89 protein-coding genes and 1 pseudogene (1 of these 90 running past the window's edge) are annotated in these 115,343 nt (G+C 65.8%); 44 read left to right on the top strand and 46 right to left on the bottom strand.

Annotated elements, in window-relative coordinates; translation table 11 throughout:
* The 3 genes from OXR00_RS06300 to OXR00_RS06290 all read right to left on the bottom strand — a co-directional run.
* Nucleotides 1–1,424: the 5' portion of a Tat pathway signal sequence domain protein gene (locus OXR00_RS06300; protein WP_267387262.1), read on the bottom strand. 1,267 nt of this gene lie to the left of the window's left edge; only the first 1,424 of its 2,691 coding nucleotides appear in the window; it begins with the start codon at nt 1,422–1,424; its stop codon lies off the left edge, out of view.
* A 43-nt stretch (nt 1,425–1,467) separates the two neighbouring features.
* On the bottom strand, nt 1,468–2,742 hold the full coding sequence (locus tag OXR00_RS06295; protein WP_267387261.1) for a GDSL-type esterase/lipase family protein: 1,275 nt from the start codon (nt 2,740–2,742) through the stop codon (nt 1,468–1,470).
* Between the two features lie 269 nt (nt 2,743–3,011).
* Nucleotides 3,012–3,617 carry a murein L,D-transpeptidase catalytic domain family protein gene (locus OXR00_RS06290; RefSeq protein ID WP_267387260.1) on the bottom strand — a complete coding sequence of 202 codons (606 nt, stop codon included), beginning with the start codon at nt 3,615–3,617 and terminating at the stop codon, nt 3,012–3,014.
* A gap of 293 nt (nt 3,618–3,910) precedes the next feature.
* Here OXR00_RS06290 and OXR00_RS06285 point away from each other — a divergent pair, with 293 nt between their 5' ends.
* A complete protein-coding gene (locus tag OXR00_RS06285) occupies nt 3,911–4,525 on the top strand; it encodes a L,D-transpeptidase family protein (protein ID WP_267387258.1) in 615 nt (204 codons plus the stop codon).
* An 87-nt stretch (nt 4,526–4,612) separates the two neighbouring features.
* Here OXR00_RS06285 and OXR00_RS06280 read toward each other — a convergent pair whose 3' ends face one another.
* Nucleotides 4,613–5,674, bottom strand: coding sequence for a DUF72 domain-containing protein (locus OXR00_RS06280; RefSeq protein ID WP_267387257.1), 1,062 nt, complete (start codon nt 5,672–5,674; stop codon nt 4,613–4,615).
* Nucleotides 5,674–6,564: an exonuclease domain-containing protein gene (locus tag OXR00_RS06275; RefSeq protein ID WP_267387256.1), complete on the bottom strand. Its 891-nt coding sequence runs from the start codon at nt 6,562–6,564 to the stop codon at nt 5,674–5,676. The genes OXR00_RS06280 and OXR00_RS06275 overlap by 1 nt, the downstream gene beginning before the upstream one ends.
* Nucleotides 6,565–6,838: 274 nt before the next feature.
* Between OXR00_RS06275 and OXR00_RS06270 the strand changes: the two genes are divergently transcribed.
* The 3 genes from OXR00_RS06270 to OXR00_RS06260 all read left to right on the top strand — a co-directional run bounded on the left by OXR00_RS06270 (nt 6,839) and on the right by OXR00_RS06260 (nt 9,313).
* Complete coding sequence (locus OXR00_RS06270) at nt 6,839–8,572, top strand: PAS domain-containing protein (RefSeq protein ID WP_267387255.1); 1,734 nt, start codon at nt 6,839–6,841, stop codon at nt 8,570–8,572.
* Between the two features lie 5 nt (nt 8,573–8,577).
* Nucleotides 8,578–8,706 carry a hypothetical protein gene (locus OXR00_RS06265; RefSeq protein WP_267387254.1) on the top strand — a complete coding sequence of 43 codons (129 nt, stop codon included), beginning with the start codon at nt 8,578–8,580 and terminating at the stop codon, nt 8,704–8,706.
* Between the two features lie 61 nt (nt 8,707–8,767).
* Complete coding sequence (locus tag OXR00_RS06260) at nt 8,768–9,313, top strand: DUF2076 domain-containing protein (protein WP_267387253.1); 546 nt, start codon at nt 8,768–8,770, stop codon at nt 9,311–9,313.
* Nucleotides 9,314–9,325: 12 nt separating this feature from the next.
* On the opposite strand, the gene OXR00_RS06255 is transcribed toward OXR00_RS06260, so the two are convergent.
* The 4 genes from OXR00_RS06255 to OXR00_RS06240 all read right to left on the bottom strand — a co-directional run bounded on the left by OXR00_RS06255 (nt 9,326) and on the right by OXR00_RS06240 (nt 14,016).
* On the bottom strand, nt 9,326–11,566 hold the full coding sequence (locus tag OXR00_RS06255) for a TonB-dependent receptor (protein WP_267387252.1): 2,241 nt from the start codon (nt 11,564–11,566) through the stop codon (nt 9,326–9,328).
* A gap of 82 nt (nt 11,567–11,648) precedes the next feature.
* Nucleotides 11,649–12,548 (bottom strand): FecR domain-containing protein, encoded by a 900-nt coding sequence (locus tag OXR00_RS06250; RefSeq protein ID WP_267387251.1) that lies wholly within the window; start codon nt 12,546–12,548, stop codon nt 11,649–11,651.
* Nucleotides 12,541–13,047, bottom strand: coding sequence for a sigma-70 family RNA polymerase sigma factor (locus OXR00_RS06245; protein WP_267387897.1), 507 nt, complete (start codon nt 13,045–13,047; stop codon nt 12,541–12,543). Before OXR00_RS06245 ends, OXR00_RS06250 begins: the two co-directional genes overlap by 8 nt.
* Nucleotides 13,048–13,155: 108 nt before the next feature.
* On the bottom strand, nt 13,156–14,016 hold the full coding sequence (locus OXR00_RS06240) for a glycosyltransferase family A protein (RefSeq protein ID WP_267387250.1): 861 nt from the start codon (nt 14,014–14,016) through the stop codon (nt 13,156–13,158).
* A 185-nt stretch (nt 14,017–14,201) separates the two neighbouring features.
* On the opposite strand from OXR00_RS06240, the gene OXR00_RS06235 reads away from it, so the two are divergent.
* Together OXR00_RS06235 and OXR00_RS06230 are read left to right on the top strand one after the other, a co-directional pair.
* The gene (locus OXR00_RS06235; protein WP_267387249.1) at nt 14,202–15,158 is read left to right on the top strand and encodes a heavy metal-binding domain-containing protein; all 957 of its coding nucleotides are present in this window, start codon (nt 14,202–14,204) and stop codon (nt 15,156–15,158) included.
* Nucleotides 15,158–15,976: a heavy metal-binding domain-containing protein gene (locus OXR00_RS06230; RefSeq protein WP_267387248.1), complete on the top strand. Its 819-nt coding sequence runs from the start codon at nt 15,158–15,160 to the stop codon at nt 15,974–15,976. Before OXR00_RS06235 ends, OXR00_RS06230 begins: the two co-directional genes overlap by 1 nt.
* Here the strand turns inward: OXR00_RS06230 and OXR00_RS06225 are convergent.
* From OXR00_RS06225 to OXR00_RS06195, 7 genes are all read right to left on the bottom strand, one after another.
* The gene (locus OXR00_RS06225; protein WP_267387247.1) at nt 15,973–16,671 is read right to left on the bottom strand and encodes a hypothetical protein; all 699 of its coding nucleotides are present in this window, start codon (nt 16,669–16,671) and stop codon (nt 15,973–15,975) included. The two genes, OXR00_RS06230 and OXR00_RS06225, sit on opposite strands and share 4 nt — an antisense overlap.
* A gap of 56 nt (nt 16,672–16,727) precedes the next feature.
* A complete protein-coding gene (gene treF, locus OXR00_RS06220; RefSeq protein WP_267387246.1) occupies nt 16,728–18,329 on the bottom strand; it encodes an alpha,alpha-trehalase TreF in 1,602 nt (533 codons plus the stop codon).
* A gap of 61 nt (nt 18,330–18,390) precedes the next feature.
* Nucleotides 18,391–20,820 (bottom strand): TonB-dependent receptor, encoded by a 2,430-nt coding sequence (locus tag OXR00_RS06215; RefSeq protein ID WP_267387245.1) that lies wholly within the window; start codon nt 20,818–20,820, stop codon nt 18,391–18,393.
* A 153-nt stretch (nt 20,821–20,973) separates the two neighbouring features.
* The gene (locus OXR00_RS06210; RefSeq protein WP_267387244.1) at nt 20,974–23,631 is read right to left on the bottom strand and encodes a TonB-dependent receptor; all 2,658 of its coding nucleotides are present in this window, start codon (nt 23,629–23,631) and stop codon (nt 20,974–20,976) included.
* 73 nt (nt 23,632–23,704) lie between these two features.
* Nucleotides 23,705–24,760, bottom strand: a complete 1,056-nt coding sequence (locus OXR00_RS06205) for a FecR domain-containing protein (RefSeq protein WP_267387242.1) — start codon at nt 24,758–24,760, stop codon at nt 23,705–23,707.
* Nucleotides 24,657–25,199, bottom strand: coding sequence for a sigma-70 family RNA polymerase sigma factor (locus tag OXR00_RS06200; protein ID WP_267387241.1), 543 nt, complete (start codon nt 25,197–25,199; stop codon nt 24,657–24,659). The genes OXR00_RS06205 and OXR00_RS06200 overlap by 104 nt, the downstream gene beginning before the upstream one ends.
* A gap of 85 nt (nt 25,200–25,284) precedes the next feature.
* Entirely contained in the window at nt 25,285–26,139 is an 855-nt protein-coding gene (locus OXR00_RS06195) for a D-alanyl-D-alanine carboxypeptidase family protein (RefSeq protein ID WP_267387240.1), read from the bottom strand.
* A 238-nt stretch (nt 26,140–26,377) separates the two neighbouring features.
* Between OXR00_RS06195 and OXR00_RS06190 the strand changes: the two genes are divergently transcribed.
* From OXR00_RS06190 to OXR00_RS06170, 5 genes are all read left to right on the top strand, one after another.
* On the top strand, nt 26,378–26,524 hold the full coding sequence (locus tag OXR00_RS06190; RefSeq protein ID WP_242151496.1) for a hypothetical protein: 147 nt from the start codon (nt 26,378–26,380) through the stop codon (nt 26,522–26,524).
* Nucleotides 26,525–26,633: 109 nt separating this feature from the next.
* Complete coding sequence (locus tag OXR00_RS06185; protein WP_267387239.1) at nt 26,634–27,488, top strand: oxidoreductase; 855 nt, start codon at nt 26,634–26,636, stop codon at nt 27,486–27,488.
* A gap of 189 nt (nt 27,489–27,677) precedes the next feature.
* The gene (locus OXR00_RS06180; RefSeq protein ID WP_267387238.1) at nt 27,678–30,164 is read left to right on the top strand and encodes a glycoside hydrolase family 9 protein; all 2,487 of its coding nucleotides are present in this window, start codon (nt 27,678–27,680) and stop codon (nt 30,162–30,164) included.
* Nucleotides 30,165–30,201: 37 nt separating this feature from the next.
* On the top strand, nt 30,202–32,634 hold the full coding sequence (locus OXR00_RS06175; RefSeq protein ID WP_267387237.1) for a glycoside hydrolase family 95 protein: 2,433 nt from the start codon (nt 30,202–30,204) through the stop codon (nt 32,632–32,634).
* Between the two features lie 78 nt (nt 32,635–32,712).
* Entirely contained in the window at nt 32,713–34,611 is a 1,899-nt protein-coding gene (locus tag OXR00_RS06170) for an NPCBM/NEW2 domain-containing protein (protein WP_267387236.1), read from the top strand.
* Between the two features lie 10 nt (nt 34,612–34,621).
* Here OXR00_RS06170 and OXR00_RS06165 read toward each other — a convergent pair whose 3' ends face one another.
* From OXR00_RS06165 to OXR00_RS06130, 8 genes are all read right to left on the bottom strand, one after another.
* The gene (locus OXR00_RS06165; RefSeq protein WP_267387234.1) at nt 34,622–36,718 is read right to left on the bottom strand and encodes a glycosyltransferase family 41 protein; all 2,097 of its coding nucleotides are present in this window, start codon (nt 36,716–36,718) and stop codon (nt 34,622–34,624) included.
* Nucleotides 36,715–38,736: a glycoside hydrolase 43 family protein gene (locus tag OXR00_RS06160; RefSeq protein WP_267387233.1), complete on the bottom strand. Its 2,022-nt coding sequence runs from the start codon at nt 38,734–38,736 to the stop codon at nt 36,715–36,717. Before OXR00_RS06160 ends, OXR00_RS06165 begins: the two co-directional genes overlap by 4 nt.
* 9 nt (nt 38,737–38,745) lie before the next feature.
* Nucleotides 38,746–39,822, bottom strand: a complete 1,077-nt coding sequence (locus OXR00_RS06155) for an alpha/beta hydrolase-fold protein (protein ID WP_267387232.1) — start codon at nt 39,820–39,822, stop codon at nt 38,746–38,748.
* A gap of 44 nt (nt 39,823–39,866) precedes the next feature.
* Complete coding sequence (locus tag OXR00_RS06150) at nt 39,867–41,315, bottom strand: family 43 glycosylhydrolase (RefSeq protein ID WP_267387231.1); 1,449 nt, start codon at nt 41,313–41,315, stop codon at nt 39,867–39,869.
* A 44-nt stretch (nt 41,316–41,359) separates the two neighbouring features.
* Complete coding sequence (locus OXR00_RS06145; RefSeq protein ID WP_267387230.1) at nt 41,360–42,070, bottom strand: acetylxylan esterase; 711 nt, start codon at nt 42,068–42,070, stop codon at nt 41,360–41,362.
* Between the two features lie 25 nt (nt 42,071–42,095).
* Nucleotides 42,096–43,025, bottom strand: coding sequence for an alpha/beta hydrolase (locus tag OXR00_RS06140; protein WP_267387229.1), 930 nt, complete (start codon nt 43,023–43,025; stop codon nt 42,096–42,098).
* A gap of 37 nt (nt 43,026–43,062) precedes the next feature.
* Nucleotides 43,063–44,718, bottom strand: a complete 1,656-nt coding sequence (locus tag OXR00_RS06135) for a carboxylesterase family protein (RefSeq protein WP_267387228.1) — start codon at nt 44,716–44,718, stop codon at nt 43,063–43,065.
* 360 nt (nt 44,719–45,078) lie between these two features.
* On the bottom strand, nt 45,079–47,181 hold the full coding sequence (locus tag OXR00_RS06130; RefSeq protein WP_267387227.1) for a right-handed parallel beta-helix repeat-containing protein: 2,103 nt from the start codon (nt 47,179–47,181) through the stop codon (nt 45,079–45,081).
* 258 nt (nt 47,182–47,439) lie between these two features.
* On the opposite strand from OXR00_RS06130, the gene OXR00_RS06125 reads away from it, so the two are divergent.
* Both OXR00_RS06125 and OXR00_RS06120 read left to right on the top strand, forming a co-directional pair.
* Nucleotides 47,440–49,152, top strand: a complete 1,713-nt coding sequence (locus OXR00_RS06125) for a CocE/NonD family hydrolase (RefSeq protein WP_267387895.1) — start codon at nt 47,440–47,442, stop codon at nt 49,150–49,152.
* Nucleotides 49,149–51,875 (top strand): TonB-dependent receptor, encoded by a 2,727-nt coding sequence (locus OXR00_RS06120; protein ID WP_267387226.1) that lies wholly within the window; start codon nt 49,149–49,151, stop codon nt 51,873–51,875. Before OXR00_RS06125 ends, OXR00_RS06120 begins: the two co-directional genes overlap by 4 nt.
* Before the next feature lie 65 nt (nt 51,876–51,940).
* On the opposite strand, the gene OXR00_RS06115 is transcribed toward OXR00_RS06120, so the two are convergent.
* Nucleotides 51,941–52,417 (bottom strand): MarR family winged helix-turn-helix transcriptional regulator, encoded by a 477-nt coding sequence (locus OXR00_RS06115; protein WP_267387225.1) that lies wholly within the window; start codon nt 52,415–52,417, stop codon nt 51,941–51,943.
* Between the two features lie 98 nt (nt 52,418–52,515).
* Here OXR00_RS06115 and OXR00_RS06110 point away from each other — a divergent pair, with 98 nt between their 5' ends.
* From OXR00_RS06110 to OXR00_RS06075, 8 genes are read left to right on the top strand one after another with little or no spacing between them, the layout of a single operon-like run.
* Nucleotides 52,516–53,043, top strand: coding sequence for a TRAP transporter small permease (locus OXR00_RS06110; protein ID WP_267387224.1), 528 nt, complete (start codon nt 52,516–52,518; stop codon nt 53,041–53,043).
* A complete protein-coding gene (locus OXR00_RS06105) occupies nt 53,040–54,347 on the top strand; it encodes a TRAP transporter large permease (protein WP_267387223.1) in 1,308 nt (435 codons plus the stop codon). The genes OXR00_RS06110 and OXR00_RS06105 overlap by 4 nt, the downstream gene beginning before the upstream one ends.
* Nucleotides 54,344–55,414 carry a TRAP transporter substrate-binding protein DctP gene (gene dctP, locus OXR00_RS06100; protein ID WP_267387222.1) on the top strand — a complete coding sequence of 357 codons (1,071 nt, stop codon included), beginning with the start codon at nt 54,344–54,346 and terminating at the stop codon, nt 55,412–55,414. The genes OXR00_RS06105 and dctP overlap by 4 nt, the downstream gene beginning before the upstream one ends.
* Nucleotides 55,411–56,652 carry a CaiB/BaiF CoA-transferase family protein gene (locus tag OXR00_RS06095; RefSeq protein WP_267387221.1) on the top strand — a complete coding sequence of 414 codons (1,242 nt, stop codon included), beginning with the start codon at nt 55,411–55,413 and terminating at the stop codon, nt 56,650–56,652. Before dctP ends, OXR00_RS06095 begins: the two co-directional genes overlap by 4 nt.
* On the top strand, nt 56,652–59,033 hold the full coding sequence (locus OXR00_RS06090) for a 2-hydroxyacyl-CoA dehydratase family protein (protein ID WP_267387220.1): 2,382 nt from the start codon (nt 56,652–56,654) through the stop codon (nt 59,031–59,033). The genes OXR00_RS06095 and OXR00_RS06090 overlap by 1 nt, the downstream gene beginning before the upstream one ends.
* A complete protein-coding gene (locus tag OXR00_RS06085) occupies nt 59,030–60,226 on the top strand; it encodes a CaiB/BaiF CoA-transferase family protein (protein ID WP_267387219.1) in 1,197 nt (398 codons plus the stop codon). Before OXR00_RS06090 ends, OXR00_RS06085 begins: the two co-directional genes overlap by 4 nt.
* Complete coding sequence (locus OXR00_RS06080) at nt 60,223–61,404, top strand: CoA transferase (protein WP_267387218.1); 1,182 nt, start codon at nt 60,223–60,225, stop codon at nt 61,402–61,404. Before OXR00_RS06085 ends, OXR00_RS06080 begins: the two co-directional genes overlap by 4 nt.
* Nucleotides 61,401–62,504, top strand: a complete 1,104-nt coding sequence (locus OXR00_RS06075) for a CapA family protein (protein ID WP_267387217.1) — start codon at nt 61,401–61,403, stop codon at nt 62,502–62,504. The genes OXR00_RS06080 and OXR00_RS06075 overlap by 4 nt, the downstream gene beginning before the upstream one ends.
* Before the next feature lie 18 nt (nt 62,505–62,522).
* Here the strand turns inward: OXR00_RS06075 and OXR00_RS06070 are convergent, their stop codons facing one another.
* On the bottom strand, nt 62,523–63,476 hold the full coding sequence (locus tag OXR00_RS06070) for a hypothetical protein (protein ID WP_267387216.1): 954 nt from the start codon (nt 63,474–63,476) through the stop codon (nt 62,523–62,525).
* A gap of 98 nt (nt 63,477–63,574) precedes the next feature.
* Here OXR00_RS06070 and OXR00_RS06065 point away from each other — a divergent pair, with 98 nt between their 5' ends.
* A complete protein-coding gene (locus tag OXR00_RS06065) occupies nt 63,575–64,030 on the top strand; it encodes a MarR family transcriptional regulator (protein ID WP_267387215.1) in 456 nt (151 codons plus the stop codon).
* A 9-nt stretch (nt 64,031–64,039) separates the two neighbouring features.
* Here the strand turns inward: OXR00_RS06065 and OXR00_RS06060 are convergent, their stop codons facing one another.
* Complete coding sequence (locus OXR00_RS06060; protein WP_267387214.1) at nt 64,040–64,936, bottom strand: alpha/beta hydrolase; 897 nt, start codon at nt 64,934–64,936, stop codon at nt 64,040–64,042.
* Nucleotides 64,937–65,113: 177 nt separating this feature from the next.
* On the opposite strand from OXR00_RS06060, the gene OXR00_RS06055 reads away from it, so the two are divergent.
* On the top strand, nt 65,114–66,601 hold the full coding sequence (locus tag OXR00_RS06055; protein ID WP_267387213.1) for a glycosyl hydrolase family 8: 1,488 nt from the start codon (nt 65,114–65,116) through the stop codon (nt 66,599–66,601).
* A gap of 130 nt (nt 66,602–66,731) precedes the next feature.
* On the top strand, nt 66,732–67,976 hold the full coding sequence (locus OXR00_RS06050) for a DUF2254 domain-containing protein (protein ID WP_267387212.1): 1,245 nt from the start codon (nt 66,732–66,734) through the stop codon (nt 67,974–67,976).
* 7 nt (nt 67,977–67,983) lie between these two features.
* On the opposite strand, the gene OXR00_RS06045 is transcribed toward OXR00_RS06050, so the two are convergent.
* From OXR00_RS06045 to OXR00_RS06025, 5 genes are read right to left on the bottom strand one after another with little or no spacing between them, the layout of a single operon-like run.
* Nucleotides 67,984–69,915, bottom strand: coding sequence for a sialate O-acetylesterase (locus OXR00_RS06045; protein ID WP_267387211.1), 1,932 nt, complete (start codon nt 69,913–69,915; stop codon nt 67,984–67,986).
* Nucleotides 69,916–69,925: 10 nt separating this feature from the next.
* Complete coding sequence (locus OXR00_RS06040) at nt 69,926–72,610, bottom strand: glycoside hydrolase family 3 C-terminal domain-containing protein (protein ID WP_267387210.1); 2,685 nt, start codon at nt 72,608–72,610, stop codon at nt 69,926–69,928.
* A gap of 29 nt (nt 72,611–72,639) precedes the next feature.
* On the bottom strand, nt 72,640–74,181 hold the full coding sequence (locus OXR00_RS06035) for a tryptophan halogenase family protein (protein ID WP_267387209.1): 1,542 nt from the start codon (nt 74,179–74,181) through the stop codon (nt 72,640–72,642).
* 59 nt (nt 74,182–74,240) lie between these two features.
* Nucleotides 74,241–77,249, bottom strand: coding sequence for a TonB-dependent receptor (locus tag OXR00_RS06030; protein ID WP_242151389.1), 3,009 nt, complete (start codon nt 77,247–77,249; stop codon nt 74,241–74,243).
* Between the two features lie 38 nt (nt 77,250–77,287).
* Entirely contained in the window at nt 77,288–77,413 is a 126-nt protein-coding gene (locus OXR00_RS06025; RefSeq protein ID WP_267387208.1) for a hypothetical protein, read from the bottom strand.
* Nucleotides 77,414–77,535: 122 nt separating this feature from the next.
* Between OXR00_RS06025 and OXR00_RS06020 the strand changes: the two genes are divergently transcribed.
* The 4 genes from OXR00_RS06020 (at nt 77,536) to OXR00_RS06005 (ending at nt 81,289) form a co-directional block, all read left to right on the top strand.
* Nucleotides 77,536–78,222 carry a SapC family protein gene (locus tag OXR00_RS06020; protein WP_267387207.1) on the top strand — a complete coding sequence of 229 codons (687 nt, stop codon included), beginning with the start codon at nt 77,536–77,538 and terminating at the stop codon, nt 78,220–78,222.
* The gene (locus OXR00_RS06015; RefSeq protein ID WP_267387893.1) at nt 78,222–79,202 is read left to right on the top strand and encodes a cupin-like domain-containing protein; all 981 of its coding nucleotides are present in this window, start codon (nt 78,222–78,224) and stop codon (nt 79,200–79,202) included. The genes OXR00_RS06020 and OXR00_RS06015 overlap by 1 nt, the downstream gene beginning before the upstream one ends.
* 162 nt (nt 79,203–79,364) lie before the next feature.
* The gene (locus OXR00_RS06010) at nt 79,365–80,273 is read left to right on the top strand and encodes an alpha-L-glutamate ligase (protein ID WP_267387206.1); all 909 of its coding nucleotides are present in this window, start codon (nt 79,365–79,367) and stop codon (nt 80,271–80,273) included.
* Nucleotides 80,273–81,289, top strand: coding sequence for an LLM class flavin-dependent oxidoreductase (locus tag OXR00_RS06005; protein WP_267387205.1), 1,017 nt, complete (start codon nt 80,273–80,275; stop codon nt 81,287–81,289). Before OXR00_RS06010 ends, OXR00_RS06005 begins: the two co-directional genes overlap by 1 nt.
* A gap of 138 nt (nt 81,290–81,427) precedes the next feature.
* Here the strand turns inward: OXR00_RS06005 and OXR00_RS06000 are convergent, their stop codons facing one another.
* Both OXR00_RS06000 and OXR00_RS05995 read right to left on the bottom strand, forming a co-directional pair.
* Nucleotides 81,428–83,080, bottom strand: coding sequence for a beta-xylosidase (locus tag OXR00_RS06000; protein ID WP_267387204.1), 1,653 nt, complete (start codon nt 83,078–83,080; stop codon nt 81,428–81,430).
* Between the two features lie 147 nt (nt 83,081–83,227).
* Nucleotides 83,228–84,754 carry a carboxylesterase family protein gene (locus OXR00_RS05995; RefSeq protein WP_267387203.1) on the bottom strand — a complete coding sequence of 509 codons (1,527 nt, stop codon included), beginning with the start codon at nt 84,752–84,754 and terminating at the stop codon, nt 83,228–83,230.
* 425 nt (nt 84,755–85,179) lie between these two features.
* Here OXR00_RS05995 and OXR00_RS05990 point away from each other — a divergent pair, with 425 nt between their 5' ends.
* Complete coding sequence (locus tag OXR00_RS05990; protein ID WP_267387202.1) at nt 85,180–86,346, top strand: glycosyltransferase; 1,167 nt, start codon at nt 85,180–85,182, stop codon at nt 86,344–86,346.
* Here OXR00_RS05990 and OXR00_RS05985 read toward each other — a convergent pair.
* The 5 genes from OXR00_RS05985 to OXR00_RS05965 all read right to left on the bottom strand — a co-directional run bounded on the left by OXR00_RS05985 (nt 86,318) and on the right by OXR00_RS05965 (nt 92,704).
* Complete coding sequence (locus OXR00_RS05985; RefSeq protein ID WP_267387201.1) at nt 86,318–87,058, bottom strand: fatty acid desaturase; 741 nt, start codon at nt 87,056–87,058, stop codon at nt 86,318–86,320. The two genes, OXR00_RS05990 and OXR00_RS05985, sit on opposite strands and share 29 nt — an antisense overlap.
* Nucleotides 87,055–87,522, bottom strand: a complete 468-nt coding sequence (locus OXR00_RS05980; RefSeq protein ID WP_267387200.1) for a sterol desaturase family protein — start codon at nt 87,520–87,522, stop codon at nt 87,055–87,057. Before OXR00_RS05980 ends, OXR00_RS05985 begins: the two co-directional genes overlap by 4 nt.
* Nucleotides 87,509–88,507 carry a phosphatase PAP2 family protein gene (locus OXR00_RS05975; protein WP_267387199.1) on the bottom strand — a complete coding sequence of 333 codons (999 nt, stop codon included), beginning with the start codon at nt 88,505–88,507 and terminating at the stop codon, nt 87,509–87,511. Before OXR00_RS05975 ends, OXR00_RS05980 begins: the two co-directional genes overlap by 14 nt.
* An 84-nt stretch (nt 88,508–88,591) precedes the next feature.
* Nucleotides 88,592–90,061: an aminotransferase class V-fold PLP-dependent enzyme gene (locus OXR00_RS05970; RefSeq protein ID WP_267387197.1), complete on the bottom strand. Its 1,470-nt coding sequence runs from the start codon at nt 90,059–90,061 to the stop codon at nt 88,592–88,594.
* 249 nt (nt 90,062–90,310) lie between these two features.
* Entirely contained in the window at nt 90,311–92,704 is a 2,394-nt protein-coding gene (locus OXR00_RS05965) for an EAL domain-containing protein (protein WP_267387196.1), read from the bottom strand.
* Nucleotides 92,705–92,985: 281 nt separating this feature from the next.
* Here OXR00_RS05965 and OXR00_RS05960 point away from each other — a divergent pair, with 281 nt between their 5' ends.
* The gene (locus OXR00_RS05960; RefSeq protein WP_267387195.1) at nt 92,986–95,148 is read left to right on the top strand and encodes a histidine kinase dimerization/phosphoacceptor domain -containing protein; all 2,163 of its coding nucleotides are present in this window, start codon (nt 92,986–92,988) and stop codon (nt 95,146–95,148) included.
* 193 nt (nt 95,149–95,341) lie between these two features.
* On the opposite strand, the gene OXR00_RS05955 is transcribed toward OXR00_RS05960, so the two are convergent.
* Together OXR00_RS05955 and OXR00_RS05950 are read right to left on the bottom strand one after the other, a co-directional pair.
* Nucleotides 95,342–96,640, bottom strand: coding sequence for an aminotransferase class V-fold PLP-dependent enzyme (locus tag OXR00_RS05955; RefSeq protein ID WP_267387194.1), 1,299 nt, complete (start codon nt 96,638–96,640; stop codon nt 95,342–95,344).
* A 14-nt stretch (nt 96,641–96,654) separates the two neighbouring features.
* Entirely contained in the window at nt 96,655–99,054 is a 2,400-nt protein-coding gene (locus OXR00_RS05950; protein ID WP_267387193.1) for a TonB-dependent receptor, read from the bottom strand.
* Between the two features lie 294 nt (nt 99,055–99,348).
* Here OXR00_RS05950 and OXR00_RS05945 point away from each other — a divergent pair, with 294 nt between their 5' ends.
* The 5 genes from OXR00_RS05945 (at nt 99,349) to OXR00_RS05925 (ending at nt 103,753) form a co-directional block, all read left to right on the top strand.
* Nucleotides 99,349–99,498: a hypothetical protein gene (locus OXR00_RS05945; protein WP_267387191.1), complete on the top strand. Its 150-nt coding sequence runs from the start codon at nt 99,349–99,351 to the stop codon at nt 99,496–99,498.
* Nucleotides 99,499–99,635: 137 nt separating this feature from the next.
* Entirely contained in the window at nt 99,636–100,928 is a 1,293-nt protein-coding gene (locus OXR00_RS05940) for an MFS transporter (protein WP_267387189.1), read from the top strand.
* Nucleotides 100,925–102,046, top strand: a complete 1,122-nt coding sequence (locus OXR00_RS05935; protein WP_267387187.1) for a metallophosphoesterase — start codon at nt 100,925–100,927, stop codon at nt 102,044–102,046. The genes OXR00_RS05940 and OXR00_RS05935 overlap by 4 nt, the downstream gene beginning before the upstream one ends.
* Nucleotides 102,043–103,293: an arsenic transporter gene (locus tag OXR00_RS05930; RefSeq protein WP_267387185.1), complete on the top strand. Its 1,251-nt coding sequence runs from the start codon at nt 102,043–102,045 to the stop codon at nt 103,291–103,293. Before OXR00_RS05935 ends, OXR00_RS05930 begins: the two co-directional genes overlap by 4 nt.
* 13 nt (nt 103,294–103,306) lie before the next feature.
* Nucleotides 103,307–103,753, top strand: a complete 447-nt coding sequence (locus tag OXR00_RS05925) for a DMT family transporter (protein ID WP_242151329.1) — start codon at nt 103,307–103,309, stop codon at nt 103,751–103,753.
* 290 nt (nt 103,754–104,043) lie between these two features.
* Here the strand turns inward: OXR00_RS05925 and OXR00_RS05920 are convergent, their stop codons facing one another.
* Together OXR00_RS05920 and OXR00_RS05915 are read right to left on the bottom strand one after the other, a co-directional pair.
* A complete protein-coding gene (locus OXR00_RS05920; protein ID WP_267387181.1) occupies nt 104,044–104,250 on the bottom strand; it encodes a hypothetical protein in 207 nt (68 codons plus the stop codon).
* Nucleotides 104,229–104,630 carry a hypothetical protein gene (locus OXR00_RS05915; RefSeq protein WP_267387179.1) on the bottom strand — a complete coding sequence of 134 codons (402 nt, stop codon included), beginning with the start codon at nt 104,628–104,630 and terminating at the stop codon, nt 104,229–104,231. The genes OXR00_RS05920 and OXR00_RS05915 overlap by 22 nt, the downstream gene beginning before the upstream one ends.
* A 307-nt stretch (nt 104,631–104,937) precedes the next feature.
* Here OXR00_RS05915 and OXR00_RS05910 point away from each other — a divergent pair, with 307 nt between their 5' ends.
* Both OXR00_RS05910 and dld read left to right on the top strand, forming a co-directional pair.
* Complete coding sequence (locus tag OXR00_RS05910; protein ID WP_267387177.1) at nt 104,938–105,324, top strand: DUF5605 domain-containing protein; 387 nt, start codon at nt 104,938–104,940, stop codon at nt 105,322–105,324.
* The gene (dld, locus tag OXR00_RS05905) at nt 105,321–107,000 is read left to right on the top strand and encodes a D-lactate dehydrogenase (protein WP_267387175.1); all 1,680 of its coding nucleotides are present in this window, start codon (nt 105,321–105,323) and stop codon (nt 106,998–107,000) included. The genes OXR00_RS05910 and dld overlap by 4 nt, the downstream gene beginning before the upstream one ends.
* A 305-nt stretch (nt 107,001–107,305) precedes the next feature.
* Here the strand turns inward: dld and OXR00_RS05900 are convergent, their stop codons facing one another.
* The gene (locus OXR00_RS05900) at nt 107,306–107,497 is read right to left on the bottom strand and encodes a hypothetical protein (RefSeq protein WP_267387173.1); all 192 of its coding nucleotides are present in this window, start codon (nt 107,495–107,497) and stop codon (nt 107,306–107,308) included.
* A 78-nt stretch (nt 107,498–107,575) separates the two neighbouring features.
* Here OXR00_RS05900 and OXR00_RS19645 point away from each other — a divergent pair, with 78 nt between their 5' ends.
* Nucleotides 107,576–107,983: a response regulator gene (locus tag OXR00_RS19645; protein WP_346731984.1), complete on the top strand. Its 408-nt coding sequence runs from the start codon at nt 107,576–107,578 to the stop codon at nt 107,981–107,983.
* 16 nt (nt 107,984–107,999) lie between these two features.
* Nucleotides 108,000–108,257, top strand: coding sequence for a hypothetical protein (locus tag OXR00_RS05890; RefSeq protein WP_267387171.1), 258 nt, complete (start codon nt 108,000–108,002; stop codon nt 108,255–108,257).
* Nucleotides 108,258–108,403: 146 nt separating this feature from the next.
* Here the strand turns inward: OXR00_RS05890 and OXR00_RS05885 are convergent, their stop codons facing one another.
* A complete protein-coding gene (locus OXR00_RS05885) occupies nt 108,404–108,856 on the bottom strand; it encodes a DDE-type integrase/transposase/recombinase (RefSeq protein ID WP_267387169.1) in 453 nt (150 codons plus the stop codon).
* Here OXR00_RS05885 and OXR00_RS05880 point away from each other — a divergent pair.
* From OXR00_RS05880 to OXR00_RS05865, 4 genes are read left to right on the top strand one after another with little or no spacing between them, the layout of a single operon-like run.
* Nucleotides 108,839–109,195, top strand: a complete 357-nt coding sequence (locus tag OXR00_RS05880) for a hypothetical protein (RefSeq protein ID WP_267387168.1) — start codon at nt 108,839–108,841, stop codon at nt 109,193–109,195. The genes OXR00_RS05885 and OXR00_RS05880 overlap by 18 nt on opposite strands.
* The gene (locus tag OXR00_RS05875; RefSeq protein WP_267387167.1) at nt 109,195–111,237 is read left to right on the top strand and encodes a vWA domain-containing protein; all 2,043 of its coding nucleotides are present in this window, start codon (nt 109,195–109,197) and stop codon (nt 111,235–111,237) included. The genes OXR00_RS05880 and OXR00_RS05875 overlap by 1 nt, the downstream gene beginning before the upstream one ends.
* Nucleotides 111,238–111,245: 8 nt before the next feature.
* Entirely contained in the window at nt 111,246–111,830 is a 585-nt protein-coding gene (locus tag OXR00_RS05870) for a TadE/TadG family type IV pilus assembly protein (protein ID WP_267387166.1), read from the top strand.
* On the top strand, nt 111,827–112,477 hold the full coding sequence (locus OXR00_RS05865) for a TadE/TadG family type IV pilus assembly protein (RefSeq protein ID WP_267387165.1): 651 nt from the start codon (nt 111,827–111,829) through the stop codon (nt 112,475–112,477). Before OXR00_RS05870 ends, OXR00_RS05865 begins: the two co-directional genes overlap by 4 nt.
* Nucleotides 112,478–112,495: 18 nt before the next feature.
* On the opposite strand, the pseudogene OXR00_RS05860 reads toward OXR00_RS05865, so the two are convergent.
* Nucleotides 112,496–113,206 (bottom strand): annotated as a pseudogene (locus tag OXR00_RS05860) (IS5 family transposase); the annotation flags it as partial.
* Between the two features lie 655 nt (nt 113,207–113,861).
* On the opposite strand from OXR00_RS05860, the gene OXR00_RS05855 reads away from it, so the two are divergent.
* On the top strand, nt 113,862–114,302 hold the full coding sequence (locus OXR00_RS05855) for a recombinase family protein (RefSeq protein ID WP_276592954.1): 441 nt from the start codon (nt 113,862–113,864) through the stop codon (nt 114,300–114,302).
* Nucleotides 114,303–115,343: the final 1,041 nt, after the last annotated feature.

Here is a 115,343-nt window from a genome sequence, read left to right as displayed (position 1 = left end):
GCGTCGATCGTATCGGGCGCGGGCGTGTCGGCGCACGCCCACAGCATCAGTTCGGAGGTGTTGGCGCATCCGTAGGCGTCGGCGTGACCCTCCTCATAGTCTTCGTAGGTGACTGTAAGGCCGTGGCCCTTGGTGTCGTAGTGGCGCAGGTCCATTGCCACCGCATCGGGCGACCAAAGCCAAGCGGTGAGGGTGCCCGCGTCACCGGCGGCGCCAAGGATCTCGAATGCGGCGGGATATTTCTGCCAGAAGTCGCGCTGACCGATCGCGAGCCCGCCCGACACGTCGCCGAGAAAGGCGACACCGCCCGCACGCTGCCCGCCGGTCACCTGCAACCACGCGCTCGCGGCGTTGGTGCGCTTGTGTATGTCCCAGCCATCGGCACTGAGCTGGCTGAGCTTGAAGTCTTCCCATACCGCCGTGCTGGCGAGATTGGCGCGCTCCTTCTCGGTGAATTGGGCGAGCGCGGGGAGCCGCTGCCCAAGCAACTGCGCGCGTTCCCCGGCGGCGGCGTCCTTCATCGCGGATGGGCGATAGCCGGGGATCATCACTACCGGCTCGGCGAAGACATGATCCCCGTCGGTCGCGAAGCGGACGTGGCGGTTGTGCGTCTCGTCGCGGAACGGCACCGCGAAACGCACGCCGATGCCCTTGATGAAATCCGTTTTCTGGTCGCCGTCGAATACGAACGAATGCACCATCCGCGCAGAGCCCAGTCCGGCGGTGAAGTACAGCCGCACCGAGAAGGGCAGCCATGAACGACCGCCGGCGCCGCTATGCGTACCCTCGATATGCACCACGGAGCGCACCGGCCCGGCCTGCTCGACGGTGACGCGCGTGATGCGGCTGACGAATCGTTCCTCGCGCACCACGCCCTCCGCCGGCTCGCGTGAACGATCCTCGCGCAGCACAACCAGCCGCCCGTCCCGGGCGACTTCGCGGCCATCGACGATGAGCGAGCGCACCAGCGTGTCGCCTGTCCGATCGATCGTCGCGGTCAGCGCGCCGGTGCGGATAATCACGGTTTGTGCGTTCTGCTCGACCACAAGCGGTGTGGCCGGGTGTGGGCCGCTTTGGTGGCCGATGCCGACGGTCAGGTCGCCGATGTCGCTGGTGGCGGCGACGGCGAGTCCGGTCCACTTCACCGATCCGTCCGGCCAATAGGCCATCGGCCAAGTTTGCGCCGGGATCGCCGCCTCGCCATTCCGGACGATGACCCTGTCGGACCGCCGCACGGTGCCGCGTGGCCACGGCACCCCCCACGCGGTTCCGGTCGGCAGTGGTGGTGTCCCGGCCAGCCAGGTCAGCCGGGCCGAGGGCGCCGCTGCCCGCGCAGCCCTCGCGAGATGCGGGGCAAGCACAAGTCCCACCCCCGCAAGCGCGCTATGTTCGAGCAGGCGGCGGCGGGTCGGACGATATTCCACGGCGTGTTCCTTATCTTGTGTCGTCTGGCATGTTGCGCGCAGTTCAGAGCGGACCTTTGTGGGCATCGTCGCCGAGCGGGCGCATGATCAGCCTGTTCGGGCTGGGCGGTACGTGGAAGTCGGCCAAGGCATCAGGATGAGCGGGATCGAAGCTGCGGAACGCGGGCTTCACCGCAGCGGACACCGGCAATCCGGCACCGGCGAGATCGCTTGCGACGATCCGGGCAAGTTCCCATGCGCCGAACGGGCTGTGGTGGGTGGTGTCGGCGTTCGAGCCATCGGCATCGTGCTTGAACAGCGCGAGGGAGGGTTGTTCGCCGAACGCCTCGTACAGCGTCTTCGACTGCGCGTTGAGATCGATCAGCCGCGCGCCGCTGATCCGCGCCGCTTCTCGCGCCATCTCGGGATAGTCCTCCAGCGTGTTGACGACATGGCCCGCCACGAAACTGTGGCGGTTCATCGGCGTGACGATAACCGCGCGCGCGCCCCTGGCCTGCACCGCGCGCGCCCACGCCACGAGCCCGTCGCGATATTTCAACGCAGCTTGCGGGTCCTTGGCCTTGTCCTTCATGTCGTTATGGCCGAACTGCACGACGAACAGGTCACCCGGCCGGATTTCGCCAAGGATCTTCGCGAAGCGGCCGCGATCGTTCGAAGCGGCGACGGACTCGCCGGACTCGCCGTGATTGGCCACCACGGCCTCCGGCCCGATCATCGCGGTCAGCATCTGGCCCCAACTCGCATAGGGTTCGCCGGACTGGTCGCAGACCGTAGAGTCGCCGAGCAGATAGATGACCGGTACCGACACCGGCGTGATCGTGATGTCCCGGACGGCAGGATCGCGACCGTTGAATTCCAGCGTCAGCCGGCGGTCCCACGCCACCGCTTCCGCCGTCGTTTCGCGCGGCGCCTTGAGCTGCACGCTGCCGCCGCCAACGATCTCCGGCGTGCGTACGTTGACGAGGAAGTCGACGGTCCGACGACCTTCGGCAGGGACGCCGACATCGAGCAGCATCAGCCGACGCAGTTCCGCCTTTACAGTGGTGTCGCTCGCCAATGAACCCCCAAGCGTGACTGCAACGCGGTAGGTGCCGGGCGCCTCTTCGATCGACACGAAGAATGGCCGCGCACCTTGTACGTCGCCTTTTTCGATGCGCGGCATCTCGCCGGCAAAGCTGAACCTGACAGAATCGCTGCCACGCGCCGGGTGCGCGGGGACGGTGTGAGCAGGGTCACCAAATACGATCCGCTGCGCTCGCGCGTTAGCAGGTGTCGGCGACACCGTTGCGATTGCCACTGCCCATAGCAGGTGTCTCATGGATCCTCGCCGATCATATTTTCATATGATGATCCACGGTCCCATCAAATGCAATGGCTACCAGCGTGGACGTGCGGGATCAGCGCTTTCGCAGCGAGCAATTGATCTGAGGATGTAGTGGGCAGCGCCGAGCTACTGCAGCTACGCCTGATCAGGTCGTCAGGCAGGGCGCCGCTCGGGCGCACCGAAACTAGGTACTATGAGCCCGCCGATAGTCGTCGCAGGCAACGGCCGGTCGAACGTCCATGCGACGTGCGACCGGCGGGCAGTCAGATCTTGGCGGAGTAGAGCATCCGGCCCGGTCCAAGCCGTGCGAACACCTGATCGAGGTCGCGCTGGCCGACCGCGAAGCAGCCCTGGCTGCGGCCCAGTTGGCCGTGCTTCGTCAGCATGTCGGGGTTGGAATACCATGCCGAATGGATGACGATGGCACGGGCCAGCGCCATGTTGTTGGTGGGATCAAGCCCCATCAGCCGCTGCGACTTGCCATGTTTGCCGACGTAATAATCTGCGGTCATGAACGTACCTTCACTCGACGCATTCGAGCCGTCCGCGTTGGAGAAGTGCTGCAGGAACCCGGTGTGCGCCGGATCGGAGCCGCTGCCATGTGCAACCAGCACGCTGTTGGTCGCGCCGCTCGCGAGATCGACCAGATAGAAACGCTGCCGGGAAGACGGTGCCGCAAAATCTGCGATCGCGATGCGATCCTTGAATGCGATCTGATTGCCATGACGATGCAGTGCCGCCATCGCCTGACGGAACAGTTCGGGACGGACCACGCGCGTCGATGTCGTCGGCGACATAGCGACCGCGAACGCTTTGGAGGTGGTGGCGGGAAGCGCTGCAACCCCGGCAGCTACGAGCGAAGTTTTCAACAAAGCACGCCGGGAAGGCGTGACGTCCGGAAATTCATGCACTGGCGGAACCACTCCGTAACAAGGAATATCGGCCGTATACCAGACATTTGGTTGACGTTGACTTACGAAAGCGCGTTTGTTCCCGCTCTACCGATCACCTCACCCCGACCAATGCACAATCGGACGCGATACAACGTCATAAGTTAAGATGCTGAAAATCTGGCACGAACTCGGCGGGTCGTGCGTTGTGTCTCACAGGATGACGAACCGAGCGATTCTGTCCGTTGTGTGTAAGATGATGAGGTATGTCGATGCGAAACCTTCGTCAACAGGCGCTGATCTGCGCCGCGATGTTTGGCTTTGCGGCGTGTGTCGCGCCGCCGGCGTTTGCCAAGGGCGCGATCGCCGAGGACGCGGTGGAGTCGCTGACGCCTGGGCACTTTGTGTGGGACGATGCAGCCGCCCCGGCGGGTCGGATTTCCGTCGTGGTAAGCATCGCGTCACAACGCGCGCTCGTCTATCGTGATGGTCAGTTGATCGGCGCCACGGCGGTGTCCACCGGCGCACCGGGTCACGATACCCCGACCGGGGAGTTCACGATCCTGCAAAAGCAGGTGATGCATAAATCCAACCTCTATAACGATGCGCCGATGCCATTCATGCAGCGGCTGACGTGGGACGGCATCGCCATTCATGCCGGTCGCAATCCGGGCTATCCGGCGTCGCACGGTTGCGTGCGTGTGCCGACGGCGTTCGCCAAGAAGCTGTTCGGCATGACCCGGCTCGGCGCGAAGGTGACCGTAACCGACGCGCCGATCGATATGCCGGAAGCTGGTGTGCCGCTTCCCGATCCGACGCTGACGCCCGACGCGCCCGTCACGCCAGACGCTTCGTTCAGCACGTCACCGGTCCTCGCCGCTCGGTAAATTTATTCCGCAATAGTAGCTGGTTGGCTGGCCGCAGTCTTGCACGCGGCGATCCGCGACCGCTTGGTCGCCACGCAGTTGCGCCGACTAGGCAGCGTCAGGTGATGTCAGCGCCAGCAGGTCCAACGCGTCACGGGTCGCCGCGCCCGATGCGGTGTTGTCGAAAATGCACCACGAGGGCGCCGCTCCGTCGTCCTCATCGGCAAGGGTTTTCGCCAGCTCGCCAAGCCGATCGGCTTCATAGGACGAGTAATATACGCGCGGCGTGCCATGCAGCCGACGATAGCGCAGCCCCGGCCAGCCGCCCGGTCGTTCGCCGCCGGGGGCGAGCACCGGGTCTGTCGCCACGCGGGCGACGCGGTGTTCTACAAGCAGTGCGTCCGCATCCGCCGCGAACCAAGTAGCGTGTCGCGGTTCGCACGCAAAGCCGACGATATCGCCGAGGCGCTGCCGAGCCGCCGCGAAGAAGGTCGACGCGACGATGGGATCGAACGCGAGGCTCGGCGGGAGTTGCAGCAGCACGACGGCGAGTTTGTCACCCAATCCGCCTGCCTGTTCGGCAAACGCATCGACCGGTTCGATGCAGTCGACCAGCTTGCGGGTGTGCGACATCTCCTTGGGCAGCTTGACCGAGAAGCGGAACTCGGGCGGAACACTTGCCGCCCAGCGCGCATAGGTCGCGCGGCGGTGCGGGCGATGGAAGGATGAGTTGATCTCCGCCACCGGCAGCACGGCGGCGTAGCGTTCGAGGTGCGAGGCTCCTGCGGGGAAAACGTCTGCCGCCGCCTTGGGGATCGACCAGCCGGCAGTGCCGATCCGGCAGCGTGTCTCGGCCGCCGCCAGGGCGTCGTACCAAACCGCATAGGACGTGTTTTTGACCATATGACGATTGAGATCAGGCGCGCCATCGTGCCACCACGGCGCACCCCGCTCCCCGAGCGCGACCTTGGCAGCGTCGACCGCGGCGTGGGCGGTCTGTTCTGCGGCGGCGTCGCCACGGCGTTTGGCTAGGCCGACCGCGCGGCGCGCGTCCATCAGCGTGGCGACCAACTGCGCGTGGCGTTCGGGCGTGAAGTTCGGATTGGCCGCGCGCCACAGCCGCCCGCGCACGACGATGTACCGGCGGTCCGGCGTCAGTGGCGACGACATCAGCCGACGGGGGCGACGAGGCGGGCGTCTATTTCCGCTTCGGTGAGGATGGTGATCGACGCGCCGTCGCGGCGGAGTTCCTCGGCGCGGCGGTAGGCGGGGGCGAACTGTGGGTAGCGGCCGAACGGCTGATCGTGGCTGACGACGAGCATTGTGGTGGTGCGCCCCACCGACGAGACCACGCGGCCGCCGGCACTGGCAAGCCGCAACGCGAGCGGTCCGTCGCGGTGCGCGCCAAACACGAAGATGCGCTCGCCCTTCAACGGGCCGTCGCTGGCCGGTTTGGGTGCGCTGCCGCCACGCCGCAGCGGCGGGGTGAGCCAGCCGGCGAGATCGATGCCGGTGTGATCGATCGCGCGGACCACCACCATGCCAGCGGCGCGTGCATCGCTCAGCGCATCATGATGCTTGTGCCGGATACCAAGAAACTTGCTGAGCACGTTGAGCCGGTGGCTGGACAGTTCCGGCCATGCTCGCTGCGCGACGCGAACGCTGTCGAGCCATGTCGTCGCGATCGCGGTTCGGTCGTGCACACGGCACGCGGCGGCGAGCGCACCCTTGTCGAATGCCGAGTGCGCGACGGTGATTCTGCCCGACAGATGCGCGTCGACTGCCGGGTGGACGTGTGCAAAGGTCGGCTTGCCGGCGACATGATCGTTGCTGATGCCATGGATGCGCATGTTGAACGGTGAGAAATCATCGCATGGATCAACCAGCGTTTCGTAGGCGAACGCCTCCACGCCGTTCCGAAAGCCGACAATGCCGATCTGGCAGATGCTGCTGACGTTGGAACAGGCGGTCTCTACGTCGATTACGACGAAATCGGGGGCGGTGCCATCGTCACGGTGCGTGCCGACCGGCGGCGCGGTCGTGGAGAACGTCGTCAGCATGAGCGATAGATATCATGCTCGCCGACCTTCGTCGAACCGGTCGCGCAGCCGATGCGGCTGAAGATCGTGCTTCTGTCGGGCGTGGGCGCGCCCATGCTCCCGGCATGGGCGGCGGAACTGGTCGAACCGCACCGCCTGTGGCAGGAGCGGCGACCGTCCTCAAACGGTGTACTCGCCACGCCGGGTAAGCTACCGCCGTTCCGGGGCAGGCATGGCAACCGTTGCGGCAATCGCGTGTTGAACGCGGAGGGTGAATGTTAGGAGCGAACCGAGGGTGAAGCGGCAGGACGAGGAGGACGTCGAAGTCGGACAGGGCGGACAAAGCTCGGGCATCTCCGCCGATGGTCGCGCCGAAACGCCGGGGCACGAGCCGCTCGGCAAGGTCGGCAGGCGGCACTGGCGCGATAGCACGATCACCAATCCCGGTCTGGAGGATCGCGGCAACGTGTACTTCGCCGCGATCGAGATGACGCGCATGCCGATGATCCTGACCGACCCCAATCAGGACGACAACCCGATCGTCTTCGGCAACAAGGCGTTCCTCGATCTTACCGGTTATGAGGAGAGCGAGATCCTCGGCCGCAACTGCCGCTTCCTGCAAGGCGCGCAGACCGATCGCGAGCAGGTCGCGGATCTTCGCGAGGCAGTTCATGAACGCGAGTCGATCGCGCTCGAGATCCTCAACTACAAGCGTGACGGTACGCCGTTCTGGAACGCGGTGTTCATCGGGCCGGTTTACGACACGAGCGGCAAGCTCGTTTATTTTTTCGCAAGCCAGCTCGACGTGACGCGGCGCCGCGAGAGCGAACAGGCCTCGCAACAGGCGCAGAAGATGGAGGCGATCGGGCAGCTGACCGCCGGCCTCGCCCATGATTTCAACAATCTCCTGCAGGTCGTTACCGGCAACCTCGAACTGCTGGCGTCGCAGATCGGCGACGAGCGTCAGCGTCGCTATCTCGATCGCGCGCGCGGGGCTGCCGATCGTGGCGCGCGGCTGACCGGGCAGTTGCTCGCCTTCGCGCGCAAGACGCGGCTAGACCCCCGCGCGGTCGACGTAAGCCAATGTGTCACCGGGTTCGCCGAGATGCTGGAAAGCTCAATCGGCAAAAAGGTCGAGCTGCATCTGTCGCTGCGGCGCGGTCTCCCCAAGGCGGTGCTGGATGTCGAGCAACTGGAGATGGCGCTGCTCAACATCGCACTCAACGCGCGCGACGCGATGGCGGACGGGGGGCTGCTTACGATCTCCACCGCCAAGGTTCACCTCAACGGCGATGCGGCGGCGCGACAGCTTTCCTCTGGCGACTATATCGCGATCGAACTGAAGGACGAGGGTGAGGGAATGCCCGACCACGTCATCGCGCGCGCGATCGAGCCGTTCTTCACGACCAAGGGTACGGGCAAGGGCACCGGGCTCGGCCTTGCGATGGCGAGCGGGTTCGTCCAGCAATCCCGCGGCCGGCTGGAGATCGAAAGCGTCGTCGGCCAAGGTACGCTGGTGCGCATGTTGTTTCCGGTTGCGGCCGTTGACGTCGAGGACGAGGCGACCTCGACAGCGCGACGCGAACCGCAGGCGGCGCCCCCCACCGCCCACATCCTGGTGGTGGAGGACAGCCCCGATGTGCTCGCTCTGGCGCGCGAGAACCTCGAAGCGAACGGCTACCGCGTTTCGACCGCCGAGGATGGCGATGCCGGCCTGGCGGCGTTCACGAGGTTGCGCGCGACCGACCCGGTGGATCTGGTGTTTACCGATCTGGTGATGCCCGGCAGCATGAACGGCTTGCGACTGGCCGAGGAGGTCGCCGCGCTCGACACCGACGTCGCAATCCTGATGACGACAGGCTATAACGAGGAACTCGTCGCTGAGGGGCCGGAGCGCCACGGCCGCGACGTGCTGGGCAAGCCGTACCGGCGCAATGAACTGCTCAACCGGGTGGCACAGGCACTCGCCAACCATGGCAAGACCGCCGCGCGGCGGACGCCATCGGATTTCGGATCGGCCGAGGAATGAGCGGGGTGGGATTCGCACGACAGGCGCTTTCGGCAACCTTGATCGTCGGTGAAATCCGCGTTGATACACCCGCCACCTCCGCCGACATGGCGGTTGAACGCCACGCGCATGAAATTGCCGTCACGATTGCGTGACCCGCTTGAAGCAGGGCGATCGTCCGACGATCTCTGGTGCCGTTGAACGTGAGGACCGGACATGACACCCGACGAACGCGCCCTTCTTAGCAATTTCCTGAACGAACTGGCCAACGCCCGTGGCGGCGCGAAAGACGGCGAGGCGGAGGGCATGATCCGGCAGGCGCTCGCCGCCAATCCTGATGCGACATATCTGCTCGTCCAGCACGCGATCGTCGCGGACCAGTCGCTGCACGCCGCGCAGGCGCGCATCGCCGAACTGGAGCGGCAGGTCAGCCAGCCGCAGAGCTCGACCAGCTTTCTGTCGCCCGGTTCCGGTCCTTGGGGTGGCGCGGCGCAGCCGTCCTATGCGCCGCCACCGCCCGAGGAGCGGCCGGGGATTTTCTCGGGCGGTGGTGGCTTGGGGAGCTTCCTGCGCACGGCGGGGACCACGGCGGCGGGTGTCGCCGGTGGCGAGATGCTGTTCAGCGGGTTGTCCGACCTGTTCGGCGGTCATCGTGCTAGCGGCTTCGGCGGCGGTCAGGGCTTCATGGGCGGCCCGGAAGAAAATGTGGTGATCAACAACTACGATGACGATAACGCCGATGACGATCGCGGCAACTGGTGACGCCGCAACCCGCTAGAAACTGATGCCTACGCCGATGCGCACCGTTCGCGGTCGCATAGGCGTAATCTGCTCGCGGTTCGCGAGTGAAAACGGGTTGCCGAAGGCGAACCGGTTTGCGTGTGTATCGGTGATGTTCTCGATCGTCAGCGACAGGTCCAAAGCGCCACGGCGCCAGCCAAGCTCTGCCGATCCCCACGCATAATGCCCTTGCGCGATGTCAAGGTAGTTGCCCACGCCCAAGACCGAGCGCCCGACATAATCCATGCTTGCGGAGACCCGCAGCCGGTCGCGCCCGGCGGACCAGCCATAGTCCACGCCGCCGTGCGCGGCGAAGGGCGGCGTATCGGGCAGACGGCGGTCGCCGCGCGGCGCACTGTCCGCGATCGTGCCGCTGACACGGTTGTCGGTATACAGCGCGGCGGCCTTCAGTGTCAGGCCGGGAACCGGCACCCAGTTGGCGTTGAGTTCGGCTGCAAGGATCTGCGCATCGCCGATATTGGCAGTATAGGGTTGGCCGGACCGGTCGACGAGATCGGCCTGAATGTCGGTCCAGCGCGCATAGGATACCGCCGTCGACAGCGACAGGCCGGTGGCGCCGTGCCGGGTCATGCGCAAGCCCACTTCGCCCATGCCGATATCGTCGGTCGCGAATTCCGCCACGCGCCCGATCCCGCGCGCGACGGCGAGGCCGCCGGTACGAAAGCCGGACTGGTAGCGCGCGTATAGCGATACGCGCGGTGCGACCTCCCAGGCGATCGCAACCGTGGGGTCGGCGCGGTGGGTCTGCCGGCCGCGTACGATATCGCCCGCGCGCGGCTTTACCGATGGCGTGCCGTCGACGTGCGAGAAGGTGGCGCGTACGCCGGCGGTGACGAACAGCCTGGCGAATAGCGGTTCGGTGAGTTCGGCAAACGCGGATTGGCTGCTCGACACGTTGGTGACCGCGATGATGTCGGTGGGGTTGGCGATCGGCCCGAACGTGCGGTCCTGCGCATCGCGATTGTTCAGCGCGGCGACGCCGACCACCCAGGATGCGCCGTGGCTCAGCGAGTGCGACAATCGCACCTCCTGCGTGACCAACCGGTTGGAGCGGTGATCGCGATATTCGGCCAGCGGTGCGGGCGGGCGTCGGCTCGCGTCGAACGTGTCCTCGGCGGTATAGTGGCTGATGCTTGAGGTCGAGACCAGTTCCAGCCCGCTCTCCCACCGCTTGGTAACGAGCAACCGGCCGAGCGCGAGGCTGTTGCGATACGGTTGCGTCAGCCGGCTGTCACGGATCAGCACGCCGGACAGTCGATCGGCATATTGCCCGTCGTCTGCCGTGATCCGCTGGGCAAGGGCACTTGCGTCGATCATCCAGCCACCGCCCGGATCGTAGCGCGCCGCCAGCCGGCCGCCGAGCCGGGTCACGCCGTTGATCGCCTGCCGGGGTGGGGAAAGCGCATCGATGTACCCGCCGTCACGCGACTGATAGCCGACCATGCGGACACCGGCTGCCCCCGACACGATCGGCAGATTGAGCGCTGCGGCGAGCGCATCGCTGGCGCGGCCGCGTTCCGTCGCGCCAATCGCGGTGGACAGCATTCCGCCGGTGCGGTTCAGGTCGACGGGATTAGGCACCATCCGCACCACGCCGCCGATCGCGCCGGCGCCGTAAAGCGTGCCCTGCGGCCCCTCCATCACTTCGACGCTTTGCATATCGACCATCGCCAGTGCCGGCTCTGGCGTCGAATAACCGAGCTGGACGTCGGCAAAATAGTAACTGGTCGCCGATTGTGTGGCGCCATTGAAACTGCTGTCGGCGATGCCGCGAATGAAGACTTTGTCGCGGCCGCTGCCGAGCGCCGTGGTCTGCAACACCGGCGTCGCGCTGGCGATCGCGGTCATGTCGCGGCCGGCGGGCGGGCCGAGCACGGCGCTGTCCGGCGCAAGGGTGGTGATCGTACCTGGAAAACGTTCGAGTGGGATGCGTTGCTTGGACGCGGTGACGATGATGTCGCCGCCTTGCCGGAGCGGCGGCGGCGCGGTGTGGGGCTGCGTGCGGGGCAGGGGCGTGGCGGCGCGGACGATGCGGTAGCTGCGCGGTCCTTCGCGAACGCTGCGGTAGCCGGTGCCGCGCAACACGCGCCGCAGCATCTGTTCGGTCGATCCGGTCGGCTTGGGTGGCGTGACCTGCACGGTTGCGAGGCCGGGCTCCACGCTGACAATCTCGGTGCCGGTATGCTGAGCGAGGTCGAGCAAGACGCCGGTCAACGGCCTGCTGTGCGGGGGCTTCGGCTGCGCCATCGCTGCCGCAGGACAGGCAAAGAGGCAAACCAGCGCGGCTATGAGCGGCCTAGTGCGCCGTCTCCGCCGAAGCGATCGTCCATGTCCGCCCATCGTTGGTCGCGCGCATTCCTGTCATCGCCGCGAGATGCGGAATGTCCTTCGCCGCGCGTCCCGTCAATCGCAGCGTGCCGATAAAGGGCGACTGCGCGGCATCGGGCGAGACGGCGATACCCACATTCAGCGCGAGCGCGACCGTGCGGGCGACGGTGCCGAGGTTCTCGCCGCCGAATTGCAGTGTCCGTTCGCCATTTTGCGCGATGGCGGATCGGATCGGCATCGCGCCATCGCGGGCGACCGAGACCGCTTCCCCGGCGCGGACCGGCAGCGCCGCGCCCTGCGGATCGAGGGTGATCGCGCCCTCGCGCACCGCGATATCGACTCCGCCGTTCGCGTGCGTGACGGTGAAGATGGTGCCGACATCCTGCACCGTCCATTGGCCGACCTGAACCGCAAAGGGGTGCGCGGCGTCGTGCGTGACGTGGAAGGTCGCACGACCGCTATCGAGGCGCACGTCGCGCGGGCCGCCCGTGCCGATCGTCATCCGGGTATTGGCGGCAAGCGCGACCGTGCTGCCGTCGGCCAGCCGCAACGACTGTGGCGTCGCTGCCACTACCGTGCGGCTCTGCCCAGGGAGGTGCAGGGCCGAGACCGCCGCCACCAGCACCGCGGCCGCCACGCCGGCGCCGAGCCACCACCGCCGCGGCCGGGGCGGGTTGTCGTTGGCCGCCACCACCTCCGGCGCGGCTTCATGGCGCAGCACGTCGGCTACGCTGACCGTATCGTAAGCGGCGGCATGCGACGGATCGGCCTCCAGCCACGCAACGAAGCGCAGCCAGGCATCCGCGTCCATCGTCTCCTGGCGCAGGTGCCAGTCGATGGCGGCCTCGAGCACAGATCGGTCAGTCATCGTCCAACCCTCCCGGTCGGTGCAGATGCAGATAGGCGCGGTGCAGCAGCTTCTCGACCGCGCTGACGCTCACCCCCAGCCGCGTGGCGATCTCCCGCTGCGGCACCTGCTCGATACGGAACAGGCGATAGGCGGCCTGCATCCGCTCCGGCATCGCCGCGATCCGCGTCTCTACATGGGCAAGCGCATCGCGCGACAGCAGCAAGCGTTCGCTGTCGGGAAATTCGGTCGGTTGCGGCTGCACCGCGTCCCATGCGGTTTCGAGCGTGCCGCGCCGCACCGCCGCCACGCGCCGATCGGTCGCAAGATTGCTGGCCATGCGGAACAGATAGGCGGCGGGATGCTCGACCGGGCCGGTGGTGCCGCCTTCGATCTTCAGCCACAGGTCCTGCAGCGCATCCTCGGCCTCGCTGACCGAGCCGAGGCGGGCACTCAACAGCCGCAGCAGCGCGGGGCGCTGCTCCAGATACGCCGCCGCCAGTCCGCTGCCCTGCGTCACGCGCGTCAACCGAAATGGCCTGAGTCCATGGCCATTTGCCATGTCCGCGAACGCGCGGCCTTGCAAGCGTGGCGAGGCAGCCGTTCCGGACAAGGCGCGCCGCCGTGGTCAAGCCGCCAGCGCTTCGGGTGCGCAATCCTGATAGGCGCGTTCGCGCAGGCGTTCGCTCGAAAGGCGGCGCGCGGCAAGGCGATCGGCGAGGAAGCCGTAGAAAAACCAGTCGCCTGCCCAGCCGGTCGTGGCATGGTAGCAAAGCCGCTCGGCCAGCGTCCAGCGCGTGCTGGCGCGGTCGCGGTCACGCGGGGCGGGTGCGCACCACAGGTCAGGGTGATAGCCGAGCCGGCCGTGACCGCGCACGCGGTGCATGATCTCGTGATCCTCCAGCACCATGTTCCAGCGCGCGGGATCGAACCCGCCTGCGCCGCGCAAGGCGGTGGTGCGGAACACCTGACCGGCACCGCCGGCATGGCACTGCCCCGGCAACAGCGCGGCGGCCGCGATGATGTGCAGCGCCTTGCCGAGCCGCTGCCACTTGCCGGCGTCGGCCGCGACGAAATAGGCGCCGGCGGCGACGCGGTCATCGCGCTCCAGCACCGCGCGCGCGGTGGCGAGATAGGTTTCGGGATACCAGGTGTCGGCATCGCAGGTCGCCACATAGGGCGTGCTGACCAGCGAGAACCCGCTTGCCAGCGCGGCGACCTTGCCCGGCGTGGTTTCACGCAGCAAAACGTGGGCGAGGCGGAGGCGCACGCAGGCGCTCCGCGCGACCGCGCCGCTGCCGTCGGTGCTGCCATTGTCGATCAGGATCACCAGTGGCGGCTCGGTCTGCCGAGCGAGGCTGGCGAGCGTGCCTTCCAGAAAGTCGCGTTCGTTGAAGAACGGCAGCAGCACCGTCCAGTCGCGCCGCGCGTCCTCGTGATCGGTTGTCGTCGCCGTCAGCGCGTCGACCGCGCCAAAAGTCTTGAACATCGTGTCGTTTTCCCATCCCCGGCCCATCGACCAAGATGCGCCGCCCGATGACCAGACGGCGCGCTCGCCTGCGATCCGCACGGGGGTGCGAAGATTTTTTCTGCGCCGCATCGCACTGGTCGACGCGGGACTGGCGCTCGCCCGATGGCTGTGCGACCTCTCGTCCTCATGACCGGTCGCAACCCATGACGAGTCCCCACCAGGATACGCTGTCGCCCGCGCAACATGCCGAGCGGGTCGAGGCTTGGCAGGTCGCGCTCGATGCGGGCGGGCTGCCGCAATTCGTGGCGGAGCGGCTGGCGGGTGCGGCGGCGGGATCGGGTGCGTGGGTTGCCACGATGACGCCCGCCGAACTGTTGCTCGCGCGCACGCACGGCATCCGGCCGGTGGCGACGGTGTCCGGCACCTGCTGGTTCCACTATGGGCAGAGCTGGACCGAGGGCCATGCGCAAGGCTGGCACGAGGCGCTCGCACGGATCGAGCAGGAGGCGCGGGCAGCGGGCGCCAACGCCGTGGTCGACGTGCGGATGCGGACGCTGCGGCACCGGATCGGCGCGAGCATGGACTTCACCCTGATCGGCACGGCGGTCCATATCGAAGGACTCGCCCCCAGCCCGCATCCGGTGATCGCGACGGTGCCCGCGCTGGAATTCGTGCGGCTGCTGGAGGCGGATATCGTGCCGGTCGGCATCGCGGTCGGTGCGCGGTTCGACTGGCTCGGCAACCCGTACGGCAATTCGGGCTGGGGCGGCGGCGACTGGACGGCGCTGTCCGACATCCAGACGAAGTTGCGCTCGTTCCAGAGCATCCCGATCATGACGCTGACCAATTTCTGGGAAGGCATCCGCCACGAGGCGCACCGCGATCTGCGCGAGAAGGTGGCGGAGCAGGGCAATGGCGTGCTCGCGCATACCCACTTCGGCCAGTTGATCCGCCGCGAACGCGACAAGCAGCCGCCCGCCTATCTCGGCCGGCATATCGTGATCGGCACGGTGGTCGACGCCAAACGTGGCGCGGGCGTGCCACACCCGATCGAGATGGTGATCGACATGCGCGACGATGCCTCGCCGCTGCGCGAGGCCGGGGGCGCGCGCCATTCGGCATATCAGAACGACGTGATGGACGAGGAAGGTGGAATCTGATGGCCGAAGAGACTGGCATTCCCGAACATGCGCTCACCCGCCTCGCGGGGCTTCGTCGGCAGGGGCATCCGGGTGGCGTGTTCACCTCGGACTTTTCGGTCAACGAGTTCCTGCTGGTGCGCAAGGCCGGGTTCGAGCCGGTCGGGCTGTGCGTGGGATCGTGCATCTACCATCTCGGCTTTCAGTTCGCCGGCTGGACGAGCAGCGTCGAACTCGATGTGCTCAGCACCGCCATGTACGAGGCGCGCGCGCTCGCAATGGAGCGGATGCGGCAGGAGGCCGCCAACATGGGCGCGGACGGCATCGTCGGCGTGCGGCTGACGGTGAAGCGGCTCGAATGGGACAGCAAGGTGCTGGAGTTCGTCGCGATCGGCACCGGCATCGTCCACGCCAAGGGGCATCAGGGCTTCAAGGGGCCGGGCGGTGCGCCGTTCACCTCCGCGCTGTCGGGGCAGGATTTCTGGACGCTGTTGCAGGCGGGCTACCGTCCGCTGGAGATGGTGATGGGCAGTTGCGTCTATCACGTCGCGCGGCGCGGTCCGATCTCGTCGCTGGGCAGTATCGGCCAGAATGTCGAACTGACCAATTTCAGCATCGCGCTGTACGAAGCGCGTGAGATCGCGATGGAGCGCATGCAGCTCGAAGCGACGCAGGCTGGTGCGGAGGGCGTGGTTGGCGCCGATCTGCATGAGGGGAGTCACGGCTGGTCGAGCCACGTTATCGAGTTCTTCGCGATCGGCACCGCGGTTCTGCCGATCGCAGGCCACGCGCCGACCGAGATCCCCGATCCGACGCTGGTACTTTCCGTCAACGCCTAGCCGATCGGACCTGCGCCGTCGTATTTCAGTTCGAGGAAGCGGCTCTGCGTCGCGAGTTCGTCGAACGCGCCGCGCGCGAGTTGTTCGGCCATCCGGGCGATTTCGCCGTCGATCAGGGCGAGGCCGCTCAGCAGATGCGCGTCGGCGCTGACACCGCCGTTGCTTGCGCGCCCGCGCATCCCGGACGGCACCGCTTCGTAGCCCTGCACCAGCGCGGGCAGATCGGTGGCGAGCAGGCGGCGCACCGCGTCGGCGGCCGGCGTGTCGGCATCGAGTGTTGCCAGCCGCGGCGCCATGTCGCGCAGGCGTAACCCGATGGAGTCCAGTGTCGGCAGCACCGCGCGCGGCAACAGCCCGCGCTGGTGTTCGAGCCAGTGCTGCGTATCCTCGGGCAAGGTGCCAAGCGGGGAGGCCGCCAGTACGACCGGCCCCGCGCGCGACAACATCCCGATCACGATGCAGGCGAACAGGATGGCAGCGACCGCGACCAGCCAGCCCACTACGCCGATCGGGAAAACGGCGAGATCGATCGCGGCGGCGATGATCGCGATGCCGAGGCCGGCCATCACCATGCGCCCGGCCAGCCGCAGCGTGGCGCGCTGCCGGCGTTCGCGGTCACGTTTGGCGAGCGCTCTGCCTTCGGGGGAGACCCGCCGGATCATGGCTTCGGCCTGCGAGGAGGGCGGGTTGGTCATGCGCCATCCTATCCCGATCCTCGCGCCATTCTCAAGGGGAGGCGCATGCGACCTCGTCAGGGGTGTGCGTCGCCCCGATCGGGGTCGAGCGCGGTATAACGATCGAGCAGCGCCTGCGTGACGCCGTTGGTCCAGCCGAAGCCGTCCTGCACCGGATATTCGCCGCCGCCACCGGCCGCGCCGGTCTCGACATCGTACTTCTCGATCATCCGCCCGGTGCGATCATAATAGCTCGATACGGTGCGCACCCAGCGCCGCGCGAGATCCTCGGCAAGTGCGGTCTTGCCGTAACGGTCCAGCCCCGCCACGCCGACCCACAGCAGCGGCGCCCAGCCGTTGGGCTGGTCCCATTGCTGGCCAGTGCTGAGCGTGGTGGTACGCAGTCCGCCCGGCGCGACCAGCTTGGCCGCGGTGAGCGTGGCGGTGGTGTCGGCCTGCTGCTGCGTGGCGAGGCCGACGAACAACGGGTAGAGTATCGCCACGCTGATCGACGGGGTGGCGCGCCCGGTGGTGCGATCCCAGTCGACGAAGCGCTGGTCCGCCGCCGACCAGAGATAGCGGTTGATCGCGCTCAAGCGCTTGGTGGCACGCGCGGTGTAATCACGCGCGCACGCGACATCGCCGACTGCGGTGCAGCGCCGTGCGATCGACGTTTCGAGGTTCCACAACAGGCTGTTGAGATCGACCGGCACAATATCGGTGGTGTGGATGGTGGCGAGTGTCTTGCCGTCGGCCAGCCAGCGCGAGCTATAGTCCCACCCGCTTTCCGCACCCGCGCGCAGATCGCGATTGACCTGACCGGGGCTGCGACCGGCGGTGGTGGAGGTGGCGACATCCTCGGTATAGGATTCATCGCGAGGGGTGTCGCGCGCATCCCAATAGCGGTTGAGCAGGCTGCCGTCGGGCATCCGCACGACATGCTCGCACGCGCCGCTCGCATCGAGACAGCCCGCGCCCGTCATCCAATAGGCATACTCCCCCTTCAGCGCGGCGAGGCGCGCGGCATCGGTGGCGGGGTCTTGCGTATCGGAGAGGTCCATCATCAGCGCCAGGAACGGCGGCTGCGAACGCGACAGATAATAGCTGCGCGTGCCGTTGGGGATATGGCCGTACTTGGAGATCAGCGCGGTGAAATTGGCGAGCATCGACTCGATCAGCGGCTTCTCACCGTCCGCCTTGAGGCCCAGCATGGTGAAGTAGCTGTCCCAATAATACATCTCCTGATAGCGCCCGCCCGCCACCACATAGGCATAGGGCAGTTGCAGCGCCGAGGAGCCGGGCACCACCGCCATCGGCGGCTTGGCGAGGATCGGCCACAGCGCGCGAATATGCTCGCGCATCGTCAGCTTGTTCGGGGCGGTGTCGCCGACCTTGCGGAAATGGCGGGAGACGAAGGCGGCAAGCGCTGCACGATCCTTCGGCGCATCGGCGCGGTATGCCGCCATGATCGCGGCGGGGGTACCCTGCGGCACCATGTCGGCGAAGGTCTTGCTGTCCGGAAACACGCGCGCGAGTTCAACCGCGCGGTACAGCGGGCCGTATATATCCTCGGGCGTCTGCGCGGCGCGGGCGGTGTCCGCCGGAAGCTGCGGGCGCGCGGTCGCAGCGACTGGCGCGAGCAGGGCAAGCGCCAGCGCGAGCGATAGGCGGAGCATCATGGCAACCTCATACAATAAAGGTGCCGACCGGGTGGGTGGCCCGGCCGGCGTTTATAGAGACTTAGAACTTCACCGCGGCGGTGATCGTACCGTGGCGGCCGAAGATCGTCCGGCCGAGGAAGAAGCCGTTGCCGTTGGCGGCACCAACGGTGCGGACGTTACCCTCGGTCAGCGCGAGCGTATCGGTCACGTTGTCGACGGTCGCCTGGATCGAGAAGCGGTCGTTCACGTCGATCGACGCGCCGAGATCGAGCGTCTCGTAGCTGCCGAGCCGCTGCTGGTTCTCGATATCGGCGAAACGGTTGCCGATATGCGTGAACGTGCCGAACAGCCGCGCCTGACCGAACGCGCTGCGGAACGTATACGACGGGATCGCCGCGATCTGGAACTTGGGCTGACGGTTGACGTCGTTGCCCGAATTGGGCCCGAAATCCTTGAACTTGCCGTCCTGCACCACGCCGCGCACGGCGAGCTGGAAGCCATCCACCGGGCGCACCGCACCCTCGAACTCCAGGCCATAGGCGCGCGACCCTCCGAACAGCACGACGTTCTGCTCGACGCCGTTGATATTGCGGATGTCCTGGAAGATCAGGTTGTGGAAGCGGTTGTAGAAGCCGGTGAGGTACACGTCGTACAGCCGCGTCGAGGTCTTCAGGCCCGCCTCATACTGGTCGGCGGTCTGCGGCTTGATGTTCTGGATCGTGGTGGCGTTGCCGCGCAGATCGTCGAACTGCGGCAGCAGCGCGCCACGGTTGGCCCGCAGGAAGCCGTTGAGATTGCCGGTGAACGCATAATCCGCGCCCGCCGTCCACGACACCTGCGTCTTGCTGTAGCGTACCGTGGTGTAGGTGCCGTTCAGATAGGTCGCGCCGTTGTTGTACGCGGTGAGCGGATTGTTATCGAGATCGCCGGTCGAGCTGTTCTCGAACGTGTCGCGCAGCTTCACCCGCTCGACGCGGACGCCGCCGTCGAGCCGCAGCGCCCCCAGCTTCCATTCGTCGCTGACATAGCCGGCGATATTGGTGCTCTTGTAGCGTGCGTTGACGTCGTAGCTGTTGCCGCTGGTGAAGCCGTTGCGGGTCAGGATCGTGCCGTTGGCGAGGCTTGCGTTCAGCACGCGCGCCTGCGGTTCGAGCGCGAGCAGGATGTTGTTGCCGAGGTTCCACGTGTCGTGATCGAGGACGTGCGCGTAATAGCCGCCCAGCGTCAGCGTGTTGCCCTGGAACAGTTCCTTGGACAGCTTCAGTTCGTCGGTGAAGCTCTGGATATGCTTCTGCACCGTCCAGATGCCGGCCTGGATTGTCTGCTGGCCGGCGGTCAGCGCCTGGCCGGTGCCGGCATAGGTCACCGTGCCGGGGCCACCCGCCGAGGCGAGATAGTCCGCCACCGTCTGCGGGTTCGATCCGGTGAACAGCGCGTTGGTCTCGGACGTGCCCTTGGTGAAGTTGACGTTGTTCTGCACGGTGAAGCCGCCGCCCACGTCGTAGCTGAAGTTCGAGCCGAACGTGTAGAGGCGCGCGCCGCGCCCGCGCGACAGGTCGACCGCCTTCTTCTGCGTCGCGCCGCCGTTGATGGCGGGTCCGGTCTCGATCAGCGTATGCTCGATCTCCTTGCCGACCAATGTGTCGGTGCGCGCGTCGAAGCCGGCAAAGGTGCTGAACTTGCCGTTGTTTTCGACCAGCGGCATCGGCGTGTAGAACGCGTTCTGATCATCGAGGTAGCGGCCGTAGACGGTGAGCTTGCCGGCATCGAACTTGTGCGTGATGCTGCCGGTGAACTGCCCGCCGAGATCACCCTGGAAACCGGTGTGGCGGAACCCGTCCGAATAGCGGTAGAACCCGCCAAGCATATAGGTGGTGTTGGCGTCGATCGGGCCCTGCGCCACGACGTCGCCGCGATAGGTGCCCTCGGTCCCGTAGGTCGCGCGCAGCGACAGGTGCGGGTCCTGCGTGCCTTCCTTGAGGATGAAGTTGGTGGTCGCACCCGGCTGGCCGTTCGAGAAGATCGGGCTCGGGCCGCCACGCAGCACTTCGACGCGCTCGATCGTATCGTCGAGTCGGAACAGCGAGCTGTTCTCCATGAACGACAGCGCGGATGGCGCGATCAGCGGCGAGCCGTTCAGTTCGAGCGTGAGGAACGGCGCGTCGCCGGTGGACGGGAAGCCGCGGATGAAGACATTCGCGCCGGCATTGCCGCCTGAGCTTTCCACCCACAGGCCCGGCACGATCTTGAGCAGATCGGCGGTCGAGGTCGGCTGCACTTCGCGGATCTGTTCGGCGCTGGCGGTCGAGATCGAATAGCTCGCGTCGAGCTTGCGAAGCCCCTCGCGGTTGACGTTGCCGGTGACGACGATGTCCTGCATCGGCGCGGCATCGGCCGTGGCGGGCGGCGCGATCGGGCTGGTCGGCGTGGTGTCCTGCGCGGACGCCGGCGCGGCGCCGAGCGCGGTGCCGGCGAGCAGCGCGAGGGTGAGGGTGTGGGTACGGATCATTGGGGAAGTCCTCCTGATGGTCTTTTTGTTTTGGGGGCGGCGGTGCGCTGCGCGGCGCATGCTGCCGGCGCGCCGGGCAGGTGCCGGCGCGGGGACATTCGGGCGGGATGTACGCAGGCCCGGATGATTAGGGTGGGTGCGGGTGGCTCACATTCAGAACCGATAACTGGCGGAAAGGGTGACCGACCGCCCCGGGATCGGCCGCGCGAAGATCGCACCCGGCGCCTGCGAGCCAAGCGTGCGCGGATTGCCCTCGGTCAGGCCGATCGCATTGGTAAGATTGTCGGCGCTGGCCTGCACCCGCCACCGTGGCGACACGTCGAGCGTCGCGCCGGCATCCCATTTGAGGAAGCCGGGCAACAACTGCTGGTTCTGCACGTCGGACCAGCGATCCCCGATATAGGCGAGCGTGGTGAACAGGCTCGCCTTGCGCTTCGCCACCGCGAAGTCCCACGTCGGCGTGACGCGCCATTGCCACACCGGCTGGCGCTGCACGCGGTTGCCACTGAGATCGGTGCGGCCATCGTCGGTGAAGAACGCGCGGTAGCGCGCGTCGAGCCAGGTGCCGGTGAACGCCACCGACAGCGGCGGCGCCACCCGCCATGTCCCGTCCAGCTCCACGCCGGTCGCGTGCGCACCGCCGACCGAGGCGATCGGCGCGCCACTGGCGATCACCGTGGTGGCGAGCCCGTGGAAGGTGTTGCGGAACAGCGTCGCATACAGGCTGAGCGGGCCGGTCAGCTTCACCCCGCCCTCGATCGTGTCGATCCGTGGTGCGAGCGTGATGCCGTCGCGCAGATTGTCGAAGAACGGAAAGCTGGTGCCCCGGCTGAACCGCGCGAACGCGCCGAAACGGCGGGTCACATCGGCGTTCGCGCCGAGCGTCCACGACCATGCGCCGCCGCGATAGCGCACCGGAGTGCGCGTATCGGTGAACACCACGTCGGCATTGTCGTACAACGTCCGCGGATCGCCATCGAGGCCGCCTGCGCCCGCCGTCGTCGTATCGCGTGCGCTGCCGTCGACGCTGTGGCGCTGGTGCCGCACGCCGCCATCGAGCCGCAGCCATGCGCCAAGTTTGACTTCCTCGACCCCGTAGAAGGCGAGATCGCGCCCACGATAGCGCGCATCGACCAGGAAGCTCGATCCACTCGCGAAGCCGTCGCGCGTCACCACCGCGCCGTTCGCCAGCGTCATGTCGAGCCGCCGCGCCTGCGGCGTCGCGGTAAGCAGCAGCGTGTTGCCGATGTCCCAATGGTCGCGCGATCCGTAGCTGGTGGCGTACACGCCGACCGTTGCCTTGCTCGCGCCCGTCACCCATTCCAGCGTCGCGTCGTTGACCAGCGCGTCGATCCGCTTGTCCACCGTCCAGATGCCGGCACGCACCACCGCCTGCGCTGGCGATACCGCGCGACCGTCCGCCACGGTGACGAGGCTGGCGATCGTCCCGCCCATCCGCGCGGCATAGGCGGCGGCGCTTTCCGGCGGCAGATTGTCGGAGACGAGGCCGGTGGTATCGGCATCGCCGCCGAGCCAGCTCGCCTTGTCGCGCAGCGTCACCGTGTCGCCAAGCCGCAATTCGACATTGCCGCCAAGGTTGACGATCCGCGCGCCGCGCCCGTCGTCGAGATTGTAGCGCGCACCGTCGTTCCGCGTGCCGGTACGCGTATCCGGCCCGGCGAGCGTACCGGTGCCGGGGTCGAACCCCGGATACGCGCCGATGCTGCGCCCGGTCTGCTCGACCGGGATCGGCAGCAACCACTGGCTGCGATCGTCGAGATAGCGCGCGAACACCAGCACCGATCCGCGTGTGAGATCCTGCCGCAGATTGGCGGTGATCTGCCCGCCACGATCCGCCGCGAAACCGGGTGAGCGGATGCCGTCCCCGCGCGAGACATAGCCGCCGACCATGACGTGCGTGCGCGGGCCGATCGGCCCGGAAAGATAGGCATCGGCGCGCACCTCGCCATCGTCGATCACGCTGGTTTTGATGAGGCCAGCGAGCCGGTCGCCGCCCTCGCGCTGGATGACGTTGACGGTCGCGCCGGGCTGCCCGGACGCCAGCAGCGCGCCGGTGCCGCCGCGCACCGCCTCAACCCGCTGCACGCTTTCATCGATGCGGTAGAGCTGCGAATTCTCCAGGAACGACAGGGTGGCGGGTGGGAAATACGGCACCCCCTCGGTCTGGAAGGTGACGTATTCGGCATCGCCGCCCGACGGATAGCCGCGCACGAAGATGTTCGCGCCGTTCTTGCCGCCCGATGTCTCGATGGTCAGCCCCGGCACCAGCCGCAGCACATCGGCAGTGGCGGGCGCGCCGAGCTGGTCGATCGCGGTGCGCGGCACCGACGTCACCGCGAACGCCGCCGCCTGCCGCGTGCTGCCGCCGCCGGGGGTGCCGACCACGACGATATCGGCGATCTGCGCGACATCCGCCGGTGCGATCGCGGGCATGGGCGCGGCGGGGCGGTGTGGCCGCGTCGGCATCGGGACGGCTTCGAGTAGATAGGCGCCACCCGGGGCCGACCGCGCGCGAAACCCGCTGCCGGCGAGCAGCCGCGTCAGCGCGCGATCCGGGTCGATCCGCTTATGCACCGACGGCGCCCGTAACCCGCGCACCTGCGCGGGCGCGAACAGGATCTGCCGCCCGCTCTGCCGGGCGAACACCACCAGCGCATCGGCCAGATCGCCGGCGGGGATATCGAACAGCGGGGCAGGGCGTGGCGCGGCGTGGGTGGGCATCGCGATCAGGCACGCGGCGAACGCAAACGCTATCCATGATCCACGCCTCGCTCGCAGCGGCCCCGTCACGCGCGGGGCTCCCGACAGCAAAGACGCAGCGCCGTCAGAACTCCGAACCGGGCGGTGATATTTTTTCGCAGGCTTAGCGTGCGGAGATGACGATGCCATCGCGCGCGTCCTGTTCGACGCGCACCGGAAAGCCGGTGGCGAGCGCGCCGACGAAGGCGGACGCTCCGGTGGTGCGGAACGCGCCGGAAATCCGCAGTGCGCCCGCGCGGTCGTCCGCCAGCCGGATCGGGTGGGTACGATACCGGTTGAACTCGCCTACCGCCTCCGACAAGGGCGTGTCGGCGAATTGTAGGTGTCCGCTGCGCCAGCCGGTGAAGGCGACCGGATCGTCGAGCGTGCGAATGACGACATCGCTGCCCTGCACCGCCAGCAACTTGCCGGGCGCCAGCGCGACCGCTGAATCGTCGCTTTCGAGCGTGAGCTGCCCTGTGTTCGCGAAAGCCCGAACGCGGCCGGGGTCGGTCCGCACATCGAAAGTGCCCGCGCGCGTAGCGAAGTCTCGTCCGCCGGCGCTGATCCGGAACGGTGCATCGTCCGGCCTGATCCGGAACCAGCCTTGTCCGCTAAGGCTGGCGGCACGCGCCGTACCCCCGTACCAGACGGTGAGTGCGCTGTCGGTGTCGAGCGTCACCATCGATCCGTCCGGCAACGTCACGTCTGCCTGCTGGCCGATGCCGGTGCGGAAGGTTCGTGTAACGACCTGCGGCGCCGGCGTGGTCCACGCCCGGATGCCGAAGGCGGCAAGCGGCGCGCCTACCAGCACCAGCGCGCCCGCCGCCATCATTCCCCAACGCGGGCGCCGCGATCGTCCCGCCAGCATCGTGCGCGCGAGCGTCTGCTGGCGCAACGCAAGCAGCGGGCCTTCCTCCGCCAGCGCCTGCGCGCCCTCAAGCGCGGCCTGCACCCGGTCGTACGCGGCGCCATGGGCCGGGTTGGCGGCGCGCCATGCCACGAACGCGGCACGCTCACCAGCGCTGGCCTGCGGCAGCCGCGCGTGCCAATCGGCTGCCGTCTGCGATAGCTCCTCAGCGATGGCGCCAATCCTCCAGCGCAGCGGTGACGCGGGCGAGCGCCTTGGCCTGATGCTTCTCGGCGGCGCGCGTGGAAATGCCGATCGCGCGGGCGACATCCGCCATTCTCAATCCCTCCAGCACGCGCAGCACGAACACGTCGCGCGTGCGCTCGGGAAGCTCCAGCAACACCGCCTGCAAGCGATGCGCCGCCTCCCTGCTTTCCAAGACGCGATCCGGCGAAATCTCCGAACCGGCGATCTCGTCGTCGATCTCGTCATGCAGCCCGCCGCCGCGCACCGCACCGCGCCGCGCGCGATCCTTCAGCACGTTCGCGGCGGTCACGAAGAGGAAATGCTCGGGTTTTTCGATGCCGGCCGGGTCCGGCATACGGCTGAGGCGCAGGTACACGTCCTGCACCAGATCGGGTACGTCGGCCTTCACGCTCACGCGCCGTTCGAAGAACCGGCTCAGCGCGCGGTCGTAGGTCTGCGCAAGGCGCGTCAGCACCATGCGCCGATCCGTCACCGGATCGTCGACTGGCATCCTCCCGAACATGGACGTTCTCTCGCGTTCCATCGCCGTTGTGTGCCACCGGCGCGCTTGGCCAGCAAGCCCGGTGCGGCGGCTAATCCGGATCGCATCAGCGCCGCCGCCGGCGACCGGTCGGAGGCGACGTAAACCCCAGTTCGACGAGGTTGGCCACGCGCAGGTCCCGCGCCTGCACGGACGTGTCGCCGAGCACGACCGCGATGATCCGCACGCCACCCCGGTCCGCCGAGGTGACGATGTTGTAGCCTGAGTCCACGGTATAGCCGGTCTTGATCCCGTCCACGCCGCTGATCTTGCCAAGCAGGTGATCGTGGCTGGCGAGCCGATGCGACTGCCAAGTGATCGAGCGCGCGGAGAAGACCGGATACTGGCGCGGGTGGTTCTTCAGCAGCGCCACCGCGAGCCTCGTCATGTCACGCGCCGTGGTGAGGTTGCCGGAATTGGTCAGCCCGCTTGCATTCGCGAAGCTGGTGTTCCTCATGCCGAGCTGCCTAGCCTTCGCGGTCATCAACGTGGCGAAGCGGGCCTCGCTGCCGGCAAGCTTCTCCGCAATCGCGACCGCCATGTCGTTGGAGGACCGGACCGCCATTGCCGAGATCGCCGTGCGCACCGATACCGATCGGCCGGCAGGAACACCCAGCCGCGACGGGGGCTGTCGCGCGGCGTTACGGGAAACCGGCACCGCATCGTCGAGCCGCACCTTGCCCGCGTCGAGCGCGTCGAACAGCAGGTACAGCGTCATCATCTTGGTAAGGGATGCTGGATGACGCACCACATCGGGCTGTTCGGCATAGAGCAGCTTGCCGCTGGATACGTTGAACAGCATTTCCGACACCGGGCGCTCCGCCGCGCGTCGGGCGAGCGCGGGCTGTGCGGCCAGCGCAAGCGCGACGGCGGATGCTGTGGCGAACAAGCGTCCCGGCTGGACACGCGCTAAACAGAACATTGCATTTCCTGAACGATCACAACGGTATCGGTGGCAGACCCGACCTGAACGGGAGCTTGCGCCACATGGGGCATCACCGCAGTTTTCCAAAACGGAAACACCATGCGGACTGGGAAAATGCTTTCCGATCGACGCTTCGCGGCGCGCATCTCAGAGGCGTCTTGATCGTGGTTCGGGTATCGTGCGACACCCCCGCGCGTCCGCCGGACGCCATCCGCCATGACCTGGAGCCGCCGACATGAGCACCGACGACCTGATGATCGACACGCCCGACGGGCCGATGACCTTTGCCGAATGGAAGAAGAAGCACCCGGTGCAGGTTCCGTCGCGTCGCACCAAGGGCAAGGATCTGCCGGTGAAGGTGAAACGGTTTACCGACAAATAGAGCCGTCGCCAGACCAACGGCTTGGCGGGACTGGGTGTTCGGTTGCGGATGGCGGACCCGAGGTGCGTTTCGGCCGTTTCAACGGTGACATTTCGAAACGGAGTCTGCCATGCCCCATGAAACCCCCGTATGGTTCATCACCGGTTGTTCGACCGGGTTCGGCCGCGAACTTGCCAAACTCGTGCTCGAGCGCGGTCATCGCGCTGTCGTTACCGCGCGTGGAGCGGACCGTGTGGCGGATCTGGTGGAGCATGCGGGCGATCGCGGGCTGGCGCTCGATCTCGACGTTGCCCGGCAGGATCAGATCGATAGCGCCGTCGCCACCGCCAAGGCACATTTCGGCCGCATCGACATTCTCGTCAACAACGCGGGCTACGGCTACCAAAGCTCGGTCGAGGAGGGGGAAGACGCCGAAATCCGCGCGCAATTCGACGTCAACGTCTTCGGCCTGTTCGCGCTGACACGCGCCGTGCTGCCGATCATGCGCGAGCAGCGTTCCGGACATGTCATCAACATCACTTCGGTCGGCGGCCTGATCGGCTTTGCCGCCTCCGGCTATTACGCCGCGACCAAGCATGCGGTCGAGGGGCTGTCGGACGCGCTTGCGGCCGAGGTCGGGCCGCTGGGGATCAAGGTAACCTGTGTCGAACCGGGGCCGTTCCGCACCGATTGGGCGGGCCGCTCGCTGAAGCAGACCGAAAGCCATATCGCGGATTACGCCGACACCGCCGCTGCGCGGATGAAGACGACCAGCGGCTACAGCGGAAATCAACCGGGCGACCCGGTCCGTGCGGCGCAGGCCATCATCGACCTTACCGAGCGCGCGGAAGCGCCACGCCACTTCGTGCTTGGAAAGTTCGGCATCGATGCCGCAACCGCGAAGCTTCGGGAGCGTATCGAAGAGATCGAAAGCCAGCGTGCCGAAAGCCTTGCAACAGACTTCCCGGACGCCGCACAGGATTGAAGCGCTGCCCCGCTGCTGGGCTCGCCACAACGGGCTCGGCAGTTTGGTAGCGCCATCAACGGGCGGGGTTCTATAACCCCGCCCGAGACGCAAATGCTGGCAGTGGCGCCATTTTTCGGGGTTGACCCAAGCTCTGGTAGATGACAGCTTCGATAAAGATAGCGCTACCAATAAGCGGAGAGGGAACCTGTGAAGCGATCGATCATCGCGCTGCTCGCGTCTGCGAGCATGCTGAACTGTGCGTGCGCGGTACAGGCGCAAACTTTGGCGGTGACCCCGGCGCAGACGCTGGAGACGCAGGGCCTGAGCGTCATCGTTGACCAGAACCAGTTCAGCCCGATCTTCTTTGACGAGAAGAATGCCGGCATCCAGATCGTGCTGCACGGCGACCGGATCGCCACCGATGGCGCCATTCGCCTCGACAAGACGCCCGAGCAGTGGGCGCCGGTACCCGCCTTCATCAGCCGCACGCTTGGCAGCGAGCCGAACCAGGTGGTGGTGCGCTCCGCCTACAAGGCGCAGAACCTTGCCTACAACGTGAAGGTCACGGCCGAGGGCGAGGGCTTCCGCATCGCGGTCGATCTCGATCAGCCGCTGCCCGCCAGTCTGGCGGGCAAGGTCGGCTTCAACCTGGACTTCCTGCCGTCAGCGTATTTCGGCAAGACGTATCTGATGGACACGGCGCCCGGCCTGTTCCCGCGCCATCCCACCGGCCCGATGGCGAAGGACGGGTCCGGTGATCCGCTGCCGATGGCATCGGGCGGCAAGTCGCTCACGCTCGCGCCGGAGGACCCACTGACGCGCGTCACCATCACCTCCGACAAGGCGCCGCTCGCGATCTACGATGCCCGCAATCGCGCGCAGAACGGCTGGTTCGTCGTGCGGTCGCTGGTGGCTGCCGGCGCGCGCGAGAATGCGATCGTGTGGCACGTCCGCCCCAATGTCGAGAAGAACTGGGTGCGTCAGCCGGTCGTGTCGTTCAATCAAGCGGGCTATACGCCGGATCGCCGCAAGGTCGCGATGATCGAGCTCGACCCCAATTTCAACGCGCCCAAGGAAGCGGAGCTGGTCAAGCTCACCGCCGATGGTGGCAAGCAGTCCGTGCTGCGCGGCACGCTGACCCCGCGCGGGCGCTGGACGCGCTACAATTACGCCGCGTTCGATTTCTCCAGCGTGCGTGAGCCGGGCGTCTATGCCATCTCCTACGCAGGCGCCACGACCAACCCGTTCCGGATCGCTGCCGACGCCTACGGCCACATCTGGCAGGCCTCGCTCGACACCTTCCTTGCCGAACAGATGGACCATATGGGCATTCGCGAGCAGTATCGCGTGTGGTCGGCACCCTCGCACCTCGACGATGCCCGCCAGGCGCCGGCGAACCATGTGCACTTCGACGGCTACAAGATGGGCCCCAACCTGGATTCTCCGTTCAAGGCGGGGGAGCATATTCCCGGGCTGGCGGTGGGCGGCTGGCAGGATGCCGGCGACTATGACATCCAGACGCCGGAGAATGCGTCGGTCATCCGCGATCTGGTGTGGGCGCGCGAACTGTTCGGGCTCGACTGGGACGAGACCAGCGTCGACGAAGCCGCGCGCGCGGTCGAGATCCGCAAGCCCGATGGCGTCGAGGATGCGGTGCAGCAGATCACCCACGGCACGCTGCAACTGCTCGCCCAGTACAAGACGTTCGGCCATGCCATCGTCGGCATCGTCGATCCGACGCTACGGCAATATGCGCATCTGGGGGACTCCGGCTCGCAGACCGACGGCCTGCTCTACGATCCCGCGCTGAAGCCGGACGAGCGCAAGGACGGCGCGTCCGGCAAACCCGATGATCGGTGGGCGTTCACCACCGATCTTCCGGCGAACGACCTGTCGATCGCGGGTGCGTTGGCGAGTTCCAGCCGCGCGCTTTCCGCAAGCAACCCGGCGCTGGCGGCAGAGGCACTTTCCGCGGCCAAGGCGCTGTGGGCAAAGCAGCAGAACGGGACGATCAAGGGCGGCGACGGACGTGACGATTCCACCTCGCCGCGTTCGGCCGAGAACGCCAATGTGGTCGCCACGGTCGAACTGCTCATCACCAGCAAGGGCGATCGCACCTATGCCACGCGGCTGCGGCAGTTGCTGCCGGTGATCCGCCAGCACTTCGAATGGGTCGGCGGCGCGGCGGTCCGCGCGATCCCGTTCATGGACGCGGATTACCGCCAGCAGCTTGCGCCGCTGGTGCGGGCGATGAAGGCGAAGGTGGATAGCACCGTCGTCAACAACCCATTTGGCGTTCCGATCAGCGAGGGGTCGTGGGCCGGGTCCAACCAGGTGGTGAGCTTCGGCACGACCATGTATCTGCTGCATCAGGCGTTTCCGGAACTGGTCGGCACCGAATACACGCTGAACGCGATCGATTATGTGCTGGGGCGGCATCCGGCGAACAATCTGTCGTTCGTCTCCACCGTCGGCACTGCGTCGAAACTGATCGGCTACGGGCACAACCGCGCCGACTACAGCTTCATCCCGGGCGGGTTGGAGCCGGGCATGTTGATCGTCAAACCGGACTTTCCGGAGGTAAAGACCGACTGGCCGTTCCTGTGGTTCGAGAACGAATATACCGTCAGCACCACGTCCGCCTATATCCTCGCGGCGCGCGCGGCGATGGCGGCGACCACCGAAAAGCCGTAAGCCGGCAAGGGTGGTGAAGCCGGTTCAGGAGACGATGTTGGCAGCGACCGACGCACCGTTCGACATCAACCGGCGCGAAGCGCTGGCGGCGGGCCTCGCGGTCATGACGCCGGCGCTGCTGGCGGCGCGCGCGGCGGAGCGTCAGGCCGACGAGCGGCTGTGGTACCGGCAGCCGGCGGGCGCGTGGACCGAGGCGCTGCCGGTCGGCAACGGGCGGCTCGGCGCGATGGTGTTCGGCCGGGTCGGGCAGGAGCGTTTGCAGCTCAACGAGGACACGCTCTGGGCCGGGTCGCCGTACTGCGCCGACAATCCGCAGGCGCTGGCGGCGCTGCCGGAGGTGCGCGCGCTGCTGGCGGCGGGTCGCTACAAGGAGGCCACCGATCTCGCCTCCGCCAAGATGATGGGCAAGCCGATCGCGCAGATGCCGTATGGCTCGCTCGGCGATCTGTTGCTGAGCTTTGTCGGCGCGCGCCAGCCGACCGAATATCGACGCGAACTGGACCTCGCTTCGGGGATCGCCGCAACGCACTTCGCCCAAGGAGCGGCTCGGTACACGCGCGAGGTGTTCGCGTCGCACCCGGATCAGGTCGTGGTCGTCCGGCTGAAGGCGGCGGGCGGACGGCTCGACTTCGATCTGGCGTATCGTGCACCGCGTGCGGTGGCGACGCCGCGCGAGCAGTTCGCCGAGGGGACGCTGCCGCAGGGCGTCGTTGCGACCGACTGGCTGCTGCGTGAGGATGCGGGCGCGTTGCCGCCGGACGTCACGATCGCGGCGGACGGCGCCGGTGCGATTCTCATCGCCGGGCGCAACGTCGCCTCCAGCGGCATTCCTGCCGGGTTGCATTATGCGCTTCGCGTCGCTGCGCTGGGCGACGGCAGGATCGTCGCAGACGCGGGCGGCTTGCACGTGCGCGGCGCGAAGGCGGTCACGCTGCTGATCAGTGCCGCGACCAGCTTCGTGAATTTCCGCGACACCGGCGGCGATGCGATCGCCAAGGCGCGGGCGGCGGGCAGGGCGGCGGAACATCAGCCCTACGCCGCTCTGCGCGCGCGCCACATCGCCGATCACGGTGCGCTGTTCGGTGCGCTGAAGATCGACCTCGGCACGAGCGCGGCGGCGGCGCTGCCCACTGACGAGCGGATCGCGGGCGGCGAAAGCGGCAGCGATGCCGGCCTTGCCGCGCTGTACCTGCACTATAGCCGCTATCTGCTGATCGCGTCTTCGCGGCCGGGAACGCAGCCGGCCAACCTGCAAGGGATTTGGAACGAGGGTACCAGTCCGCCGTGGGGCAGCAAATACACGATCAACATCAATACCGAGATGAACTATTGGGCGGCCGATCCCGCCGCGCTGGGCCTGCTCACCGAACCGTTGCTGCGCATGGTCGAGGATCTGTCGATCAGCGGGGCAACCACCGCGCGCGACATGTACGGCGCGCGCGGTTGGGTGGCGCACCACAACACCGATCTGTGGCGCGCGACCGCGCCGATCGACGGGCCACTGTGGGGGTTGTGGCCGTGCGGCGGTGCATGGCTGTGCAACGCGCTGTTCGACCACTGGGATCATGTGCGCGAAACCGCGCTGCTCGCGCGGGTGTACCCGCTGCTGCGCGGGGCGACGCAGTTCTTCCTCGATACGCTGATCGAAGACCCGAAGGGACGCGGGCTGGTGACGTCGCTGTCGTTGTCGCCGGAGAACATGCATCCGTTCGGATCGTCGCTGTGCATCGGCCCGGCCATGGACCGGCAGATCATCCGCGACCTGTTCGCCAACACGCTTGTCGCCGGGCGGCGGCTGGGGCGGGACGATGCGTGGTTGCAGCAGGTCGAGGCCACGCGCGCGCGGATCGCGCCGGACCGGATCGGCAAGGCCGGGCAGCTACAGGAATGGCTGGAGGACTGGGACCTTGAAGCGCCCGAGCCGCACCACCGCCATGTTTCCCATCTCTACGCCGTATACCCGAGCGGGCAAATCAATGTGCGCGACACGCCTGCCCTGATCGAAGCCGCCAAGGTGAGTCTGCGTCGGCGCGGCGATCTCTCCACTGGCTGGGCGACCGCGTGGCGGGCATGTTTGTGGGCGCGCATGGGGGAGGGCGACCATGCCCATGCCGTGCTGACGGGCCTGCTCGGACCCAAGCGCACCTATCCGAACATGTTCGACGCGCACCCGCCGTTCCAGATCGACGGCAACTTCGGCGGCAGTGCCGCTATCCTGGAGATGGTGCTGCAATCCTGGGGCGGCGAACTCCACCTGCTGCCGGCGCTGCCGTCCGCCTGGCCGGACGGGTCGATCGCGGGCTTCCGCGCGCGCGGCGGGTTGCGCGTCGATCTGGCGTGGCGAGGCGGTCAGCCTTCGGCGCTGACGATACAGGGACCGGCGGCAACGACCATTGCCATCCGGCATGGTGCCGAACGCTACAAGGCCGAGATCGCGTCATCAGGGCGATACACGCGGCGCTGGACTTGATAGAGGCTCGACGGGGCTGATCGTGCCATCGTTTGCGTAAGCGCGCGGGGTCCGCCGATGAAGGGGAGACGTGATATCATGAAGACGGTAAGCGGCGCGATGATCGCGCTGTTCGCGCTCGCCACTGCGACGACCGCGCAGGCGAAGGACGACCCGCTCGCGCCGACGAGCCGGTGGAGCGCGTATTCGGCGGGCCGCGCTCAGACCCCGCCGATGGGATGGAGCAGCTGGAACGCCTTCGCGACCGATATCGACGAGGACAAGATCCTCGGTTCGGCGCAGGCGCTCGTTCGGGACGGTCTGGCGGCGAAGGGCTATCGCTACGTCAACATCGACGATGGTTGGTGGGCGCAGCGCCGCGTCGCAGACGGGCAGCTCCTGATCCGTTCAACGCGCTGGCCCTCGACCGTTAAGGCGGGTGCCGATCCATCCTTCCGGCCGGTCACAGATCGGCTGCACGCGATGGGGCTGAAGGCGGGGATCTACTCCGATCTTGGCCGCAACACCTGTTCGCAGGCCTATTCGCCCGATGATACTGATCTGCCCAAGGGTTCGGTCGCCGAGCGGGAGGTCGGGCTTTACGGCCATATCGATCAGGATATCGGGCTGTACTTCGCCAAATGGGGGTTCGACTTCATCAAGGTGGACGGCTGCGGCTTGCGCGCCTTTGGGGCGGACAGCGAGAAGGTGGTGTCCGCCAAATACCGCGCGTTGCCGCCGATCCTGAACATGGAATTTGTCGCGCGATCGAACATCCCCGCGGTGCAGTCGCTGTTCCGGCAGATCAACGCCGCGCTGGTGCGCGACAATCCGGACGGCGATTACCTGCTGTCGCTGTGCATCTGGGGCGCGGCGAACGTGCGCAGCTGGGGCAAGGATTTCGGCAACATCTCGCGCACGAGCGACGATATCAACCCGAACTGGGGGCGGATGCTCACCAATTTCGACAGTGCGGCGAAGCGGGCGCTGTATGCGCATCCGGGATCGTGGAACGACCCGGACATGCTGTATATCGGCAAGGGCGATTTCGACGCGGCGCACCTGACCGAGGCGCGATCACACCTGTCGATGTGGGCGATGATCAACGCGCCGCTGATGATCGGCATGGACCTGCGCACCGCACCCAAGGCGCTGCTCGACGTGTTCGGCAATGCCGAGGTGATCGCAGTGGATCAGGACCCGGCCGGAAATCAGGCGGTGGTCGCGTTCGACAGCGACGAGTTGCAGATCTTCGTCAAGACGTTGAGCAACGGCGACAAGGCGGTGGCGGTGTTCAACCGTGGCGGCGTGCCCATCGACGTAGACCTGACCGCCGCGCACATGAAGTTCAGGAACGCGACCGACATTGCGTTGGTTGATCTGTGGACGGGTGCGCGGCGTAGCTTCCGCGATACTGTGAAGCTGCACCTCGATGGTCACCAGACGTTGCTGTTCCGCGCGCACGGGACGCATGGTCTCGACAACGGCCTCTACCTGTCCGAGCAGCCGGGCAACGTAAACCCGGCGGTGGACGGCGTGGTGCAGCCCGCGCCGGACCCGACGATCCACCGGTCGGCAAGCGGCTGGCAGGGCACGCGCGGCAGCGGCGAGCGGCCGATCTACGCGGGATGGGGCGGCGCACAGCCGGACAGCGCGCCGTATGGCGAGGCGCTGGAGATCGACGGCAAGATGTTCGGCACCGGCATCGGCGTGCTGGCGAACTCCCGACTGGAGGTTCGCAACACCGGGTACCGCCGGTTCACCGCCACCGTCGGTGTCAACGATTCCGCGCGCGACACGGATCGCGCGGCGACGTTTACGGTTTATGGCGATGGCAAGCCCCTCGCCACCAGCCGTGCGGTGAAATGGGGGCAGGCGGGGCAGCCGATCACCGCCGATGTGACCGGAGTGAAGATCATCGAGCTGGTCGCGCGGGCGGACACGGGTGCCGCGCCACTGCCGGTGACATGGGCCGACGCGGCGCTGCTGACGCGCTGAGCGAGCAGCTTCAGGCCGGGCGGGTGTCGAGGCAGGCGAGCAGCGCTGCCTCGACTTGGCGGATCGGCGCGGGGTCGGAGACTACACCTGCCGCCGCCCCACGCAGGGTTGCGCGGGCGTCTGCCCGGCCGGCCGCGTCGCGCGCTTCGGCCGCCCAGCCGGTGGCGCGCGCGACATACTCGTCGGGGGAGGTTGCGATCCCCTCGGGCACGCCGAGGTCGCGCAGTAACCCGGCGGCGAGGCGCTGGCGCAGGAAGTGGCCCTCCAGCGTGACGATCGGCAGGCCGCGCTGGATGGCCTGCAACGCGGTGGTGAAGCCGGAGAAGGCGGGGCAATCGAGATAAACGTCCATCGCGTCGAGAAAGCCGTTGAAGGCCGGCGCGGTCATCCACTCGGTGGTTTTGATATAGCTATCCGGGTTCAGACCGGCTTGCGCAAAAGCGGTGCGGAGGCGCTCGACGAGCTGCTCGCCGGCCCATCGCTGGCGGCGCGGCATGACGAACCAGAACTCGCAAACGCCGGCGTCACGCGCGATCCGCGTCAGCAGCGCATCGTCGGCGGGATCGAACTTGATCGGCTGCTGGCAGATTGCGAAGCGGACAATATCCGGCGAACCGGGCGGCCCGCGCCACGGCTCCGCAGGTCCGGCGTGCCAGTCGAGACAGACGCCGGTGCGCGGCAGCCGGATCAGCCGTTCGCGGTAGTGCTGATCGGCGTCGGCGGCTTCCAGCGCCGCGCCGCTGAAGAACAGGTCGATGGTCGGCAGCCCGGTGGTGATCGGATGACCCCAGAAGGCGGCCTGCACCGGGGCGAGGCGCTTGGCCGCAAGCGTGCCGGTCACCGGGTCCATGCCGACTTCCGGGTACAGGATGATGTCGGGTCGGCCTTGCTCAATCACTGCCTGCCAGGCCGCCGCCGGGCGGGCGCCGGTGACGAAGTGATCGACAGTGTTCGCCGCCCATTCCGTCTGCGCGTCGGACATTGTGCCGAGGTGATAGAGCGTCACCGCGAACCGGCTGCGGTCGAGATGCGTGAGCAGGCCCTTGAGGATGATCCGCCACACCGGATGATCGCGCACCTGCGCGCTGACGATCGCAAGCCTGATGCGACCGTCACCAGGCGACGCGTGGCGTGGTGACGCGGGCGCTGGGGTGGCGACCAGATCGCCATATTGGCGCAGCGGCGCGGTCACGTCGCCGTTACGGTAGGCGAGGTAGAAAGGTTGGCTGGTTCCAGCGACCGCATGCAGGCTGGTCGGCGCGCGGTTCGCCCATGCGGCGAGATCGTCCAGCGCGGCGGCGAACGCGACGGGCGTTGCCGCTGCCGCGTCGGCGGTGCGCGGCATCATCGGGATCGCCGTCATCGCCAGCGCCAGCCGCGCATCGGCGCGGTCAGGCCAGCGGGGCAACATGGCGCGGTAGGCATCCGCCGCACCGGCGGTATCTCCGATTTCCTGCAAGGCGTTCCCGAGGTTGAGATAGGCGTCCGCATGATCGGGAGCGACCCTAATGGCGTGCCGGTAGCAGTGCACCGCCCCACTGAAATCCTCGCGTTTGGCAAGCGCAAGGCCGATATTGTTGTGCGCGGCGGGCAGCTTGGCGTCCAGTTCGATCGCCCGGCGATAGCCTGCGATCGCCGCTTCGCCGCTGCCCATCGCGGCGAGGATATTGCCTCGGTTGACGTGCTTGCCGGCATCGTGCGGCCGCAGCGCGATGGCGCGGTCGATCGCGGTGAGCGCGGCGGGCAATTCTCCCTGGTGGGCGAGCGCGCCGGCCAGCCCGGCGTGCGCCTCGGCATGGGCGGGCTGAAGCTGCACCGCGCGGGCGTAGGCAGTGCCCGCCTCACTATGCCGGCCGAGCTGGACCAGCACGTTGCCGAGGTTGTTGTGAAACGCCGCGACGCGGTTGTTCTGGGCGATCGCGTCCGCGATAAGCCGCCGCGCGCTGGCGTGATCGCCACGCTGATGCGCGACCACGCCGAGCAGATGCAGCGCATCGGCATGGCGCGGCTCGATCGCCAATACGGCACGATAGCCTTGCTCCGCCGCGTCGAGCTGCCCGCTCTGGTGGTGGCGGAGCGCTGCGCCCAGCAGCTCGCGCGGCGTCATCGCACCATGAAGCGGGACAGATCGGCGTTGTCGGCGGTCGGCCCGGCGCTGTCGGCGCGCAGCGTTCCGGTGGCGGCATCGACGTGAAGATAGCGGTTCGTCTGGAGCGACATCAGCACCGCGCCCCCGCTCAGGCTCTCCATCCATTGGAAGCTCTGCGCCGGACCAGGGCGGACTGGTGCCAGCGATACGCCACCATCCGCGGCGACCGTCAACGCGCGGGTACCCTGTACCAGCGCGACCCGGCCGAGCGTGCGATCCTGAACGCTGAAACGCGGCTGCAACAATGCCGGCGTGGGCGTCGCGCCGATCGGGCGCAGTGTGATGTCCTTGCGATATGGGATGGCCGGGCGGCTTTCCGGTCTGGCTTCGTGAACGTCGAATCTGGCGAAGTCCGCGTGGCCGCCGGCAACGCCGCGCTGATTGTATGCGAACAGGCTGTAGCGCACGCCCTGAAAGGTCATCAATTGATAGACCATCGTGAAGTCCGGCCCGAGATCGGTGAAGTGCTGGCCGTCGGTCGAGTAGCTGAAGCGGGCCTGCTCGCTGTCGAAGTCGCACGCCGCGCGCAGCCACAGGTGGCTGCCCGTGAATGGCGCGACCGCGACGCGACCGCCATTCTCGTCGAAGCGGACGATCGACAGGCCACTCGCGCTTCGCTCCACCCCCAGCCACGCATACGGCCGGTTGAGCAGGGCTAATCCGGCTACATCGCCCGCAACGAGGCCGCTCGCGTCGAGTTCCGCCGTGACGGTGGATTGCGGGCCGATCGCACGCTGGGTGAGGGTGTTGCGGGCCGCGAGGAAATCGGCCGCGGGCAGGGTGTGCAGGCGTAGCGCGCCCGGCCGTTCGCTCAGTGACCAGTGCGTCGGATCCGGCACGTGGTTCCACTGCCACACCGCGCTGAGCTTGCCGTCGAAGCTGTCGCTGCGCACGTAAGGCGCGTGTGGCGGCGCGCTGGAGGCGATCGGCTTGATCCAGGTGCGGGGCGAACGGCCAAGATTGCCGGGCAATCCGAAATATGGCCAGCCATCCTGCCACGTTACCGGCGACAGCGCGGTCAGCCGGCCGACCGAATTGCCCTCGAACATCGACCAGCCCCACCAGTCACCTTTCGGTGTCTGGATGATGCCGCCCTGATGCATCGACAAGTGGTCGCGGTCAGTGGGGTCGGGCGGGAGGATGTGCGCGACATCCTTGCCGCCGGCGAGGTGATAGCCCTTGCGCTCGCCGAAATCCTCATGCTCGCTGATCGACGGATTGATCTCCCACGGGCCGAGCGGCGAGGGCGCGCGGGCGGCGGGCATGCGGAAGCTGCCGGCATATTCGGCGGTGGTGATGTAATAGGTCTTGCCGAACTTGTAGAAATGCGAGCCTTCGCCGAGGCCGGTGCCCTTCTGCGTGATGATCCGCTCGCTGCCCGGCACGATGTCGGTCAGGCTGGCGTCGAGTTGCGCGAGATGCAGTTCCTGATAGCCCCATACGACGTAGACCTTGCCGTCATCGTCGAACAGCACCGACAGGTCGTGGAACGTCCGCTTCATCGGCGTGCGCGTCCACGGCCCCTTGGGCGAGCGCGCGGTGAACATCTGCGTGGTGGCGTGGTTGACGTTGCTGAAGATGTAGAAGGTGCCGTCGTGATAGCGGAAGCTCGGCGCCCAGATGCCCTGTCCGTAAATGCTCTTGCCGCCCTCCAGGCGGTACGCCGGACCGAGATCGAGCGTATCGAGCGCGTAGCCGACGAAATCCCAGTTCACCATGTCGCGCGAATGGAGGATCGGCAGGCCCGGCATCGCATGCATGGTCGTGCCGGTCAGGTAGAAATCGTCGCCGACGCGGATCATGTCGGGATCGGAAAATTCATCATAGAACAATGGGTTGGTGTAGGTGCCGTTGCCGTTATCGGCGGTCCAGGTCGGGCCTTGCGCCGCCATCACGCTCCATGGTGCGACCAGCGCGCAAATGCCCGCGATCAGCGCGTGCCGTGTCCGCGCGCAAAGCTTAACCGTAATCGTCATCCTGCCGTCTTACCGCTCGAACTTCAGATTGGCACTGAAGAATGGCAGCACATTCTCCTGAACGCGCGTCGCGACGTTGCTGGTATGCGTGCCGGGGTAGACGGTGAAGCTGTTGGCGATCCCGTAATCCGCCATCACCTGATGCAGCTTGGCGGCATCGACCTTGAGCCCGTCCTGATCGCCGACGTCGATCGCGATGGCGTGGTATTGCCGGAGGTTGCCGATATACTGATCGACAAAGGCAAGCGGCGCGTTCGCTGCCCATTTCGCGAGGACATCGGGCTGCACCACGCCGTTCTTGGTGGGCAGATCGAGATAGAGCGGCGGTGCCTTCGGATCGGGCGACCACGCCGCGGCGGAGGCAAGCTGCGCGCGCAGCATGAACGGGAGCGTCGCGGAGTCGGCGGGCGATTTCAACGCCTCCAGCGTCGCCGCCGCCGCCGGGTCGATCGTGCCGGCGGTCCGCGCGGAGAGGCAGCACGGGCTCATCATGTAGATCGCGCCGTACATGTCGGGATGCTTCATGCCGATCCGGGCGGTGCCGTAGCCGCCCATCGAATGTCCGGCGAGACCGCGACTGTCCCGGTTGGCGATGGTGCGATAATGCGCGTCGACATAGCGGATCAGGTCGCGCGACACGAACGTCTCGAAATCGCCGGTCGTCATCGAACTCGAATACATCGAGCCGTTATGGATGGTCTTCGAATCCGGGAGGACGAGGATCATCTCCTTGCTGCCCTTGGCGAACGCACCGGCGCTGGCCTCGGTCAGGTGGATTTCCTTGCTCCACTGCTCCGCGCCGATCGAATAGCCGTGCAGCGCGTACACCACCGGATACCGCCGCTTCGGCGACGCGGCGTAGCTCGGCGGCAGCACCACCAGAACGTCGCGATCGGCCGATTCCCCTTCGAGATTGCCTTCGATCGATGGCGCGTGGACCTTGATGTGCTCGATCGTCACCGGCCGCGCATTGGGCACGGCGGGCGGCGGATTGGTGGCGACCTGCGCCGCGACCGCGACCGGCATGGCGGCGGTGAGCAGCAGCGCGAGCGGCCAGTGGCGGAGGCGGGAGCGGATCGAGGGCATTGTGGGAAATCCTTGCGAACGGAACGGGGTGAGCGGTTGACGGGTCAGGGCGTCTTGAACGTCCAGCGGCCCTTGTCGCTTGTCGGGTCGAAGGCGGCCAGTGTCGGGGTGCTTGCACCGATCGCCATCAGCGCAAGGTCGCCGCCGCCTGTCGGGCGGAGCTTCGGCGAGATGCGGTAGCTGCCGTCGGTGAGCTGGTCGATCCGCCACAATTGCGCGGGCGCACCGGTGAAGGCAGGTACCGCCTCGACCTCATCATTCTGCGTGGCGGCGAGTGCGCGGGTCGTGCCGGCGATCAGGATCTTGTAATAGGGTGCGCCCATGTAGCCGCCTGCATCGGCGACCGGGGTGATCGTCCACTGCTGGTGTGGGCGGATCATGTATTCGCCCATATCGACCGCGACACGGCCGCTCGACCAGCCGGCCGAATCCTGCGCAAGCGTCTGGTCCGGTATCGGCACGATCGGCTCGCCCGGTTTGGCGAAGAACGAACGCCGGAAATCGAACGGGATGCGAACGAAATCCACGTCGAGCTGAAGCGCATTGCCGCTGCGCGCCGAAGCGATCTCATAGGTGCCCGCCTTGAGGTTCTCACCCGCCATCGGCCAGCCGTCGCGCCACAGCAGCGGCTGGATCGCCAGCACGCTGCGGCCGCTGCGATCCATGTCGGCTTCGTAGTGCATCGAGAACTTTTCGGTGCCGCCGCCAAGGTCGATCAGGCCGAAATGCCCGGGGCCGAACACCCGCCCGCGCCCGTCGATCACCAGCTTGCCGCCGCCCTTCAGCAGCGGCACGCCCATGTTGTCGAGGTACGGTCCGGTCGGGGAGCGCGAGCGGCCGACGCGGATGTTGTAGGAGGAATTGGGGCCATCACAGCAGGTGCCGTGCGTGCCGAGCAGATAATACCAGCCGTCGCGGAACAGCAGGTCGGTCGCCTCCATGTCGATCGCGACGTCGACCGGCTGGTTGCCGGGCAGACGGCCGCCGGTCTTGGGGTCAAGCTCGACGATGCGGATGAAGCCGAAATAGGTGCCGTAACTGAGCCACAGGTGGCCGCCGGTGTAGAGGAAGGCGGGATCGATCGCGTCGGCATCCTCGACACCGTCGCTCGACGCGACCGTGCCGACATCGTGGTAGCCGAATTGGGGCGACTTGGGGTCGAGCGACTTGGTCCACATCACCTTGACGTCGCTGGCGTGGCCGCCGTTCATGCCGCCCCCGCCGACCGCATAGGCGACGTAGTAGCGATCGCCGATCTTGACGACATCGGGCGCGACGCCGCCGCCGGGCCGCTCGCCGCCGCTGTGCCAAGTCCAGCCGTCTTCGGACACCAGCCCGCCGCGACCCGTGCCGAACGTGTAGTATTTTCCGTCCGACAGCGTGATGGTGGAGGGATCGTGGATGAAGGGTTCGCCGGCCAGTTGCGCGTGCGCACCGCCGGTGCCGGTAATCAACGCCGCAAGGCCAAGCGCGACGGTGGCGAAATGCTTCATGGCGGTTCCTGCCTTCGGTGCGGGTTGGGGATGGCGAACGCGCATCACTTCACGTCCACGGTGATGTCGCGGATCGGCTTGCCGTCCTCATCGACGAAGCGGACGCAGAAATCGCTCAAGCCCGGCCCGTTGATGACCGCGCCGCGCAGGACGTTGCGGCCCTTGTTCAAGGTGATGCGGGGCGAAAGCACGTCGTCCATCACCATGCGCCGGTCGCCCGACAGCGTGACCGCTTCCTTGCCGTTCAGCCACCACATCGACGCCGCGTTGGAGCCGACCGCGAGCCGGACGTTCCTGCGCTCACGCGGGCTGGTGATAACGGTGACCGCCTGGAAGATCACGCCATAGGTCGGCTTGCTCAACGCTTGCGCGAAATTGAACAGCTTCACGTCGAACGGCACCGCGTCGAGCGCATGCCAGCGCAGCGGCGTGGCCACCGTGACCGTGTCGCCGTCACGCGGCACCGCCGTCATCTGGCCCGGGAAATATCTGGTGGTAAGCGCGGTGCGCACGTAGCTGCCGGTGAAGCCCGAATTGCTGCGGTTCGGCTTGACGATCGGTTCGAGCAGCAGCCAGCGCTGGAGAAAGCCGTCCGCATCCGGCGTCTTCGCCCCCGCCGTGACCGGCTGAAAATAGGGCACGAGCCGGTCGGGCGTGGTGGTCTGGGCCATGGCTGCGCCGCCCCCACACAGCGCGGCGGCGGCAATCGCGGCAAGCAGCGGAAACCGGAAGCTCTCTCTTTGTCTCGAAACCATCAGATATCTCCTTGAGAGCACGCGATTACCGCTTGGCGAGCAAGCCGTTGGTGTCGAGCCAGCGCATCATCGCCTCGAACCAGCCGGTGCTGGTGGTGCCCGCCTTGCCGAGCCCGAAGCCGTGGCCGCCATGTTCGTAGAGGTGGAACTCGACCGGGCGGTCCGCCTGCTGCCACGAGTCGATCAGGCCGAACCCCTTGTGCGCGAACAACGGGTCGTCGCTCGCCAGCACCGCGAACATCGGCGGTGCGTCGGCCGGGACCTTGACCGCCTCCATCGACCCATAGATCGGCGCGATGAAGGCGGGCTTCGTGTCCGGCGCGGAGAGGGCTACCGCCATCGTCGTCATCGCGCCGGCCGAGAAGCCGATCATGCCGATCCGTGTCGGATCGACCTGCCACTGCGCCGCGCGCGACCGCACCAGCGCGAACGCCGCCCGCGCATCGGCGATCTGGTTCGACAGGCCGGCAACCGCGTCCTCGGGCTTCAGCCGTGAGTCGGGGCGGCCGGCGCTGGCGAACATTTCCGTCACCGCCTGTTCGAACTGCGGCATCGGCCCCGGTGTCGGCTTCAGGCGATATTTCAGCACGAAGGCGGCGATGCCGCGCGCCGCGAACGCCTTGGCGACGCGCCAGCCCTCATTCTCCATCGACAGCATCAGGAAACCGCCGCCGGGCGCGACGATCACCGCCGCGCCGGTCGCCTTGGCAGGATCGGGCAGGAACGGGGTAAGCGTGGCACTGCTGACGTTGCGCGTCATCGCGACGCCATACTGGCTGAACCACGCCTCGGGCGCGGTCGATCCGGCCACGCCGCCGGTGTTCAGCGCGATCGCGCCGGGTTCGGCGGGCGCTGCCATCGGCACCATGCGTGCATCCTGCGCGACGGCGGGAATGGAGACGGCGCAGGTCGCACCGGCGAGGGCCAAGCCGAGAAGATGATGGAAGAACCGCATGCGTTTTCGTTCCTGTGTCTGGTCGGGGAGGTGTCGGTCAGCCGAGCAGAATGCGCCGCGGGGTGCCCTCGGGATCGTCGACCATCCGGCACTGGCTATCGAACACCATCGTCTGGCAGCGGGTCGGGTCGCTTGGCGTCCAGGCGAGGCCGGGCTGGCTGGGGTTGCCGGTTCGCGCGAACGTCGCCCAGGCGGTCGCCATCGTGCGCGCCAGTCGCTGGGCATCGGGCGTGTTGCCGGTGCCTTGATCGCAGCGGGCGGTGTTGTCGAAACAGAAGGCGAGGTCGGCGGTGTGCCAGGCACCCGCCACGCCATCCAGTTGCGGCGACTGCCACTGGAACAGATACTGGTACACCGGCGCTGCCCGCTGGGCATATTTGAGCGCGACCATCGCCTGCACGCGGTTACGCCCGGCGAGCCCCTGAACGCCGTAGGACAAGGTGCGGATCGCCTTTTCCGGGTGGGCCTGTTTCATCGCGGCGATCAGCGCATCGGCCTTGGTCGCGCCCATCTGCTTGGTGAGATCGGCGCGCCATTCCGCCTCGCTCGGGTTCGAGCCGAAGCGCATGCCCTCTTCGCTGACGTTGCCGATCATCACCGGAATGTCGCGCGAGATTTCGGGGGCGACATCGGCGTAGGAGCGCACGTCGATGATCTTGCCATCGAGGGTCGGACCCCAGCCGATTCGAGGGGTCGCGGATGGCCCGGGCATACCGCGCATCGGCCCGTTGATGTCGGTGGCAACCTTGTTGCCGGCATCGAACAGCGTTTTCCACTCTGCCTTCTGGAGTGTAGCGATATCCTTGGTGCCGAGTTCGCGCATCAGTCGCCGCGAGAAGTCGCGCGACTGTTCGGCGGACGGGATCGCGCCGCCGCCGCCGGACTGGACGGCCGCACGGTGGATCAGCCCCTTGCCGGCTGGCATGCCGAGCAAGGTCGTCACCTTGGAGCCGCCGCCGGACTGGCCGTAGATCATGATCTTGCTGGGATCGCCGCCGAAGTTCGCGATATTCTCCTGCACCCAGCGGAGCGCCGCGATGCAGTCGGTCATGCTGACGTTGACCGATTCGTCATAGGCGCTGCCGCCGACCTCGGTCAGATCGAGGAAGCCGAGTACGTTGAGGCGGTGATTGATCGATACCTGTACGACATCGTGGTGCCGTGCCATCTGCGCGCCATCGTGCGAGGCGAGTTCGTAGGACGAACCGAAGCTGTAGCCGCCGCCATGAAAGTACACCATCACCGGGCGGCTGCCGCTGAGCGACGGCGTCCAGACGTTGAGCTTCAGCATGTCCTCGCCAAGGAAACCGTCCGTCCACTGCTGAAGGAAGGTATGCTCGACGGCGCGAAAATTATGCAACGTCTGCGGGCAATTGGCACCGTAGGCGAGGGCGTTGTACGGTTCGCTCCAGCGTTTCGGCGGCTTAGCCGGCAACCAGCGGTTCTCGCCGCCGGTGTCGTCGCCGTACGGCACGCCTTTGAAGGTAAAGACGCCGTTCGAGACATAGCCGCGCACCGGGCCGTATTGCGTTTTCGCGACCGCGTCGGGCGGGGTGGAGCAGGTTCCTGCGGACGTGTTCGCAGTCGCGCGGGCAGCGGCGGAAGCAGCGCGGGGCGCGGCCAATCCGGCGGTGGCTACAGCGGAGGCGAACAGCGCCTGGCGGCGGTCGAACAGCGCGTCTTTGCGGCTCATGCTTCTCTCTCCCATGCGTGCCGCTTCATGGTTGGCGGCTTGTGCAGTGTGATCGTATCGGGGTCGGCAGGCGATATTCAAGGGTGCCGGCGGGGTGCTACGACGCTATTCCGCGTGGCTGCCGCGCTTGCAACCGGACCTTGCTGAGGCTGCGATGTTGCCACGAGCCGGGGCGTTGCAGATGTTCCGGAAACATAGCGCGGTTCGCGATTGTTCAGACTTTCCCCCCTCGCGTGCGGAGCCGTTTCACTCGGCTTCCGGCGGCGAATGTCTCACCGCGTTAGTAGGCGTAATGGTATCGCTATCATCCGTGTGTCGCAAGATATTTATCATAACAGTTCGCGGTTTTGCCGGTGGCGGCTACGGGCGCGTGACGCCGGCGTCGTCCATCACCTTGCGGGCTTCGGCGGGCCATTCACCCTTGGCAACGGCGACGTTGTCGATCGCGCGGTTGTTCAGATAGTCGGTCCAGGTGCCGGTGCGCTTGCCCGAGTCGAACCAGTTGCCCTGCGCCAGATTGTCGAGCGCGGTGCGGCTCGGCAGGGCGAAATCCTGTGAGTTGAGGTTGAGCCACACGCCCACGTTGCTGACGACGTTGTTGCGGATCGTGACGTAGCGCGATCCTTCGTCGAGATAGAAGGCGATGCCCCCCGGAACGTCATACACGTAGTTGTCGGCCAGCAGCGCGCCCGGGTCCGCCGACAGGTGGTAGATCGCGCCGCCGTCGGGGAACCATTGCTTCACGTCATGCACGCGGTTGCCGGTGACGACGGTGTCGCGCAGCGTAGTCGGCGTGTCGTAGGTGCGATTGCCCGGTGCGTCGTAATAGCCACGGCTTACCGCGTAGTAGACCGGGCTGCCGCCGGGATCGTTGGTGCCCCAACCCCAGCCGATATCGATCCCGTCATAGGGTGCGCCCGACACATCGTTATGCGCGATGATCGTGCCGGTCGCGTAGGTGACGAGGATCGCAGCCTGCTCGCGGTAGGCTTGCGAAACGGTGCTGATCACGTTGTCGCGGATCTGGACGTGGCGGATCGCCATTTCCGGGCGGGACGGGTGGTGCGCGTCGGGTGTGACCCCGCCGACCATGATCGCGCCACCGGCAAGGTCGGTGAAGCGCGAGCGGCGCACCTCGACCGCCGCTGCGCCAAGCCCGATGCCGCTGTCGTTCGCGTCGGCATTGTTGCCGATGCCGACTGCGATCTGGCCGAGTTGCGTGAACTCGTCGCCATCGAACACGATGCGGCTGGCGGCGGCGACCTGCACGGCGGCGGGCTGCTGGCGGAAGCGGTTGCGCATCGCCTCAAACGGCCAGCATCCCCACGAACAGTCGCGGACCGGATCGGCGGGATAGCCCGGCACGTCGCCGGCGAGATAGGCGCCGCTCTGCTGGCTGGCATAGCCCTCCGGCCCCGAGGGTTGCAGCCAGCTGGTGTGGCGGAAGCTGATCCCGCGGAACTGGAGATCGCGCACCGGCACATCATAGCTGCCGCTGATCGACATCAGCGATTCCAGTCTGGGAAGCACCACCGCGACATGATGCATGTCCTGCCCGGGAAGCGGCTTGTAATAGAGCTTGCCCGCCGCCGGATCGGCGAACCACTGGCCGCTTTCGCGCAGGAAGGGAAGGGCGTTGACGAAGAACAGCGCGGCGTTGTCGCCCCACACCGAGCGCGCGGCCGTATCGAAGCCGATCAGATTGTTGCGCCAGCCGGGCTGCTGCATGATGATGCGCGTACCCTCGATGCGATCGACCATGGCGTGGCGATCGGTGAACCAACCGGTGCTCTCGACCTCGGCGCGGTGTTGGTCAGGCAGGTCCGCGAGGAAGCGCCACGCCGGGTCGGTGATGTCCAGTCCCCATTCGTGGAAGGTGAAGGCGCTGCGCGGGGCGCGGACGCTCGCGCGTGCCGCCATGTGTCCGTCCACCCACAACTGGCGGGGATCGGCGCCGCGCGGTATCGCGGCCGTCCAGATGCCGCGTTTCACATCGGCAAGCGTCCAGCCGCTGACGGGCGTGCCGCCGGACAGTACCGGATGCGCACCGGCGGCCGCCTCCCAGCGCACGGTGAAGCCGTTCTGCCCGCCATCCGCGGCGGTGAAGCGCAAAGGTGCATCGAGCCGATAGATGCCATCACCAAGGCGTACCGTGACGTCGTGATCCGTATTGAGCCGCCGCACCGCCGCCTGTGCCCGCGCGATCGTCGCGAATGGCCGCGCGGGCGATCCGTCGGCGCTGTCCGACCCGGTGGGAGACACCGCGAGGACCACCGGAACTGGAGCTGGTCGGCTCCAGATGTGGATGTTGTTTGCGGATTGTTCGTGGCTGGCCGCGGGCGGACGATAGTCCGGGATCGGCAGGGTAGGCAGCGTCTGCGCGAGCGCGGCTGCCGGCGCTGCCACCGCGACCAGAGTGCTGACGGACAGGATCTGGCGGCGCGGGCGTTCGATATGGGGCATAGCGGCGGTGTGTCGCACGGGAAGCGAGGGTAGCGCCACGGTATTATGCGATTTTCGCCGCGTGCGGCAGCAGCGGCTATACCGTCGGGCAGACTCCGGGAAAATCGTGCAGACCATCAAATAATACGTTGTAAACTACAACAGTTGTAAGTAGCACCATTCCTGATTGACGCGCAGATCGTCAGCAGGAGAGGTTGGTTGATGACGCGACTGAACAGGCGGTGTGGCGCTACCACCGCCATAACTCTTATCTCCTTGATGTGCTCGACCGCCGGCGTCGCGCAGCAGCCGGGCGGCGACGATCCGCTGGTCGCGCGCCGCTCCTTCTACCTGCCGATGCGTGACGGGGTTCGCCTCGCGGTGAACGTGTACCGGCCCGCCAAGGCGGGTGTGGCGGACACCGCCAAGGCGCCGGTGGTGTTCGCCTTCACGCCGTACCGCGCGCGCTATTACGACAAGGGCAAGCTGGTCGAACTGCTCGACTCGCGCGAGTTCGGGCTGCGCAACTTGGTCCATGCGGGCTATGTCGTCGCCACCGCCGACATTCGCGGCAAGGGGGCATCGTTCGGCGCGCGGCGCGGCTTCCTCGACCAGACCGAGGCCAAGGATGGGGCGGAGATCGTCCAGTGGCTCGCGCACCAGCCGTATTCGAGCGGTGACGTCGGGCTGATCGGCTGTTCGTACCTCGGCGGCACCGCGATGCTGGTGGCGGGCGCGGCGCCGCCGGCGGTGAAGGCGGTGTTCGCCGCCGCAACCGATTGGGACAAATACGAGTTCGTGTCGCGTGGCGGCATCACCGGCCAGTTCAACACGCGGCCGGAGGAATCGACCGCGATCGACCTCGCCAGCGTGCCGGTCGACGGCGACACCGGCGGCGTGCTGCTGAAGCAGGCGGTCGCGCAGCACGCCGGCAATACGCCGATGGCGCCCTTGTGGTACGGCATTCCGTATCGCGACAGCATGTCCGCGCTGACCGGTACGCGATTTTGGGAAGAGGTCGGTCCGTATACCCATAAGGCGGCGCTGACGCGGCCCGGAATGGCGTGGTACCTGTGGGGCAACTGGAACGACGAGCCGACCGAGCAGATCATCCGCGCCGCGGCGAACCTGCCCGCCAAGATGATCATCGGTCCGGGCAGCCACTGCGAACCGCCCAAACAGTTCGACATCAACACCATCCAGAAACGTTTCTTCGACCGCTATCTGAAAGGCGAGCGGAACGGCATCGATACCGAGCCCAAATATGCATGGTGGCGGCAGGATGGCAGCGGCGGCGAACTGATCCGCTCCAACACGCTGCCGGGTGTCGGGGTGAAGCGTACCAGTCTGTTCTTGCAGCCTGATGGTGGTGTTCGCAGCGGTATGCTTGCCGACAAACCTGGCGGCAGCCCCACGCTCGATTACCCGATCGACTACAATATCTCCACCGATGCCTATTTCCCGTTCTGGCCCGAGACGCCGGATGCGCGCGCGGCGGTGTTCACCAGTCCCGCGCTGGCCGAGCCGGCGACGATCGAGGGCTATTCGGTGGTGTCGATCCGCGCCGCCGCCGATGGCCCGCAAGCCAACATCTTCGCCTATCTTGAAGACGTCGATCCCAGCGGCAAATCGGTCGTGCTGGCACAGGGCCGACTGGCGGCGAGCCACCGCAAGTTGAGCAAGCCGCCCTACGACGACCTCGACCTGCCATACCATTCCGGGCTGAAGCGCGACGCGGAGCCGCTGGTGCCGGGGCAGCCGGCGACGTTGGTGTTCGACCTTTCGCCACGGTCTTACGTGGTGCCGGCGCATCACCGTCTGCGCGTCGCCCTCGCCGGCGCCGACCCGCGCCAGCGCAACCTCGCCGCGATCAAGGACGGGCTTGCCAAACGCTGGACGATCTACGGCGCGGCATCACGCATCGACATTCCATTCAAAACACCGGTCCGTTTCGAGGCCGGCACCGAAAAGAGCATGGGAGAGGCAAAATGACGACGAACATGATGCGAGGTCTGGCGCGATCGGGCGTAGCGGTTGCGGCGTTGATCTGGACGGGCGCGGCCTATGCGCAGGCGGTCACGCCGGAGCCGGGCCAGAATGCCCCCGCCACGCAGGTGCCCGACGAAACCGATGCGGCGCGTGCGCAGCTCAGCACCAGCGGCACCGCGCTGCCGCCGGACGCCACGACCACGCAGGCGCCTGCGGACGTGGTCGTCACCGGCAGCCGTATTCGCGGTGTCGCGCCGGTTGGTTCGTCGCTGATCGAACAGACGCGTGCGGATCTGCTCTCCTCGGGCGCGACCAATACCACGCAGCTGGTGCAGAACCTGCCGCAGGTGATCAACCAGGGCGTGAGCGAAGGCAGCCGCAGCACCTCGGGCGGTGCTGGCAACATCACCTACAGCTCGGGCTTCAACATTCGCGGTATCGGCCCGTATGCCACGCTGACACTGCTCAACGGCCACCGCATCGTGCAATCCGGCTCGTCGGGCGGTCTGCCCGATCCGAGCGCGATCCCGACCATCGCGGTCGAGCGGGTCCAGGTGGTCGCGGACGGCGCCTCGGCGATCTACGGCTCGGACGCGGTGGCGGGCGTGGTCAACCTCATCACGCGGCGGCGCTTCAACGGGCTGGAAGCGCGCGCGCAATACGGCCTCGCGGCCGATCAGGGCTATAACCAGTACAACATCGGCATCATCGGCGGACATAGCTGGGGAACCGGCAACCTGACGTTGTCGTACGAACATAGCGGCCACGGCGCGCTTAACGGCCGCGACCGCGACTTCTACGGTGCGGATCTGCGCGCGCGCGGCGGTGGCGATTACCGCGGCACCCAGTGCAACCCGGCCAACATCGCGATCAACGGCACCAACTACGCGCTGCCCGGCCTGGTCGCGGGGTCGGTCAACAAGTGCGACACGCTGAAAACGCAGGATCTCATCCCGGCGCAGCGGCGCGACAGCGTGATGGGATCGGTCACGCAGGAGATCGGCTCGCGTATCACCCTGACCGGTGACCTGCTCTACACACGCCGCGATTTCCAGTTCAACCCGGCGCTCACCACCGCGACGGTGGTGCTGCCCAGCACCAACCCGTATTTCATCCTGCCGCCCGGCGTGGTGGCGACGTCGGAGACGGTGCAGACCAATTTCGGCGGGCAGGGGCCGGTCAACAGCACGCGCGGCTTCTCCAAGGTGCTGGAGGGTACGGCGGGTCTCAACTGGAAAATGTTCGGCGACTGGCAGCTCGACGCGAGCTACACCTATGGCCGCGACGAAAGCCTCAGCACCTCGACGCAGGGCGTGAACAACGGCGCGCTTGCCGCCGCGCTTGCCAGCGCCAACCCGGCGACCGCGATCAACCCGTTCGGTGGCAACAGCGCGGGCGTGCTCAATAGTGTCTTCAACCAGGTGTTCGGCGCACCCGGCGTGAATGAAGAGCATGAGGGCGAAGTCAGCGTTTCGGGCTCGCTGTTCCACCTGCCCGGCGGCAACGTGCGCGCGGCGCTTGGTGGCGAATATGTGCGGGAGAGCATCTATACCGGCCTCGACAGCGGGCCGGCGAATGCGGTCAATTCCTCGCGCACCTATGCCGCGCGCAATATCAAGTCGGTGTTCGGCGAACTGCGCGTGCCGATCTTCGGCGACGATAACTCTATCCCCGGTTTTCATGCGCTCGATCTGTCGCTCGCCGGGCGGTACAGCGACTATTCGGATGTCGGCCACACCAGCAACCCGAAGATCGGCATAAATTGGGAGCCGGTACGCGGGCTGAAGCTGCACGGCAGCTACGGCACGTCGTTCCGTGCACCGATCCTCACGCAGATCAAGGGCGCGGTCGATGCGTTGTTCATCCAGAACTACAACACACCGAACGGTGTGGTGACGGGCGCGACGCTGTCCGGCTTCGCCAACGGCAACCCGCTGACGCCCGAACACGCGCGCACCTGGTCGCTGGGGGCCGATCTCGTTCTGCCGGCGCTGCCGAACTTCCGGGCGAGCGTGAACTATTTCAACATCGACTATACCGGCCAGATCAACGCCATCCTGTCCGACCTGTCGATCCTGCAGGGCGGCGCATCGGCATCGCAATATGCCGATCGCATCGTCCAGGGCGCGCCGGCGGCGGCCTTGATCCAGCAATTCGTGCAGCAGGGCTATCCTGTGTTCGGCGTGCTGCCCAACAACCCGACGCTGTTCGTGTACGGGCAGAACGTCAACGCCGGCAAGACGCTGGCGGAGGGGCTGGACTTCCAGCTGTCGTACCGGCTCAGCCACTTCAACATCGCCACCAACGGCACGTACTTCACGCGCTACCGTACCGCTGTGTCGACCGTCGCGCCGTTCCTCGACAGCGTGAACACGATCTTCAACCCGCCGCGCTTCCGCTCGCGCAGCTCGGTCGGGTATGACAACAACGGCACCAGCGCGGTGGTGTTCTGGAACTACACCAACTCGTACAAGAACAACCGCGTCACGCCGACGCAGACGGTGAAGGATTACTCCACCTTCGACCTGCACGTCGCGCACCGCTTCGACGGCATGCTGAGCGACAAGAACAAGCTGACGCTGGCGGTGGATGTATCGAACCTGTTCAATGTCGATCCGCCGTTCGTCAACATCCCGGAAAGCCCGAACGGCGGCGGTGGGTTCGACCCGACCGTGTCCAATCCGATCGGGCGGATCATCTCGATCTCGGCAACCGTCTCGCTATGACGGTACGGCGGTCTGTATGTCTGAAAGGCGGGGGCGCGGCGCGTGCCCCCGCCCTGCGGCGGCGATCACTTGCGGAAGACGGAATCGTAAACCCGGTCGAGCAGGCCGCTCAGCACCTGGAGATCGTGCGGGCCAAGCACGTTGAGCACGTCCTGTTCGACATCGGCCAACCGGGCGAACAGCTTGACCAGCGCAGCCTCACCGACCTCGGTGGTGTACAGCGCATGGCGCCGCCGGTCGTCGGGCGAGCGACGGCGTTCCGCCATGCCGAGCCGTTCGAGATCATCGACGACGGCAACCGCCGCCGATTTGTCGAGCCCGACCTCACGCGAAAGTTTTGCCTGCGAGAGACCGGGATTGGCGGAGATGATGGCGAGCGCGGAGAACTCACCCGGGCGCAGCCCGATCGCGACGCTTTGCGTACTGAACGCGCCGGACAACTGGTTCTGGATACGCCGCAGCCGAAAACCGATGAAATTGCCGAGCCGGCCAAGTTCGAGATGTTCTTCGTTGACGGCTTTGGGTCGGGTTGGAGCAGGCATATACCGGCCTTAGTCAATCAAGTTGGTCAAACAAAGCGTGTTTATGACACGCCGCGATTGGCGCGCGACTGGCGCATGGCGGAGCGTTACACGCGGTTATGAACGACACCGATCAGATCCTGACGGACGCGACGACGCCGATTGGCCCTGAGCCTGTGCCGAACGCGCGATCCGCCACCGCGTACATACGGCGGGGGGCGCTCGGCGTCGGCGCGGTCGCGTTGTTGCTGGCGATGGCGACAGACGCGCTTGCGGTCGCGGGACGGCACCTTGGCTTCACCTTCCTCGGCGCGATCGAGATTTTTGAGGCTTGCGTGGTGATCGCCGCGACCTCTGCGATCGTTATCGCCACGATCGACCGCAGCCATGCGCGCGTTCGTATCCTGCTGGAGCAGGTCGGCGCGGGCGTGGCGGGCGCGCTCGATCGTGCGGCCGATCTGGTCAGCGCGTTGGTCTTCGTGGTGCTGATCGCCGGCTCGGTGTGGCTGGCGAGCGATCTTTGGAACGGGCATGAGGTTACCGAAGTGCTGAACCTGCCGGTGCGCTGGCTGCGCGCGATCTGGATCGCGGGCGCGGTGCTGGCGGCGGCGATCTTCACCGGCCAAGCCGTGTGGCGGCGGACATGACGATGATCCCCGAAGTCGCCGGTGTGATCGGCATCGTCTGCCTGCTGGGCGTTCTCGCGCTTGGTCTGCCGATCGGGGTGAGCCTGATCGTGATCGCGGTGGGCGGGCTGTCGCTCCTGATCTCACCGGAGGCGGCGCTTATCAAGGCGGGCGTGGTCAGTTTCTCGACGATCAGCCGCTATGAATTAGGCGTGCTGCCGTTGTTCGTGTTGATGGCGCATCTGTGCTTCGCGGCCGGCGCCAGTCGCGACTTCTTCGATACCGCCGCGCGCTTCGTCGGGCATCGGCGCGGCGGCCTCGCCATCGCCTCGATAGGCGGGTGCGCCGGGTTCGGCGCGATCAGCGGGTCAAGCCTCGCGACCGTCGCCACCGTCACGTCGGTGGCGCTGCCGGAGATGCGCAAGGCGAATTACGCGCCATCGTTCGCAACGGGTGCACTGGCGGCGGGCGGTACGCTCGGTTCGCTGGTGCCGCCCTCGGGCGCGTTGATCGTGTTCGGCATCGTTGCGGAACAATCGATCGGCAAGCTGTTCGCCGCCTCGATCATCCCCGGGCTGACGCAGGCGCTGTTCTACGTCATCGCGATTTCGGTGATGTGCCGGATCAACCCGGCCCTCGGCCCGCGCACCGCACGCGTGCCTTGGGGGCAGCGGATGGCCGGACTGGTGCGGGTGATCGACATCGCCGCGCTGATCCTGTTCGTGATCGGCGGGCTGTTCATCGGCTGGTTCACGCCGACCGAGGCGGCGTCGGTCGGCTCGGTCGCGGCACTGCTGCTGTGCTGGTGGCGCGGAAAGCTCACCCGCGCGGCGGTGATGGGCGCGCTCGACGCGACCTTGCGCACGACCGGCATGATCTACCTCGTCATTATCGGAGCGCTGCTGTTCGCGACATTCGTCAGCGTAACCGGGGTGGCGGGTGCGCTGGCGGGTGCGGTCGGCAGCTTCCATGCCTCTCCGGTGCTGACGATCGTGGCGATGGCGGTGGCGCTGCTGGTGCTGGGATCGTTCCTCGACGGCATAGCGCTGATGCTGCTGACCACCCCGATCTTCCTGCCGATCATCCACGAACTGCACATGAGCCCAATCTGGTTCGGCATATTCCTGGTGCGGACCATGGAGATCGGTTTCGTCCACCCGCCGCTCGGCCTCAACGTCTATGTCATTCAGGGCATCGCCAAGGATATCCCGCTGGCGACGATCTTCCGTGGAATCGTGCCGTTCCTGATCGTCGATTTCCTCCACCTCGCGCTGCTGATCGCGGTGCCGATGCTGGCGCTGTGGCTGCCGGGGAGGATGGGATGAAGTACCTCACGCTTCTGTGCATGGCAGCGGCGATGCTGCTCGCCGGCTGCACGCGGCCGGACCCCAACGTGACGACTCTCACTTACGCCAGCCCGTACCCGCCGAGCCATCCGTTCAGCAAAGCGGATATCACGTGGATGAAGTGGGTGGAGGCGGCGTCGCATGGTCGTATCAAGATCCACCCGCTGTGGAGCGGCGCGCTGCTGTCGAGCGACCAGAGCATGGAGGAGATTCGCCACGGCGTCGCCGATGTCGGGCTGATCACGCCGATCTACACGCTCGGCAACGCACACGCGCAACGCGCACAGGTCGGCTTCTACGGGCATGTCGGCTCGATCGCGCAGCAGGTCGGCGTGTATAAGTGCCTGCTCGCGACCTTCCCGGTGCTGCGCGACGAACTGAAGGGCCTGCACGTGCTGGCGGTGCAGGGCGGCAATCTGCCCGGTATCCTCACCCGCACGCGGGCGATTCACAGCCTCGCCGATCTGCGCGGCCTGCGCATCCGCTCGCCGGCCGAGAACACCGCAGTGCTGCGCGCGCTCGGCGCCGATCCGGTCGATATGCCGATGGGGGCGGTCTATCCCGCGCTTGCCAAGGGCGTGATCGACGGCGTGATCGCACCGGCCGACACCCTGAAAAGCCTGAACTTCGCAGAGGTTGCGTCGCACTTCGCGACGCTGAAGGTCAGCCGTGGCGCGTATCCGGCACGTGCGATGAACGCCGCGCGCTGGAACGCGCTGCCGCGTGATCTCCAGCAGATCCTCGCCCGCAGCGAAACGGTGTGGGAGGACGCGCTTAACCAACAGATCACCACCGCCGAGCAGATCGGCCGCGCCTATGGCGAGCAGCACCATGTCGCGTTCGTGCCGGTGCCAGCCGCCGATCAGGCGCGCTTCGACGCGCTGTACGACCGCGACTCCGCCGCCACCGCCGCATCGCTCATCCGCTTCGGTGTCGATGGCACACCAATCTTCCAAGAAGCCCAGCGGCTTATCCGATCATCGCCGGACGGCAGCGCGCCCCTCTGCCCACCGGCCGCACCCAACACGCGACAGGAACCGAAATGACCAACACCCAATCCCGCCCGCTCGAAGGCCTGCGCGTGATCGACCTTACCCGTGCGCTCGCCGGGCCTTATGCGACGTTGCTGCTTGCCGGGCTCGGCGCCGAAGTCATCAAGGTCGAAGACCCGCACGGCGGTGATCTCGCGCGGGACAACAGCCCCTATGTCGGGCGCGACGGCATAACTGTCGAGCGCACGCATGACGACGACATCTCGATCTCGCACCTCGCCCGCGCGCGTGGCAAACGCGGTGTGTCGCTCAACCTGAAGTCCGAGGCTGCGCGCGGCGTATTCGCCGACCTGTGCGCCCACGCCGATATCGTGGTGGAGAATTTCGCCGCCGGCACCGCCGACAGGCTCGGCGTGGGCTACGATGTCGCCAAGGCAGCCAAGCCCGACATCATCTATTGTTCGCTGTCGGGTTTCGGGGCGGATCGTCCGGACGGCAAGGCGATGGATGTCATCATCCAGGCGCTGTCGGGCGCGATGTATACCAGCGGCGATCCCGATGCGCCGCCGGTGCGGATGGGCATCCCGGTCGCCGACATGCTCGCGCCGGTGTTCGCGGTGATCGGCATCCTCTCCGCATTGGAACAGCGCCATCGCACCGGCGAGGGGCAGCATATCGACGTGTCGATGCTTGGTGCGCTCACCTCGTTCGTTGCGATCGAGAACTGGTCCGCGCTGGCCGCCGCCGGCATGCCGGCGCGGACCGGGCTTACCGTGCAGCGGCTGTCGCCGTTCGGCGTGTTTGCCTGTGCCGACGGCTATGTCGCCATCGTGGGCGTACACGAAAAGCTCGCGCAGGGTCTGTTCCGCGCGATGGAGCGGCCGGAACTGGGCAAGGACCCGCGCTTCGCCGGGCGTGACCTGCGCGTGGCCAACGCGACTGTGCTGGAGGCGGAGATCACCGCTTGGTCCTCGCAGCATACGGTGGCGCATGTCGTGGCGGCGTTGCAGGCGGAAGGCGTGCCGGTCGCGCCGGTCCGCCACCCGGAGGAGGCGCTGATCGACCCGCGCGTGGTCGAACGCGGCGAGACGATGCCGCTCGCGCACCCGTCTTACCCTTCCACGGTCGACCTGCGCAGCGTCGGCGTGCCGATCACCTTTTCGTCGGCGCGGACGGGCTTCGACGAGGTGCTGCCGGTTCATATCGGCGAGCATAATGCCGAGGTATTCCGCGATCTGCTCGGCTATGACGATGCGCGTATCGCCGCGCTGGCGCTCGACGGGGCGATCTGATGACCGGAGCCGCGAACGCACTGGCCGCGATCGCGGCGGCCTATCGTGATCCCGATGCGGTCGCGCGTGGACTGGCGGCGGATGGGCGGCGGGTGATCCGCACGATCGGCAGCGATGCGCCGGATGCGTTCCTGCGGGCGGCGGGGTTCGCGCCGGTGCGGGTGGCGCCGCCAGATATGGCGACTCCGCGTGCTGACGCGCTGATCGGGCCTGCGACGGCCCGCAGACGCATGCACCGGCTGCTCGAATGGCTGCTCGATCCCGCCCAGGCCGACACACCCATTCTCATCACCCGCGCCGACAGCGAACAGCCGCAACTGTTCGCCGCCTTGCGGGAACTTCGGCGGCTCGGCGCGGCGGGGCCGAAGCGGTTCGCGATGCTGGATCTGCTGCATCAGCCGCGCGAGAGTTCCCGGGCGTATAATCGCGGGCGGCTCGCGCAGCTTGGCGCATGGTTGACCGAACAGGGCGGGGTGGTGCCAACCGACGACACGATCGCTGCCGGGCATGTCGTCGAAGCGCAGTTGCGGGAGCGCGCGCTGATGGTCCACGCGCAGCGCAGCGCCGCGTCGCCGACCCTGGGCGGAACCGACTTCCTCCGCATCGTCGGCGCATCGGCGGTGCTGCCGCCAGACGTCCTGACCGCGCACCTGGACGCGATTCTCGCCGCGCCCGCCGCGCCAGTGGTGGCCGCCCGCAGGATCTGGGTAACGGGCAGCGCACCCGAAGACGACCGCGTCTACGCCGAGATCGAGCGGGACGGCGCGGTGATCGTCGGCGAAAGCCACGATTGGGGCTTGGCGCGGTTCCGCGTACCACCCGCCGGAACGCTGGAAGAGTTCAGCCAGCCTGACCGACTCGCTCCCCTGACGGCACGCGGGATCGCAACGCTGGCGGGAGAGGCTATCGCCGATGCGCGCACTGTCGGTGCCGACACGATCATCAACCTCGCGCTCGACGGCGATGAAGTGGCACCATGGCTGGTCAAGCCGCTGCGCGCGCAGGCGGGCGGATTGCAGATCGCGCCATTCGTGCGTCCGGCCCCGCCCGAAGCGGCTCCCGAACGATCCGCCTCCACAGCGCCACGCATCGCACCGGAGCGCAGCCGCAAGGCGCTGAACGTCGCGGCGGATTTCGGCGCCTATCAACGCGAGTGGTTTGCGGGCATCCGCGCCGCGGTGGCGGACGGTGCCCCGTTCGCGGTGGTAAACGCCAACGCCCCGCAGGAGATTCTCCGCGCATTCGGCGTGCCGTTCGTGGTCAACCAGTGGTGGGCGTCGATCGTCGCGGCGAAGCGACAGTCCAGGCGCTATCGTGGCCTGCTTGCCGATCACGGCTATCCCGCTGACGTTGAGGCGTACAGCACGCAGGCGCTGGCGGCGGCGTTCGATGACGATGCGGATCAAGCGCCCTGGGGCGGCTTGCCATCACCTGATTTCGTTCACGCCATCGCCTCGTCCGATCCGACACCCGCCATCTTTGAAGCGATGGCGGTCGAGCATGCCGCCGCCCGCTTCGTCTACGAACGCACCGTCGATCCGCGACCGGAGATCGAGACGCGCTGGTGGGAGGTGATGCACGATGATTGGGAGGTCGCGCTCGAGCCGGAGCGGCTCGACCTGCTCGTCGCGGAACTGCGCGCCGTCGTCGCCGAGATCGAGCAGGCGACCGGTCGCAGCTTTGACGAAGCGCGCTTCCGCGAGGTGATGACGCTGGTGAATGAACAGGAGAGCTACTACCGCGCGACCCGCGACCTGATCGCGCGGGCGGTGCCGGCGCCGATCAGCATTGTCGACAGCATGCCCGCGACGATGGTGCCGCAGTGGCACCGTGGCAGCGTGTGGGCGCGCGATGCGGCGCGGGCGTTTCACGACGAGGTGGCGGCGCGCGTCGCTGCCGGGCAGGGCGTGACGAACGAGGAGCGCGTTCGCCTGATGTGGGTGGGGCGCGGCCTGTGGAGCGATACCGCGTTCTACCAGCGCTGGGAGGAGAGCCATGGCGCGGTGTTCGTGTGGTCGATGTACCTCGCGCTCGCGGCGGACGGATATATCCGCAACTTCGATGGCGGGCGCGATCCGATGCGGGCGCTTGCCGCGCGGTTTCTGACGATGGGGGACGAACTGCGGATGCCGAGCTGGTCAGGGCCATGGCATGTGCACGAGGCGCAGTCGCACCAGATCGACGGTGCCGTCGCGCTCTCCGATGCCGATCCCTTCACCGTGCGCGCGCTGGTCGATGCCGGGATCCCGGTGCTGGAACTCGGCGTCGACAATTTCGCGCTCGGGCCGGACGATCTCGAGCGGCTGAACACGCGTGTCGTGGCATTCATCGAAGGTCCGGCAGGCGCGCGTGGGGCGGCGCGGCTGGGCGGAGCGGCGTGAGCGGTCCACTCACCGGGGTGCGCGTGCTGGAGTTCTCACGCTATCTGCCGGGCACCTATTTCGGCTGGATCGCGGGTGACATGGGGGCCGATGTGATCCGCATCGAACATCCCCGTGAACTCGCGAAATCCGAGGCGATGTTCGGCGCGAGCGGCGATGCCACGGCGATGCGACGCGATCGCGCCCGGCCGACCTATACGCGCAACAAGCGCAGCATCACGCTCAACCCCGGCCACCCGGACGCGCGACGCGTGCTCGACCCGTTGATCGCGTCGGCGGACGTGCTGGTGGAGGATTTCCGGCCCGGCACGATGGCGCGGCTCGGGCTCGGTTACGACGCGGTGGCGGCGATCAACCCGCGGCTGGTCTATGCCTCGGTCAGTTTCGCTGGGCAGCACGGCCCGCTCGCGCACCGTGCCGGGCATGATCCTGCCGCGCTGGCGGCGGCGGGGGTGTTGTCGCGGCTGAACGGTCAGCCGGTGCCGACGCTGCCGGGGGTTCAGGTCGCCGATGTGATGGCGGGCGCGCACGCGACGATCGCGATCCTGCTTGCCCTGGCGGCGCGCGCGGCAAGCGGGTGCGGGTCGCATGTCGACGTGGCGATGATCGACGCGGCGATGCCCTTGCTGATGGTCGGCCTCGGCCGTGCCGATGATCCCGGCGATGTCGGTGCGCCCGACGGCGCATGGCATCCGAAGGGCGGGGTGTGGCGCTGCGCCGACGCAGCCTATCTGTGCACCACCGACATGGAACCACGCTATTGGGCGCGCTTCTGTGAGGCGATCGGAAGGCCCGATCTTGTCGCGCACCAGTTCGACGTCGCAGCATATCCGGCGATCCATGCCGACCTCGTCACGCTGTTCGCAAGCCGACCGCGCGCCGACTGGCTGGCGCTGTTCGAACGGGCGGACACGCAGGCGATGCCGGTCCTCACGCCGGGCGAAGCGCTGCGCCACCCCAACGTTGCCGCACGCGGGATGCATGTGGAACTCGACCTAGCCAGCGGCGGTACGGTGGAGCAGATCGGAACGCCGTTCACGATTAGCGGCGTGACGCCCGGCCCACACCGCGCGGCGCTGCTGCCTGGCCACGACCGCGACGCCATCCTGACCGAGATCGGGTTTGCGCAAGACGAGATCGACAGCCTGGCGGCAAGCGGCGTGTTCTCCAGCACGCAAGGTGCCGGCGCATGAGCGCGCTACTCGGCCTGAGAGTGATCGACTTCACGCACGCCATTTCCGGACCGACCTGCACCAACATGCTGGCGCAGCTCGGCGCCGAGATCGTCAAGATCGAGCCGCCGGGGCGTGGCGACGGCTTTCGCCATTATACCGAACATGGCGGCGCGCCGTTGCTCAGCATCCCGTTCGCCGCGATCAACGCGGGCAAGCAGTCGCTCGCACTCGATCTCAAGAGCGCGGCGGGCCAGCGCATCGCACGCGATCTCATCGCCACCGCCGATGTGGTGGTGGAGAACTTCCGGCCCGGCGTGATGGCGCGGTTGGGGCTTTCGCCCGACGATCTGCGCGCCGCCGACCCGGACCTGATCGTCGTGTCGATCAGCGGCTTCGGGCAGGATGGGCCAATGGCGCACTATGGCGCGTACGATCACATCGCGCAGGCTGCTTCGGGTATCGCGGCGATGAACGCGACCGCGGACGGGCCGCTCAAGATCGGCATCCCGATCATCGATTCCTTCACCGGCTATGTCGCTGTTATCGCGCTGCTGGCGGCGCTCCGCACGCGCGACGCGGGTGGTGGGGGCGCGCATCTCGACATCGCCATGCTCGATGCGGCGTTGAAGCTCGTCAACACGTCGGTGGCGGTGCATTCGGCGACGGGTACGGTGCCGATGGGGACGGGAAATCGCGGGTTTCGTCTCGTCGCGACGTCGGAGTTCTACCCGACCGGCAACGGCTGGATCGCCCTGGGCGCCAACGAACAGACGCAGGTCGCCGCGCTGTTCCGGGTGCTTGGCCATCCGGCGATGATCGACGATCCACGCTTCGCCACGCATTCGGCGCGCACCGCGCACTACGCGGACTTACGGGCATGGCTGATCGAAACGCTGGCCGGCTTCGACGCGGCGATGCTGGAGCGCGATCTTGTCGCGGCCGGCGTCGCGGCGGTCCGATTGCGGGATGTCGGCGAGATCGCGGGTGATCCGCACATTCGCCAGCGCGGAACGCTCGAACAGGTCGAGGTGCCGGGGGACGAACGCCCGCTCGACGTGGTCGCCGGGTTCGCCGACGCGGCGCGGGTCGGCGCGCGGGTGCCGCTGCTCGGGGAGCATGGCGACGCGGTGCTCGCCGCACTCGGCCTCGATCCGGCGGCGATCGCGGCATTGCGTCGGGACGGGGTGGTGGCGTGATCGAGATCGTCTTTCTCGGCGACCTGATCCTCGACGTGCCGGAGCCCGACCATTGGCTCGCGGGCGTGGCGCCGATCACCCGTGCCGCCGATCTTGCGATCGGGCATCTCGAAGTGCCGCATACCACGCGCGGGCAGGAGATGGTTGGCGACGTACCCGCGCCCGGTGCCGACCCGGCACACCTTGCCGCGCTGGCGCGCGCGAGGATCGGCATGGTGTCGCTTGCTGGCAACCACATCGCGGATTGCGGGCGCGAGGGCATCGTCGACACGATCGCCGAACTTGACCGGCTGGGCATCGCTCATGCCGGCGCTGGCGTCGACCTCGCGCAGGCGGGGCGGCCGGCGGTGCTGGCGCCGGATGGCGTGCGCGTAACACTGCTCAGCTACAATTGCGTCGGGCCGGAGATCAGTTGGGCGAGCGATACGCGCGCCGGCTCCAACCCGTTCGTCGTCCGCGCCGCCGATGGCGGACCGACCCGCCCGCAGGCGGACCTGATCGAGGCGGACCCGGCCTCGCTCGACAAGATGGCGCGGCAGATTGCCGATGCACGGCGCAGCGCCGACGTGGTGGTGGTGGCGCTCCACAAGGGGATCACGCACCGCCCCGCCGCGCTTGCGCCCTACGAGCGACCGGTATCCCATGCCGCGATCGACGCGGGCGCGGATATCGTTGTCGGGCATCACGCGCATATCGTGCGGGGGATTGAGATGTATCGGGGCAGGCCGATCTTCCACGGCCTCGGCAACGGCGTGGTCGTGACACATGCGCTCAGCCCCGCGCAGGACCATCCCGCTCGCGCCGAATGGGCGGAGCGGCGCAAACGGATGTTCGGCTTCGAACCGGACCCGGCCTACACGCTGGCGCCATTCCATCCGGAGGCGGTGAACGGCATGATCGGGCGATGTCGCATCGATGCCGGTACGGTCGTGGAGACGGCGTTCCGGCCGATCTGGTTCGCACCGCCCGGCCGGCCGGAGCCGGCGACGGGCACCCAGGCACAGGCGATCGCCGACTATATCGATGTGGCGGGCCAGCGTGCGGGTCTCTCTCCGCTGGACCGGACGTGGGCCGGCGAGTGGGTTCGGGTCGCCGGTTAAGCGACCCGGAGCGTTATCTCAGTCGATCCGCTTCTTGCGCAGCGTCCACTGGCTGTCGGTGCACAGCCGGCAATCCTTGCCCTTGAACCAGCGCGCGGCAGCGGCATCGTGGCGGAGTTGCCATGCCAGCCACGCAACATCGACCTGCGTGACGCGGCCGCCGTTGTCGTCGTGGAAAGTGCCGCCATGCCCGACGTTCAGACTGGCGAGCGCGACCGGTACGGTGTCGATCTTGTCGAAGTCGTCGTTGCCGTTCGGCCAGGCGATGTCGGTCGGCCCGCCCATGATGTAGAGCACCGGCGTGTGCAGTTTCTTCAGTTCCGATTTGGCGATGGTGATGCCGCGGATCGGGTTGGTATTGTCCTTGAAGATGCCGCTGTTGTGGATGATGACCGCGCGGATGCGGGGATCGGCGGCAACCTGAAGCGCCTGCAATCCGCCGCAGCTATGCCCGGACACGGCGAGCAGTTTCGGATCGATCCGCTGATAGAGCGGGCTGCCCTTGCGCGCGTTTTCGGCGAGCGCCCAGTCGAGACCGGCGGAAACCTCAACCGACGTGGTCTTCACGCCAAGCGGGCCGGGCGGCGGGGGCGTATCGACATGCGGCGGCGCGCCGGGGCCGGACAAGACGGTGCCGGGTGCGATCACGAGATACCCGTGCGAGGCGATCTCCGCGAGGTGCAACCGTGCGCTGGCGCCATCGTCGCTGCACCCGCCGTTGCCCCACACCAGCACGCCGAGTTTCTGCGCGCCCATCGCGGCGGGATCGGCGGGGCGGTACAGCACATGATCGGGCAGGCCGGGATCAGTCAGCTTCACGGCCGGGTACGGGCCGGTGCCGTGCGTATCGGGTTTGGCATCATAGGTGGCCTGCGCCGCACGCATCGCGTCCGGTGCGGGTGCGGCCTGCCCCCAGGCCACGCCGCCGGCAGCGAGTGTCAAAGCGGCGGCGGTCAACGTCGCGATCTTCATGCGTCCTCTCCTTTAATTATGAGTCGGTATCGCTGATCGTGATACCGCTATGTACCATAGCAATAGCTTTTTGAACGCGATAGCGATACGCGCATCGGATGAAAGAAGACCAGATCGAGACCGGGTTTCGCGATGTGATCGCCGATCGGCTCGGCTATGTGCTGCGCCGTGCGTCGGGTGTGATGATGAGTGCGCTTGGCGCTGCGCTGGCGGCGATTCCGCTCCGTCCGGTCGAGGCGACGATCCTGATCCTCATCGGCGAGAATACGGGCTGCACGCAAAGTGAGATCGGTCGCGTGCTGGCGATCAAGCGGGCCAACATGGTGCCGCTGATCGCCGACCTGCTTGCCAAGGGGCTGATCGAGAAACGCCCGGTCGATGGGCGCTCGCAAGCCTTGTCGTTGACGCCGCAGGGTCTGGTCCAACGCGATGCCGCGGAGGCGATCATTCACGCGCACGAGCGTCGCTTCGAGGCGCTGTTCCCACCCAGCAAGGTCGCCGCGCTGCGCAGTGCGCTGGTGCGGATCGCGGCGGAGGGAGACGAGGAGGGCTGACGATCCGCCTTATTGATGCGCCGCCGCGTGGTGCGGCTCCAGCAAGCCGCTGTCGGCGAGCCAATCATTCAGGCGGTCGGGCCAGTGCAGGATCGAGATTCGATTGGATTCGTCCAGATTGAAGGCGTGGGTGCTGTCCCCGTACATGTGCAATTCCGCCGGCGTGCCCGCCTTGCGAAGCTGTTCGTACAGCGCGACCGCCGGAGCGGCGCAGCATGGATCGAGGCTGCCGGCGGTGATGAACGCGGGTGGTGCGCCGGCCGCGTTCTTGGCCGGAATGCCGAGCGGGCCGGGGAACACCAGCACCTGGAAATCGGGCCGCGCCGACAGCGCATCGATGGCGTCGGTCTTTGGCCGACCGGCGGGTTCGGGATTGTCGGCGATCAGCGAGACAAGCTCGCCGCCGGCCGAGAACCCCATCACCCCGACCCGCGCGGGATCGATCCCGTAGTCGGCGGCATGGGCACGCACCCAGCGCACGGCACGGCGGGCATCGTCGGCAGCATCGCCCTCGATCGTGTAGGGCGAGCCGGGTTCGCGGGCGAGCCGGTACTTCAGTACGAACGCCGAAATGCCCATGCGGTTGAGCGCGACCGCGGCTTTGGTGCCCTCGTTCGTCCAGACCAGCAGCTTGTGGCCGCCGCCGGGGAAGATCACGATCGCGGTGCCGGTATTGTGCGCCGGCAGCGCCGGAAATGCGAGCAGCGACGGATTGCGGATGTTGCGCACCCAGTAATCACGGCCTATTTCCGGCGTGACCGGGCGAGTGTCGTGACCCGGCGGTCCCTTCGCCCACAGCGGTATCGAAACCGGCGCGGGTTGGACAACCGGCGCCGGGTCTTGTGGTGCGGGCGCATTCGCGATCAGCGCGGTACAGGCGAACAGGGCGAGCAAGGTCAGGCGCACAGGCTTCTCCTAAGGACGACCGTCTTTCGGGCCGTTACCGCTATCATATACGTTAGGAGGCAAGAGGATAGCCGGTTTCGCAGACAATCTCCGGGCTTCCCCAGACGCACTGATCCGCTATGGTTGCGGTATCATGAAAGCCGCCCGGCAGACCGGGGGCGTCCGAGGGGATGAACAATGGCCAAAGTCCGCCCGATCCTGACCGCAGCAATCGCGCTGATCGCCGTTGATCCCGCAGCGGCGGCGCAACTTGCCGCCTCCGCGCCGCCGCCGGGTACGGCCGACAGCGGCTACCGCGAGCAGGGGCCGGGCCAGATCGCGCGTTTCCCCGGCAACGGCACCGGCGCGTTCCAGACCCGCCGCTATCGCGACCTGTTCGCCGAACAACTCGGCACCCGGCCCGGGGAAGCCGAAGCCAAGGTCGAGGCGGCGTTCCAGCAGTTCTTCCACGGCGATGGGCAGGAGGAGCGTGTCTATTTCGAAACCGGCGCGAACGCGAACGGCCCGCTCGCCTACATCACCGACTGGGCGAACAACGACGCGCGAACCGAGGGCATGAGCTACGGCATGATGATTGCCGTGCAGCTCGGCCATAAACGCGAGTTCGACGCGCTGTGGAACTGGTCGAAGACGTACATGCTCATCACCGATCCGAAGAACCCGTCGGTCGGCTATTTCGCCTGGTCGATGGCGACGGACGGCTCGCCACGTTCGACTGGTGCTGCGCCCGATGGCGAGGAATATTACGCGATGGCGCTGCTGTTCGCGGCGCGGCGCTGGCCGGGCGGACACGGTATCTACGATTATCAGGCGCAGGCCGACACGATCCTGCGCGGGATGCGGCATCATCCGGTGCTGACGGGTACGTCGCCCTTCCGCATCCACCCCGGCGATGCGCCGTTCGTCGAACCCGATGCGCCGTGGCCGAGCCTCAACAACCGCGCCGGCGCCGCCGACGCCGCGAAGGCCGGCACGCCGTGGCCGCCTTATCACCCCAGTCATCGCCCGCGCACCGTCACCGTCGGGCCGATGGTGGACGAGCCCCACGCGATGGTGCGCTTCGTCGCGGAGACCAACGTCGATGGTACCGACGCCTCCTATCACCTGCCGGCCTTCTACGAATTGTGGGCGCGCTGGGGGCCGGTGGAGGATCGTGCCTTCTGGGCGCGCGCGGCGGATGCCAGTCGCAACCTGTTCTCGGTAGTGACCGGGCCGAGGACCGGGCTTGCTCCCGATCGCAGCCATTTCGACGGATCGACCATGCTGACGCGCGACGGCAAGCCGGACCCGTTCGGCTATGACAGTTGGCGAACTGTCGGCAACTGGTCGGTCGATTACGCCTGGTGGGGAAAGGATGCCCGCGAACGCATCCTGAGCGACCGCGTACAGGCGTTCCTGGTCGGGCAGGGGCTCGACCGCTTCGCCGATCGCTACACGCTGGATGGCGAGCCGCTGTCGACGCGGCATTCGCCGGGTATGCTGGCAGCGGCTGCCGTTGGCGGTTTCGCAGCGACGCCGGGGGCGAACTCGAAGGCGTTCCTGCGCGCTTTGTGGGACATGAAGCTGCCGACCGGTGAGCAGCGCTACTTCGACGGGATGCTGTACTTGATGAGCATGCTCCATTGCAGCGGCCAGTTTCGGATCATCGACCGGCCTGCACCGTAACGCACCGTCCGCCTCTCCCGCGTGCGGCCTTTTCTGCCTGGCGCGCTTCAGGGGGTAGCAGCCACCGCCGTTTTTGTTCAGGGAGAGCGGCTATCGCCGCCGGTTCACCCGCGGTCAGGGAGGCTCATCGATGAGGCGTTGGCAATGGGCACTTCAGCTGCTGACCCGGCGGATGTGGTTCCGCGCGGGCCTGTTCTGCGTCTTCGCGGTCGCGCTCGCGCTCGCCAGCGCGTTTGCCGGGCATCTGATCTCTTATGACCTCGCGGCGAAGATCGGCTCTAAATCCGTCGATTCAATCCTCAACCTGCTCGCCTCCAGCATGCTCGCGGTGACGACCTTTTCGCTCACCGCGATGGTGCAGGCGTATTCGGGCGCGACCAGTACCATCACGCCGCGCGCGGTGCAGTTGCTCGTCGATGACAGCACGTCGCAGAACGCATTGGCGACATTCCTGGGCAGTTTCCTGTTTGCTATCGTCGGCATCATCGCACTGTCGACCGGGATCTACGGTGAAACCGGGCGCGTGATCCTGTTCGGCGGCACGATCCTCGTTATCGGCCTGATCGTCATCACCTTTTTGCGCTGGATCGAGCATGTCACCCGCTTCGGCCGGATGGCCGACACGATCGCGCGTGTCGAGAAGGCGGCGGCGCAGTCCGTGCGCGGTATGACGCAGCGGTTGAGTTTCGCCGCGTTCGACACCGCCCGGCCAGACGATGCGGTGTTGGTCCACCACACGGAAATCGGGCGCATCACCCATGTCGACCTCGCCGAGCTTTCCGATGTCGCCGACGCGGCAGGGGCGAGCCTCCATGTGCTGAGCCTGCCGGGGATGCTCGCCGATCCCGCGCATCCGCTCGTGTGGACAAAGGCGTCGCTGGACGATCAACAGGTGGGGCAGGTGCGGGAGGCGTTCACGATCCAGCATGACCGTGCGTTCGACCATGATCCACGCTTCGCGCTTGTCGTCCTGGGGGAGATCGCATCGCGCGCATTGTCGCCGGCGGTGAACGATCCCGGCACCGCGATCGCGGTGATCGAGGCGGGCACACGCGTTCTGGCCACCATGTTACGACACGAACCGAAAGAGAAGACCGCCGACACGGCGGGCGTGATCGTGCCGCGCATCGCCTTTCCTGATCTAATCGAGGACCTGTTCCGGCCGATCGCGCGCGATGGCGCCGCGCTGATCGAGGTCGGCATTCGGCTTCAGAAAGCGCTCGCCACGCTCAGAGCGATCGAGCCGCAATCCACCGCCCGGTGCCGGACAGAGGCGCAGGATGCGTTGTCGCGCGCCTGCGCCGCGTTCACCAGTAGCGCGGACGCGGATGCCCTGACGCGGCTGCATGAGCAGCTATGGCGGCAGGGGACGTAACGCTGCGTTAGCGCGCCGCCATCTCGAACGGCCCGGCCGGCAGTGCCGCATCATCGACGAGGTTGACGACCGGGAAGTCCGCCCAGGCGTAGCGCACACGCGTCACGGGTTTGCCGTCGCCCGCCAGCGTCACGCGCGCGCCGTTCGCGATGGCGGCCGCATAGCGGCATGTGCCCACCGCGTCGCCGCAGAGTTCGAATCCTGTCGCCTGCGTGGCGCTGCGGGTGTGGAGCGAGCCGGTCACGCCCGTGAACGTCACGGTCGCGCCCCCGGCGGCATCGCGCGTGACGCTCACCGCCTGCGGGCCGGAAGGCGGCGGCGTCGCCCCATAGGCGATGCTAGCCATCGCACGGGCAAGGCGGCGGCCGATCTCGTGCTTCTCACCGGGATGGATGTCGAGCGGATCGCCAAGGTCGATCGCCATGGCGAGCGCGGCATGGCCGTCGCCCTCCGCGACCCGCCGCTGATCGTCGCGGACGCGCGCCCAGCCGCTTTCGCCGGGTGCGATGGCGGGCTTGCCGAATCCGGCCAGCGACACGATCGCAAACGGCAGGTCGGGCGCGGCGAACTGGCGGCGCCACTCCGCCATCATCGCCTTCAGCCGCGTGTCGTAGCCGGGGATGTCGGTATCGGACTCGCCCTGATACCAGGCCACGCCCGCCAACCCGATGCTGCCAAGTGGCGCGATCATCGCGTTGTAGATCGTGCCTGCGCCGGTGATGTCATCCCACGGCACGCGCGGGGAGGTGCCACTGGCCTTCTTGGCGATCGCATAGCGCCAGCCGTCGCCGATCGGTACGCTGCTGCCGTCGCCGAAGCCGAGCTTCATCACCTCGGCCGGGCCGGGCAGGCCGCCGGTGGCGTAGGCATTCTCGATGTTGATGGTGATGACGTTGCGGCCCGCCACCAGCGTTCCCGCCGGCACGGTATAGACCCGCGCGTCCCAGCCGCCACGCCCGCCGACCGGCTTGCCGTTGATCCACACCCGGTCAGCATCGTCGGCCGGGCCGATCGCGATGGTGGCGACCTGTCGCGCCTGTTCGGGCGTGAGATCGACCGTCTTCTGATACCACAACATGCCGAGGTAGCTTTGCAGCGCGGGCACGCCCCAATTCTCGTAGAAATCGGTGCGCGGCACCGGCTTCCAGTCGAGCGTGGCATCCGGCTGCCATGGTTCGTGGCCGGGCGCATCGCCGCTTTGCGTGCGCCACCACGTTTCCCACGTCGCGTCGGCGGTCCGCATCGCAGCGGCGGGATCGCGCGCGTAGAGCTTGAGCAGGTCAGCCTGCGCGCCGCGCCCGGCGGCGCGCTGCGCATCATCGCCCATCCACGCCGAAATCGACGAGCCGCCCCAGCTCGAATGGATTGCGCCGATCGGCACCTTCGCCGTCCCGCGCAGTTCGCGAACCATGTAGAAACACGCCGCCGAGAAGCCGCCGATGTTCTGCGGCCCCGCCACCGCCCAGGCCGGCGCCTGCGCGAAATGGTCCTGCGCGACCGGTGCGGTCACCTTGGCGATGGTGACGAGGCGAAGCTGGTCATCGGCCGGGCCGTGGATCGCGCTGCCGGCGTCCTGCGCACGTTCGACCGGCAACTCCATGTTGCTCTGTCCCGAACACAGGAACACGTCCCCGACCAGCACGTCGTGCACCTGCGTCGTGCCGCTCGGCGCGATCAGCGACAGGTCGTATGGGCCGCCCGCCGATAGCGCGGGCAGGGTGGCGGTAAAGCTGCCGTCCCGCCCGGCGCGCGCCTGTGCGGAGCGGCCGGCGAGCACTACCGTCACTGTCTCGTCCGGTGTGGCGGTGCCGCGCACCACGATTGGCTTGCCGCGCTGGAGCACGGCATGATCGCCGATCAGCCCGGTCGGGGTTGGCGCGGCGAACGCCGGACCGGCGACGGCGAGCAGGCTTACGCCAGCGAGGATGGTGCGCAGCATCGATAGTCCCTTACAGCGGCAGTGGCGCGGACTGCGCCGCCTTGAACGTCGCGGAGCGTACCGGCACGTCCGTGCCCGGCTGGCCGCCGCCGATATGCACGCGGTATTGCCCGGCCATCACCATGCGCGTGCCATCCGTGCTCACCGCGCTGAGGTCGCGCGGGGACAGGGTGAACGTCACCTGCCGCTTCTCGCCAGGGGCCAGCGTGACGCGCTGGTACCCGCGCAGCGCGACCTTGGGCGCGCCGGGCACGTCGGGGAAGCTGAGGTACAATTGTACCACCTCGTCGCCGGCGCGCTTGCCGGTGTTGGTCACCTCGGTCGCGACGGCGAGGCCCTGTTCGGCACCGCCCGCAGCCGGCGTCAGCGCGAGCGGCGCATAGGCGAAGCTGGTGTAGCTGAGGCCATAGCCGAACGGATAGACCGGGGTGCCGGTGAAGTAGCGGTAGGTCCGCCCAGTCATGTCGTAATCCCCGAACGGCGGCAGATCGGCGAGGCTCTTGTAGAAGGTCAGCGGCAGGCGTCCGCCCGGATTGACGTTGCCCGACAGCACGTTGCCGACCGCGAGACCGCCGGCTTCACCCGGATACCATGCCTCCACGATCGCGGCGGCATTGTCCTTCGCCCACGACAGATTGATCGGGCTGCCGTTCATCGCCACCACCACCAGCGGCTTGCCGGTCGCCTTGGCGGCTTCGAGCATCGCCTGCTGGTCGGGCGGCAGATCGAGCGTGGTCTTGTCGCCACCTTCGAAGCCCGGCACCTTTACCGGCGTCTCCTCCGCCTCGAGATCGGAGGTGAGGCCGACCGCAGCCACCAGCACGTCGGCATCGGCGGCGGCGGCGCGCAGGTCCGCGTCGGGGTTGGCGGAAATACGCTTCCACACCAGGTTCGCACCGCCGCCGATATGCGCGTCGGTGGTGACGGTGATCGGGTAGCGTCGGCCCGCCTCCAGAGTCACGTCCTTGAAGGTGGCGAGACTGCCATACGAGCCCGCTGCTTCGACCAGCGGCTTGCCGTCGAACATCAGGCTGCCCGAGCCGTTCATGCCCAGCCGGTACGCGCCGCTTGCCGGCGGCACGAGGAACCCGGTCCACACCGTGCGATGGTGATCGGAAACTTTGGCGAGATCCAGGTTGCCGCCGGACACGTCCGCTTCGCGCCGCGTGACGATCGGCTTGGTCGAGAACCGCATCGCCTTGGTGACGTCGCGGAACGTGCCTGGTGCGAACTGCTTGGGCGGGGTCTGGACCGGATTGTAATAGCGCGCGAGCAGGCCGGGCTTGCCGTCCGGCGTGCGCAGTGCGCTGGTCGGTACACGGTCGCCGTCGGTGAAGGACTTGCCGAACGGCACCACCGTCACGGTTGCGCCGGGCATCGCCTGCTTCAGGCCATCGACGACCGAGATCGGCGGCGCGGACAGTTCGGACGAATAGTTGCCGCGCAGCACGCGCGTCGCGTCACCCAGCGGGCCGATCACCGCGATGCGCAGACCCTGCTTGAACGGCAACACGCCATTGTTCTTCAGCAGCACGAGGCTCTTCTCGGACGCGGCCAGCGCCAGCGCGCGATGTTCGGGCGTGTCGATCTGGCTGACCGGCACCGCGCCGGCGGTGCGCCCTGCCAGGCCGGGCAAGTCGCCGTTGCGGTAGCGCGCGGAGAACAGCCGGACCAGCGTCCGGTCGATGTCGCCTTCGGAAATCAGCCCGCGCTGCACCGCCTCCTTGTAACGATCCTCTAGCCCGGCGGTATCGTTCAGCGTCTGCGTGTGGCATTCGTTGTCGACGCCGGCCTTGACCGCCGCCGCCACCGCCGTAGCGCCGTCGGGCGCGTATTTGTGGCTGTCGCTGATGTCCTTCACCGCGTCGCAGTCCGACACGACATAGCCCTGGAACCCCCACGCGCCGCGCAGGTGATCCTTCAGCAACAGATCGCTCGCGCAGGCCGGCTGCCCGTCGACGCGGTTGTAGGCGCACATGATCGAATTCGCCTTCGCATCCACGATCGCGGCGCGGAAGGCGGGCATATAGGTGTCTTCCAGGTCGTGCGGAGAGACGAACACGTTGGCCTTGTGCCGCGTCGATTCCGGACCACTGTGCACCGCGAAATGCTTTGGCGTGGCAATGACGTTGGGTAGATCGGCGTTCGGCCCCTGCATGCCGGTGATGAACGCGACACCCATGTGCGCGGTCAGGAACGGGTCCTCGCCATAGGTTTCCTGGCCACGTCCCCAGCGCGGATCGCGAAAAATGTTGATGTTGGGCGACCAGGTGTCGAGCCCGGTGCCGATCCGCCCGGTGCGGCCGGTCTGCGTGCGCAGCGTATGGAGCGCGCGCACCTCCGTGCTGATCGTGCCGGCGACATCATGCACCAGCGGCGCGTCGAAGGTGGCGGCAAGCCCGATCGGTTCGGGGAAGTTGGTGGTTGGCAGCGTGCCGATCGCGCCGTGCAGCGATTCCGTCCACCAGTTGTAAGCCGGCACGCCCAGCCGGGGGATCGCCGGTGCGACGTTCAGCAACTGATCGTATTTCTCCGCCAGCGTCATGCGCGCGACCATCGCGGTCGCCATCCGGTCGGCTTCGGCGCGTACGGCGGAGACTTGCGGCGCGGGTGCGCTCGTTGGCCCGGTCTGGGCCTGCGCGGCCACGGTGGTGAGGCTTGCACCGATCAGCAGGAGTGTCTTCGCAAAAGCCATGAAGTACCTCATTCGCACTGGGGAGAAGATCAGATCGCAGGCATACCGTGTTCGACGATCCGGCGGATCAGGTCGCGGTGGCGGGGCAGGCCGGCACGCATGCGCTGCGTCTGCACCGCCGCCTCGCGCCGGGTCTGCTCGGCCACGCGCGCCTCTCCGGCGAGTGCGGCGTGCGACACCTCGGTCCCGAACTGCATGCCGTAGAGGACATATTGGTAGCTCGCCGCCGGGAACACCTCGTCGATGCGGTCGAACTCGTCATGGAACCAAGGCGGTTGGTATTTCCAAAGCGTCATCAGGTCGCGCAGCCGATCGGGGATCGTGTCGGCGCGCACGTTGTCACGCCAGAAGTCGCTGTCGGTGCGCTTGGTCAGCACATAATGCAGCTTGAGGAAATCGATGATCCGGCCCCACCGGTAATGCGTGGTGGTGTTGAAGCGGGCGGCGATGATGTCCATCACCTCGCGGCACACCGGCATCTGTTCCGCGATCAGCTTTGCCGACAGCTCGATCAGCACGATCGCGGAGGCTTCGAGCGGTTCGAGGAACCCGGCCGCCAACCCGACCGCGACGACATTGTTCTTCCAGAACGTCTCGCGGTGGCCGCCACGGATCTTGATCTTGCGCATGTCGGCCTTCTCACCGACTGGGCCGAGATAGGCGCGCAGTTCGCGCTCGGCGTCCTCGTCGGAGATGTGGCTGCTCGAATAGACATGCCCGGTGCCGCGCCGGTGGGGCAGGCCGATATCCCAGATCCACCCCGCCGTCTGCGCGGTGGAGATGGTGTGCGATGCGATCGGCGCATCCTCGCTTTCATACGGCACCTGTATGGCAAGCGCGGTGTCGCAGAACAGCACGTCGGCGCAGCTCTTGAACGGCACGCCCAGCGTCTTGCCGATCAGCAGCGCGGAAAAGCCGGTGCAATCGATGAACAGGTCGCCGGTGATCTCTCCCGCCTGTTCGGTGACAACGCCCGTGACATCGCCGTTCTCCGCCTGGTTGACGTGGCCGACATCGGCCAGGATGTGGCGCACGCCGAGCTTTTCGGTGCAATGCCGTTGCAGGAAGCCGGCGAACTTGCCCGCGTCGAGATGATAGGCGTAGTTGGCGACCGCGTCATATTCGGGCGTGGCGATCGTTTTCGGCGCGAGGCCGTCGTCGCACAGCAGCCCTTGCGGGGTCACCGCGTCACAGAAACTCTGATGATGATGGTCGGCGAGCCAGTGCGCCGCCATGTTCACCCGTTGGAAACCCTGCGGGAGCATCAGCGGATGATAATAGCCTTCGTTTGCCTCGCCCGTGGTCCATTTCGCAAAGCGCGCGCCTTGTTTGAACGTGGCGTTGCATTCACGGAAGAAGTCGGTTTCGGACACGCCGATCTTGGCGAGCGTGGTGCGCAGCGTCGGCCATGTGCCTTCGCCGACACCGATGATCGGCACGTTGGGAGATTCCACCAGCGTCACGGTGAAGTCCGCCGGCATCCGGCCCTGATGACGCGCGGCGATGATCCCGGCCGCGAGCCAGCCCGACGTACCGCCGCCGACGATCACGATGTTTTCGATCTTTTGCATGGGCCCCGTTACCAAAAAAACGGGGGCGCCGGATAGGCACCCCCGAGGTTGAGGAACGGTTAGAAGCGGAAGTGTCCGCCGAAGGTGAAGCGCCGGCCGTAATCGAACACGTCGAGCAGCTGGTTGGCGAACCGGCCATGCGTGCTCTGCTGCGCGTTGTTGACGTTGGTAACCTCGCCGAAGATGCTGAAGTGCGGCGTGATGTCGTAGCTGGTGCTGAGATCGATCTGCGTTGCCGCGTTCACGAAGGTTGGCTCGGCACCGAACTGGCCGGTGTTCTGGTTCTGACCGAACTGTAGCAGGTACTCGTCACGCCAGTTGACCGCGGCGCGGAACTGGAAGCCGTTCTTGTCGTAGAAACCGACGAAGTTCGCCGAGTTCGCCAAGCCGGTAACCGCAAAGCCGGTCTGCGAGATGTCGGCTGGGTTATACGGCTTGTTCGTGCCGACGAAGGTGGCGTTGGCGTTGAAGCCGAAGCCGGAGTCGCCGAACACCTGCTGCCATGCCACCTCCACGCCGCGAACCGTCGCATCCGGGCCGTTGACGCGGGCGGTTACCGCGAAGTTCGCGAGCTGCCCGGTCGTCGGATCGATAACGCCGTTAATCGCCTGCCTGGTCACGCCGCCAACGATGAAGTTGCTGACGTTCTTCAGGAAGAAGTCGACCGAGAAGTACGAGTTGCGCTGATAATACCATTCCGCCGCCGCGTCGAAGTTATCCGACAGATATGGCTTCAGATTGGGGTTGCCGCCGCTCGCCGTCAGCGCGCCGACCCGCTGGCCGCTGCCGACGCTGAGCACCGGCGTCAGGAAGCCGAGGTTCGGACGGGTCAGCGTCCGTGAGGCGTCGATACGCAGGATCAGCTTGTCCGTGACGCTGAGCTTGGCATCAAGACTTGGCAACAAGTACGAATAATTGTTGCGGGTCGTGATGTTCTGCACCGGCGTGTAGCCCGAAGGGTTCGGGATCGACAGCAACGTCGGGTCGGTCGGACTGCGATTGATGACCAGCGGCAACTGACCCTGACCGGACGAGGTCAGGTGCGTGTTCTCGTTGCGGACACCCGCGTTCAGGCTGAACGGCATGCCGGCTACGTCGGTATGGAACGACGCGTTGAAGAACAGCGACCAGGTTTCCTCCTGGATCCGCTGAATGCTGGCCGGATCGATCTTCTGATCGAACGTGCCGGTGAAGCCCGGCACCTGCGAGTAGTTGAAGCCCGGGACATTCTGCGTCTGTGGATTGCCGAGGCCGGTCAGGAAGTTCTGATAGGCGATCGGGCTATACTTGAGGATCGAGGGCGGCAGCGATCCCTTGAAGCCGGGAATGAAGCCGTTGGTGTTGATCGAGCCTTGGAACAGGCTTGCCGGTAGCGGATTGATGCCGCCGCCGCCCTGGCCCGACGGCGCGCCGTAACCGGAGTAAGCCTGCCAGTAGTTGTTCGTGAAGGTGCTCTCGTTGAGAAGGTTGTACGTGTCCTCGACGTACTGGCCGCCGATCTTCAGCGTCAGGTCGTCCTGTTTCCAGGTCGCGGTGAGGCGACCCTGCTTGAGCCGATCGATGTTGCGCTGAGTCTGGTTGACGGTGACGTGCGAGCCGATCAACGACTGATTGGCATAATCGGATTGGTTGCCGGCCGGGCCGTAGGTGGTCAACGACGGGAACGCGCTGTTGCTGTTGCCGTTGATCGTCAGGCCGGTAGTGTTGCCAAGATTGCCGCCATAGCCGATGTCGCCGTTCTGCGACCCGATGTTGCCGTCCGGGTTGAGCCAGCTCTGTGCATAGCTGACATCCGCATTGACGTTGAGATGCTCGTTGACATCCCACTTCAGGTTGCCGCCGATCTGGTTGGTCTGCAACACCGACTTGTTGATGGCAGAACCGAAGTCGGTCGGGGTGCCCGCCTGGATGAAGCTGGTCGCCTGTCCGTTCTTGTCGAGCGTGACGTTGCGCAGCGAACCCTGGCTGAACCACATCCCGACGCCGTACGCATCGGTGGTGACCGTCTGGCGCGAGAAGTTGTCGTCGACCGTCAGCATCACGTTTTCAGCCGGATGCCACTGCAGCGCGATCCGCGCATCGACGCGTTCGTCCTTGGTGTAATCCTGCTCGTACGTATACTGCTGCGGGAAGAAGCCGACGATCGTCTGTTTCTGCGCTGCGGGCGAATTCACATGCGCGGCGTCGTTGGGAACGGGGGCACAATCGCCCGTGCTGCCGGCAAGCTGGCACGGCGCGTAGTAGCCGCCCGGCCAGCCGTTCACGCCGACGCGGTTGCTGGTGGTGTCATGCCGCGTGTAGATCACGTCAGCCAGAACACCGAGCGTGTCGTTGGCAAAGGTGTCGCTCAGCAGCAGGCCGCCGGTCGGCACGACCTTGCCGGAGCGATCCTGCACCGAACCCGAGGCGCTGCCCGCAATGCGGAAACCGGGGTGATCGAACGGTTTCGGGAACGAGATATCGACGGTCGCACCGATCGAGTTCGACGATACCGACACGTCCGGCGTCTTGTAGACACTGAGCTGACCGACGAAATCGGAGCCTACGGTCGAGAAATCGATCTGGCGTCCGCCGGTCGCGGTCGAGATGCGACGGCCGTCGTACAGCGTCGTGTTGAAATCGCCGCCGAAGCCGCGAACGGTGATGCCGGTCGGCTCGCCGCGCGCACCACTGCGCTGAATTGATACGCCCGGCAGACGCTGAAGCGACGCTGCGACGTTCGAGTCCGGGAACTTGCCGATATCTTCAGACGAGATCGCGTCGACGACGCCTTCCGAGGTGCGCTTGATGTCGAGGTTGCGCTGGAGCGAACCGCGCAAACCGGTGACGACGATGTCCTGCTGGGTCTGTTCAACCGGGTTCGCTGCAGTCTGAGTCGGTTCGCTGCCGACTGCTGCCTGTGGCGCGGTGGCGGGATCCTGTACCGGCGTCGCTTGCGGTGCCGTGTCCTGCGCGAATGCGGCAGCAGGATCCATGAACGCGAGCGCGATCAGGCTCGATGCACCGGCCAGTCCGAGCCGCAATTTGCCCCGCGAACGCGTAGGCGCAAAGATCTTTGATGTTTTCATCGTCCCCTCCAGTGCAAAGCCGTTAAATCGGCATGTTTTTAGCCCGGCATTTTGCCGGATGTTACCGCACCACCGGCGAAACCGCAGCGTTTCAGCAGCAGCAGCGACAGCGGGGCAAGTTCCGTTGTTGGAAGGGTGGTACCGCTACCAAAAATCTTTTGCAAGTCCCTTCCGTGTGCTTGGCGATCCAGTCTGCACCCGCTAAACCGTGGGAGACGCGCGGTGCGGCTGTATCCTAGCGATATGTCGTAGAACATATCCGGCGCAATCAAGGGGATGGGTGGCGATGCCGACGTGGGAAGTTCTCGACAGCCAGAATCATGCAGCCCTCCGAATTGGGTTGCCGCGGACGCAGGAACGGCTGTTCGTGCAGATCGTCGCGGCGGAGTTCGAGGCGGCGGCGGCACGCTTTCCGATTCTGTTTTCGAAAAAAGCCGATACCGGCGATTTCTATGCGGGAGCGATGCTCGGGCTGCAACCTGGCAAGCCGCTGTTCGCCGATTCGCGGGAGGAAGAGGATGCCGGTCGCCTTTTCGATGTGACGCGGGAGGGCTTTTATGTCGCCGACGAATCGATCGTGATCGACCGTGAGCATCCCCGCTTCGGCGCCGCGGGCGGGGAGGCGCTGTTCGATGCGGAGGGTCAGCCGGAGGACGCACTGCGCCGGGTCCAGCGTGCGCTCGCACACCTCAGCACCGGGCTCGAACCGACCGACCGGTTCATACAACGTTGCCTCGCACTCAAGCTGATCGAGCCGATCGACTTGTCTTTCCGCTTTGACGACGGCGAGCGTCTTACGCTCGATGGGCTGTACACCATCAGCCGCGACGGTGTGTCCGCGCTCGACGATGCGACGGCACTTGATCTGTTCCGCCAAGGGTATCTTCAATTGGCCTATACGATCATCGGTTCGATCCAGCATGTCGGGCGATTGGCGCGGCTGCACAACGATCGGTTGGCCACGATCGCGTGATCGAGCACATCGGCCCGGTCCTGTCAGAGACGTTCGCGGCGATTACCGAGGCCTGCGCGCCGGTAGTGCTGCGCGGTTTCGGATCCGATTGGCCGGTCGTGCGGGCCGCCGCCCAGTCGCGATCGGCGCTGCTGGCGTATCTTGCCGGGTTCGACGCAGGCCACCCGGCCGAGGCGTTCGTCGGCGCCCCCGATATCGCCGGCCGCTATGACTATGCCGCGAATCTTGACGGGTTCAATTTCGCGCGGGAGACGATGCCGCTCGCTGGTGCTCTGGCGCGGATCGCGGCGGCGGCGGATGACGTTCAAGCGCCCTCGATCTATGTCGGCTCGCTGCCGGTCGAAAGGTACCTGCCCGGTTTCGCAGAGGAGCATGCGCTGTCGGTGTTGCCGGCCGGCGTCAACCCCCGAGCGTGGATCGGTACCGCCTCAACGATCGCCTGCCATTACGACACGTTCGACAACATCGCCTGCGTGGTTGCGGGGCAGCGGCGTTTCACGCTGTATCCGCCCCACGCGATCGGCGACCTGTATGTCGGACCGATCGACCTGACGATGGCGGGCCAGCCGACCAGCCTCGCTGCCGGTGCGCCGCTTGGCGACCCGCGTTACCCGCGGTACGCTGCCACGCATGCGCGCGCTGTGACGGTGGAACTCGAACCGGGCGACGCGCTGTACTTGCCCAAATTATGGTGGCACCGGGTTGATGCGACTGCACCGTTCAACATGCTGCTCAATTACTGGTGGGACAGCGCTTCGGTCGGACCCGACGCTCCGTATACGACGCTGCTGCTGGCGATGACCGCGATCGCCGGCCGCCCGGAGCGGGAGCGGGCCGCTTGGCGGGCGTATTTCGACCATTATGTGTTTCGGCCGGATGGTCATCCGCTCGCGCATTTGCCGGAGGAGCGGCACGGCGCGCTTGGCCGCAACCAGCTTGGCCGGATCCGCGCCGTGGTGATGAAGCTCTTGCGCGGCTGATCGCGCGCGGCGTACCTGCAACCGATGATGTGCCGGCGCGGTTGTTCAATGCCTTGGAACTACGCAGCCTCAGGCCGAAGTCGCTGTACTAATTCGCTGATCCTCATTGAGCGGTGCGCCGATCTGGCGCGCGCCCATGCCACTCTGTAAAGAAACCGACCTATGACCGACCTCGCCATTCTTTACGAACACCCGGCATGGTTCACTCCGTTGTTCGCGGCGCTGGACCGGCGTGGCGTATCTTACGCTGCGCTGAAGCCGGATGGCCACTTTGATCCGGCGGATCGTATGGCGCCGGCACCGTTCGTTTTTAACCGCATCGCCATGTCGAGCTTCCTCCGGGCAGACGAGCATCCCATCTTCCACACGATGGCGCTGCTTGATCACTGGCGGCGGGCGGGTGCGCACATCATCAACGGCCCCGAGGTGCTGGCGATCGATGCCTCCAAGGCGCGACAGCTGTCGCTGATCGCCAGCCTTGGCCTTGCCGTGCCGGCCACGCGGGTCGTGCACCGCGCCGCCGATGTCGTGGCTGCGGCGGCAACCCTTACGTTTCCGCTGGTGGTGAAGGCCAATATCGGCGGGGCAGGGGCGGGGATCGTCCGCTACGATTCGATGGACGAACTGCGCGCTGCGGTTGCCGACATGACCCTGCCGAACAGCGTCGACGGGGTGCTGCTGGTGCAGGATCACGTGCCGGCGCGGGATGGCAAGATCACGCGGATCGAGACGCTGGATCGCCGCTATCTGTACGCACTCGATATTGCAGGCGCGGGGGCGTTCGATCTGTGCCCGGCCGACGCCTGCCAGATACCCGGCGCGCCGATCCCGATGATTTCGGCCGATCCCGCGCCCGAGTTGAAGCAAGCCGCCGAAGCGATCGCGCGCGCCGTGGATCTCGACGTCGGCGGAGTCGAAGTGATGATCGACGATCGCGACGGCATGCCGCGCTTCTACGACATCAACGCACTTTCCAATTTCGTCGCCAAGCCGCTCGACGTGCTCGGCTGGGAGCCGCATGATCGCTTGGTCGACTATCTGATCGCTCGTATCGAGGGGGCACGAGGCTGATGCGCTATGGTTTCTGGATGCCGGTGTTCGGCGGCTGGCTGCGCAACGTCGCCGACGAGCGGATGGAGGCGAGTTGGGAATATGCCAAGCGGCTGACGCAGCGGGCAGAGCAGATCGGCTACGATCTCACGCTGATCGCGGAACTGAACCTCAACGACATTAAGGGCGCCGAGGCGCCGGCGCTGGACGCGTGGTCGACCGCCGCCGCACTGGCGGCGGTGACCGATACGATTGAGTTGATGGTCGCGGTGCGGCCGAATTTTCACCATCCCGCGCTGTTCGCCAAGGCGGCGGCCAATATCGACCGCATCTCCGGCGGGCGGCTCGCGCTCAACGTCGTGTCGTCGTGGTGGGCGGACGAGGCCAGGCAATATGGCCTGCAGTTTGACCAGCACGATGATCGCTACGCCCGCACCCAGGAATGGTTGACGGTGGTGGACGGGCTCTGGAGCGAGGAGCGCTTCAGTTTCTCCGGCCAGTTCTACCGGACTGAGGATGCGATCTGCGCGCCAAAACCGGCAAAGCGGCCGACCGTCTATGCCGGCGGCGAAAGCGACAAGGCCAAGGCGATGATCGCCGCGCAATGCGACGCCTATGTGATGCACGGCGATCCCGTCGACGCGATCGCCCTGAAGATCGCCGACATGGCCGCACGGCGCGCGGCGGCCGGCGGCGCGCCGATGCAATACGGCATGGCCGCCTATGCCATCGTGCGCGACAGCGAGGCAGAGGCAAAGCGCGAGCTCGAGCGGATCACCGACGTCAGCGAACTTCCGGCTGGCTACGCCAATTTCGACCAGTGGCTTTCCGGCACGCAGTTGGAGCGCACGTTGAAGATTCAGGAATATTCGGTGTCGAACCGGGGCCTGCGTCCCAATCTCGTCGGCACGCCCGAGCAGTTGCGCGAGCGGGTCGAAGAATATGAGGCCGCTGGCCTCGACCTGCTGCTGCTCCAGATGAGCCCGCAGGATGAGGAGATGGAGCGGTTCGCCGCGCAGGTGATGGGGACGGCTTGATCCTGTACGCCGCGTGGTGGAGTCGCGGCGCTCAGGTGACCAGCGCCAGCGCGAGCATCAACCGCCCGAGCCGGATCGACAGCGGGGGGCGAAGGCGCAACCCCGCACTGGGGCCAATACGGGTGCGGACTCGTCTTGCTAGTGGCCGAGACGAAGCAGGACGATACCCTGGCGCGGCACCGTTACGGTCAACGCCGCATGGCGGCCCGCAACGGTGATCGGCATTGTGGCTGGCTGCAACTCGGCTGCTTTTAATAGTGTCGCGCGCTCGGCATCGGTGGGGGCGAGCGGCGCGCCCATCGCCAGCCACGCCGCATAGGCGTTGGCGTGATCGCGATCGATCCGGTAAACTTCGACCGACCGCGTACCCGCCAGACCGGAGGGAAGACCGTTCAGCGTCAGGTGCGCAGCGGCGTCGGGACCGGGTAGATCATCGTCGTGATAATGCCAGAGCAGGACCGTCAGACTGTTCGCATCCAGCGCCGCCGTGCTGCCGATGTCCGGCGTACCGCGCACGCCCTCCTTCATGACAGTATCCAGCGATTTTTCCGCGTCGGAAGCGGCGGGGACCACGCGCCCGTGCATTTTCGCGAACAGCTTGAAGGCGTTCATCACCGGCAGGTCGATGCCACCCGACGTCAACTGACGGAAACCGGCGAAGGGCTGCTGATCCTCGAATTCGAACGCCCAGGTGATCGCACCTTCCAGGTTCACGCCGCGCCGCTCGGCAAGCATCATCAGCCGCGGGAATACCGCTGCCTCGTAGCTCGAATACATGGTACCGTTGCGGTAGCCGTTGGCCGGCCCCTGGCAGGCGGCGCAGCCTTCGGGGTCGAACTCGCCGATTATGATGGGCTTGTTCTTAAAGGCGGGTTCGGCGGCGATCTGGACGAACTCGTGGTCAGCCGCGTTGAGCTGGTCGGCAATCCCCATGCGAACGTGTGATCCCGCACCGTCCTTGATGAAGCTGGGTTTACCCTTGGCGTGAAAGGACAGGAAATCGGTTGGCGTGCCTGCGGTCTTCACGTGGTGGAGAAACGCGGTCATGTAGTCGTCGCCGGCACCGGCGATGTCCGGGCCGCCCACCCGCGCCTCCGGCAGCGCGCGCCGCACGCCGCGCACTGCGGCGTCATGCAGGCGGAAGAACTCGTCCTGCGTGCCGCCCCAGTAGTATTGGGGTAGGTTGGCCTCGTTCCATGTCTCGAAATACCAGCTCGCGACCTCCGCGCGGCCGTAGCGCGCCACGCAATGCGCGACCCAGGCGGTGATCAGATTTTCCCACTTGCCGTAATCCTTCGGAGGATAGGCCCAGCCCGTGCGCAGTGCGCCACTGCCTGGACGGAAATCATGCTGATACGGCTCCGGGTGCGTCGACAGCGCCTCCGGCATGAAGCCGAGTTCGACATACGGCTTGACGTGCCGGGCATGGTACGTGTCGAAGATATGGTCGATGATCGTCCAGTTGTAGACCGGATGCCCCGCCGCATCCTCCGTATAGATGTTGGTCGAGCCCCATTTGAAGGCCGCCGTGCCGTCGCCCGACGTAAACAGGTTGTGGGTGCGGAAGTAAACGTGGTCCGGCATCAGTTGCCCGAGCGTGGCGAGGGTCGTGCGACCGTCTTTCATCGTCGCGTAGTTCGGCTCGTCGGCACCGAAGAAGCGCCAGATAGGGTTGACCGGCGCGCCGGGTTTGCTCGCGTCCACGACGATGTTGACGGGGATGGTACGGTCTTGCGCGACGGCGGGCGCTGCGCTGGCGACAAGCGCGATGGCTAGCAACGACTTCAGCATCCTGTTCTCCCGCCGGTTCCGGGACGCAGCATGATCCCGACCTCTCCTTGAAGCGTCTCGTGTGTCATGCGATCCGCCAGTCGGCAACACGCCGCTGCAATTTGGCGAGGCAGCAGCGCACCGATGCCGACATGATCGCCGCGCACTTCAGCCGGACAATTTCGTCGCGGTCGCCGACCCTGCGAGGCGCCGCCACAGGTCGAGCTTGGCCGGCGGGAGTAGCGGCTCGGGAGCGACGCGGCTGTCGATGTGAAGCGCCATCGGCGCGGTCACGGTTGACACTGGCCAGATCGGCAGGCCGGGACCGTTCGGATCGCCACGGCGAATGAAGTTCAACCAGTAGCTGGAAACCAGGCGGAAAAGATCCTTGTCTTCGCGCGTGATCGGGCGTTCGGGGGCGGCCGCAAGCGTCCCGAACACGTATGGGATTTCGGAGGAATGAAACGCGCCCCACCGCGCCGTGTCGGCACCCGGTAATACGTGCGTGAACAGATACGTATAGACCGGCTTTTGTGCGGTGGCGGCGCGACGCAGCACCCAGCCGTCGATCGCGCCGAGGTTCTGGTCCCGCCGGATCTGCTTGTTCGCCGCGGCACGCTGTTCGAGCGTGGCGGCCGGGTACAAGGCTGCTGCCTGATCGGCAGAGGCGCCGAAAGCGGACGCCAGCAGCGCCTGGAGCTTACCCGCGTCCGTCGACCCGTAATCCTGGCCGAGCGCGCTGCCCTCATCGTTGTTGAAGCCGACCAGCATCGGCACGTCGCTGACCGCTCGCCAAGCGCCGGCCAGCAGTAGGCGACCATCCGCGACAGGTACGAAGCGAACCGCATTGGCGCCGTGGCTCGATTGCAGCGCTTCGGCCGGCAGCGCGCGCAGTGCCGCGATGGAGCTTGCGCTTTTCTCCCGTGTGAATGCAGTGCCTTGCGCCTCGGCGTCAGCGAGGGGCGTGAGCGTGCGCGGCAGGCCACTTTCCCCGATCGCACGTTGAAACAAACCCTTGGCCATCGGCGCGGAGACGAGTTCCTGTACCGCCATCGCCCCGGCGGACTGGCCGGCGATGGTAACAGCCGCTGGATCGCCGCCGAACGCGGCGATGTTCGCCTTCACCCAGCGAAGCGCCGCGACCATGTCCAGCAAACCGAAATTGGCCGGCGGAGCAGCCCCCGCCTCCCGTGTCAGGTCGGGATGCGCGAGAAAGCCGAACACGCCGACGCGGTAGTTGATCGTAACCACCACGGCGCCGCGTGCAGCGAGCGCCGCACCGTCGTAGATCGGTATCGCGCCAGATCCCGAGTTGAAGCCGCCGCCGTGGATCCAGACCAGGACCGGGCGTGGCCGCGCCTTCTTCAGCGGCGCCCAAACGTTGAGGAACAGGCAATCCTCGCTGATGTCGCCCGCTACGACATATTCATGCGTCCAGGGGCCGAAGCCTTGCGGCGAAACCGCCTGCCAGCAGCTGTGGCCGAACCGGGTCGCCGGTCGCACACCCGCCCAGCGTGGCGCCGGCATCGGCGGCCGCCAGCGCAACGGGCCGACCGGGGCTGCCGCGTAGGGGATGCCGCGAAATACGGCGATCGTCTTTTCCTGTGTGCCTGCCACCATGCCCGAATGTGTCGGCACGCGGGGTGGGGCGGCTTGCGCAGGCGTGGCGGCGGCTGCGGCGAGTAACGCTGCCATCCGCCGTATCGTGACCGACCGCATCCTGTCTCCTCCAACGCACTGCCGACGCCTGATCGAAGAAAAGCATACATGTCCCGGCTTTGCCAGTGGCGGTTCCCGATCACGAGGCGACGCGACTTTGGCCTCATCAAGGATCGCCAGCTGGCTACACTGCCGAGGCGGGCGGCGTTCACGTTGACCTACGCCACAAGCAACCCTGAAAAATTGCCGACAGCACATTTTCAGCGACGTGCGATTGCCTGCTTATCGCACATACGTGCTACACGCGGCTTGGACGGCACTCGCCCACTTGCGCGCCGCCGTCTGGTTTTAAAAATGCTGAGGCGACCGTGCACGAAAACAGTGTTTCATCGCCCCGGTCACCAGGCCATCTCGCCATCATCACTGCGCCGCTGGCAGGTCACCTCAACCCGGCGCAGGTTTTGGCCAGAGCGTTGATCGATCGGGGCTGGCGTGTGTCGGTGGTGCACGTCGATGAAGCGCGGCGGTTCATTACCCATACCGCAGTTCACTTCTTCAGCCTGCCGCGCGGAGCGGCGCCGGCTCTCGAGCCGTATCTCGCAACGCTTGTCGAGCCGAGCGGGCCGATCCGCCTCACGCGCATGATCCGCGCGACTGCGGCGATGACCGACCGGCTGCTGACGGAGGCACCGGCAGTGCTGGAGCGGATCGGCGCGACGGCCGTCCTCGCGGATGCGGTGGAGCCCGCTGGCCCACTGATCGCGCGCAAGCTTGATCTTCCTTTTGCCGTCGCGGTCACCGGCCTGCCGCTGCTGCGCGAAGCTGATGTGCCGCCACCCTTCCTCGGCTGGCGCTACCGCGCCGACGCGGTGGGTCGTTTTCGGAACCGCTCCGGCTATGCCGTCACGGATTGGCTGATGCGGCCGGTCACGCGCGTGCTGGATGCGCGCCGGCGGGATTGGGGCCTTACGCCCGAAGACAAGCTGCCATGCATCCAGATCGCCCAGTGTCCGCGAGGGCTCGATTATCCGCGTCGCGATGTGCCGCCCGACTTCTTCTACGGCTCGCCTTGGCGCGCCGAAGAAACGGAGGATTTTCATGCGCCGGACGATCCGCGACCGCTGGTCTTCTGTTCGCTGGGCACGTTGCAGGGGTCGCGGCGCGCGTTGTTCGCCACCATGGCGGAGGCGTGTGCGCGTGTCGGGGCCAGGGCGGTGATCGGCCACGGTGGCGGGCTGTCGGTGGCAGAGGAAGCCGGTTTGCCGGGCGATCCGCTGGTACGCGCCTTCTGGCCGCAGGCTGCGGTGCTGCGCCGCTGCTCGGCCGCGATCCTGCACGGCGGCTTTAATTCCGTGCTGGATGCACTGGCGGCGGGCGTGCCGATCGTGGCGTTGCCGATCGGCTTCGAGCAGCCCGGTACCGCCGCACGGCTCGTTCGGATCGGCGCGGGACGGATGCTGTCGCCGCGCCGGTTGAGCGTGCGTGCGCTTGCGGATGCCTTGCAGGATGTGATGGTTCGGCCAGGTTATCGGGCGGCCGCGCGGTCGATCGCGGCAGAGATCGCGAGCGGGGAGGGCGCGGATCGCGCGGCTGCCGCAATCACCGCCGCGCTGGCGTCTCCTGCCTGAGTGCCGGCAGCCGCCACCAGGGCGTGCCCGGGCTGAGGTGATGTTCATGATGATATGCGCCGAAGTGGAAACAGGTCATCAGCGACATGACGGGCCGCAACGTACTGCTGCGCGCGTTGTGCGCATCGGCAAAGGGCTGTTCGTCGTGGCGGTGCGGCAGGTAGGTGCCGAACACGAACAGTTGCGCCAGGGCGAGCAACGCCGGGATCGCCCAGAAAACCACGATGTTGAGCAGCGAAGCGCCCAACAGCATGTAGGCGATCGCCGCCACGGTGATCCGCAGGATTTGTCCATGCGTATAGTAGTTGCGAAAGAAGGACATGAACCACGGCAGCGCCCGTTTCGGCGCGGCGGCATGAAAATCGGGATCGCTCGCCGTGCCGGGAGCGGCATGATGCGCGTGGTGCTTGGGCATCAGCGCCGCGTAGGATAGGCCGGCATAGGCACCCAGGCACAGCGTCCCGACAAGCCGGGTCAAGCGTGGCCGGCCCGGTGCCAGCGATCCGTGCATGCAATCATGGGCGATGATGAACAGACCGGTGCTGAGCCACGCCTGCACGACGATAACGAGCAGGGCGAGTGGCGCCGTAACAATGCTCCACCGCCAGAAGAAAATAGCGCCGATGTGCACCGCCAGCCACGCCGCCATGATCGTGGCGGCCAGTACGATCCCGCGCTGGGCTTCGTGCTGGCGACGGGAGTTCGTGCTCATCGGTTCGTTCGTTCACTCAACCGCCGTTTTAGGCGGGCTGGATCGGGCGCGAACAGGAATCCGAAGCTGACCGCGCCCTCTTTGCCTCTTGCGGCATGATGCAGACGATGCGCCTGATGCAGCCGCTTGAAATAGCCACGCCGGGGCACCCAACGCATGCCAAACCGCTGGTGCACCAGCATGTCATGCACGAACGCGTAGATCGCCCCGTAGACGGTGATGCCGAGCGCAGCCCACCAAACCGGCTCCCACCACGTACCGGCGGCAAACAGCGCGATAACGATGGCGGCGAACGTCACCGCATAAAGGTCATTTCGTTCAACGGCGTTGTCGTGGGGCTCATGGTGGGAGCGATGCCAACCCCAGCCCCAGCCATGCATGACGTATTTGTGCGTCGCCCAGGCGAAGCACTCCATGAACAACACCATGCCGACGACGATCAGCAGCTTCTCATACCAAGTCATGGATCACTCCGACACCGTCCTTGCTGCCGATACGGCGTGGCCCGGCGGTGCGCGGCACGGGTGTAGCACAAAGCTTCGGCTGGAGCATCCCTTCAGGGCAAGTGGTTGGAAGCCGCGTCGCAACGACAAGCCCACCGATCGCAAGCACCAGGCCGGCCAGTACGTCAACGGCATAATGCCCGCCGAACAACGGGGTGGCCACAATCGTCAGCCCGGCCCAGACCGTCGCGGGCGCGCGGATCCGGGAGAAGGGGCGCAGTCCCCAGACCAGAATAACCGGCAGGGCCGCATGATAACTGGGAAAACTGACGATCCCCGTCATATGGGACAGATCGACCTGCCGCAGCGTGCCGTCACGTAACCGAAGGACGAGATCGCGATCCAGCCACGCCACCGATGGCCACAACGCCTTGTAATGGAGTGGGTCGAACAGGTTGCCGAGCGCCGGCATGACGCCGGATATGAGGACCGTCACCGTTCCCGACAGGATAGCCGCGGCCACCATCGTGCGCAGCCGTTGCAACCGGCCGGCACCCGCCAGCAGCACGATGCTTACCACCATCTGCAAGACCAGACTGTGATAGGCGATCCCGCCGAGCATCAGGAGCGCAGCCGGCATGCGGTCGGCGGCAGCGAAGACGGTCGGCCATACCAGCCCAAGACGGGCATCCGCCGCCGAGAACTCGGCATCCCACAACGGACCCGCCCGCGCGGCCAGAAGGTAGGTGAGCACCACACCCAATATCGTGAAAAGGGTCATCTGCAGGAATGCCAAGGCTCCCGCCGTCAGCCGTGCGTTGCCGCTACGTCGTCCGATAACAAGCCCCGCCACCAGCACTGCCAGACCTATGCCCGGCAAGACCGCTCGCCCCAACAACACGCCGAAGCCCTGCGCTTGGCCGAGCAACATGCAGATCGTGGCGATGCCGCAAATCAGCGTCCAAGTCATTGCGTCGGGAGAAAACTTCGATGGAATGTGACGCATGATCGTTCAACGCGACGCCGCGCCGCCGGTTTCGCAGCGCTGCCGCCGAAGTGCAGAATTACATCACGCCCTCGGAATAGCCGCTCACCCCGACGTTGGCGCGACCACTCTGATGGTCGCCTGGGTGGGATCGACCGGGTCCATGATGAAGGCACCGGCATCACGTTGGGCGACCAGCCAGGCGACATGCTGCGCGGAGATACGCTGGCCGGGAACAAGGCGCGGTACGCCCGGCGGGGCAGGGGCCAACATCTCCGCTGCGATGCGGCCGGCGGCATCTTCGTAGCACACCATCTCCGCTGCACCGTTCAAGGCGGCGGGACCGGGCATTGCCATGTCTACCGAGAGCGTCGCCACGTTCGGCGCGGGGGTCGTTCGTGGGAGTATCGACGGATCGGCCGAGAGTTGTTTCACCAGATCGGTAAGACCATGAACCAGCTTTCGCAGGTCCGACTGCGTGGTGCCCAGCGAGATGACGGCGAGGATGTGGCTCGCGTCCGACAATCCCATGCTGATGCGATGATGGCTGTAGAGCCAGTCATCAACGGCATAACCGGACACGCCCAGCGCCGACACGTCGACCAGAACCTTGGTCATGTCGAGATCGTTGTCGGCCGGAACGTCTTCGCGGCTGAACACGCGTAACGGCGCAATCTTGGCAATTTGCGTCCGCAGCTTTTCCGCGCGCGACAGGACTTTACGCCACATCTGCTCGCCACCAAGCGCATGGTCCCGCCGGGTCGCGTCGAGCGTCGCGAGGATCGGGACCGAGGGACTGGTCGTCTCGAACAACTCATAGGCCATCCACAGCCGTTGACGATCGATCAGGTTGCCCTTGGCGACGATCACCGATCCTTGCGCCAGCGCCCCCATGGTCTTGTGTGCGCTGTAGACGGCCGCATCGGCACCTTTGGTCAGCGGATCGTCCGGCAACCCTTCGCAAAACGCGAACGCACCGCCCCACGCCGCATCGACGATGAGCGGGATGCCGTGGTCATGACAGATGTCCGCCAGTGCCGCGACGTCGCTGGTCACGCCGTAATAGGTCGGGCTTACAAGCAGGAAAGCCTTGGCGGACGGGTTCTGTGCCAATGCCGCGCGAAGCGCGTCGGGGGTCACGCCATGTTCGATGTCCCACGCCGCGTCGATCTGTACGGACACTATGACCGCATCGAGACCACTTGCCAGCGCATAGGTCCGCTCGGCCTTGTGCGCGTTGGCCGCGATCAGGATGGTGTCACCCGGGGCGGCGACTGCCGCCATGACCGTGTGGAGGCTCTGCGTCGATCCGCCGGTTACAAATCGGCAGAAGTCCGCGTTCCATGCCTCGGCGGCAAGTTCATGCGCGCGTTGCAGCGCGAGCGCACCTTCCGTGCGATCGTCCAGGCCCTTCGGTGTCAGCACGTCGGCCTGAAACACGCGCTTGCCGAGCAGCGCGCGCATCCCTGACGGTATTGCAGCGCCCTGATTATGACCTGGTGCGCCGAACCCGACCAACGGCCTGTTTTCGATCTGTTTCAAGGCCTCTGCCAGAGGCGCGCTTTTCTGATCCATGCAAGTCCTGCCTGTCGTCGGAGCCTGCTCAACGCACGAAACGACAAATCCGCCAATCAACAGCATCGCCACATCGATGTACGACCATCAATCTGCGCGGCGACGACGGCCAGATCGTATCGGCCGCGCGACCGTGGCGTTTCCGTAATTCAACGTTTCGAAGGGCTGGTCCCGTACCAGCATGACGACGTCAACGACGTTGGTGATTGTAGCGACACCACGGCCAAACACTCTGCTCAACCATATCGCTCAAGCCGCCTCGGCCAAGCCTGCGTTCTGGCTTTTCGTGGCAATTATCAGAGCCAGTTCGTCACGATCAACTGGTCGGCTGATCAAGTAACCTTGGATCATGTCGCATCCTGCCGCGACGGAAAAGTCGAACTGCCCCTCTGTCTCGACCCCTTCAACAGTCGTCGACATGTTAAGACACTTGGCCATAGTAATGATGGCCCGCACAATGGCAGAGCTCTCCGCATCCTGCGGCACTTGGCGCACAAACGATTGATCGATCTTGATCTTGTCGAAGCGAAATTTGCGTAAATAGCTGAGCGACGAATAGCCAGTGCCGAAATCGTCTAGTGAAACCCTGACGCCGAGCGCCCTGAGTTGGTTCAGCGTATCAAGCGTCCCGGTTTCATCGGTCAGCAGAACGCCCTCGGTCACTTCCAGCTCGAGGCGCTCTGGAGCTAATTCGGTGGCCTGGAGCGTTTGTACGATACTGGGAACCAGCGACCGATCGCGAAAGTGTGCCGGCGACAGATTGATCGCTACGCTCATATATTTTGGCCATGTCGCCGCCTCGGCGCATGCCGTCCTCACCACCCATTCGCCGAGCGGGACGATCAGGCCCGTTTCTTCGGCGATGCCGATGAAGTCAATCGGTGATACTCTCCCGCGCTCCGGGTGATTCCAGCGCACGAGTGCCTCGGCAGAGGTGATGCCCCGTGTTTTCGCGTCCAGCAAAGGTTGATAGTGAAGCTCTAATTGTCCTTCAGCAAGGGCGAGCCGCAATCCGGTCTCGATCGCGCGACGCTCCCGCATCTGTTCATCGAGCGAGACATCGTAGCGGCGGAACGCCCCCCTTCCGCTTGCTTTTGCCGCATATAGGGCGAGGTCCGCGTTGCGCATCAACGCCGTGGGGTCGTCGCCATCTGTCGGCGCGATCGCCATGCCGACGCTTGCCCCCAGGTAGATCGACTGCCCTTCAAGCATGAACGGTCGTGCCGCGATAACGTCGACAACGCGCGTCGCTAACGCAGTGACCGAGGCGACCTGACCGGGGGACATCTGCAAAATTGCAAATTCGTCACCACCGAGGCGGGCAATCACATCGTCGTCCCGAACCGTGGATTTCAGCCGATCCGCGACCATGGCGAGAACAAGGTCTCCCGCCGCGTGACCCAGCGTATCGTTGACGATCTTGAAGCGATCCAAATCGAGCATCAATACCGCACACGGCAGATCACGATTGCGGCGCGATGTTGTTTGTGAAGCTAACAGGTCAAAGAAGCGAGCCCGGTTGGCGAGACCGGTGAGGGAGTCCGTGAAGGCGAGCAGCCGCATCTTCGCTTCCGTTTTAAGCCGTTCGCGCTGATCTCTGACCGCGATTACGGTTTGCAGCTTATGCCCCAGAGCCACCTCGCGGCGAAGAACACGCACGGGAACATTCTTTCCTGTAGCGCTGATGAGATCAATCTCGCGCTCCTCGCGTTCCGGCATGCTGGACACGTCCAGACCGGGCAGCAAAGCGCTGACGCAGCGGCCGGACAAGGAACCGGGTTCGTGCCCTGACAGGAATTCGATGCTATCGTTCGCGGTGACGATCACGTCATCCTGGCAAATCAGCAATCCTTCAAGCGCAACGTCGGCCAGCTCGCGAAGGCGTCTGCGATCGTGTCGCAAGCTAGCCTTTGCCGCGAGGTCGAAGCGCCACCCGAAGACGGCCAATACAATAAGAGCAAGGGAGACACCCGCAACGACCGGCGTGATGGCGCGCGGAGAAACGGCGTTGTCCGGGAAATTGACGGCTGGATCGAAATGGAGCGTCATGGCGGCCATGCCGCAGAAGTGAAGTACCGCTATCGACAGCAGCAGCAACGGCGCAGCGGTCGAACGTATGCGCCGGTCCCGGCTGCCCACCGCGATCATCGCGACCCCCGACACGGGGAGACTGACAATGACCGAAGGCAGTACCAGACCCAAGTTCCACGCTACCGTCCCTTGCACGAGGTACGCCGCCTGACCGACGTAGTGCAGCGTTGCCACGCCGACGCCGACGATCAGCCCTGCTACGAAATGCTGCCAACGTCGCCGGGCGCGGATCGAGATCGACACGCCGGCACCAATCCCGACGATTGCGCATGTCAGCGAAAGCGCGGTCAGTGCTGGTTCGAACGCCGCCGGCATGCCGGGTTTGAACGCGAGCAGGACGATGAAGTGGGTGGCCCAGGCGGTGCTGCCGCTGGCGACGATGCTGACCAAGCCCCAGCGGGTTCGAACGGAACCGGAAGCCCGGGCAGCGTGATGACCGATCTCGAACGAGGCGTAGATGCCGATCGCACAGACAAGGCTTGCAACGATCATCAGGCGAGCATCATGCATGTCTCGCATGCACTGGATGACGGAGAACAACGCAGCGGCCATGTCGCCGTGATAAAGACAGAATCTTAATAATCTCGTGGGGCGACGATCAGCTTGGCAGACTTCTCGCCTTCCACTGAAAATCAGCCGGTTGGATCAATAAGCGGCGGGAACCGCACAGGTTTGTCTACGGCCTTACGTCCGGTATGTGACCAATTTGCGCAGCCCGGCGTAGATGCGGCGAGGCTCAACATCACCCACTCACCACGATCGCAGCCCGTCGGTCGGTCAAAACGTGTTCAATCGCCTTGAGGTCTCGATCTATCCCTATATGAATCAATGTGATGAACACGACGCTTGAAGCCCCCGAACTCGGTTCCGACATTTCCGAATGCGACCGGGAACCCATCCACATCCCAGGCAGCATCCAGCCACACGGCTTGCTATTGTTGGCGAGTGGCGTTGACTTGCGGATCGTAGGCGGGGCCGGTGACCTCGAGGAACATTTCGGCACGCGCTGGCAGGAGGAAACCCTCGCGTCGCTGCTCGGGGAGTCGATCGTTGAAACCCTGCTCAAGTGCGATCGCGCCACTTGCTCCTTGGGCCGTATCGCAAATACGCCGTGGGAAGCGGCCGGCCGGCGGGCGGGCGACTTATGGCTCATCGAGTTAGAGCAAAGCGAGCAGCAGACGGCGACGGATGTGCTCACTTGGATCGACGACGCGGGATTAAGCTTCGAACGTGCTGGCGGCCTGCTCGAACTCTGCGAGCGCGCTGCCGAGAGCTTTCGGAGTCTGACCGGCTTCGACCGCGTTATGATCTACCGGTTTCTTGACGACGATTCGGGCGTCGTCGTCGCCGAGGATCTGGCGGAAGGTCTTCACAGCTTTCGCAACCACCATTTTCCTGCCTCGGACATTCCGCCGCAGGCTCGCGCCCTTTACCTGCGTAATCGTGTGCGGGTGATCCCGGACGTGGCGTACCAGCCTCAGCCCATCCGCCCGGCGGCGCAAAGCGGCGTTGACTTGAGCGACGTCGAATTGCGTAGCGTCTCGCCTATTCACATCCAGTATCTGAAGAACATGGGGGTGGCGGCTTCTGCATCGATCTCCATCGTCAAGGACGGCGTGTTGTGGGGCCTGGTCGCCTGTCACAATTTGACGCCCCGGCATCTCAGCGCGGCAACACGGCGTGCAGCGTCGCTGATCGCGGCCGGGCTCGCGCGTCAGATAAACGCCAAGGAGCAGGCGGAGGAGTACCGCGAACGACTTCGGGTGCGTGCTGACGAGGACGCGATTGCGGCACGTGTCTCGAGCGAGGTCGATCCTGAGGAATTGTTCAAGACCGCATCGGGCGATTTGCGACGGATGTTCGAAGCCGACGCTTTTGCCATCCTTCACGGCGGTGCACTTCACCAGGATGGGATCTGCCCCGATCCCGACGACATCCGTGAAGTCGCGGCATGGGTTCGCACGCAGGGGCCTGCGCCGTTTCATAGCAACATGCTCGCTCAGGATTTTGCGCCCGCTGCCGAATATCGCGAGCGCGCAAGCGGTCTTCTGGCGATCACGCTTTCGTCCATGGTGCCGACTGTCCTGCTGTGGTTTCGCGCTGAGGAACGCGAGTTGGTCGAGTGGGCTGGTAACCCGCACAAGGCGGTGACTCTGCAGCCCGGCGAGAAGCTTACACCAAGAGCCTCGTTCGAGGCATGGACGGAAGAGGTGCGGGGGCGCGCGCGACCATGGTCGCATGCCGAGACCGAGGCCGCTCGCCGGTTATTGGCGCGTCTTTATGAGGCCCGGCAGAACCGCCGCGTCCGTGACCTCGCTGAAGATCTAAACGTCGCCGTTGCTGACAAGGATCGGCTGATCGCGCAGCAAGGCACGTTGTTGAAGGAAGTGAACCATCGCGTCCAAAACAGCCTTCAACTCGTCATGGCGTTCCTGTCGCTCCAGGCCCGGTCGAGCGATGATCCGGCGGTGAGCGGAAACCTCAGCGAAGCGCAGCGGCGTCTTTCCGCGGTCGCGCTCGTACATCGCCGGCTCTACGCCGATGATAACGTTCAGGCGGTCGATCTCTCGCGCTACTTGGCCGATCTGGTCGCGGACCTTAAAACGTCCATGGGCACAGAGTGGGCCGACCTGCTCACGCTCGATCTCGCGCCGATCGTCATCACTGCCGACGATGCCGTCCAAGTCGGGTTGATCGTGGTCGAGCTGGTCATCAACGCTCAGAAATACGCCTATGCTGGTAGTCCCGGCCCGATCTTCATCGGGTTGGAGCGCCATCGTGCACGCTTCCGCCTCGTTGTCGCCGACAAGGGGAGAGGCAAGACGGGTACGCGTAAGGGGTTCGGTACGAGAATGCTGGACGCGATGGTCAAACGGCTCAACGGCAACCTTGAGGATGGCGACAACGGCCCAGGCGTTCGTTCGGTCTTGACCGCCCCGATCACGACGCCGCGCTCTACAGCGGACGAGTTGAACCGGCAAAGCACCGGGATATGACCGACATGAACAAGTGACCGACGTGGGGAAGACGGGAAATGTGCGCGAACCGGCAAGAATGGATCAGCGCGTCTTTGCGTTGAATGCCAAAGACCCGCTTCTCTAAAAGCTAACCTGCGGATTGGCGGTTCTCCCGTTGTCCAATGCTTGCACCACCACCTGCATGGATCTTGAGTGCAGGGCACGATAGTCTTCAAATCTGTGCGAACCGCTTGGCCAGAATGGGCAAGGCTGCGGCGAGCCTGTCGATTTGCTCGGGGCTGGTGAACAGCGCCGGGGTGACGCGCACGCAGGCACCAGCCTGAACGCCAGTGCGATGGACCGTAAAAATGCCGAACTCGTCCAACAATGTCTTTGCCACCGCGATATTGTCGGCGGGTGTGACGCGCCCCCGTATGCGGAACGAGGTGATGCCACCGTGCAGGCGCGGATCACTGGGCGTGAGGACCTGCAATGCGTCCAGCGTGCGTAGCGGTTCAGCCCAGCGATCGCGCAGGTAGCGCAGCCGCGCCGCGCGCTGCGGCGTCCCGATCACCTCCTGAAAATCAAGCGCCCGTGGCACGGTCAGCATTGCTGCGAAATCGCTGGTGCCGGTATGGATGCGCGCGGCCACGCTGTCCGAGGCACTCCCCTCATTGGCGGGATCAGGGTCGATGTCGTGCACGCGGGATTTGCGCAGATACATGACGCCAACGCCGAGCGGCGCGCCCCACCATTTGTGCAAGTTGAAGCCGGCGAAATCGACACCGAGATCGGCGAAGTTGAAATCGAGCTGCCCCCAGCTGTGCGCTGCATCAACGATCGCGTCGATCCCGCGTGCGCGCGCCATCGCGACGATCTCGCGCACAGGCACGACCAAGCCGGTGCGGTGGCTGAGATGGGTGAGCAGTACCAGCCGGATCTTCGGATTAGCGGCGAACGCTTGCGCATAGGCGTCGATCACACCCTGATAGGTCGCCGGTTCGGGCAGCGCGATCCGCACCACCTGCGCGCCGCGTCGTGCCTTCAGGCCGTCAAAGCACCCCAGCATGCTGTCGTAATCGAGATCGGCGGTCAGCACCGCATCGCCGGGGCGGAGCTTGTTGTAGCCGTCGATCAACCCCTGCAAAGCCTCCGTAGCGTTGCGGGTGAGCACGATCTCGTCCGCACCGACGCCGAGGGCCGCGGCGACACGCTGCCGCACCGCGTGGTAATCGGTGAAGAAGCCGCGTCGCGTGTAGAAGCTGTTCTCACGGTTGACCCGTTCGACCGCGCGTTCATAGGTGGCGAGCACGGGCTTGGCCATGATGCCCCAATTGCCGTTCTCTAGCTGAATCACCTCGCGCGTGACGTCATATTGCGCGGCGATCTTCGCCCAATACGCCTCGTCGTCCGGCCCGGCGGCCTTCGTGCCCTGCGGCATCGTCGCGCCGAGCCGGCTGGCGGCAGGCGTGACGCCAGCCGCCATTAGCCCCGCCGCTTTCATCATCATCCTGCGACTGATCGTCGACATGCCGTTCGACCCTTTCAGAACTTCATGCCCATTCGAACATAATACTGCCCGCCATCAGTATCGTATGGAGCGTTGCGCGAATAGATCAGGCCGCGAACCGCTTGGTTGGTTGCCTCCGCCGGATATCGGTTGAACACGTTTTCCGCACCGGCGCGCAGCGTGAAATGCTTGCCAAACGTGTAGCTCGCAGACACGTCGAAAAGCGCGATGCCGCCAAACTTCTGGTAGATGTCGCCGGTCGCATTGCCCGACACGTCGGTCCAGCCGCCATAATAGCGGCCTCGGAACAGCACGCCCACCGGGCCGATGTCGTAGCCGATCGAGCCGGTGGCGTTGTGCTGCGGCAGGCGTTGTTCGAACACGATCCTTTGGGTCTCGTTGGGGATCGCCGCCGATGTGCCGCTTGTCACCTTGGTGCGGTTGTAATTGTAGGCGATCGTCGCGGTCGCTTTACCTGGACCGACAGCTTGCGCGTAGTTCAGCACCGCTTCGATGCCACGTGTGCGCGTGTCGAAATCGTTGGTGAAGTAGCTGACCGAGGTGAAGCGCAACGGGTTGAGCACGCCGGCGGGTACCGCGAACGAGGCGGACTGGCTGAAGCGGCCATCGACGCTGATCTGATAAGCGTCGACGCTGCCGGTCAACCCGAAGGCGGTCTTGAAGGTGAGGCCGGCGGTAATCGTGTCGGACGTTTCGGGCTTGAGGGGTTTCGCGCCGAGCGCGACCGCGATCGGATCGGTGGTGGCGAGCCGACCGCTGTTGAACACCTGCAACGTCTTGGTGTCGAGACCCTGCGAGGTATTCGACGTGTTGAGCTGTCCCGGTGTCGGTGCGCGGAAGCCGGTCGAATAGCCGCCGCGCAGCGCGATGCCATCAACCGGCTCCAGCCGAGCGCTCAGCTTGTAGGTGAATTTGCCGCCGAATGCCGAAAAATTCTCATACCGGCCCGCCGCGCCGACGCTGAGCATCTTGACCGGCTGCCATTCGAGATCGCCGTATCCTGCATAACTTTCTTGGGCGAACCGTCCGGCCTGAAGCGGGCTGAAGCCGGGGAAGCCGTTGGAATTTGGCGCGAGCCCGGCTGCCGCACCGGCACCAATCGCGTAAGAAGCAGGGTCCCCGGGGCGGACGCTATATTGCTCCAGCCGCCGCTCGCCGCCGAACGCGACGTTGATCGGTTCCAGCCCGCCGACCGGCAGGCGATACACGAAATCGGCATTGAGGTTGAATTCGCGCTGCCGCAGCCGGCCGAGGTAGAAGGCGGTCGGCGAACTCGGTCCTAACGATGCGTTAAGGCTTTCGTTCAGCGTATAGTCGATGATGCTCTCGCCGTATGACGCGCTGAGATCATAGCTGAATGCCTCGGCGAGTGCGCCGCGCGCGCCGCCGGTCGCCTGGATGTCGCTGGTCGTCGTGCCGAAGCGCGGCGTGAAGCCGGTCGGGTACAGGCTGCTGAAATTGAAGCCGGGGAAGGCCGGGCTGGCGCCATAGACCGAGGCGGTGCCGGCCGGATTGCGCCAGTTGAAGTCGGTAACGCCTTCGCCCTCGCCAAACGTGCCGAAGCTGTAAAGCTTGAATGCATCCGACACGTCGAAGTGCGTGTTGTAGCCGCCACGGATGCTTTCCAGATCGGGCTGGCCCCAGCGCTGCACCGGATTCGGCACCTTCAGCGCCGGGTTGGCGGCCTGGAACGCGATCGCGTCGGGGCGCTGACGAGTGCGCGAGGTCGCTTCAGAGTGGTCGTACTCGCCGGTGAAGACGAAGCTGCCGCGATCACCGAGGGCTATGCCACCTTGAAAGCCTCCCTGATACTCCTTGCCGTCACCTTTGTAATATTGCGAATACTGGCCAAACGCGTCGAGGCCGGGCTGATCGTCGAGAATGATGTTGATCACGCCGGCGATCGCGTCGGACCCGTATTGCGCCGAGGCGCCGTCGCGCAGCACTTCGATACGCTTGATAGCGAGGCCGGGGATGGTGGCGAGATCGGGCGCCTGCGCGCCGCGCGTCCCGAGCAGCGCGGAGCGGTGGTAGCGTTTGCCGTTGACCAGCACGAGCGTCTGATCCGCGGACAGCCCGCGCAGCGTGGCAGGGCGCACGAACGCCTGACCGTCGGCGGCTGGCAGGCGCTGCACGTTGAAGGAGGGCAGCAACTGCGCGAGCGTATCGTTGAGATCGCCCGAGACGCTCGCATCGATCGCGGTGGCGGGCAGTACGTCAATCGGTGATTGAGAGTTGAACTGTGTCACGCCGCGATCACGCGTACCGGTGACGATGACGGTATCGGCATCCGCAACCCCCTCTGCCGCCGGTGCAACGGCGGGCGCGGCGAGTGGCGCGGCATGGGCGAAAACGGGCGCACAAAGCGCAACGGACAGCGCGGCGAGCGCGCCGGCCGAGATGAGTTTCGTCAAATGATGTCCCCTTGGGCAGCCCGGCTGGCGTTATCTTTTTGCCGGCTGGCGTGGCCCTAGGGATGCTGTGTTTCAGTATCACTGCATTGGTGCGACGGAACGATGGCAGTTGCGCGATACGATCCGAACCGGTGCGCGAGCAGCCGCGGCCAGCGCGCAAGTCGCTTGATCTTTTATACCGGCTTACGGGCTTCGAGAGTCCTGATGTCCAAACATCCTGTCTTTTAAGAACGTCGGCCGTGTCGCGAGACGAGAGACCCTAAACGACAATGAGGGACGTGGGGCGTCGCATGCATGGCTTTCTCGTTTGAGGCGGCTGTATTGAGCCATCCCGCATTCCATCACATCGTCAGCGCCCAGCTTTCACAATCGCCTGTACTCGTGCAGGCTGCACCCGGCGAGGCGGTGCCGAACATGGCGATGCAGCCGCTCCTTGAAGCGTAACCTAAACCGTAGCTGAACAATCCGGTTCAGAAGGTGTTGAACCGCAGCGCCTAGGGGATGCCGAGGCGCTTTACACTTTGTTGCGGCGCATGAAGCGGCTGTTCGGCCGCTTGTGCCAAGAGATAGGAACGATGCTCATGGCGACGAGCGCGATGTCGGCTACACGTGACTCTGCCGGCGCACGATCTAGCGAGACGCGGCGTGCCACCCGATCGCTCCAGGCGCTGAACTTCTTCATGGCGGACATGCAGGCAGGCATCGGGCCGTTCCTCGGCGTCTTCCTGCAGCAGCGTGGCTGGACGTCGGGGCCTATCGGCACGGTGATGACGGCGGGCGGCGTTGCCGGCATGGTGATGACCGTGCCGGCCGGCGCCTTCATCGACCATACCCAAAGGAAGCGGTGGGTCGTCGTCGTTACCGGCATCTGCACGGTACTCGCCTCGTTCCTGATCCTGTGGTCGCAGTCGGGCATCGTCGTCACCGTCAGTCAGGTCGCCACCGCCATCGCCGGTGCGGCGATCGGCCCGGCGGTGACCGGCATGACGCTGGGCATCGTTCGCCAGAAAGGCTTCAACGCGCAGAATGGCCGCAACCAGGCGTGGAACCATGCCGGCAATATGATCGGTGCGGGGCTGTCGGGGTATCTCGGCTGGAAGTTCGGGATGCCGGCGATCTTCTTTCTGGCTGCGGCCTTTGGGGTGCTCGCGATCATCTCGGTCCTGTCGATCCCGGAGAAGGCGATCGACCATCGCGCCGCGCGCGGGCTGGAAGGTCAACAGGGCGACGACGAGCAGGACGCCGGCCAGGCCGAAGGGTTCAAGGCGCTACTGCGCAACAAGCCGATGCTGATCCTCGCCGCTGCGCTTGCCTGTTTTCACCTCGGCAATGGCGCGATGCTGCCACTTTACGGACTGGCGGTGGTCGGCGCCGGCAAGGGCAACGCCGCGCTGTTCACCGCCACCACCGTCGTGGTCGCGCAGGCGGTGATGATCGTCACCAGCCTGATCGCGATGAAGGTTGCGGCGGGACGAGGATATTGGCTGGTTCTCCTGATCTCGTTCGCGGCGCTGCCGCTGCGCGGGTTTCTCGCCGGCACCTTCATCGAACATTGGGGCGTGTGGCCGGTCCAGGCGCTCGACGGCATCGGCGCGGGACTGCAGAGCGTTGCGGTTCCAGGCCTCGTCGCTTGCCTGCTGAACGGTACCGGCCGGGTGAACGTCGGCCAGGGCGCGGTGATGACGGTGCAGGGACTGGGCGCGAGCCTTTCGCCGGCGATCGGCGGCTGGCTGGCTCAGGTGCTGGGCTATCAGGTCGCGTTCTACGTTTTGGGCAGCTTTGCGCTGGCGAGCCTCGCCTTGTGGATCGGCTTTGCCGGAACGCTACGCCCCGCCTGTGCAGGTGGGACGGGCGACGAAAAGGCCGGAGCATGAGCGCGACGATCAGCTGGGTACACATCGGTGACCTGCACATGGACGAGGCGGACGGCTGGCTGGCGCGCGAGCGGCTGATGGCGATCGTCGGCGAGGTAAACGAAAGGATCGGCGATGCCGCGGACTTCGTGTTCCTGCCCGGCGACAACGCCAATCATGCCACGCCCGAGCAGTATCGCGCGATTACCAACGCGCTGGCGCCGTTGCGGCGCCCCTATCGCGTCATCCCGGGTGACCACGATTTCGAGCTTGGCAACCTCGACACCTACGAGACCGCTTTTCCCGCCATCAACCGGCCCGAGGTCGAGGTGATCGCGGGGCATCGCTGCGTCTTCCTCGATATGATCTCGGCGGGCGCAGGCGGCCCCGATTTCCGGCTGACGATGCATCACTGGAACCGGTTGCTGGAGGAACTGGCGCGCGCCGAGGCGGAAGGGCAGGTGCCGTTGGTGTTCATGCACGCCTATCCCGGCGACCTCGCCGCGGACGGCGACGCCGTAGCGCGTACCTTTGCCGATGCGCGCGTCGCCTTTGTCGACACCGGCCACACCCATTACAACGAGCTGCTGAACGACGGTCGCGTCGTCTACGGCGCGACCCGGTCGACCGCGCAGATCGAGGAAGATGGCGGCCGCCCCGGCTACACGATCGTGACGGTGCACAACCGGGTGCCGAGCTGGCGGTTCAAGCCAATCGGCGGCGGCTGGCCGTTCGTCCAGATCGTCGCGCCCGCCGACCTTCGTCTGGTCACCCGGCCCGCCGACCCCCGACAGGTGCCACGGCCGGGCGAGGTGGCGGTCGTCGCCAAGCTGTTCGGCGGCGATGCCGACACGGTGGTGATGATCACGGCGGGCGGGGCACCCCAGCCGATGACCGCCGACACCGATGGCGTGCTGTGGCGCGCGACGCTGTCGCTCGCGCCCGGCCTGCACGCGGTGACGGTCACCGCCGGCGACGACCAGGATACGATTTCGCTGCTCGTCCGTCCGGAGGACAATATCCCGCATCGTACGCTGCAGGTCGCGCCGGGCCTCGATATCCATACGGTTGGCGCTTGGCCCGAGCGTGGCATCCTTGGCACCCAGCTCGGCCCCAACAAGAACGGGAAGAAGCCATGAGCCCGGCAATCGGTGCCACCTGGGCGATCTGCGCGGCAGCGACCGCAGGGGTCATCATCCGGCCGATGCGTTGGCCTGAATGGATCTGGGCGATCGCAGGCGCGGTGCTGCTCGTCGTCACCGGGCTGATGCCGCCGGGGCCAGCCGGGTCGGCGGTGGCGAAGGGGCTCGACGTTTATCTGTTCCTGACCGGCATGATGCTGCTCAGCGAGACGGCGCGCGAGCACGGCGTGTTCGACTGGGTGGCGGCGGCGGCGGTCAATGCGGCGGACCAGTCGCGGCCGCGGCTGTTCCTGCTCGTCTATGGCGCGGGCGTGGTCGTCACGACCTTCATGTCCAACGACGCGACGGCCGTGGTGCTCACCCCCGCCGTGTTCGCCGCCGCGAAGAAGTCCAAGGCTGAGCCGCTGCCGTTGCTCTTCGCCTGCGCGCTGATTGCCAACGCAGCGAGCTTCGTGCTGCCGATCTCCAACCCCGCCAACCTGGTGCTGTATGGCGGCAAGATGCCGCCGCTCGGCCAGTGGCTCGGTTCGTTCGCCTTGCCCTCGCTGGCGTCCATCGGCGTGACCTTCGTCGTGCTGCGTTGGATCGAGCGCGAGCGGATCGCCGGCGCCTGCGACTGCGATGTCGAGCGCGCAGCCCTGTCGACCGGCGGCAAGGTCGCGTTCGCGTGCATCCTGCTGACCGCGGCGTTACTCGTCACCATGTCGGCGCTCGACCAGCAACTCGGCCTGCCGACCGCGCTCGCCGGCATCGTCACCGCGCTGGGCGTGTCCGCGCTCGCCCGCAGGTCGCCGGTCGAACTGGCGCGTAGCATCTCCTGGGGGGTGCTGCCGCTGGTCGCCGGGCTGTTCGTACTGGTCGAGGCGCTCGACCGGACCGGCGTCATCCGGATGGTGGCCGATGCAATCCGCAGCGGCGCACATGATCCAGCCCGCACCGCAGCCGCCTCAGGCACGGTCCTGGCGTTCGCCTCCAACGCGATGAACAACCTGCCGGCGGGCCTGATGGCCAGCACCGCAGTCGCGCAGGCGCAGCCGCCCCGGCTGGTCACCGACGCGCTGCTGATCGGCGTCGACCTTGGTCCCAACCTGTCGGTCACCGGCTCGCTCGCCACCATCCTGTGGCTGACCGCGATCCGCCGGGAAGGCGAGGATGTCGGCTTCCTGGCCTTCCTCAAGGTCGGCGCGGTGGCAATGCCGCTGGCGTTGATCGCCGCACTCGGCACCCGCCTCCTTCTCGGTTGATAGGACACACGCAATGAATGCTGCCTGGGCTTTTCCCTTCATCTTCGTCGCCGGCATGTTGCAGGCGGTGGGCGCCGCGATGGGTGGCCAGCTCAACAAGTCGTTGCACAACCCGTGGCTGGCGACCTCGGTGTCGTTCATGCTGGTGATGTTCGCGACCGTGACGCTATTCGCCTGCATGCCACGACCGCTGCCCAGCGTCGGCGACGTCATGTCGATGCCATGGTGGGCGCCGCTCGGCGGCATCGTTGGCGCGGTGGCGGTGTTCGCCGGCTTCCTGCTGATCCAGAAGCTCGGCGCCGGGCCGGTGAACGGCGTCACCATCACCGCGAACATCCTCGCCAGTCTCGCTATCGATCATTTCGGGCTTCTCCGCATGGAGCAGCATTCAATGAACTGGCAACGCGCGCTCGGCGGCGCGCTGATGATCGGCGGCGTCACGTTGATCGCGAAGTTCTGATAGCGTCGAGCGGTCAGTGAAGGGGAGTGGCGGCTGTTGCTGGCTGGCTTCCTGCTCGGCCTCGGGTTCACCGGCTGCTACGCCGTGCGCACGGCGCGTGATGGCGTCTACAGGCATATTCACGAATTCGTTGCAAAGGTGACGCTGCATCGGCTTCATTGCGCTCGCTTTGCTAACTATCAAAGCTACTAACCTAACTTAGCTTCGAGATCGGCCAGTGACTTGCCCTCGTTGCGAGGTGCCCAAGTCGTCCCAACGAAACTGCTGACAGCGAGGAACCCTGTCAAAATTCACGCGAGTGTGTGGAATCCCGTTGAGGTCAACATAGGCACGAAGAACGACCAGAAGCCGAGCGTCATGCGAACCACGGCGAACATCACGCCCTGCGCGGTGCTGCGCAGCAAGGTTGGGAACAGTTCCGAACTCCACAATTGGAAGAAGCATTGCGCGCCGAAGCCTTGCCCGATCGCCATCATCAGCACGTGGACGATCGCCACCGGAAGTTTGAGTGGAAAATTGCGAGCAGCGCCATGCCGACGATCTGGATGAGCGCAGAGGCAGCGAACAGCGCGCGCTGGTTCACGCGATCCGACAGCGGCATGAAGATGAACGCGATCGATAGCATGCCGGTGCCGAAGCTCAGCATCTGCAGCGTCACCGACATGGCCTGCGTCTGACTTCCGACCGTGCGCAGGATGTAGGGAAAGAAGAAGCCGTTGGTACCGGCCCACAGGTTCCAGAACAGGTACATGCCGACGAGGAACGCCATCCCGCCGATGTAGCGCGGCTGGAAGAGATCGCGTACTCGAACGCGGTGCTTGGCGGCGACCGTCTTTTCAGCCGCCTGCGCTTTCAGCCAGTGCGCACTTTCGTGCATGCTCGAACGATCGACTGCGCTCGATCCACCAAATCAAGATCTATTACGATCATCGCAAGCCGTGGATCACGCCTGCCAGCGTGCAGAACGGCCATGCCGTGCTCGACGACGGCCGCACCGGACTGCGCCGCGCGATGACGGGCAAGCCGGTGATCTTCGACGAAATCTGCTACGAGGGCGACATCGCTAAGCGGTGGGGCAACCTTTCGGCCGAGGCTATGGTGGAGCGGTTCTGGTGGGGCACGATCGGCGGCACCTATGTCGGCCATAGAGAAACCTTCGCGCGGGATCGCAACGCCGATGGATCATGGCTGGGGCAGGCGGTGTGCTGCGCGGGCACAGCGCGCCCCGGCTGGCCTTCTTGCGTGGCATTCTGGAGAACGGTCCGGCGCCCGGCCTCGATCCGATCCAGACCTGGTGGGGCTACCGCCTCGCCGGCAGGGATCAGGCCTATTACCTGCGCTATTTCGGGGCGGGAGCGCCGGCGGAGTGGGCGGTGGTGCTGCCGGGCAAGGGCGCCGGGGCCTTGCACAGCTATCGTGCCGACATCATTGATACCTGGAACATGACGATCACGCCGGCAGGCACTTTCACGATGGCGCAGATGAACGATTACGATGTCCACGATCCGGTCCGGCCGACGCTGGCGCTGCCGGGCAAGCCTTGGCTGACGGTGCGGCTGGTGCGGGTGTGAGCGCTGGCTTGCTTGCCGCACTGCGGGCGGCGGTCGGCGCGCAGCATGTGCTGACCGGCGCGGCGGAGACGCACCGCTTCCGTACAGGCTACCGCTTCGGCAGCGGGCCGGTCACAGCGGTAGTGCGACCGGCATCGCTGATCGAATTGTGGCGTGTGGCACAGGCAGTGGTCGTTGCGGGCGCGATATTGATCCCGCAGGCAAGCAATACCGGCCTTACCGGCGGATCGACCCCGGACGGAGACGAATACGACCGCCTGGTTGTGATCGTCTCAACGCTTCGGATCTCCGGCGTGCATCTGGTACAGGGCGGCGCACAGGTGGTGTGCCTGCCGGGCGCCACGCTCGACGTGCTGCAGAAGACGCTGGCGCCGCTCGGACGTGAGCCGCATTCGGTGATCGGATCGTCCTGCATCGGGGCCTCGGTGCTAGGCGGCGTGTGCAACAACTCGGGCGGCGCGCTGGTGCGGCGTGGCCCGGCTTTCACCGAATTGGCGCTGTACGCGCGGGTCGATGCTGAGGGCCGGCTGGAACTGGTCAATCACCTCGGCATTGAACTCGGCACGACGCCGGAGGAAATCCTCGCGCGGTTGGAGCGCGGCGGCTTCACCGAGGCGGAGGTGCGCGACACCGGTGCGCGCGCGTCCGATCACGATTACGCGACCCACGTCCGCGACGTCGATGCCGACACCCCGGCGCGCTTCAACGCCGATCCCAAGCGGCTGTTCGAAGCGTCGGGATCGGCTGGCCACGTCGTGTTGTTCGCGGTGCGGCTTGATACGTTCACGAAGGAGGCTGGCACGACCGTCTTCTACGTTGGTTCGAACGACACCGCCGATCTTACCCGCTTGCGGCGCGAGATGCTCGGCGGCGACCTGCCGCTGCCGATCGCGGGCGAGTACATCCACCGCGACGCCTTCGTGCTGACCGAGCGCTATGGCCGCGACACGTTCCTCGCGATCCGGCACCTCGGCACCGCACGCCTGCCGGCGTTGTACCAGTGGAAGGATCGCGTCGACGGCTGGTTCCGCCGGCTCGGCCTGCGCAACGTCGCGGACAAGGCCTTGCAGGCTATCACACGCTTTGGCCCGAGCCACCTGCCCAAGCGGCTGACCGACTATCGGGACCGTTTCGAGCATCACCTGATGTTGCGCGTAGCCGCTGCCGATGCGGACGCGACCGAAGCGCTGCTCGCGCAGGCGCTAGGCGCGGGTGAGGGCGCGTTCTTCCGTTGCACGAGGCAAGAGGGCGATGCCGCCTTCACGCACCGCTTCGCCGCAGCGGGCGCCGCTGTGCGCTACCGTACGGTGCATGCGCGCGAGGTCGCGGATATCGTCGCGCTCGACATCGCGCTGCGCCGCAACGATGCCGCGTGGTTCGAGACGTTGCCCGCTGAACTGGAGGCGGCGATCGCCCACAAATTCTACTACGGCCACTTCTTCTGCCACGTCTTCCATCAGGACTACGTGATCCGCGCCGGGCATGACCCGCTCGCAATCGAACACGCGATGTGGACGCTGCTGGACGCGCGCGGCGCGGAATATCCGGCCGAACACAATGTCGGCCATCTCTATAACGCCAAGCCCGCGCTCACCGATCACTACCGCGCGCTCGACCCGACCAACAGCTTCAACCCCGGCGTCGGGAAGGTGTCGAAGCGGGCGCACTGGCGGTAGGCCGCGCACCGCTTTGCCGCGCTAACGGCAGCCGGCGTGTCGTGGCACCTCGGCGACGGCGACCCCGTGTGCCGGCAAGGTTCCGCCCGGTACGGCGCCGACCACCAGCCGCGCGCCGGACGGGAGTGAAACCGGCTGTGCCGCGGCGCCGTGATTGATGATGACCAGCACGCAACGTCCCGCCCCGGCGCGTGCGCTCACCTCGATGTCGGGCTGGCGACGGGCAGGGGCGTGGTGAGGCCGCCTCGTCCACCATCTGCCCGGCCAGCACGTGCATGGCGGCAGGATCGAACCAGGCGTCGATGTTAGGTGATGCTCCCTTCGCCGACGGAGCGGGTCACGATCGCCGGCTTTTTGTCCAGCCAGCCGCCCGGATCCGCATACCGCGCGATCACCCGCGTATCGGCGGCATCCGGCACCGAATTGGCCAGCACCGGTGCGGCGGCGTCGATCTCGTGCGCGGTTTGCGTCACATCGCCAATGATCGGGTTGGGCAAGCTTCACTTAATCGGCCCCGAAGTGCCAGTGGCGGCGAGATGCGCAGCGCCCTCGAGCGTTAACGCTATGCGCTCATCGTGCTCGACGTCATGATGCCCGGCGAAGACGGCCTCGCCATCCTGCGCGCGCTCGACCGGTCCTCAAGTCCACCAGTCATCATCCTGTCCGTGATCGGCCAAGATATCCGGATCGTTGGCCTTGAACTCGGTGCCGACGATTACATCGCCAAACCGACCAATCCACGTGAACTGCTTGCGCGCATTCGCTCCGTGCTGCGGCGCGGCGTGGTAAGAGAGCCAGCAGCGCCATCAGCGCGCAGCTGGCGACGCTTCGCGGGCTGGCGCTTCCATCCGGTCGGCCGCGAGTTGATCGACCCTGACGGGGTGCTGATGAACCTGCCGGTGGTTGTCGCCTCTCCGCTGACACACGCCATCTCGTTCGAGCCGGCCGCTGCCGACGAGCGTGCCTTCCGGCATGCCGCCTGAGTGCGAGGATCCTCATATGCGATTTTCAATCATCACCTCGGCGGACGTGAGCCGATTGGCGGGGTCGACGTCCACGGTCCAGACCGTTGCTCGCGCCGATGCCTATGCCGCCTGGACGCCGCGGTCGCTCGGCTTTACCGCAATCGAGGGCCGCGGGGTCGATCGCGGTCAGGCGTTGGTCGCAGCGGCCCGACTGTCGGCCGCGCTGGTGAAGCACCCCGCGATCGGTCTCACGTTCGAAGCCGACGATAGCGCGGAGACGCTTACGGCCTAGACGAAGTTTCCCGCCAATCTGAACTTCTACTCCGACGATAGTGCCGCCAGGCGCTGTCAATCTAATGCGAACTCGTTTCTACAGGATGCTGCTGCTGCGGCGGCGGTTCCTCAGGCCATGACCCGCTGCCACTCAGCCAGTGCGGCCTAGCGGCGTTCCTTGAAGATCTGGCGCTTGAAAAGATGGCGTTCCAGGTTGAAGTGGTTGTGAACGTTGGCGTGGACGGAGGGAAACTTCTGTAACGTCTTTATGCGCCTGAACCTGAGCATCGCGCGCTCTCGTCGTCGAAAAGGCAGGTGGCTGTTCTCCACACGGTTGATCGCCCGGCGGCCGATCTCCTGCTTCTCGGCGTTGCCAAGCTCGTTCATCGCGGCGCGGTAGGAGCGCAGACCGTCGGTGGTAATCGCCTCTGGCAAGCCGTGACGCTTCAGCGCTTTCTTAATAAAGCGCAGCGCGGCGTCCTTGTCACGGCTCCTTGTGCTGTAGCTCTCGAGGATCTCACCTTCGTGATCGACGGCACGCCACAGGTACACCATCTCGCCGGGCAGCTTCACGTACATCTCGTCCAGGTGCCAGCGCCAATGGCGGAAGCCCCGCATGCGCGAGATGCGCTGCTGGTGCATATCGCCGGCGAATATTGGCCCGAACCTGTTCCATCACTGCCGCACTGTCTCGTGGCTCATATCGATGCCGCGTTCGACAAGCAGGTCCTCGGCGTTCCGCAGCGACAATGGAAAACGTATGTATATCATCACCATGAAGCGGATCACCTCGGGCGACGAGTTAAAGCAATGGAACGGAGGGCGGTTTGGCTCGGGATCTGCGGCTCATACGTGCTGGGTATTACCCCGGTCGCTACCTGCCACATTGGTCTGAAGTGCAGACAAAGCCACGCTGCATCAATTCTTAAGAATAATGAAGTATTATCCATCCGGTGATGAACGGCCGTCTTTATGAGGCGTGCTTCGTCGACAGGGGGAAAGCGATGAGGCGAGTGGTCGTATGGCTGAAGCGGCTGAGGAATGACGAGCGTGGAAACGTTCTGGTCCTGTCAGCGCTCGGTCTGTTGCTACTGCTAGGTATGGGCGGTGGCGCGCTCGACCTCAGCCGTATCTACCTCGTAAAAACGCGGATGCAGCAGGGCTGCGACGCGGGGGTGCTGGCGTATCGCAAATCGATGCAGGGCACGAATGTCCTCCCCACGACGTACCCGACCGCGCTAGCCTATTTTAACGCGAACTTCTCGCCGGGCCGGTACGGCTCGATGAACACCCAATTTCCGCAGCCAACCGTCGATGCGAATGTGGTCGTACACGGGACGGCGACGACCACGGTGCCGATGGCCTTGATGCAAATATTTGGCTTCAAGCAGATTACGCTCGGCAGTACCTGTGACGCGCAACTTCAATTGCCTAACACCGATGTGATGTTCGTGCTCGATACCACCGGATCGATGACCGACACCAATCCGGGCGATTCCGACAACAAGATCACCGGGCTGCGCAATGCGGTGTTAAACTTCTACAACACGCTCGAGCAGGCCAAGATCTCCGGTACGCAGGTGCGTTACGGCTTCGTACCCTATTCGAACACCGTCAATGTGGGGTTGCTGCTCAAGCGCGAATGGATCGTGAACAATTGGACCTATCAGTCGCGCCAGTTCGATCGGCAGCAGCAGGATCAGACTGGGACGCAAGGGAACACCGTCACAACAAGCTCGGCATGGACGCCAGCGATCACACCGACCACCACGACGAGTTATGGCGACCCCGAAAATTGCTCTGCGCCGGCAAACACGGCGGCGACCACGAACTCCTCCAGCACGCCTTGGAACCCTTCCGCAAGCGCAGTCCCGCGCTCGCGCACCAATTATCGCACGTACGGAGGCGACACATATTCGGCCACCGTCAATTCCAGCGGGCAGTGCGTGATCACCAAGAACAGCTATCCCAGCACGCAGCAGAGCCAGACGCAGACCGTCAGCAACAATCCGAATGCTGGCCAGCCGACCTACACGACCCGGAACTACTTCTGGTACAAACCCGTCAGCTACGACGTCAGCGCGTTCAAGGGTGCCGCCACGAGTGGACTGATGGCAGGCGCCAGCAACGTATCGATGGCGAACGTTAATGCGCCTTCCGGCAGCAATGCCACGGGCAGCGACCAGAAGGTGTCCTGGGTTGCCGCGAGTGCCTGTATCGAGGAGCGCAAGACGTTACGGCCGGGAGAAACCGGCACCGCTTGGGACATGGACGTCGACAGCACGCCCGATACGTCCAAGCCGGAAACCCAATGGGCCCCGTTTCTGCCCGCGCTCCTCTTTGCGCGCCAAGTCACGAACTACACCGCGACCCCGCCGACTGGCTTCAACACCGCAGACGTGAACACGACGGCCGGTTATACGCAGCTTTCAAGCTATCCTTACAACCGCGCCGCCTGTCCCAGCCCTGCCCGAAAACTGCAGAGCAAGGAGGCCGGGCTTACGTCCTCGGCGCTGCAATCCTATCTGAACGCATTGCTGACGCGCGGGGATACCTATCACGACATCGGCTTTTTGTGGGGCCTGAGACTGATTTCAAAGGAAGGGTTGTTTGGCAGCGAGAACACCTCGGCGCCCGACGGAAGTTCGATCGCGCGCAACATCATCTTCATGACCGATGGCGACACCGAATCGCATATCCAAGATTACGATGCGTATGGGCTGTCTGCGCTCGACCGGCGACGAACCGATCCCTCATCTCTGCCGAGCGACAGCGACCAGAACTCGATCGTCGAGGATCGGCTGACGCGCTATTGCACGATTGCCAAGAATAAGAAGGGGATAACTGTCTGGGTGATCGCGTTCGGCACCGACCTGACGCCGCTGCTCAAAAATTGTGCGTCTCAAGGCCGCGCTTTCCAGGCAAATAATAGTCAGCAACTCAACGACACCTTCGCCGAAATTGCTGCGAAGATCGCACAGTTGCGGCTGACCAAATGAGCCGTCCCATGTTAACCAATCTTGCCAAGTCCAATCGCGGCTCGACGCTGATCGAATTCGCCATCATCGCGCCCGTGTTGGTCCTCATGCTGCTCGGCGGCCTAGAGATCGGGCATACGATATATGTGCGATCGGCGCTTGTCGGATCGCTTCAGAAGGCGGCTCGCGATATTAGCCTGGAAAGCGCGAGCTCGTCGACGCAGATGAACGCGATCAACGCCACCGTGGCGACCGCGGTTCACCAGATCATGCCGAGTGCCAAGGTCGAACTGGTTGCGAAAAGCTATCATGATTACAGCAACGCTGCCAGTCCGGCGGAAGAGTATAACGATGCCGACCACGACGGGCGATGCGACCATGGCGAGGCGTTCGTAGACAGCAATCGTAACGGGAGCTGGGATCAGGACGGGTCCGTCAGTGGGCGAGGCAGCGCCCGAGACGTCGTCCTGCTCGTTGCAACAGCCAGTTACAGCCGGCTCGGGTTGACCAGCCTCCTTGCTGGATCACCGCAGACTGTCCTGACCGCTAAGACACTGATCCGCAACCAGCCCAACGATCAGCAAGCCGAACCGCCGACCGGGACATGCTCGTGAGTGCGCCCGTACGTCTCTTTCGCAAGCTTCGTCGGGAGACGCGCGGATTGGCGCTGTTAGAATTTGCGCTCTGTCTCCCATTCCTGATCATCGCGACGCTTTGGGCCTTCGAGTTCGCCAATTATGTTCTCGTTCGACAACAGATCAGTCAACTCGCGCTTCAGGTTTCCGACAACGCCGCTCGGATCGGCACCTTGACCTCGGTCCAGACGCAGATCGACGAAAAGCAGATCAATGATCTTTTTACAGGCGCAAACCTCCAAGGCGGATCGCTCGATCTAGCGCACAACGGTCGAATCATACTGACTAGTCTGGAGGTCGACGACGGCCAACCGCATGGGCAATATCTCCATTGGCAACGTTGCTACGGAGCGCTCGTTTATCCGTCGAGCTACGGCAGGCAGGGTGATGGTAAGGGCAATTCAAGCGTAAAGGGAATGGGCCCTTCAGACGCCAAGATTGTCGCGGTAGCCGACGCGCCAGCCATGTTTGTGGAGATCGCCTATCAATATCAACCTATCATCTCCGCTCGCATCGCACCTTCGGCGTTGATGCACGAGGTTGCCGCGATGATGGTTCGTGATAATCGCGACACTTCCGATCCCGGCATAAACCCAGTGAATGGTGTTCAGCCGTCGGCGTGTTAGGGTCAGGACTCGTTGATTGAGCCAGAAGATGACAGTTGCGGCGATGCAGATGGCGGACATGAAGGTATGCGAGCAGCGATCATAACGCGTTTGGATGCGCCGCCAATCCTTGAGCCTTCCGAACACGTCTTCAATTGCGTGGCGCTGCTGATAGAGCGCTGCGTCGTGCTGAATCGGCATTTTCGGGTTGGCTTTTGAGGGAATGCAAGCAGTGATCTTGCGCTGGGCCAGCGCGGCGCAAAACCAGTCGGCGTCATAGCCTTTGTCCCCGAGCAGTGCCTTGGCGCGGGGGCAAGGCGTCGAGCATGAGGGCGGCACCCTTGTAGTCGCTCATCTGACCTTCGCTCAGCAGCATGACGAGCGGCCTTCCCCTTGCCATCGCAGACGGCATGTAGCTTTGAGTTCAGGCCGCCCTTGGTGCGTCCAATACGTCGGGGAACAAACCCTTTTCTAAAAGGCCTTCAGCCGTCTGGTGCGCCTTGAGATAAGGGGCATCGATTATCAACTGGTCAGGCTTGCCGCCTTCCGCTGCAAGGATCTTGTTGAACATACCAAACCTGCTTCAACGTATGACCCGATTGTAGATCGTCTTCGGCGGTCCTTACGCGGCAGGAGCGTCCCACCAGCGCAGACCGTTCCTGATTACGAAGATGATCACGCCAATAATCCGACGATCATCAACCCGAGCACCCCGTGCGATAACGGAAAATACGGCTTGATGTGGCGCATCTGCGCCTCCGACAATCAGATGATATCTCTCATGGTAACGTCTCCTTGCGCCACCACTGCATCAACCGATCAACGTCCCCGCAAGCAATTTAATAGGTCCTGAGCCCAGGTCCATTTCCCGAACAGATAACGGTATTCGGATCAACATACATGAATGACTTCGAGGTCTTCCGCGTCAACGTGCGCGAAGACTTTACATTGTCCTGCGGCCCCGCGGCCGAGAGGATGCGGATAAGGATTGGCTGAGTACCAGCGCCTGGCGTTCACGCGATAGCATACTCTAATGCCCGCTTTCCACCAGACCGCGACTTTCAGCCGACCGAACGCTTTCATTGCGTCCAAAGCTCACCGGGGGGGTGTGGGGACGAAAAGCGATCGGGCTGGAAGCGCCCACTTCCGGTCGTTCAACGCTGCCACGCGTCTTTCCCAGCCCGCATCATAGAAACAGCGCCAGACTACGGGTTGATCTGATCTCTCCAAGCAGCTGAGCGAGCTCCGACGACTTCACGACGTAATCGCTGATCTCGCGTCGACAACAAGATTGAGGTGAGGGGACACTAGCGATCTCAGCGGAGCAAAATGCGGTATCCCGCGATCATCCGCAAGGTGTTCCAGCGCTACCTCGTGCTCGGCAATGTTCGGCTGGTAGAAGGCGCTGACACGGGACGACACTGTTTCGCCACGCCGGATCCGCATTGGCTCGGGCACCGGCTATGGCGGTGGTCCGTTCAGCCGTGGCCAAATCCATCTGCTGCTCAAATGCGCGATCTACATCGGCAAGGTGCATCACAAGGGGCAGGTCTACAAACGCTTGCACCAGCCAATCATCGAACGTGAAGTCTGGGACAAGGCGCAGGCGTTGCTCGCCGGGCATGTACGGGGCGGCAAGCGCGGTCCACGCGCCGAGCATCACAGCCTGCTGGCCGGATGGATCGTCGACGCGAGCGGTGAGCCGTTGATCGCGTCTGATGCATGCAAGGCCAAGGTGCGCTACCGCTACTATGTCCAGCCGCGATCTCCAGACCACGCCGGGTACCGCCGGCATGCGGCTGCCAGCGATCTAAATGGAGACCGCCGTCGGGACACGTCTCGCTAAGTTGTTTGAGGATGGGATCGCGCTCACCTCGGCCGAATGGCCGCACTTACAGCTTGCCGAGGTGCCGGTGATCATAGCGCGACGCGGCGATCTGCATGCCGAGCTAAACAGTCGTGGCCGGCAGCGCCTCGCTGCCCTCGTTACGCAAGTCCGGGTACGAGACAGCGGCATCGAGATTGACTGCGCGTCCGCCGCGATCGCCCGGGCACTTGGTGCGGAGCATCGCGGTGAACCGTCACCATCACGATGTCGGCTGCACTGAACTCGTCCTCGAGCCAGTCACGGTGAGAAGACCAGCGGGAGAGATCGCTAAGCCTTGCCCTCAATCGCTCATCTAGCATTGCGAGGCGCTCAGTATGCCAAGGCCGATCTGCCTCGAGCAGCAACGCCATGCTGCGTTCGACGATCGGTGGCTCCACCGTGCTCTTGGCAGCGAACATCTATGCGATCGCCCGTGCTCTGGCTTCCCATTCTGAGGCATAAGTCCTCGATGGCGCCGGGCGATATGCAACACGATAGCAGCCGACCCAAACAACGCGAGCGAGTCGTCCTTGTACGTCGGGATATGCCCGAACGGCTGCCGCGCAATGTGCCGGCTGCTTCATCGCTGCAAAAGAGAGGAGACGTACGTTATAGGGCTGGCCCATTTTTTCAAACGCCCACCTCACAGCCATATTCCGCGCCAGTCCTCGGCCGCGGCTGAGTAGTTGCGCAAATGCGGTGATTGTCGGGTTCATGCGGTCCTTCCCGAGCGGGTGGCGGCACGATGCGCGCTAGGCCAATCGGCGGCAGGAGCAGCGACATGAACGGACGGCCGAAGGCGCACATCGGGAAACTGGTAGAGAACGGTCGGAACTGGGCCGAGCCTGCCAACACGAAACCGACTGCATCATGACTAGGCAGACGGCGCCTCCGTCGGAGGGCGCCGTCCATGATGGTGCGAGTGACGACCGCGTGCCGCTATATGTCAACCTGCAACCTTTCCGTCGCGCGGTGGAGGCGTCGTCTGCTTCCGTCCAGAGGGCAGCAGGGTGCTCAGGC

The sequence above is a fragment of the Sphingomonas sp. GC_Shp_3 genome (assembly GCF_026540945.1).
Lineage (GTDB): Bacteria > Pseudomonadota > Alphaproteobacteria > Sphingomonadales > Sphingomonadaceae > Sphingomonas.
This window is presented reverse-complemented; position numbering and strand designations above follow the sequence as displayed.

Bases quoted from the DNA above. Each gene is read 5' to 3' on its own strand.
- OXR00_RS06295 (WP_267387261.1), bottom strand. From the start codon at position 2,742: ATGAGACACCTGCTATGGGCAGTGGCAATCGCAACGGTGTCGCCGACA.
- OXR00_RS06285 (WP_267387258.1), top strand. From the start codon at position 3,911: ATGCGAAACCTTCGTCAACAGGCGCTGATCTGCGCCGCGATGTTTGGC.
- OXR00_RS06280 (WP_267387257.1), bottom strand. From the start codon at position 5,674: ATGTCGTCGCCACTGACGCCGGACCGCCGGTACATCGTCGTGCGCGGG.
- OXR00_RS06275 (WP_267387256.1), bottom strand. From the start codon at position 6,564: ATGCTGACGACGTTCTCCACGACCGCGCCGCCGGTCGGCACGCACCGT.
- OXR00_RS06260 (WP_267387253.1), top strand. From the start codon at position 8,768: ATGACACCCGACGAACGCGCCCTTCTTAGCAATTTCCTGAACGAACTG.
- OXR00_RS06250 (WP_267387251.1), bottom strand. From the start codon at position 12,548: ATGACTGACCGATCTGTGCTCGAGGCCGCCATCGACTGGCACCTGCGC.
- OXR00_RS06240 (WP_267387250.1), bottom strand. From the start codon at position 14,016: ATGTTCAAGACTTTTGGCGCGGTCGACGCGCTGACGGCGACGACAACC.
- OXR00_RS06235 (WP_267387249.1), top strand. From the start codon at position 14,202: ATGACGAGTCCCCACCAGGATACGCTGTCGCCCGCGCAACATGCCGAG.
- OXR00_RS06230 (WP_267387248.1), top strand. From the start codon at position 15,158: ATGGCCGAAGAGACTGGCATTCCCGAACATGCGCTCACCCGCCTCGCG.
- OXR00_RS06225 (WP_267387247.1), bottom strand. From the start codon at position 16,671: ATGACCAACCCGCCCTCCTCGCAGGCCGAAGCCATGATCCGGCGGGTC.
- treF (WP_267387246.1), bottom strand. From the start codon at position 18,329: ATGATGCTCCGCCTATCGCTCGCGCTGGCGCTTGCCCTGCTCGCGCCA.
- OXR00_RS06215 (WP_267387245.1), bottom strand. From the start codon at position 20,820: ATGATCCGTACCCACACCCTCACCCTCGCGCTGCTCGCCGGCACCGCG.
- OXR00_RS06205 (WP_267387242.1), bottom strand. From the start codon at position 24,760: ATGTCGCCCGCGCGATCGGCATTTCCACGCGCGCCGCCGAGAAGCATC.
- OXR00_RS06200 (WP_267387241.1), bottom strand. From the start codon at position 25,199: ATGTTCGGGAGGATGCCAGTCGACGATCCGGTGACGGATCGGCGCATG.
- OXR00_RS06195 (WP_267387240.1), bottom strand. From the start codon at position 26,139: ATGTTCTGTTTAGCGCGTGTCCAGCCGGGACGCTTGTTCGCCACAGCA.
- OXR00_RS06190 (WP_242151496.1), top strand. From the start codon at position 26,378: ATGAGCACCGACGACCTGATGATCGACACGCCCGACGGGCCGATGACC.
- OXR00_RS06185 (WP_267387239.1), top strand. From the start codon at position 26,634: ATGCCCCATGAAACCCCCGTATGGTTCATCACCGGTTGTTCGACCGGG.
- OXR00_RS06170 (WP_267387236.1), top strand. From the start codon at position 32,713: ATGAAGACGGTAAGCGGCGCGATGATCGCGCTGTTCGCGCTCGCCACT.
- OXR00_RS06165 (WP_267387234.1), bottom strand. From the start codon at position 36,718: ATGACGCCGCGCGAGCTGCTGGGCGCAGCGCTCCGCCACCACCAGAGC.
- OXR00_RS06160 (WP_267387233.1), bottom strand. From the start codon at position 38,736: ATGACGATTACGGTTAAGCTTTGCGCGCGGACACGGCACGCGCTGATC.
- OXR00_RS06155 (WP_267387232.1), bottom strand. From the start codon at position 39,822: ATGCCCTCGATCCGCTCCCGCCTCCGCCACTGGCCGCTCGCGCTGCTG.
- OXR00_RS06150 (WP_267387231.1), bottom strand. From the start codon at position 41,315: ATGAAGCATTTCGCCACCGTCGCGCTTGGCCTTGCGGCGTTGATTACC.
- OXR00_RS06145 (WP_267387230.1), bottom strand. From the start codon at position 42,070: ATGGTTTCGAGACAAAGAGAGAGCTTCCGGTTTCCGCTGCTTGCCGCG.
- OXR00_RS06140 (WP_267387229.1), bottom strand. From the start codon at position 43,025: ATGCGGTTCTTCCATCATCTTCTCGGCTTGGCCCTCGCCGGTGCGACC.
- OXR00_RS06135 (WP_267387228.1), bottom strand. From the start codon at position 44,718: ATGAGCCGCAAAGACGCGCTGTTCGACCGCCGCCAGGCGCTGTTCGCC.
- OXR00_RS06130 (WP_267387227.1), bottom strand. From the start codon at position 47,181: ATGCCCCATATCGAACGCCCGCGCCGCCAGATCCTGTCCGTCAGCACT.
- OXR00_RS06125 (WP_267387895.1), top strand. From the start codon at position 47,440: ATGTGCTCGACCGCCGGCGTCGCGCAGCAGCCGGGCGGCGACGATCCG.
- OXR00_RS06120 (WP_267387226.1), top strand. From the start codon at position 49,149: ATGACGACGAACATGATGCGAGGTCTGGCGCGATCGGGCGTAGCGGTT.
- OXR00_RS06115 (WP_267387225.1), bottom strand. From the start codon at position 52,417: ATGCCTGCTCCAACCCGACCCAAAGCCGTCAACGAAGAACATCTCGAA.
- OXR00_RS06110 (WP_267387224.1), top strand. From the start codon at position 52,516: ATGAACGACACCGATCAGATCCTGACGGACGCGACGACGCCGATTGGC.
- OXR00_RS06105 (WP_267387223.1), top strand. From the start codon at position 53,040: ATGACGATGATCCCCGAAGTCGCCGGTGTGATCGGCATCGTCTGCCTG.
- dctP (WP_267387222.1), top strand. From the start codon at position 54,344: ATGAAGTACCTCACGCTTCTGTGCATGGCAGCGGCGATGCTGCTCGCC.
- OXR00_RS06095 (WP_267387221.1), top strand. From the start codon at position 55,411: ATGACCAACACCCAATCCCGCCCGCTCGAAGGCCTGCGCGTGATCGAC.
- OXR00_RS06090 (WP_267387220.1), top strand. From the start codon at position 56,652: ATGACCGGAGCCGCGAACGCACTGGCCGCGATCGCGGCGGCCTATCGT.
- OXR00_RS06080 (WP_267387218.1), top strand. From the start codon at position 60,223: ATGAGCGCGCTACTCGGCCTGAGAGTGATCGACTTCACGCACGCCATT.
- OXR00_RS06070 (WP_267387216.1), bottom strand. From the start codon at position 63,476: ATGAAGATCGCGACGTTGACCGCCGCCGCTTTGACACTCGCTGCCGGC.
- OXR00_RS06065 (WP_267387215.1), top strand. From the start codon at position 63,575: ATGAAAGAAGACCAGATCGAGACCGGGTTTCGCGATGTGATCGCCGAT.
- OXR00_RS06055 (WP_267387213.1), top strand. From the start codon at position 65,114: ATGGCCAAAGTCCGCCCGATCCTGACCGCAGCAATCGCGCTGATCGCC.
- OXR00_RS06050 (WP_267387212.1), top strand. From the start codon at position 66,732: ATGAGGCGTTGGCAATGGGCACTTCAGCTGCTGACCCGGCGGATGTGG.
- OXR00_RS06045 (WP_267387211.1), bottom strand. From the start codon at position 69,915: ATGCTGCGCACCATCCTCGCTGGCGTAAGCCTGCTCGCCGTCGCCGGT.
- OXR00_RS06040 (WP_267387210.1), bottom strand. From the start codon at position 72,610: ATGGCTTTTGCGAAGACACTCCTGCTGATCGGTGCAAGCCTCACCACC.
- OXR00_RS06035 (WP_267387209.1), bottom strand. From the start codon at position 74,181: ATGCAAAAGATCGAAAACATCGTGATCGTCGGCGGCGGTACGTCGGGC.
- OXR00_RS06030 (WP_242151389.1), bottom strand. From the start codon at position 77,249: ATGAAAACATCAAAGATCTTTGCGCCTACGCGTTCGCGGGGCAAATTG.
- OXR00_RS06020 (WP_267387207.1), top strand. From the start codon at position 77,536: ATGCCGACGTGGGAAGTTCTCGACAGCCAGAATCATGCAGCCCTCCGA.
- OXR00_RS06010 (WP_267387206.1), top strand. From the start codon at position 79,365: ATGACCGACCTCGCCATTCTTTACGAACACCCGGCATGGTTCACTCCG.
- OXR00_RS06005 (WP_267387205.1), top strand. From the start codon at position 80,273: ATGCGCTATGGTTTCTGGATGCCGGTGTTCGGCGGCTGGCTGCGCAAC.
- OXR00_RS06000 (WP_267387204.1), bottom strand. From the start codon at position 83,080: ATGCTGAAGTCGTTGCTAGCCATCGCGCTTGTCGCCAGCGCAGCGCCC.
- OXR00_RS05995 (WP_267387203.1), bottom strand. From the start codon at position 84,754: ATGGCAGCGTTACTCGCCGCAGCCGCCGCCACGCCTGCGCAAGCCGCC.
- OXR00_RS05985 (WP_267387201.1), bottom strand. From the start codon at position 87,058: ATGAGCACGAACTCCCGTCGCCAGCACGAAGCCCAGCGCGGGATCGTA.
- OXR00_RS05980 (WP_267387200.1), bottom strand. From the start codon at position 87,522: ATGACTTGGTATGAGAAGCTGCTGATCGTCGTCGGCATGGTGTTGTTC.
- OXR00_RS05975 (WP_267387199.1), bottom strand. From the start codon at position 88,507: ATGCGTCACATTCCATCGAAGTTTTCTCCCGACGCAATGACTTGGACG.
- OXR00_RS05970 (WP_267387197.1), bottom strand. From the start codon at position 90,061: ATGGATCAGAAAAGCGCGCCTCTGGCAGAGGCCTTGAAACAGATCGAA.
- OXR00_RS05965 (WP_267387196.1), bottom strand. From the start codon at position 92,704: ATGGCCGCTGCGTTGTTCTCCGTCATCCAGTGCATGCGAGACATGCAT.
- OXR00_RS05960 (WP_267387195.1), top strand. From the start codon at position 92,986: ATGAACACGACGCTTGAAGCCCCCGAACTCGGTTCCGACATTTCCGAA.
- OXR00_RS05955 (WP_267387194.1), bottom strand. From the start codon at position 96,640: ATGTCGACGATCAGTCGCAGGATGATGATGAAAGCGGCGGGGCTAATG.
- OXR00_RS05945 (WP_267387191.1), top strand. From the start codon at position 99,349: ATGGCTTTCTCGTTTGAGGCGGCTGTATTGAGCCATCCCGCATTCCAT.
- OXR00_RS05940 (WP_267387189.1), top strand. From the start codon at position 99,636: ATGGCGACGAGCGCGATGTCGGCTACACGTGACTCTGCCGGCGCACGA.
- OXR00_RS05935 (WP_267387187.1), top strand. From the start codon at position 100,925: ATGAGCGCGACGATCAGCTGGGTACACATCGGTGACCTGCACATGGAC.
- OXR00_RS05930 (WP_267387185.1), top strand. From the start codon at position 102,043: ATGAGCCCGGCAATCGGTGCCACCTGGGCGATCTGCGCGGCAGCGACC.
- OXR00_RS05925 (WP_242151329.1), top strand. From the start codon at position 103,307: ATGAATGCTGCCTGGGCTTTTCCCTTCATCTTCGTCGCCGGCATGTTG.
- OXR00_RS05915 (WP_267387179.1), bottom strand. From the start codon at position 104,630: ATGCACGAAAGTGCGCACTGGCTGAAAGCGCAGGCGGCTGAAAAGACG.
- OXR00_RS05910 (WP_267387177.1), top strand. From the start codon at position 104,938: ATGGCTGGGGCAGGCGGTGTGCTGCGCGGGCACAGCGCGCCCCGGCTG.
- OXR00_RS05890 (WP_267387171.1), top strand. From the start codon at position 108,000: ATGCGATTTTCAATCATCACCTCGGCGGACGTGAGCCGATTGGCGGGG.
- OXR00_RS05880 (WP_267387168.1), top strand. From the start codon at position 108,839: ATGGCGGAAGCCCCGCATGCGCGAGATGCGCTGCTGGTGCATATCGCC.
- OXR00_RS05885 (WP_267387169.1), bottom strand. From the start codon at position 108,856: ATGCGGGGCTTCCGCCATTGGCGCTGGCACCTGGACGAGATGTACGTG.
- OXR00_RS05875 (WP_267387167.1), top strand. From the start codon at position 109,195: ATGAACGGCCGTCTTTATGAGGCGTGCTTCGTCGACAGGGGGAAAGCG.
- OXR00_RS05870 (WP_267387166.1), top strand. From the start codon at position 111,246: ATGTTAACCAATCTTGCCAAGTCCAATCGCGGCTCGACGCTGATCGAA.